This is a genomic window from Streptococcus gallinaceus (assembly GCF_040545695.1).
Classification (GTDB): Bacteria; Bacillota; Bacilli; order Lactobacillales; family Streptococcaceae; genus Streptococcus; species Streptococcus gallinaceus.
Genome location: NZ_JBEPMK010000001.1, coordinates 57,672 through 173,014, shown reverse-complemented (window position 1 = coordinate 173,014; position 115,343 = coordinate 57,672). Strand labels below are relative to the sequence as shown.

Below are 115,343 nucleotides of genomic sequence, written 5' to 3'. Positions count from 1 at the left end.
CACACCAAGTGAAAAGACAGCTTACTATGAAGTCTACCAACAATATGGTGACCAGTGGCAAATCCTCACCGCTTCATCCAACCCAACTATCTATCTTAGCAAGGTGACTCGCCCAGCAGACAGCAAAGGGATGAAACAAACACTAAAAGTCATCGCAGTTGGACAAAACGGTCAACGTTCCGAAGCCACTACATTTGACTTTGACTGGACCATGGAAACAGCTGATACCAGCCTGCCAAAACCACGCGCAGAAAATGTCGTCCTCGGCGCAGTTGTCACAGGTTCTTCTCACCCAACAACAGACGGTAGCGAACAAGAAACCTCTATGCTAAACGGTACCATTACCAGCAACTCTGACAAATGGTGTATTGACGCCTACCAAGCTCACGTAGACATCAAGTTAACCACAGTCCGCACTATCAAACGCTGGGTCGTTGAACACGCCGGTGCAGGAGGCGAATCTGTAGCTGACGGTAAGATGAACACGCGCGACTTCGATCTCTATTACAAAGATATGGAAACTGGCGAATGGAAACTAGCCCATAAAGTCCGCGGCAACAAAGACCATGTAACAGACGTCCGTCTAGACAAACCCATCACCGCTCAAGAATGGCGTTTGGATGTCGTCACTCGGGACAATGGCTCACCTTGGGGCGCAATCCGGATTTACAACTGGAAAATGTACGAAGAATTTGACGATGAATCCCTCAACATCCCAATGAGTCATGCCTACGCCAAAATCATGAAAGACAACAAATTGCAAGTTGCCTTTACCGATGTGAAAAAAGGCCTGACAGTCTCTCTTTACAAAGACCGACTCGGAACTCAAAAAGTGGCTTCGATGACGACAACGGAAGATGGTCGATTGGTTATGCCTGCCATTGATACTGAAAACTTGGGGGATTTGATTTACTACCGGACCAAGGAAGAAGGAAAAGAGGAAAGCAATATTTTAGCGATCCGCTTCAGGAAAAGTAAAGAAACTCCTACTCCTGTCAAACCGGACACCCCAAAAAATACCGTCACAGCCAAAACACTTGTCGACCCTGCGACACACGTCTCGGTCCGCGTCAGCGAAGAAGACAGTTCTACTATCAATAGCCTGCGTGTCCGTCCAATTTCAGACAAGGCAAGCCTGGCAAATATGGACTATGACCTGTACGATATTGAATTACTAGATAAGGACGATCAAGTCACCAACATCCAAAAACCTGCTTTGGTGCAGCTCCCGATTGACGAAGGAAAAACAGTCGCATCTGTCTTCTATCTCTCTGAAAATGGGGAAAAAATCTCCTTGCCATTTACACAAGACGGACAAACACTGACCTTCTTTGCAGCTCATTTCAGCCAATATGGTATTGTCTATAAAACGGAGACTACGCGCACTCCAGCACAAGATACCCCTTCTGATAAAACAGATAAACCAGAAACAAAGACAACGCCACTCGCTATGAAACCTGCTGAAAAAGCTACGGTCAACCTGGTCACTTCTGAAAAAGAAAGCTTACCAAAAACAGGTAGCCAATCTAGCCTCCTCCTTTCTCTCTTAGGAGTTTTCCTCGGAATACTTGCCTTCCTCTTCAAGCGTAAAGCAGATTAGTTCACTCTCAAAGAAGTTAGAGAAAACTCTAGCTTCTTTTTAAGTAGGTGAACAAATACATATTTTATATACTTGAAAAGCAAAAATGTTCGCCATTTTAAAATAATATCTTGAATGATACCGCTTTATAGGTTATAATTGTTTGTGAACTACACTTTATCTCAAAATGGAGAAGATTATATGGAAAAACATTATCGTGTAAAATCCGCCCTAGCACTTAGTCTTTTAAGTCTCGGATTGATTGGTGCTGGTATTGCTGCCGACCAAGTCCCTGTTCAAATCTTAGGAGTCAATGACTTCCACGGAGCCCTAACTACAACAGGCAGCGCTTATCTGGAAAATGGACAAAAAGTATCTGGTGCAGGTACTGCAGCCCTTCTCTCCTCTTACCTCAATCAAGCTGAGGCTAACTTTTTAGCGACAAATGCTAACGGTACTTCCATTCGGGTACAGGCTGGTGATATGGTTGGAGCCAGCCCAGCCAACTCTGGTCTCCTGCAAGATGAACCAACCGTCAAACTATTCAACGCCATGAAATTCCAATACGGTACGCTTGGAAATCATGAATTCGATGAAGGACTAGATGAATTCCACCGTATCTTAACTGGCCAAGCTCCTACTCCAGGTCAATTTGGTTCTGTCGTAGATAGCTATCCACACGAAGCCAGCCAACAGACTATCGTCATTGCTAATGTGGTAGATGATAACGGAAATATGCCATTTGCTGACTGGAAACCATATGACATCAAGGAAATTCAAGTTGGAAACAGCACAGAAAAAATTGGTTTTATCGGTGTAGTAACAGGGGAAATTCCAAACCTCGTTCTGAAAAAACACTACGAAAATTATACCTTCCTCAACGAAGCTGAAACTATCGTCAAGTATTCCAAAGAATTACGCGACCAAGGCGTGAAGGCCATCGTTGTATTGGCTCACGTACCAGCAACTAGCTCAGCAGACCAAGCACAAGGTGAAATGGCTGCTATCATGCAAAATGTACAAGCCATGGACCCTGAAAACAGTGTGGATATTGTTTTCGCAGGACACAACCACATGTATACAAACGGAACAGTTGGCAACACCCGCATTGTGCAAGCAACTTCTCAAGGCAAAGCCTTTGCAAACGTGACTGGAACCATTGACACGACAACCCATGACTTTACTGCCGTACCAACTGCAGAAGTCAAAGCCGTTGACCCAAATGGTGGCTTGACACCTGATGCCGCTATCCAAGCCATTGCCGATGATGCTGACGCTCGTATCAAGCCGGTAACAGAAGCTCGCATCGGTACTGCTACTCCAGCAAACACCATCAGTCGCGAAGTTGATAAAGATAAAGAATCTCCCGCTGGTAAGTTGATTACAACTGCTCAGTTAGAAATGGCACGACAGGCTGGTTTCGCAGCTGACTTTGCCATGACCAATAACGGTGGTATCCGTGCAGACCTTGATGTCCAGGCAGATGGTGCCATCACTTGGGGAGCTGCTCAAAAGGTGCAACCTTTTGGCAATATCCTGCAAATCGTGGATATGACAGGCCAAGATATCATCGATGTTCTCAACCAACAATACGATGAAGAGGAAAAATACTTCCTTCAAATCTCTGGACTTCACTACATCTATACAGACCAAGACAATCCTGCTCAACCATATAAAATCGCCAAGGTCTACAAAAGTGACGGTACAGAACTCGACCCTAACGCCAGCTATAAAGTGGTCATTAACGACTTCTTGTTTGGCGGAGGCGATGGCTTCAAGGGATTTGTTGGCAAAAACTTGGCTGGAGCGATTAGTTCTGACACTGAAACCTTTGTCAACTATATCAAAGACCTCGAAAGCAAAGGACATGCTGTTACTGTTCCTGCTCAAAAAGTGAAAACTTATATGACAGCTGATGAGGTGGCTAAGTTGGACCAAAAAGATACACCTCCAATTTCATCAAGCTCAACATCAACTTCTACTTCAACAAGTACATCGACATCGACTAGCACATCAACATCAACTTCATCAGCAGCAGATGATCCAGTTGAACCAAGTGTTTCTTCATCCAATCCAAATCAAACAAACAGCAGCAAAAACAAAAAAGTCTTGCCACGTACAGGACAAGAAGCCGTCACTATTTTGCCATTGATTGGTTTGAGCATTCTTTTAGGCATGATTTCTTTCAAGTCAGGCTCTAAAAAATCATAAGCCTACCATATAAAAAAACATCCACAATGCGCATTGTGGATGTTTTTATTTTACTAATGTAAAGGCACGGCATGCTAGCTCTTCAACCCCTTGAAACCCTAAACTTTGATAGAAAGTTGCTGTTTTTTCTGTCTGGTCTGTCAAGAGATGCACTTGGTATACCTCTGGATAGTTGGCCAAGCAAGCTTGGACCAACTGGCGACCAATCCCCTGCCTCTGATAAGCTGGTAAAACCAAGAGGTCCTGTATAAAAAGAATCGATGCCCCATCTCCAACCGCTCGTAATAGCCCCACCAATCTTTCTTGGTCAAAAACCGCAATCGTCAGCAATGAACGCTCTAGTGCTACTTCTAGCATCTGAGGATTTTTCGTATAATTTGTCCAGCCGACGCTTTCATACAAAGAAAGCACTTGGTTTACATTCAATATTGGATTGTAAGATACTTCCATGCTAATCTCCTTTTTCTATCGGCGACCACTTCCACCACAGGGCATGGTATTCATTCATTACAACTTCATACCATTGGTGGCAACGAAGACACTCTACTAGATAGGTATCCCCAAGTCCTCTTGCTCTTTTAGTAATACGAACATAGCCACCTGCTTCTAATTGTTCTGGGTCAAATTCGATTTCTTCTGGTAGAAATCGACAAGAACATAGTTCTGGAGAATCCCTTTGAAATTCGATTAACTTTACAGCTCGATCAATAAAACGCTGACTGGGCAATAATAATCCTCCAGATAATTTCAAAGATTTGATCTTCTCTAGGTAGGGGATAAAAAACTTCACTCTATTCGGATTTTGACTGAGACTATTGGGTGCACAAGCCCCTGACCACATAAGATGCTCATTTTTTGACAATAAATCATCTAGTATCTCTTGGTTGGTTTTCTGACTTTCTCTCATTTATTGCCTCCTTTTTCCATAATTATAGCACAAAAAACTCCCTCAGAAAGCATTCTCAGGGAGGAAGGTTTATTTATCGCCTTTGTTGCGGATCACAAAACCTGTTTTCTTTTCACTTGATGTGTTTTTATGTGGTTTCTTGTTGTCTTTGTGACGATTGTCTTTTTTGAAACGGTCACGGTCATCACGATCACGACGTTTGAAATCACGATCTCCGCGTCGACGGTCGCCACGGTAACCACCACGATCGCGGTCATTACGGTCACGATTTCCACCGCGATCATTGCGTTGACCACCACCTTTGCCTTTGAAGCCGCCACCCGCTGGTTTGAATGGCAATGGACGTTCTTGAGCAATTTCAACTTTTTCTTGCATTTCAGGATCTTGAACTGTTAAGGTCAAGATGTACATAGCCAATTCTTCTGGTGAAAATTCAGCTGCTAATTCACGCGCATCCTTACCAAATTTTTCAAAATTTGTACGGATATTTTCATCTGCAAAATCACGTTCAATCTTCTTGAGTGCAACTTTTTTCTTGGCTTGGAAAGCATCCTCAGCAGTCGCTGGTTTCAAGCCCTTCATCCGTTTCTTCGTCGTATTTTCAATAATGGCCAAGTAACCCATCTCATTTGGTGAGACAAAGGTAATAGACTGACCAGACTGGCCTGCACGACCTGTACGACCAATACGGTGAACATAGCTTTCCGCTTCTTGTGGGATGTCATAGTTGTAGACATGAGTGACACCGGAAATGTCCAAGCCACGCGCTGCAACGTCCGTTGCTACCAATACATCAAGATTTCCATTTTTGAAGTCACGGAGAACACGGAGGCGTTTGTTTTGGTCCAAGTCACCATGGATACCTTCCGCACGGAAGCCACGGATTTTCAAACCACGTGTCAATTCATCCACACGGCGTTTTGTACGGCCAAAAACGATAGCCAATTCTGGTTGGTCCACATCCATGAGACGTGTCATGGTGTCAAATTTTTCACCTTCACGCACACGAATATAGTACTGGTCTACCAAGTCTGTCGTCAATTCCTTAGCAGCAATTTTAACATGCTCAGGCTCTTTCATAAATTGAACCCCGATACGTTTGATCACATCTGGCATCGTTGCCGAGAAGAGCAACGTTTGACGACTTTCTGGCACACGGCTAATAATAGCTTCGATGTCTTCCAAGAAGCCCATGTTGAGCATTTCATCCGCTTCATCCAAAATCAAGGTTTCGATATTGTCCAAACGAAGAGCCTTACGCTTAATCAAGTCAAGGAGCCGACCTGGCGTACCTACGACAATATGCGCTCCTGAACGAAGAGCTTTGATTTGTTTTTCAATGGACGAACCGCCATAGACAGAACGAACTTTAACACCTTTTGCACGACCAAAACGGAAGAGTTCTTCCTGTGATTGCACAGCTAATTCACGAGTTGGTGCAATGACCAAGGCTTGAATCGTTTGATTTTCAGTATTGATTTTTTCCAATGTTGGAAAGCCAAAGGCAGCTGTTTTACCAGTACCCGTTTGGGCTTGACCAATCACGTCTTTTCCTTCTAAAGCAAGTGGAATGGTTTGTTCTTGGATTGGTGATGGCTCTGTAAAGCCTGCGTTTTCGATTTCTGCCATCAATTCAGCAGATAAGTTTAATTCAGTAAATTTCAATGTATTTCCTTTTCTAAAAGACAGTGCGAAGCTGTCTCATCGCGCTTTATTCTGTCGTTCTTTCACAACTTATCTAGTGTAACACAAAGCAGCTTAAAAAGATAGGCAGAGCTATTTTTATTCCCATAAACACGCTTTCATTTGTTTTTCATTCAAATGGAGAAAATTTCACGACTTCTTTCCTACCTCCTTGAAACTGCAAAACTTGTATTGTGTCCTCTTTTTCTGTATAATAAAAGCCACAAAGGACCTGTAAGGAGAAATGCATGCAAGAGACCATATTTGGGGACTACAGATGGATTCATCTGGATATGGACAACCGTCCCGACCCTCAATCTATCCCCCAAGAAATCGACCATGAAATTCTGAACTACGCGCTGGATGAAAACGAGCGTGCCTTTATGGAATACACAGCCGACACGGACAGCTTAACTTTGGTATTCAATGTGCTTGATTTGGTGCAGGACGATGGTTATTATGAAACGGTTCCCATGACATTTGTCCTACGCGGAAAGCAAGTCATCTCCATGACCAATAAACGAAGTGCCTACGTCTACCAAATTTTAGCGGACTACCTGACAAGCCATCCAAATGTGTCTGCTAAGACCTTCCTTTTTGCAGGTTTGACACTTCTAACCAAAAAATATTTCCAAGCTGTAGACCAGATTGACCACGAAAAGGATGTCCTCAATCGCAAGCTCCGCCAGCAGACCAGTAAGAAAAAACTCCTTGCCATGTCTGACTTGGAAACGGGCTCTGTCTACCTGCTGGCAGCTTCCAATCAAAATGTCCTGCTCTTGGAACAACTGGAAAGCCACTATAGTCAGCGAAACAACAGCGATGTGGAAAAAGAACAGCTAACCGATGCCTTGATTGAAGCCCGTCAGTTGGTCAGTATGACCCAGCTCAATTCGCAAATCTTGGCACAGCTATCCTCCTCTTTCAATAACGTCCTGAACAACAATCTGAATGACAACTTGACCGCCCTCAACGTCATTTCCATCAATTTGGCTATTCTAGCCTGTATCACTGGATTCTTCGGAATGAATATTCCACTTCCCTTCACGGATAAAGAGCACACTTGGCTGTTCCTCTGTCTGATTTCCATTCTTATCTGGTTTACAGTCGCACGCCTGCTAATGAATTTTGTACGTAATAAACGATAAAAAAGCTGGAAATTTCCAGCTTTTTTTTTACATTTTTTCTTCTAAAGCTACGTCTGGGTACTTGTCTGCAAACCAGCGTAAAGCAAAGTCATTTTCAAAGAGGAAGACTGGCTGGTCAAAGCGGTCTTTTGCCAAGATATTACGGCTTGAAGACATGCGCTCATCCAAATCTTCTGGCTTAATCCAGCGAACTGTCTTTTTACCCATTGGTGTCATGACAACTTCAGCATTGTACTCGCCTTCCATGCGGTGTTTGAAGACTTCAAACTGCAATTGACCAACGGCACCAAGCATGTACTCGCCGGTTTGGTAATTTTTGTAGAGCTGGATAGCTCCTTCCTGAACCAATTGCTCAATCCCTTTGTGGAATGATTTTTGCTTCATGACGTTTTTTGCAGATACTTTCATGAAAATTTCCGGTGTAAAGGTTGGAAGTGGTTCAAATTCAAACTTGTTCTTACCAACAGTCAAGGTATCACCAACTTGGTAAGTCCCTGTATCGTAGACACCGATGATGTCTCCAGCCACAGCATTTTCCACATTTTCACGACTTTCTGCCATGAACTGGGTCACATTGGACAGCTTAGCGCCTTTTCCAGTACGAGGAAGATTGACACTCATACCGCGTTCAAATTCACCTGAAACAACACGCACAAAGGCGATACGGTCACGGTGACGTGGGTCCATGTTGGCTTGGATTTTAAAGACAAATCCTGAGAAATCTTGATTGAGCGGGTCAATCACTTGACCCTCTGTCGTCTTGTGCCCGTGCGGTTCTGGAGCAAATTCCAAGAAGGTGTCAAGGAAGGTCTGCACACCAAAGTTGGTAAGAGCTGACCCGAAGAAGACAGGAGTCAATTCGCCATTGAAGATAGCTTCTTGTGAAAACTCATTTCCCGCTTCTTGCAAAAGCTCGATATCTTCTAAAACTTGCGCATAGAATGGATTGCTTCCAAAAAGCTGATCCCCTTCTTCAATCGTTGCAAATCGTTCATCACCCTTGTAAAGTTCGAGGCGTTCATTATGCAAATCATAAAGTCCTTCAAAGGATTTCCCCATACCGATTGGCCAGTTCATTGGATAAGAAGCAATGCCGAGCACTTCTTCCAATTCTTCTAACAAATCAAGCGGCTCACGTCCGTCACGGTCCAATTTATTGATAAATGTAAAGATTGGGATGTTGCGGTGTTTGACAACTTCAAAGAGTTTTTTAGTTTGTGCCTCGATACCTTTTGCAGAGTCCACAACCATGACAGCCGCATCCACCGCCATAAGTGTGCGGTAAGTATCTTCTGAGAAGTCCTCGTGCCCTGGTGTGTCCAAGATATTCACACGTTTTCCAGCATAGTCAAACTGCATAACAGATGAGGTTACAGAGATACCACGTTGTTTTTCAATATCCATCCAGTCAGACTTGGCAAAGTTACCAGTCTTTTTCCCTTTGACAGTCCCAGCTTCACGGATTTCCCCACCAAAGTAGAGCAATTGCTCTGTAATCGTCGTTTTACCAGCATCCGGGTGAGAGATAATGGCAAAGGTACGGCGTTTTTTAATTTCGTCTTGTAATGTCATATTCTTTCCTTTTTCAACAATTTTCTATCTGTATTCTAATCTCGATTTTTACATTGGTTTACTCCTACAGCGTAAAAAAAGCAGAGCTAGTTCTCTAACTCTATTATTATACCCAATCTAGGGCTTTTTATCAATCGTTACCAGCTGAGAGCGGTAGGAACTTCTCTGAAAGAGAGCCACTGTCGGTGTCAGTAATAGCATAAACACTCCACTCACCAATAGCAAGTTCAAGAGTACATTTTTCGTATGTAAAATGGGAGTATCCGCCAAGAATCCGTAATTTCCATCGGTCAAAAGATTGACAAGCAGTAAAAAACTATTCAAGGAAATTGTCATTCGTCCCAGCCAGACCAGGTCTATCTCTTCAACGGTATCACTCGTTTTCAGATGCATGAGACTCAATGCAAATAATCCAAAATGACCTGTGAAAAAGAAAACATTGGTCAGGTGCAATAGTCGATGCGGATAAAGTGCAGGTACAAGCATGGCCAAGATTGAGCCGATAACCCCAATTAGCGCAAAGTAATCTTTAAATCGCCCTTTTGGTGAAAACAATAGGATAAACATGGCCATCCGACAGTGATAAAGCGGCAGTAATTCAGACAAAGGAAGACTGGCCCAGACAAACCAAGTATAGACTACTGCTAATTGCACCATCATACTGATGCGCCAAAATAATTTAAAACTTGTCTTCTGCCCCCATATGTGTACTCCGTAACCTATCAAGATAAGTAAAATAAGAGACAAAACTTGTAGTGTTAGTGGGAGATAAGGGAGTCCTGTACGGACAGGTGAGAAAAATGGATACATGGCTCAACTTTCATTTATGAAGGTATTCATATTATTATAACAAAAATTACTCAATTTAAGTTGACTTCTTTTATTGAACAATTATTAGAAGGGCGAGTTTAGCATGACTCTACTGCTTACTAGATAGTCAGGCGTTTTTCTGGTGCCATGTACATCTTGTCCCCTTTTTTAACACCAAAGGCATCATAAATTCCTTGAAATTGCGAACAGGGATATTGGCACGTAGTTCATAAGGCGAGTGCGCATCTGACTGCACTGAAAACTGACTAAATTCTTTGGTCGCTTTTTGGCGCCATACAGCTGCCCAAGATTGGAAGAACTCTTTGTAATTTAGATTTGCTTCTGTCTTCAAGGCTTCCAGTGCCACCATGACACCACCATTATCAGAGATGTTCTCAGCCAAGGTTTGTTGACCATTGACCTTACCACCAGTGACTTTTAGACCATCCCACTGAGCAACCATAGCCTTGGCTTTTTCTTTATAATTAGCCAAATCTTTTTCCGTCCACCAGTTGTGGAGATTGCCGTTTTCGTCAAACTTCATCCCGTTGATGTCAAAGGAATAGGAAATCTCGTGTCCGATAATACCCCCGATAGCGCCATAATTTTGGCTGATGGATTAGTTTTTATCGTAAAATGGTGCCTGAAGAATAGCTGCTGGAAAGACGATGGCATTGGCATTTGGATCATAATAGGCATTGACCGCATTGGCACTCATCTTCCACTCATCACGTTGATGTGGTTGGTTAAATCCTTCAAAATTTCGTTTTTGAGACAGGTATTTGTAGCGATAGTTATTTTCAAAGAACTAGCCTTACTATCAAATTGGTAGTCTCGATAGAGATTAGAGTAATCATCAGGATAGCCAATTAACAGCTTCATAGCATCCAATTTCTTGATGGCTTGCGCTTTTGTTTCTGGAGAAAGCCAATCGTTCTTTGTAATTCGTATTGGGTAAGGTTAAGGTGTGAGCCTTCCAAGACTTCTGTTGAGGCATCTGCTTTATTTTTAGACAAGTCTGTATGTTGCTCTTCCCATGATTTCATTTTAGGGAAAATTTCTTGTCGCGCCTTGATATCTTCGACACTTCTGAGGCAAGGAAGTATTTGGCTTTGAATCCTTCTGGGAACTGCTTGCCAGTCATGCTTTTTAGATTTTTTGGTGCGTTTTTCTTCATCTTTCAAAGTTGGGTTATTCCCAACGGTATGCCCGAGTGAGAAGTACTGTTCATTGACATGCTTGTCCACATCTGGGATACGTTGTACCCATGTTTGCTTCCGATTTGCGATTTGTCCACCTTTATCGCCTTCTATACCTGATGTGCTGGTGTCCATACCGATAAAGCTTGCGACTTCGTTGCGGTAGTCATTAACATATTGAAGGGCATACATACCACCCATTGAGTGGGCAAGGATATGGTAATCTTTCAAGCCAAGTTTGCTTAAGGCTGTATGGATTTCTTTACTTGTATTTTCCACCGTACGTGGGCTATCTGTCTGGTCACTGAGGCCATAACCAAGTGGTTCTACCACATTCAATTTGTACTTGTCACCCAAGCGATCGAGCAAATTCTTATAAGACCAGCGAGCAGATATTTCACCCAAACCTGGGAATACAACCAACGGAATCGTACCTTTACCAGCCACATAGACGTTCATTTTCTTTCCACCGACTTCAATCTTTTGACCGTATTCTTCAATTTTTTGTAGTTTGTATGATGTCACATCCACCATACCTTGTGCTTCTGCCATTTTTTTGATTTCTTCTTCAGTTGGCTCTTTTGCAGTTCCTTTTGCTGCATCCGCTGCTTCCTTAGCAGACATACTTTGTTTTGGTTGTTGATCTGACATAGAATGTTTTTGTGACTTTTACCCACAAGCTGCCAACAAGGCACATGCCGCAAGGAAAACAACTCCCGTTTGATAATGACGTTTCGTAATAAGATTCCTCCTTTGATATGCTCCTAGTTTACAAGACCAATGTGAAACCTATGTGAAATACAAAAAAGAGAGTGGGACAAAAATCGTGATTTCGTAGAAATCGATTTTGTCTCACCTCCGCACAGTTGACTAGCTTCAAAGGTTCGGGGAACTTTTGAAGGTTGGAGATAGGGCTAACAAAGTTAGCCTCAAATATTCGAAATTGCTTGCGCAGCAAGGAATGAGAGCATTCAGTCAACCACTGCGTCAAACTGCTAAAATTATTAAAAATCAAGAGCCAAGGATTGAGTCCCAGTTTTTTCAAATCTATTAAAATTGAATCCAGAAATCCACTCCCTCTTCATAAGGTTGAAAATCAAAGGCATAGCCCTTCTTCCCAAGGAAAAATTTGACAATATAGAGGCCCATGCCCGAACCACCAAATTCGGAATTTCGACTTTGCTCCAAGCGATAAAGCGGTTCAAAGACCTTGCGCAGATTTTCGGGAGGAATGGGTGGGCATTGATTTTTAACGGATAATCTCCCATCAATCAAGGAAAGGCTAATCTTCCCACCATCGGGTGTAACATGCACTGCATTGGATAAGAGATTGGAGAAGACTTTTTCCAGCAAGGACTCGTTCAAATATTTATCACGGTCTTTATAGGGGCCGACATTGAGCACCATATTTTCAATGACCAAACGAAGACTGGTCAGAGGCGTCTTCAACTCATGCGAAGCTGCCCGCAAGAAGGTAATCCGCTCTTCCTCCAATTGGATAATATACTCGTTTTCCTCTGCCAATGAGTCAATAGTTGCCAACAAACTTTCATACAATTCATTAATATGTTGCCCCAACATATTAAACTCATCCTGCCCCTTCACAGGGTAACGTTCCGAGCGATTGAGATGGGTCATCTCATCCGTCACCGCAACCATCTTACGGATAGGGCGAACGGTCAACCGATTATAGATGTAGGAAAAAATCAGCGAACAGATAATAGAAAATACCAAGGTGTAGGGCAGACTGCGGATAGTGGCCTGTCGCGCCTCTTTAATGGACGTCACATCTATCATCAGCTGCAGGGTCACAGATTGCCCCATGGCATTTTTTATCTTACGGATTTTTGAAATCACATATTCCGACTGCTGATAGGACTGAGGCAGAGCAATCTTCAAGTCACTCTTGACCTCTTCTGAATTTCCAATATCAATGACGGTTGTATTGCCAAAATAGTACTCTTCCTTGTCCATCTCAAGCATCACATTGACCACATGCTTTTGCGTGTAGGTCTCTGCAATCTTCATCATGACTTCCTTGGATTGGCCGTCCAGTCTAGCTGCCAAATCATCAATTCTCCGGACACTCTCAGCCTCTTTCATATCCGAGTAAATTCTTGGCATCAGGTAAAAAATTCCCGTATGAATGATGGCGATCAAGCACATGAATAGTAAGAGGGTGGACATGAATATCTTCGGAAATAGCTTAAGCTTGGTCATAGCGATAGCCCACTCCTTTCACCGTCTTCAAACAGTCTAGATGCAATTTTTTCGCAAATTCTTGATGTAGATATCAATCACGCGCTCGTATGACGCCTCAAAATCATCCCAGATAGCCGACAAGATTTGGTCACGGCTCAAGACCATCCGCGGATGGTCCACCAGGTAATGCAAGAGCTGAATTTCCTTTGTCGTCAGAGAGACCGCATCCCCGGCATAATAAGCCTGAAAAGAATCGAAATCAACACTAGCTTCCTTATATTGCCACAGCTGTCTATCCGGCGTTTCACAGCGGCGTAATAAATCCTCCACCTGCTTCAGGAGTATCAACAAGGAAAATGGTTTTTCGATAAAGTCATCAGCCAGCTCGTCAAAGGACGTAAACTGAACGTGCTCATCTGTCAAAGCCGTCAACATCAAGACCGGCATCTGACTCACCTGACGAATGGTATTCAAGACTTCCAAACCATCTTTCTTGGGCATCATAATGTCCAAAATAGCCAGCGAGGCCTGGCCAAATTTCTCAATGGCTTCCTCACCATCCTTGGCGGTCAACACATGGTAACCACGATCGGTTAAAAAAGCCTCCAAGCCTCTCTTGTCGTCTTTTCATCCTCTTTGGTCATTTCGCCATCAATGTTCTTTCAAATAAGTCATCGCAAGCTCCAACATTCGAATGGAACTGGCATAATGGTCCCCTATCAGATTGAAAACAGCATCCTCTGATAAGACACCGCAAGGAATATCCGAAAATTGGTCCGTCTGATTTAATAGTTCCACCGCTTTAAAGTAAGCTTCACTTCCATAAAAATCCTTTAATTTCTGATACTGACTCCGATTGGCCTCAAATTGATCAAGGACCCGCTCCAGCTCCTCAATAATCTGTGTGGATTCGTTTAAAATGGCTTCAAATGCACGAATGTCTTCTTCCATGATAGCCTCCTGGTTTTTATAGTTTTTGAACAAGTATCCCGCTTTCTTGTCCTCATTAATACCATAAGTTTTAAAAAAAACTGACTCCCTTTTTGTAAGGGGAATCAGGCTCTGTAATGTCTCTATTCTTGTTCTAAACGAGCGACAATCTCTCCTAATTTCATAGAGTTGCTACCCTTAAGAAGGATTTGGTCCTGCGGTTGCAAGACAGATTTAATCTGCTTGTAGAGCTCTTCGAATTGGTCTTCTTGGTCATTCTTCTTGAAGAAATAAACCTTGCCAATTGGAAACATCTGACTAGACAATTGAGCCAAGTGTTCAATATCTTGTCCGTAAAAAATCACCGTATCCAAAGCTTCTGGGCTGAGACTCATGACAATCTGATTATGAAGGGCAACAGACTGCTTGCCCAATTCTTTCATATCCGCCAAAACAGCGATTTTCTTTCCGCCTTCATTGGCAGGAATGCTCGAAAATGTCTCCAAAATCAATTTCATGGCTGTTGGATTGGCATTGTAGACATCCGACAAAATATCAGCCCCATTATGCGCCTTTTTCCACTCCGTCCGATTTTTTGTCAATTGCAAATGAGCCAGAGCTTGGTAAATGTCTTGGTCCGCAACGCCCAATTGTTGACCAACATAGGCTGCTACCATAGCATTGATCGCATTGTACTTGCCCGTTACCGGAAGATAGATTTCATTTTCCAAGAAATTGGTCTTGAATGTCAAATGATCCTTGTACTCCACCAAGTCGCTTACTACTAGCGCAGCACCTTCACCAAAACGCACCACCTCTTGCTGCTTAGGTAGAAAGGCATCCACAATGGTATCAGCTGGCGCCACCAACAGGCCATCTTGTGGCATCCCGTCCGCGATTTGAAGTTTTCCCTGTGCAATCTTGTTGCGAGTACCGAAAAATTCCAAGTGCGCCTCTCCAATCAAGGTCACGACTCCGATGGCTGGCTTGGCAATAGTTGACAAGAGATGAATATCTCCCAAATGGTCTTGCCCCATCTCCAACACCAACATCTCTGTATCCTCAGGCATATGGAGGGCTGTATAAGGAAGGCCGATTTCATTGTTGTAATTTCCCTGCGTCTTGTAGGTTGGATAAGTGGTGGACAAGATATCAAAAATCATATCCTTGGTGGTTGTTTTCCCGTTTGAACCCGTCACAGCAATGACTTTTGCTGGCATTTTTTCCAAGTAATATTTGGCTAGCTTTTGCAAGGATTTCAAGCAATCATAGACCAAGATATGCGGACGGTCGCCCAAGTCAACTTCTGAGAGAGTTGCTACCGCACCATTTTCAAAGGCAGTATCAATAAAATCATGCCCGTCACGCTCGCCTCTCAGCGGAAGAAAAATGTCTCCAACCTGAATCTTGCGGCTATCAAACTCAATATTTCCCAAGGCAACATCTGGAAAGGCCGTCACATCATTGCGAGCACCGACAACCTCTGCCACTTCATGTAAACTTAACTTCATTCTATTTCTCCAAAAAGTCTGGACATTCGTCCAGACCCGATTGTATTCCAACCTTTTAAATCAAATGGCTTTCACGTTTTTCAAACATTTCTTGCGCCAAATCAACTAATTTTTCAATTAAGTCAGGATAGGCAAGACCCATATTTTCCCAAAGAAGTGGGTACATCGACCACTGGGTAAATCCTGGCATGGTATTAAGCTCGTTGAGGTAGACCTGACCGTCTTCTGTCAAGAAAAAGTCACAGCGAGAAAGACCGCATCCACCAATGGCACGAAAGGCGCTTGCTGCGTAGTCACGCATTTGGTCCATGATTTTGCTGTCAATCTTGGCAGGAATATCCATGGTGATTTTGTTGTCAATGTACTTAGCTTGGTAATCGTAGAAGGCAACATCCTTGACCACTTCGCCGGCTTCTGTTGTCTTGACGTCTGAATTTCCCAAAATTCCCACCTCAATCTCGCGGGCCGTCACTCCTTGTTCAATGAGAATGCGGCTGTCGTATTTGAGGGCAAGGTCAATAGCATCACGCAATTCAGCTTCTGATGTAGCGCGTGAAATACCAACTGAAGAGCCCATATTGGCTGGTTTGACGAAGATTGGGAAGCTTAATTTTTCCAATGTTTCCGCAATAACCGCCTCTAGGTCTGCACCTTCTACATAGACCGTATAGGCTACTTGTGGGACACCAGCTGACTCCAATACGTGCTTGGTGGTAATCTTATCCATGGCTACACTCGAAGACAGAATATTGGTCCCAACATAGGGCATTTTCAAGACTTCAAGGAATCCTTGGATTGAGCCGTCTTCTCCCATAGGTCCATGAAGAACTGGAAAGACAACTGCTCCTTCTTCATAAATATCACTTGGTTTGATTTTTTGACTCAAAACAATAGAAGCATTGGTCATGAGTTTTTCATCCGCACTTGGGCAACTTGCAAATTCTTGGGTCTTAATAAAGTCACCAGTCTGCGTGATAAAGTAGGTTTTCACAAAGAATTTTTCATAGTTTACGGCGCGCATGACGCTCTCTGCTGAAAGGACAGAAACTTCTCGCTCAGCAGAACGTCCACCGTATAGCAGCACTAGAGTTTGTTTTGACATGAGTTTCTCTTTTCTATAAAATTCATTTCTATTATACACTAATTTGACCTAGAGCACTAGAAAAGAGAGTGGAACAAAAATCGTGATTTCGTAGAAATCGATTTTGTCGTTCCACCTCCGCACAGTTGATTAGCACTAAAGGTCTAGTAGATCTTTAGTGGTTGGAAATACAGCGAACAGAGTTAGCCACAAATATTCGAAATTGCTTGCGTAGCTAGTAATGAGAACATTCAGTCAACCTCTGCGCCAAATTATTAAACTAAAAACTTTTAAAAACCCTGGACTTTTGTCCCAGGGCCCTACAATTCTGTACGATTTTCGATGGCGCGAAGTAGGGTCACTTCGTCTGCGTATTCGATGTCCGCTCCGACAGCTAGACCACGCGCCAAGCGAGTGACCTTGATGCCAGCTGGTTTCAGTACTCGCGAGATGTACATGGCTGTCGCTTCACCATCTGCAGTCGCGTTGGTTGCAATGATGACTTCATCTACTTGACCATCCATGAGACGGGTAATGAGCGTCTTGAGATTGATGTCGTCTGGTCCGACTCCATTCATGGGGGAAATCAAGCCATGCAAGACATGGTATCGACCTCGGTATTCCTGGATATTTTCCATAGCCGACACATCCCGGCTATCTTCAACGACCAAAATCTTAGACGAATCGCGTGTCTGGTCTTGGCAAATACCGCATGGGTCTTGGTCCGTTAAATTTCCACAAATCGAACAATAGGACAATTCCCGCTTGGCAGCTAGGAGATTTTTGGCAAATTCATTGACCACATCGTCCTCCATACCAATGGTATAAAATGCTAGACGTGTCGCCGTTTTGATACCAATGCCGGGCAACTTCGAATAAGAGTCAATCAGCTTGGCAATAGGGGTTGGGTAGAGCATAGTTTTCCTTAATTTTTATAGAGTGAGTGATAGAGATTGACGATTTCTGTTACGATAGCTTTACTAGTCGCAGAGTTGAGGTCTGTCAGATTTGGCAAAACAACTGAAACTGCAATCTTAGGATTGTCACTTGGTGCATAGGCTACGATGTTTGTATTGACCGCATCTAAAACTTGTCCGTTTACGTCAGTGACAAAGGTTTCGGCAGTACCAGTCTTGGCACTGATAGTAACAGCGGCTCCATTTGCAATCGCTCGACCTGTTGTAAAACCACTTGTTCCGTTAACAACTTGATAGAAACCTTCCTTAATAATCGCCATATCTTCCGCCGAAATTCCGACCTGATTGAGCTCTTTACCAGTTACCGTAGAGATCTGATTGCCAAGGCTACCGTCTTCTTTGTTGTCATAGACTCCTTGCACCAAATGCGGGGCAATCCGTTTGCCATCATTGGCAACTGTCGCTGCATACTGGGCCATTTGCATCGGAGTATAGTTGTCAAACTGACCGAATGCATTGGTAAGATAATTGGAAATGCTGAATTCTTCTGGAGCGATACCTATTGACTCATTTGGTAAGTCGATACCTGTAGACGCACCTAGCCCAAATTCTTTGAAGGTCGCCCGCAATTTCTTCATGGCTTCTGTCGTTTGGTCATTTTCCGCCAAGGTCATACCATAAGCATAGGGCTGACCGGCCATTTTAAGTGCCAATTGCACCATATAGGTATTGGATGAATATTGCAGGGCTTGAACAGCTGTAATGTTTTGATTGCCATAAGCTGTAAACCAAGAGTTAATCGGTGTTGAACCTGCAAACTGAATTGGCTGGTCTGTCAGAACTTGATTCCCCGTGATGACACCATTTTCCCATCCTGATGCAATGGTTGCCCCTTTGACAATCGAACCGGGGACAAAGACATTGGCAATGGTTCCAAGTGCATCTTCCGAGACTTCATTGGTCTTTATGTCGTGCTTGTAGCCTGCCATAGCCAAGACATCGCCCGTATTTGGCTTTAGGACAACGGCATAGACACCGTTGGAATAACGGGCACTGCCTGTCGACAATTCCGCGTCAAAATGTCTTTTCAGAATCGCATTGACCCCATCCTGGAATTTCAAGTCCAGCGTTAACTTAATGTTATTGCCTTTTTGTCCCTCCTGGATGGTTTTGATTTGGTCTACTTTTCCATTTTTGTCCAATAAAATATCTTGAATTTGGTGCTTACCTTGCAAGACTTCTTCGTATTGCTTTTCTAGGTAAGCTGTTCCGACACGGTCATTGAGGGCATAGCCTTTTTTCAGGTATTCAGCTGCATCTTCCTGAGGCAATCCTGCCTGCTCAGTCGTCACTGTCCCGATGATAGAAGCCAAGGATGTATCTTTGATCACCCGGTTCCAGTTGCTAGTTGTTGAAATACCCGATAGATTTTTTTCATTGGCAGCAATGAGGGCAATCTGCTCGGCTGTCAAGGGCTCCGTCACCAAGTGCACCGTTTCAAAATAACCAGCCGCATTCATTTGAGAAAAGAGTTCGATGACCTTATTTTCATCTTCAGAAAAATTTAACTGCTCTGGCTTCAAACTCGCAACGGCATTGGCATAAATGGTTGACTCATTGAGGTAGTTACCCACTGTATCAAATTTTTTCTTCTTAGGAAGCTTGGACACCACATCTCGATAGGTTTCTGCATCCGCCAAGTAATAATCTGCACGGTCCCGCTCTGAGTTAGAGACATTGGTTACCGTCACATAGCTGATTAAACTTTGCGCGATTTTTTTAATCTGACCCGCTGTCATAGTATTGGACCGCGTAAAGGCCACCACTTGCTCCACCTGATTGTCCACTAGCGCTACACCCTTGGCATCGTAAATCTGTCCTCGAACAGAACTCGTGGTAATGGTTTTCTTGCTAGCTTTCGCCAGTTTATTAGTATAAAAATCCTGATTAACAATCTGCATATAGGCTAATCGAGCAATCAAGGTTGTAAACAAGAGAACCACTACGGAAAACAAAATATAGAGTCTTCTTGGGATATGATTGCACAACTTATTGGCTGCTGGTTTCTTTTTCGTCACTTTCAAGACCTCTTTCTGGAAATTCTTTTTTATTATAACACAGGAGAGACCTTTTTTCCTGACCTAGGTAAAGCTTTCCTGAGAAAGTTGACCATTGTCTATTTGCCAGATTTTTTCCATATCAAGAACCAGCACTTTCATAGGCAGACAAACCTTTATTCCACAGGGCAATGGACAAGGTCAAGCAAATCACTGCCGCCATGACCAAGCCTCCCAAACGAAAGAGCCCTGCTTCTCCCGTCAGAAAATAAGCTGCTGGATAGTAGGCTGTAAAGGCAAAGGGCAGGACAAAGCTGATGACATAGCGTAAAAAAGAATGGTAAATAGCAAGAGGGTACTTGGCGAAATCATTAAACATGTAGAAAATATAAGTCACCGCACCCGACTGCTTGGTCCAAAAAGAAATACTAGCCGTCGCAATCTTCAAAGCCGTATAAATAGCTGTCGCAAATGGCAATGTTACTACAAATAAGAGGACCTTGCTAGCAGTCCAATCCATGCTAGAAGCACTCGTCACTAATAGAAGAATCCCGACGAGCAATTCTCCCAAAGCATCCACCTGAAAGGTTTCCACCAGGACATGAAATAGAGGATTTAGCGGGCGAGTTAAGTATTTATCAAACTCTCCTTTTCGAACCAAACGCTGACCCACAGCCCATAAATTATCAAAGAAAAGGTGGTCAATCCCTTTTGGCAACAAAGAATAACCATAAATAAAAGCAATCTGACCGAAGCTCCATCCTTGCAAATTGGGAATATGGGCAAAGAGCACCCTCAAAAAGAGAATATTGAGTCCCTGCGTCAAAAAGACACCCAAGACACCAATGATAAAGTCAACCTTGTACTCCATCAGCTGCTTGAGGTATTGCTTGATAAACAAAGCATGTAAGCGTCCTAAACGTCTCATCTCACCCTCCTTGCACGGTCAAGTGCCCCTGAACAGCTCGCCAAACCAATTGAGACAAGCCGATAAAAAAGACCAACCAGAATAATTGTAAACCCAAGGCACCAAGCGTCTCGTGAGCATTGTACTTGCCGATAAACATCATAACCGGGGCGTAAACCAGCGATGAAAATGGCAAAAAGGACAATATTTTACTCACCAAACTTGGGAAAAAAGCCAGTGGAATCAAGCTTCCTGACAAAAATGCCACCACTGAATTTTTCAATAAATTGGAACCCCAAAGATTTTTAAAAACAAAAGCCGTAAAACCAAAGCAGATATTGAAATAAAAGTTCATCAGATAAGCCATGATAAGACTGATCAAATACACCAGCAAGTGCGCTAGCACCTGAAATACACTCTGACCTTGATAAATCTGTAGAATTCCCACACCCAGTAAAAATGGCAAGCCGACGGATAAAAAGACCATGACCTTAAAACCTAACTCTGTAAATAGATAAGACATGGCAAAATGAACAGGCCGCAGCAAGCGCATGACAATGGACCCATCTTTAACCTCATCTCCAATCATAAAAGAGGCATCTGACTTGGTTAAGAGATTGGTCAGAAAGCCGATAATGATATAGAAAGTCATGTCCGATAGGGTAAAGTCATGTAGCACTGGATTGGCTGACGAGTCAAAAACAGCCTTCCACAGGTAAAAAGCGACAAATGCACCAATCACATCTCCCAAGCGATAGAGGAAAAAATTGACCCGATAGGTAATCATTTCCTGAATGCCTGCTCGCACAAAAGGGCGATAACGATACCAAAAGGTCTTCATCTTACAACTCCTTTCGATAAAAGCGTCGGATAATGTCCTCCATATCCGCCTCCTTGATAGCCACGTCTCTGATATGAAGCTGAGCCATCGTTTTTTGAATGAGGTCTGCCGTCTGATAGCGCGTGGTGTCGTACTGCACTGTCAAATGATTGCTGTCTTGCTTCACAACGATATCCGTCAAGCCTTCGTAGGATAGTTTTTTCTGCGCTTGTCCTGGTGCCAAGTCAAATTCCAGCGTATGCATTTTCCCAAACGTTGTCTTTAATTGGTCAACAGTTCCGTCAAAAATCTCTTGCCCCTTATCAATCATAAAAATCCGATCACACAGATTTTCAATATCGCTCAAGTCATGAGTGGTCAAAATGATCGTCGTTTCTTCCTCTTTGTTAATCTGAGAAATAGCCTTTCTGATATTGTCTTTCACAGCCACGTCAAGGCCAATGGTCGGCTCATCGAGAAACAAAACCTTGGGCTGATGAAGCAGAGAGGCTGCAATATCTGCCCGCATCCGTTGACCAAGAGACAAGGTCCGAACAGGATCCTTGATAAATTCGTTTAATTCCAGTGTTTCATTTAAAAAATCCATCCGTTTTCTAAATTCCTTCTCAGGCACCTGGTAAATTTCTTTCAAGACGGTATAGGTCTCTTGCAAGGCCAAGTCCCACCACAACTGCGTTCGCTGACCAAACACTACACCAATATCCTTAACATAGTCTTGGCGATTTTCCTGGGGAATTTTACCGTTGATTTGGCAAAGACCTGAACTCGGTGTCAGAATGCCTGTCAACATCTTGATAGTGGTTGATTTGCCCGCACCATTTGCCCCGATAAAGCCCATGATTTGCCCTTTAGGCACATCAAAACTAAGGTCTTTCACGGCTTCAAAGATCTGATACTCTGGCTTCACCAAGGATTTCATAGCTCCTAGTAAACCAGGTTCTTTGATTGTCTTCTTAAAATTCTTTTGCACATGCGATACATGGATCATTGCCATACGAATCGCCCTCCCTATCTCCCATGATCAAGTCTTAATGAATCTCATTATAACAAGTTAGCAGTCTATATGCAAACGTTTTCTTAAGAAATTAGAAAAAGAAGCCCGAAAGCTTCTTTTATTTATAACCAACCCCTTTCCTGCACTTTAGCAACTGCTTCCACACGATTCGTTACCCCTAATTTATTAAAAATAGAAGAGGTGTAATTGCGAACCGTCCCGTTTGACAGAAAAAGAGTATCTGCAATGCTCTTACTTGATTTTCCTTGTGCAATCAGTTGTAAGATTTTTGTTTCTTGTGTACTTAAAGGATTATCCTGTCCGATAATTGTCTCCATCAATTCTGGCGAATATTCTTTTTTACCGGCCAACACGGTGTGAATCGTTGTCATCAACTCAGCAATTGAGCGATCTTTAAGGACATAAGCATCTACACCAGCTTTTAGCGCCTGTTCAAAATAACCAACACGCTTAAATGTGGTCACTATAATCACTTTAATGGACGTGTTAGTTTTTATCCACTCAAGAACATCTAAACCTGTTTTTTGAGGCATTTCAATGTCTAAAATAGCTACATCAATCTCATGTGTTTGCAATAAAGAAATGGCTTCTAACCCAGTTGAGGCTTGAACAATCGTGTCCACATCCTCTTCCATCAACAACAGCTGACACATGGCATCACGAAGCATGGATTGATCCTCTGCAACCAAAAGTCTCATAACTGACCTCCTTCTTCTATGGTCACGCAAACAATCGTTGGATGAGCAGTTGATAGCACACTCACCTCTCCCTTAACCAGATGCAGTCTTTCCTTGATAGACTGCAATTCTTCTCCCGTTATGTTGGCAAAGCCACGACCATCATCTTCTACTTCAATTCGAATCTTATCAGACTGACTCAAGCGAATATGACAGGTTTTTGCTGCTGCATGCTTGATAATATTGGTCGTCAACTCCCGTAAAATCATGGTAATACTCGAGGAAAGAACCGGAGATAAGTGATTTTCTTGAAGTTGATTCTCTACAGATAGATCAATATCTGACAGATCAAACATTTCCTTAATTGTAGCCAATTCTTCTGCTAAGGTCCGATACTTGAGATGATGGATCAACTGACGAACCTCTTTCATCGATTCATGACTGATCTGATTGAGGTCTTGTAATTCATTGCGGACAGCCCCATAGTCTTCCTTGTCCAATTGTTTCAGGGCAAGCTCAGTCTTTAAGGTCATCATGGCAAAGGTATGTCCCAAGGTATCATGAAGATCACGCCCGATACGATTGCGCTCATTTTCGGCAGCAAGCAGATTGATGGTCTCATTTTTCCGGTAAATATCCCGCCTCAGCTCTTCTTCTAGTTGACTTTTATATTGGGTATAAAACATGACTAAAAGAAAGATGGGGATGATGATGACCAGAATACGCGATCCTGGATCGCTAGCCCAGATTATCCCAGTAATAGCGACAATAGTAAGGGCAAGCAAAAATGAGATAAAGCGATAGCTCTTTAACCCATCTCCAAATCGCCACACCAAAAGGTTTATCATATAGAAGAAAAACCACATCATGGAGCCTTCAATGAAGCAAGACATATAGACGATATAAGCTAATAAGTAAGTCCAAAGACAGGCAATCGTTTTTGGATAGTTATTCTTGATATGAATAATAGCTAAATAGGCTGTAGCAAAGAGCAAAGATGGAATAAGCGTCCAAGTAGGGTAACCAAACCAAACAATACCACCCAAAGGAAAAATCATGAAAATCAAGCCTGCATAATAAAGTGGATCCATTTTTTGAAAGGAACGAAACATCACTTAACCTCCGTTTTGCCTTTTATCCACAAGGCAAGTCCTGCTATTATTATAGCATAGGCTATAACACTCGCGAAGGATTTCCATAGAAAGCTACCATTTTGTGCAAACTGAACAACGAATTGATTGACATGATAAAGTGGCGTCCATTTTGAAATAGACTGAAGCCAACCAGGAAATGTCTCTATCGGCATCCATGACCCACCAATAATAGCTAAGCCTAGAAAAGCAATATTAGCCACGATAGACATAACTTGCTGAGATTTGATTTGTGAAATGAGAAGACCAAAAGCCAAGAAAATCAAGCTAGATACTAAGAGTAGGGCAATAGACCCTAACCAACGCTCAAGTGACAGATGAACACCTCGGAAAAGAGCACCAAATAGGAATGTTACCATAATGGAGCATGCAAAATACAACAAGACGCGACAGACCTTAGAAGCATAATATTGCCATATAGCTATAGGAGAATGCTCTAAATAAGCTAACCAGTGATTGGTTCTATCTTCCACTAGCATGAAAGGGAAGGAGAAAAAGCCAAAACTAGACATGGAAAAGGCAGTCATGGTCAACATATAGGATTGGATAAACGCCTTTTGCTGGACGGGATCAGAAAACATGGTCATTCCTGAGTAGAATAAGAAAAAACCAACGGGCATTCCGATAGCCATGATAAAAGTTGGCCACTCTCTCCAAGTTTTAATCCATTCAATTTTTAGTAAAGCTAGCATTATTATCCTCCTTTGTACTATCAAAAAGACTATCAAGTAAGGTCTTGTTTTGAACTTCTATATCTGATATACGGCAACCAGCTGTTTGCAATAGCTGCCAAACCTTGTCAATTTCTTTAGTTTTAAACTGTACTATCTCTCCTTTTAAAAGGACATCATAGACATCCTCTAAAGTCTCGACATGGCTTAACCACTCACTTGATAAGGTGACTTGTTTTTCCTGTTCCTCATTTCTCATAGCAAAAGAAGTTGTATCCCGTAACAACTGTCCTTGGTGCAACACCAAAATACGATCTGCTGTGTGCTCTACTTCTTCAATATAATGACTAGAATAGATAATCGTCACACTTTTTTCTTTTAATTGGGAAATGATTTTCCAAAAATGTTTACGCGTCGAGGTGTCCATGCCTGCCGTTGGCTCATCCAAGAACAAAATATCTGGACAGCCTATCAAACAAATCACAAAGGATAACAGACGCTTCTGACCGCCTGACAGCTGCTCTGCTAGCTGTTGCTTTTGCGCCTCACTAAATCCTAAGTAAGTATCAATCTCCTCATCTGATAAAGGATTGTGGGCGATCTCTTTGAAAAACTCTAATAATTCCTTTACTTTAAGATTATTTGGAAGGCAATTCTCCTGCTTTAACAGAGCAATTTCCCCTTGTAAGCGGCGATGACTAGGAGAGAGGTCTTCTATACTAACTTGACCTGAACTCACATGATAGCGACCCAAGAGACAATTCATAAAGGTTGTCTTTCCAGCGCCATTTGAGCCTATCAAGGCTACACAATCGCCTTTGTAAATATCCACTGAAATATCTGATAATATAGATTTATTTTTAATTGTTTTGCTCAAATGAACAACTGAAATAATCGGTTTCTTCATCTTATTTTTCCTCACTACATAATGCTTTTAATATAGGGTGCAATCCGTAAATCAAACCATAAAGCATCCCAATCATCCCATAAAAGATAGTCGCACCGCCATTTGTGAAAAAATGAGTACAATGCTCAAGTCCAACACCCAGCACGATCATCACTAAACCATAAACTAAGCTTTTTTTCATATTAATTCCTTCTCTCAACTTTTGTCTTTAGTTTACAGTAATCTCATTAATCTGATTAGCCCTTTTTGTCATGACATGATATGACATTTGTCATCTTTTCCGAAACAAAAAAAGAAGCTTTCAAGCTTCTTTCATGTCTATTAGTCTTGTGGACGTGATTTGCGGTCGATGTCAGCGAGGATGGTGTTGACAAAGTCTGCCACGGTTTCAGTATGGGTTTCTTTTGAGCCATATCTGCGAACGTTGACGGATTTGTCTGCCATTTCCTTGTCGCCAACGATGAGCTGGTATGGGACTTTTTGAGTTTGGCTGGCACGAATTTTGTACTGCATTTTTTCATTGCGCTCATCCACTTCCGCACGGACACCACGATCACGGAGCTCTTTTGCCACTTCCCAAGCGTAGTCTGTGTGCATCTCATTTGAAACGGGGATAAGAGTGACTTGTGTTGGCGCAAGCCAAGTTGGGAAGGCACCTTTATAGGTCTCAATCAAGATAGCTGTGAAGCGTTCCATGGTTGAGATAACCCCACGGTGAATCATGACTGGACGGTGTTCTTCGCCATCTGCACCGATGTAAGAGAGGTTAAAGCGTTCTGGTAAGAGGAAGTCAAGCTGGATAGTTGAGAGAGTTTCTTCGTTACCAAGCGCAGTTTTCACTTGGATATCGAGTTTTGGTCCGTAAAAGGCTGCTTCGCCTTCAGCTTCGTAGTATTCAGCACCCATTTCATCAAGAGCAGCTTTTAACATGCTTTGGGCATTTTCCCACATCTCGTCGTTGTCATAGTATTTTTCCTTGTCTTCAGGATCGCGGTATGACAGACGGAAGCGATAATCATTCAAATTGAAATCATGGTAAACATCAATAATCAACTGCAAGGCTTTTTGGAATTCATCCTTGATTTGCTCTGGTGTGACAAAGAGGTGACCGTCGTTAAGAGACATTTCACGCACACGTTGCAAACCAGTCAAGGCACCTGATTTTTCATAGCGGTGCATCATACCGATTTCAGCGATACGAATTGGCAATTCGCGGTAGGAGTGAACATGGTGTTTGTAGACTTGAATGTGGTGTGGGCAGTTCATTGGACGAAGGACAAATTCTTCTCCGTCTCCCATATCCATTGTTGGGAACATGTCTTCTTGATAGTGGTCCCAGTGTCCTGATGTCTTGTAAAGCTCGACAGAAGCCATTGGTGGTGTGTAAACGTGTTGGTAACCTGACGCCAACTCTTTATCAGTGATGTAGCGTTCAAGGGTACGACGGATAGTCGCACCATTTGGCAACCAGAATGGCAAACCTTGTCCAACTTCTTGTGAAATCATGAAAAGGTCAAGCTCTTTACCGAGTTTACGGTGGTCACGCTCTTTAGCTTCTTCACGCATTTGAAGGTAGGCTTTGAGGTCTTTTTTATCAAGCCAAGCTGTCCCGTAAACACGTTGCATCATGTTGTTGTCGCTATTACCACGCCAGTAAGCACCTGCCACATTGAGTAAATGGAAAACTTGGATGCGACCAGTTGATGGCACGTGAGGGCCACGACAAAGGTCCACAAACTCGCCTTGACGGTAGATAGTCAAACCAGCTGCGTCATCCGCATGCTCAGAAATCAATTCCACCTTGTATGGGTCATCTTTGAAGATTGCAAGAGCTTCTTCTTTGCTCACTTCTTCGCGGATACATGGGTGGTTTTCTTTGACGATTTTCTTCATTTCTTCTTCAATACGAGGAAGGTCTTCGTTTGAAATTTGGCCTTCAGCATTGTCTGTATCGTAGTAGAAACCGTCTTGAATAGCAGGACCGACACCCAAGTGAAGATTTGGGAAGAGGCGTTTTGCGGCTTGGGCAAAAAGATGAGCAGCTGAGTGACGAAGGACGTCGAAAGCATCCTCGTGGTCAGGGGTCACAATCTCAATGCTACCGTCTTCAGTGATAGCACGTGTCGTGTCAATCAACTGACCATTGAATTTACCAGCCAAAGCTTTTTTAGACAAAGAATTTGAAATGCTCTGCGCAATCTCAAAAGTTGTTACACCAGACTCAAACTCGCGCACTGCGCCATCTGGAAACGTAATGTTAATCATAGTGTTCTCCTTTACTTTTGTATCCATGTTGGTGATCTATATACACATCCTTCATTGCCCTTCTCACGAAGATACTCCTCGAATGCTATACAAGATAATCAAAAAGTCCACGTCCTCAAAAAGGACGCAGACTGCGTGGTTCCACCTTAGTTTACACGAAAAAATCCGTGCCTCTATTGGTTCTAAGGTGACCACCCTTTTATGTTTGCATAAAATCATACCGAGTAGTATCCGTCCATGAATGGGTGCCACTCCCAGCAACGGGCACTCTCTCGACCATTCGACAAGGCTAGACATGTCTCTGCATTTCATTGTAGCACAATCCACAATTTTTTCAAGCGATTTGAGCAACTAATCTCTCTATTTCGCACACTAAAAGGGCAGACTTGCCTTTTCACTGTTCAACATACCATTATTCTTGCTTGTAGGCGATGAATTCTTCAGGAGTGAGGAAAACTTCGTCATAGCCCAAGGCTTGGCATAATTGTGTCGTAGTTGGCTGAGAAAGATAGACTTTTTCAAGAATATCCTTTTGTGAGAAAACCTCGCGCACGCTTCCATCCAACAAGACATCGCCCTGCGCAAAGACAAGGGCTCGTTCAAATGTTTCCGCTACGAAATCCATGTCGTGCAAGATGGAAATGACAATTTTTCCCTGCTCTCTCAACAAGTGAATCACTGACTGAATCAATTGTTTTCCTGCATCATCTTGCGCAATCGTTGGTTCATCGAAAATCACGACCTGCGTATCCATAGCAATAATGGCTGCAATCGACACCATTTTTCGATCCGACAAGCCCAAGTCATAAGGGTTGACCTTGTCTAGTCCGTCTAAACCAAGCAAAGACATGGCATCCCTAGCAGCCTTTTCTGCTTGGGCATGGCTCAATCCCATTTGCAGCGGTCCAAACATAATTTCATCTAATACTGTATGTTTGAAGATTTGGTCATCTGGATTTTGAAAAATGAGCCCAATACTTTTAGCGATTTTGGCTACGGATTGTTCACTCAAATCTTGACCATTCAACATTATTTTTCCAGCCGTTGGACGACTGAGACCTTTTAAAAGCTTAACAAAAGTAGTCTTTCCAGCACCATTTTGACCGATGATAGCAGTTGACCGCTCATCTAGAGTGATATTCAGTCCATTCAAGATTTTTTTCTCTGGCTGATAGGCAAATTCCAAGTTACTAACGCTAATTTGATTCATGTGCTTCACCTCCATTCTTGGCCAACAGCTGACACGCTTCTTCTAGTGTTACAGGATAATAGGAACTGCCTGGCAGTTGCAAACCAAGTTGCTTGCAGATTCTGGTGAAAGTCGGTGGCACAACTCCATATTCTTCCAAATCTGGTCGAGAAAAAACCGCCTGAGGTGTATCCATAGCAATCAATTTCCCCTGATCGAGTAGCATCACTCGGTCACTATAGGCTGCAATTTTTTCAATCTTGTGCTCTACCATGATTACGGTAATGCCTTGCTTACTCAAAGACTGAATGGCTTTGAAAACGGCCTCGCTACCTTGGGGGTCCAACTGCGACGTTGGCTCATCCAAAATAATGACCTCCGGTTTCATAGCCATAATACTGGCGATGGCCATCCGCTGCATTTGCCCACCTGACAAATCAAAGGGAGCTCGGTCGCGGTACTCTTCAATGTCTAGCAAGCGTAGGCTTTCCTCGATTCGTGCCTCCATTTCTTCTTTTGGCACGCCGAAATTTTCCAAACCAAAGGCAATCTCTTCATAGACGGTCGCTTTTGAGCCGGTAATTTGGTTAAAGGGATTTTGGAATACACTGCCGATTTTTTGACACAAATCATCGACCTCGACCATTTTCACTTCAGCTTGGTCAATCCAAACCTTACCTCCATAAGAACCGCGGTAAAAATTCGGAACCAGCCCTGTCAAGGCCTGACAGAAGGTAGATTTTCCAGCACCGTTTCGGCCAATGACACCAATAAACTCACCTAGCTGAATCTCGCAGGTAATGCTATCCAAGGCCAACTTTTCGGCATAGGGGTATTGGTATTTTAGATTTTCAATTTTAATATGCGCCATTATAGAACCCTCCAAACAATTGCTGCGACTAGCCCAATCAAGCAACAAATTTGAATCAATCGGTCAAATCGTGAGCGAATGGGTGGATTGATAAATGTTTTTTTCGATTTAGAATTAAATCCTCGAACCTCTAAGGCGATAGCCCGTTCCTTGGTATCAATAAAGGAACTCATAATCACTGGAGACACCAATGGCAAGAAGGCCTTTATCCGCACCAACATGGAACCTTCCGTTTCCATCCCACGACTTCTTTGTGCATCCGTGATGGTTGCCATCCGGCTGGTCATCTGCGGAATCAATTGGAACAAGGAAACAAAGACATAGCCCATGCGAGGTGAAAAACCTTTTCTCACCAGCTCTTCAATCATGTCTGACGACTTTGTCGTTAAAATCAGAACACTGAAAGCCAAGATAATATTGCAGACATTCAAGGCAATTTCTGCCGCAAACAGCAAGCCTTCCTTATAAAAAATGACTGGACCTAGTTGAAAAACAGGCGTAACATTTCCACTTCTAAACAAGCCTTGGATAATGCCTACTGTCAAAATGACAAAGCCAGATACACTCAGGATTGGCAAGGTCTGCTTCAACACTTTAGAATGCCCTAGCAATAGAACACCGACCAGAATCGTAAGACCAAATACCCACAAATCACCTGCAATAATTGGCATCAGAATCATCGCAATCACATACCACATCTTGGTTAGTGGAGACAAGCTATTCAAAAATGACTGCTTATCCTCATATAAACTCATCGTTTTCATGGAGACCTCCTTAATCTAAACTCTTAATCGCACTATTGCTTTGATAAAGTGATAGCAAGCTCTTTGGCAAGCTCTTATACAAGCTGAGCACAAGTAATAATACGACAATTTTATCCGGAATATCTACCACTACTTCATCCATAAATGAGGCAAACCAGACTGGGAATTTTTGAGACAAGAGACCGGCATAGACTAAGTCTCCCCATAGATTTCCTGTAGTACCACCCCAAAAAATCATATTTAGCGGCGTAGATACCAAGACCGCTGCAAATCCAGCGACAATCCCCGTAAACAAGGCTCCTCTGATATTCTTCATACTACCATAATAAGCCAACAAACCAACTGCAATACCTAAAGCTGCATTGGTGAGGGCATAAACTGTAGAAATGGGATCCACCGTTAAGCCATAAATCAAGTTGTTCATGATCCCCACGATAGCCCCTACAATCGGTCCTGCCAAACAAGCGGATAAACAGGTCCCAATCGAATCCAGCCACAGTGGTAACTTGAGAACCCCCGCAATCAACTTTCCGATATAATTGATACCAACCCCTGCCGGAATCAGCACCAAGGCTGCAGTATTAAACTTCAATGACAAGGGATTATTATTTTTCCACCCCATGACTCTATCCTTTCCTTTGTTCCTCTAAGCTAGCAATCGCTTCTAATGCCGTAATAATTTCATTTTTCTCGCCCTGTGTCACCCTATTTTCTCCAGACACATATTGATTGATTTCATCTTCTAATTTACCATCGTAGAGCGCTACCGTATTCAATATAGAACCCGTTTTAATCCCACGTAGACTGCCAATGGTAAATAGGGCTGCACTTTCCATATCGCCTGCTAGCACACCTTTTTTCGACCAAAAATGGTCAACATCCCGTTCATTATCAACATAAAAACTATCGTGACTACGACCAATTCCGACATGGTAGGCAAATCCTTCCTTTATAGCGGCCCCTCGTAAAGCAAATAAAACATCCGGATCTGGAACCGCTGGGAAAATCGAATCCACATAGGATTTTGACGTTCCCTCATCACGCACAGCCCCGTTCAAGATTACCAAATCTCCCATTTGCATTTCCGGCTGCAAGGCACCACATGAGCCAATCCGAATCATACATTCTACACCGATACGCGCTAATTCTTCTACCGCGATACCAGTTGACGCACCGCCCATCCCTGTCGAAGTGACCAACACTGGAATGCCCTTATAGGTTCCACGCATGGTTTTGTGTTCACGATTAAAGGCTATGAATTCTACATTTTCTAAAAATTCCGCTACACGGTCCACCCTCTGTGGGTCACCGGGTAATATGGCGTATCTTCCCCCTTGTTCTCTATCACAACGAATATGTGGTTGTAATGCCATATCCCCAATCAAGTCCCCAGACTGACTACAACAAAGAAAATATTTTTTCCCATTTTCCGATTCCGAGTACACATTGGCTCTTCCATCAACAATGATATACATATACTGATAGATTTCGCCTTGTTCCAACTCAAATTCACCATCTGTAAACTTCCTGACCCGTATTTTCCGCAAAAGTTCATAGGGACAGTGCCTAAATAAGGCATATACATCTGGATTCGTTTCGAGGATATCCAATAGTTGGTGCATTTTCGAAATCATATACGCCTCTTTCGCTATCGTTACATATATGGTAGCGCTTTCTTTTAAGTGAGTAAAGGAATTTCGTCCCAATTTGTCATCAAAAAAATAGATTATAACCTTAAAATAGAAGTATTTTAGGTACAAATGTCCAATCGCTTGACGGCAAAATTGCCCTCCTACTGCACTCCTTCATAGAAAAAGACAGCTGAAAAGCAGTCTCTCAAAATCCGATAGTTTTCCTTCTTCTACTGTGAAAATAAAACCATCATCCAGCCCTTGAAGAACATCAGCGTCTTCGCAGGCTGAATGATACAGATGAGAGCATAACTTTCTAGCCTCTAATCCAAGTAATCACGAATCGACTTGACTTGTTTGATTGAAGCCTTCCAAATTTTTGCTGTCGTATCTGAGGATTTGACGAAGGCACGCTTGGGAAGCTCGATAGCTCCCTTGAGAATTTCTTCTGCAACAGTATCACCGTTTAATTGATTTTTCCGAAAATCATAGGCAATTTTCAAATCTAGATAGTATTCATAGACACGGCGACCAAAGTTTTCTGCCGAAATCTCGTACAATTTCTTATCCAGCACATGCTGGTTCATAGACGGCGTCTGGTCAATGGCTGCTAAAACCGTGGCTGCCAAGTCTTCTTCCTCAAAAAGAGCCCCGAACATGGCATTGGTCAAGACATTTTCCAAATAAGGATTGGCGTGTGCGATGATAGGAGTTCCAGAGGCCAAACTCTCCAGATAGGTCAAGCCCTGAGTCTCACTCGTTGAAGCCGAAATGAAGAAATCTGCCGCCTTATAATAGAGGGCCGTATCACTCGGTGCAATCATGCCTGTCATCTGTACAGCTGCCTCCAAGCCCAAGTCTACGATCATGGCCTCCAAATCCTTGGCATAGGGACCACCCCCAGCAATGACCAACTTCACATTTGGATTTTCTTCTAAAATGACTGGCATGGCTTGAACAACTGCCTGAATATTTTTTTCGTAGGAAATGCGAGACAAGCTAAGCAGCATGGTCTCATTTTTAGCGATACCGAGCTGTTGTCGTAGGTCTTCGATATTGTCTTCTGTGATTTCTGGGCGGTCAAATTTTGCCAAATCAATCCCCGTCGGAATCACCCTTTTAGGAATGGTAATCTGGTATTCGCTGAGGATATCTTCGACAATTTCACTGGGGCAAATCACCCCATCCAAGTCCTTAAAGAAGGCTCGGACGATGTACTTGACCATATTTGGACGAATGAGTTTCCCATTGGCAATGTAGCGAACATAGTCCTCGTACTGGGTATGATAAGTATGAACCACTGGAATATCCAACTCACGCGCAATCATTTTCCCTAAAATTCCCAAAGAAAATTCTGTATGAGTATGAATCAAATCCAACTTGTAGCGCTCGGCAATTTTCAAGGCATCGGTAAAGCCCCGATAGGCCACGCGACGATCCTTAAAGGCAAAGAAGGGCACACTCGGAATGCGGATAATATCCCAGTCTTCATAGCGATTCACACCCTTGTCCGTGGTAGTAAAAATAAACACCATATGCCCCTGCTTTTCCAGCTCCGTTTTCAGCGTCTTGATGGAGGTCGCAACGCCAGATACCTGTGGAAAATAAGAGTCTGTAAATAAGCCTATTCTCATCCAAATTCCTTTCTATTTTTCTTTTGGCAGGACCTTTTCATAAAAATCTTGCCACATCTCTAACACATGGTCCCGAGAATAAAATTCATTGCCCCGCTTGGCATCGTCCACCGCCTGTGCATAATAGTGGTCATCCTGCGCCAAGTGTTCAATCTCCTTGATAAAACCATCCAAATCTTCTGCTCGACGGTAAAAATCAAAGAGAATATCCTCATAAATTTCCAAATCCCGCAACAGAATTGGCTTATGCGTACACATGGCTTCCAAGATAGACATGGGAAAGAGTTCCTCAAAAGATGGCAAAATCATCACGTCTGCTAGATTATAGACCGCATTCATCTTCTCCCGCTCAACAATCCCTAAAAAGGTAACATTTGCCGGTGGGTTATCGACCACTTTTTTCAACTCTTCGTAACCATCCGTGATTTTTCCAAATGAAAATCCACCCGCCCATACAAATTGATAGTGTGGTAAACGCTCAGCCATTTTCAAGAAATCAAAGACACCTTTTCTGGTCTGAATTTGCCCTACTCCGACAATTAAAAAATCATCTTGTGCAAAGCCATACTGGGCACGATTTTCTGCCTTTTCCCGCTCTGTCAATGGGTGAAAAGTCTGACTGGACACAAAATTAGGAATATAGGTCACTTTTTCCTTGGGCACACCGTAACGAGCCAACTCACCGATAAAATACGGATTAACCGTCACCAAGTAGTCCATTCTCTTGTAAAAAGCAATCATATACTTGTAAAAAACTTTCTTTGCAAAACCTGGTAGTTGTAGACTTTGCTCAACCGTCTCCGGCAACATGTGCACATAACCGACCGATGTCCCCTTACGACTAAACCACGGCTGCGTCAGATAAAATTGAGGGTCAATGGTATGGTAATGCGTAATATCTGCTGATTTGTACTGGTTGATGGTCACTTCAAACTCTTCTGATAAGCCTGTTTTGACCAGATCAACTTGCTCCAGATAGGCAGAGCCAACTCCCTGACCTGATACCTTTGTAGCGCTCGACATCATGTTAATAATTTTCTTGCTCATTCTCTCTCCAGTCACACATTCTTTTTACTTATTCTATCATAAACCGGGAAAAATTGAAAAAGGCTACCACAGTAGCCTTTTATTATTTAGTAGATTGACGCACTTTAATGCCGTGATTGAGCACGACTTCGCGGTTCTCCAACTCTTCTTTATGCATGATTTTTGTCAGCATACGCATGGCAATGGCACCGATGTCATAAAGTGGTTGGCTGATAGAGGTCAAGTTTGGTCGTGTAAACTTGGTAACGAGCGAGTCATCACTTGTCACGATTTCAAACTCTTCTGGTACTTTGACTCCACGGTCAGAGATACCATTCAAAAGACCAGCTGCAATTTCATCTTCTGCTACATAGGCTGCAGTTGCACCTGCATTCAAGAGGCGTTCTGCAAGGGCATAGCCTTCTTCGTATTTATACTTAGACTCAAAAACCAAGCCTTCGTTAAATTCCAAACCGTTGGCTTGAAGGGCTTCTTTGTAGCCTGACAAACGAATTTTGCCATTGATTTCATCCACAAGTGGACCTGATACAAAAGCAATCTTCTTGTTGTTTTTCGCCAGTAAGTCCACAACATCCTTAGCTGCTTGACCGTAGTCAATATTGACACTTGGCAATTGGTGTTCCAAATCAACCGTACCCGCAAGAACAATCGGCGTACGAGAACGTGAAAACTCAGCGCGAATCTTGTCTGTCAAATGATAACCCATGAAGATAATCCCGTCAACCTGTTTGGAGAAGAGAGTGTTTACAACATTGATTTCTTTATCATCATTTTCATCAGAGTTGGCCAAGATAATATTGTACTTGTACATTTCTGCGATATCATCGATACCTTTTGCAAGAGTTGCATAGTAGGCATTGGCAATATTGGGGATCACTACCCCAACTGTTGTTGTTTTCTTACTTGCCAAACCACGCGCCACAGCATTCGGGCGGTAGTCCAAACGCTCAATCACTTCTAAAACTTTCTTACGAGTATTCTCTTTTACATTTTTGTTGCCATTTACAACACGACTGACAGTAGCCATTGATACACCAGCTTCGCGGGCAACATCATAAATCGTTACTGTATCATCCGTATTCATCATATTTGCATATCCTTTCTGTAACTTTTATTTTATGAAAATTACGCTTTCACTCTCTTATAGTTTATCATTTTTTGAAACCACTTTCAAGCGATAGAATCCCTTTTTTAGAAAAAAATTGGCAGAATCTGAAAAAATATCCTATTTATGGAAGTAACTTCTCTATGTTTATAGAAAAAACAGAATTGATTTATACTCACCCTACCTTTTTTCGTCTCTTTTCCACTCTCCACTTGATTTTTCTCGTATTTGGCATAGAATAGAAGGTAGCATATTCAAAGGAGAACATCATGTCAAAAATCACACATCTTACTCAAAAACTTGAAAAAGACAACATCTTTGCTGCTGTCCTATCTGACCCAGTTTCCATTAACTACCTGACTGGCTATCTTTCTGATCCACATGAACGCCACATGTACCTCTTTGTCTTTGCGGATAAGAGCCCACTCCTCTTTTTGCCTGCCCTTGATGTAGCTCGCGCCGAGGCGACATTGGACTTCCCAGTTGTTGGCTACCAAGACTCTGAAAATCCATGGGAAAAAATCAAAGCTGTTCTTCCTGCTACAGATTGGCCTCAAGTCGCAGTTGAATTTGACAACTTAAATGTGACCAAGTTCAAAGGCTTGCAAACTGTCTTTTCAGGAGAATTTGTCAACTTAACACCTACTTTGCAACAAATGCGCCTCATCAAATCAGCCGATGAAATCGAAAAAATGCTGGTCGCTGGAGATTTTGCAGACAAGGCTGTACAAGTCGGATTTGACAACATTTCCCTCGATGTGACGGAAACAGATATCATCGCTCAAATCGAATTTGAAATGAAAAAACAAGGCATTAACAAAATGAGCTTTGAGACTATGGTCCTAACTGGAAACAATGCTGCCAACCCACACGGTATTCCAGGTACCAACAAGATTGAAAATAACAGCCTCTTGCTGTTCGATCTAGGTGTCGAAACCCTAGGCTACACTTCTGATATGACCCGTACGGTTGCTGTCGGAAAACCAGACCAATTTAAGCAAGACATCTACAACCTTTGCTTGGAAGCGCAGCTAACGGCACTCGATTTCATCAAGCCAGGTGTCACTGCGGCCGAAGTCGACGCTGCAGCCCGTAATGTCATTGAAAAAGCTGGCTACGGCGAGTACTTCAACCACCGCCTCGGGCATGGATTGGGTATGGATGTCCATGAATTCCCATCTATCATGGCTGGCAATGACATGGAAATTCAAGAAGGCATGTGCTTCTCCGTTGAACCCGGTATCTACATTCCTGGAAAAGTTGGTGTACGTATTGAAGATTGCGGCTATGTAACAAAAAATGGATTTGAAGTCTTCACTCAAACACCAAAAGAATTGCTCTATTTTGAAGGCTAATCATGACCTATAAAACACAAAACTATTGCACCGACCGTGGTCATCTACTGGAACTTAAATGTTTAGAAAATGAAGAGAACATCCCCTACTGCAACGACTTGCCAATAATTTCGCTTTCCCATCTTCAATACAGCTTGTAGCATGATTGTGCTCGATGAAGTGCAGGAAAATATTCTCCTCATCCAGCAGTATGGTCGACCAGATTATATCCTGACTGCCGGCTATATCAACCAAGGCGAAGCTGCCGAACAGACTGTCGCTCGGGAAATCATGGAAGAACTTGGACTCACCACGACTTCTATCCGTTTCAATAAAAGTCAGTACTATCCAGGTTCCAATACCCTCATGCTCAATTTTGTCGTGACAACCAGTGGTCCTGTTCAGCCAAATCATGAAATCGACCATTGGCAATGGTTCAGTAAATCAGAGGCACAAGGAGCCATTAAGCCAAATAGCTTGGCTCAAGAATTTCTTAACTACTTCCTCCAACAGACATCATATTAGTAAATAGGCTGCATCCGCAGCCTATTTTTTCTGATTTGTGACAGCTGATTGTCAGCTATTGACTTTCCTTACCCAAGCGGGTAGACTATTGCTAACCCAAAAAATAAACGAGGTAACAAATGAAACAGACACAACTTCAACAACTGGTCTACATCGCTCTTGCAGTCGCATTACTAATCACACTATCCCAGATTACCATTGCCATTGGTCCCGTTCCATTTACGCTACAAACCCTTGCAGTCGGTCTGATTGCTAGTTTATTCCCTTGGAGACTAGCCCTGTCATCCGTCGGACTGTACCTGCTCCTTGGTGGCATCGGTTTGCCAGTATTTGCTGGATTTTCAGGGGGCATGACCAGTCTATTTGTAGCCCCAACAGCAGGATTTTTATGGGGATTTCTGACCTACGCACTCATCACCAGTCTACTCACACAGCGACATACAGGATTGGTCCAAGTATTTGCTGCCAATCTGCTAGGAGTTGCCTCTTGCTTCATCCTCGGCGTCCTCTTTTTCAAATTTAACTTAGGAACCAGCTGGAGCAAAACAGTGGCGCTTACCTGCCTGCCATTTCTCCTACCAGAAATCTGCAAAATCAGTTTGATTTGCCTGGCACAGCGCTCTCTTCAGCCAATTTTGAAAAATAAAGGTTGGAAATAAGAAGTAAAAAAGCTAGGAAATCCTCCTAGCTTTTTATTTTCCAGCAAATGCATCCAGCATGACTTGAAATTCTTCGTTTGAAAGGGTAATTCCTTTCCCCATCTTGGTATGGTCTGGGCTCCAGGTACGGATATCGTACTTGGCCGGTGCACCGTTAAAGGAAACGCGATTGAGTTCCTTGGTCCAACCCTTATCGTTTTCAGATAGGACCAACAATTTTTCTTCGATTTCAAATGTAAATTCTGCCATATTTTCCTCCTAACTATCTATTCGTAGACACTTGTCTTTTTTGAAAAAATTCGCTAAGATTATTGTATCAAGGATGAAAGGATTTTACCATGAAAAAGTTCATTGAGCCTCTATTGGATCAGATGAAGGTATTTTTAGGAACGAAAACAGCTCCGACACCCATTAGTGACCAAGAAGAACTGGAAGCGGTTCTGTTGCAAACGATTGAAACAGCCATCCACCAACACACAGCTGTTCATGTCATTTATGGACAAAAGAAAAGTTTTACTGGTGAAATTGTCAAATTTGATAGAGAACGAAAGCACTTGGTCATGAAAAATTTCTCTAAGAATATGGGAAGCATTATTCACCTGAATGAAATCAAACGCATTTCCCCCGTCCCAGAACCTATTCGAAAATCACAAAAGAGTGTGGGACAAAAATCGTGATTTCGCAGAAATCGATTTTGTTGACACTTGCCCTGCAAGTTCCATTTCTAGCTTAAAAACGTCTCCCAGACCTTTTTAACCCACCACCGCACAGTTGGCTAGCTTCAAAGATTCGGGATAACCTTTGAAGGTTGGAGACAAGGCTAACAAAGTTAGCCTCGAATATTCGAAATTACTTGCATAGCAAGAAATAAGAACATTCAGTCAACCCCTGCGTCAAACTGTTAAAATTACAAAAAAATAAGAACCTGGGACCTTCGTCCCAGGTTCTTATTTTATGCACGAACGGTTACGGCTTTTCCGTCTTCTTGGTAGAGGTTGATAAGGCCGGACTTGCAGGCACGCACCATGTCCCCTGGGAAGACTTCTTGTGGCAGGGTAATGGTCAACAATTCCATTGGGCGGTTAGCACGGTCTGTCAAGTTGCCATCTGAATCACGCAAATCTTGGATTTTTGTTTCAAAATGGCGGAAACCTGGTCCGTAGAACTCTACTTGATCGCCTTCGTTGATGACATTGCGCTGGCGAATTGTTGCCGTCATAGTTGCCTTGTCAAATGCAACAACTTCTGCGATGAACTTGTACTCAGGAATCTTACGGCGTGCACCGAAAAGTTGCTCGTTTTCTGTTGGCGCATTGTAGTAGAAACCAGTTGCCAATTCGCGTTGGGCTACTTTCCACATTTCGTCAATCAAATCTTGCTTGATGGCTTCAAATTTTTCTGGGCTCTCCAAGTAAGCATCAACAGCAGCCTTGTAGCAATTTGTCACTGTGGATACATAGTGGACAGATTTCATACGGCCCTCGATTTTCAAGCTATCAACGCCGTTTTCAATCATGTCAGGAATATGATCAATCATACACATATCAACGGCAGACATAGAAAATTCTTCTGGAACTTGTCCTTTGATTGAACGACGTTCCTCACCAAACGGCAAGTCATAAAGATTGTATTTCCAACGACAAGATTGCGAACAGCCACCACGGTTGGCATCACGGTTACTCATGTGATTAGACAAAACGCAGCGTCCTGAGTAAGAAATACACATAGCTCCATGGACAAAGGCTTCAATTTCTACGCTGGTACGCTTGCGAATTTCTGCCAATTCTTCCATGGTCACTTCACGCGCTAAAACGACACGGGTCAAGCCCAATTCTTTCCAGAACTCGAATGTTTCATAGTTGGTTGATGAGGCTTGGGTTGAAAGGTGAATTTCCAAACCAGGCGCTTCTGTTGCACAAATCATGATCAAGGCTGGATCTGATACAATGACCGCATCCAAACCCATATCACGTAACTCACGGAACCAGGCACCGGCACCTGACTCATTTCCTTCGTGGGTTACCATGTTGGCGGCCACATAGACCTTGGCACCGCGGGCATGGGCATAGTCAATCCCTTCTTTCATTTCCTCCATAGAGAAATTTCCCGCACGGCTACGCAAGCCATAGGCCTGCCCACCAACAAAGACAGCATCAGCACCATAATCAATGGCAACTTTTAATTTTTCCAAAGTCCCAGCAGGTGACAAAACCTCAGGACGTTTTAACGTTTCATTTGACATGTTTTCATTCTTTCTATTTACAAGATAGGTGGAATTTTACGACGTCTATTCTTTTACTTTGAAATCAAGGAAAAGAATAAACTAGTGCAATCATTAGGAAAAGTCCTCTAGGATTTTCCGTAGCGAAAAAAGCTTCTGCACTTTCGCTTATGATTGCCAAGATAGTTGAATAATTTCGACGATTGTTACATGACCATGTCCTGTTTAATAGTAACTTCATGATCCGTAATGGTTTTTATTTGACTTTGTTACGATCGTATTCGTAGAAGCCCGTGTCTAGTCCACGCTCTTTCGGGTGGAATTTACGGATTTGCTCATCCAATACAAAGGCTTGGTCTAAGCTAAATTCTCCTTTTTCCATCAAATCACGTGCTTGAACAAAGCGTTTGGCGATTTCAACAAAGTTTTGACCTGGACAAAGAACGCCGTCTAGTTTCCAATTACGGTAACCGTGCGCATCCAGCTCCAACAGCTTGGTCATCATATCAATATCATTGTTGATAAAAATATGGGTACCATGCTTGTCCTCAAAAATCGAGTAATGGCTGTCTGGGTCTGTCGGCTCCGCAAGGAAAAGACCTCGCTCTTTTGACTTGTCTGTCTCATCCGCTTTTGTAAAATTGTAGTAATTTTGTAACAAAGAACGTTTTGAGTGGTGGATAACGGAAGCACCGTAGACCAACACCTCGGCTGGCATTTCCAAATTTTCAGCGATATCAAAGAGCTCTTCAGATGGAATTTCGCGGGCAAGTACTGCTTCAACAGCACCATGCTCTTTCCAGAAGTTAATCTGACGGCTAGAGGTTACAAAGACAGATGTATCATAAATCAATTTGAAATTGTAACCATCGCGTTTATTGATATAAAAGACACCTGCATCTCCCACTACCAAATAATCCACTTGAATTTCCTTCATCAATTCCATGAATGGCTTGATATTGTCCATCATATCTTGGTGCATAAGGGCGTTGGCCGCCACTGTCAGCTCCTTTCCTGCTGCATGCACAAGTTGGGCAATTTCACGCAATTCATCATATGAAAAAGTTGTAGGCAGACGCAGTGCGTAATCCGATTCTCCTACATAAATCCGGTCAACACCTGCTGCCAACAAATCTTTGACTTGTTCAACGCTTTCAGCAGTTGCTGTAATTGTAATTTTTTTCATGAACACTATTATATCAAATTCCAACATCGGATTTAAGAGGGAACAAAAATTTAATGTTCAGACTTTTCTCATCTTAAAAACGGATTTTGTAACATTTTTGTAACATTCTTGTTACATAAGGAAAGCATTATTATGATATTATTGTAAAGCATTAAAAGGAGACGATATGGCACTTAGACAATATCGGCCTGACCAGTTTGAAGAGTATATCCCGCAAGAGAAACAGGCTAGTTACCAAGAGTATCAAGAAAGAAATACCCGAAAAGAGCAATTGAAAGAAGTCCTTTTTTTCATTAATATTGCTATTTTTAGTATCTTGACTGTAATTTCAGCCTACATCTATCTGTCACTTGACATTCCTGCCTTCTTTGCCTTTATTTTGGCAACGGCTACAGGACTTTTGGGTCTGAAATTGGTTCAAAAAGGGCTAAAAGCAAATTATAAACGACTACAACAAAAAAAACGAGACCGGAGATAAACTCCAGCTCTCTTTTTTTATTTTACAGATTGATTTCAATATCGTCTTGAACAACTTTTTCTTCCTGAAGCACTTCGATTGTTTCTGATTCTGCAAATTTTTCTTTAACTTGATCAATTTTCTCTAAAGACTGGTCCTTGAGGGCCAGGGCTTTTTCTTTTCCTGACTGGATCAAGTCATCCACTGTCAACTCACCTGTTTCCAACTGCGTTTTTACGTGGTCAAATTTGCTAACAACTTGTTGACCCAAATCTTGTGCTTTGTTAACCAAGTCTTCATTGATTTCGTCGTGATTTTCTTGGTAATCTTTGGCAAAACTAGTTACTTTATTCTTAACGACTTTACCTGTTTCAGATGCTAAGAAAACTGCTACTGCTGCACCACCTGCTGCTCCTAAAAGGAGACTTGTGAACATACTTGTCTTTTTAGCCATTATCTTTTTTTCCTTTCTTCAAAAGAGATGACACCACGCTCAATGCCGAGAGAGCTGTGCCTGCTTTGACTGTACTTTGTCCAGCACTTTTAGCTTTAACGGTCAAACTCCGAGCAGACGAGTTCAAGTCTGAAACAGAGGTCGACAAGTCAGCTACTGCTGTAAAGAGTGGGTCTAAAGTATTCACCTTACCGTTCACGTCTTCAACTAAAACATTTGTTTTGGCTAAGAGTTCATTGGTTTGGTAAAGAGTGACATTCAAATCACTGGTCAATACTTTTAAGGTTTGTTGTGCTTCATCCGTGACATTAGATATTTTTTTCAATAGTAAAATGACATAAACAGCCATTGCCACAAAGGCTAAAGCAATCAATAATACTGCAATTTCAATCATCATAAAACTCCTTTTCTTGTGTAGTAGGGGATAGACTTATCTCTACGACGATAGGCTAGCAATCCAAGACCGAGAACAATCATAGCTGCTGAAAGCCATTGGGAAACGCGTAATCCGCCGAGCATGAGACTGTCCGTCCGCATGCCTTCGATGACAAACCGACCAAGACCATACCAAATGAGGTAAAAGAAGGTAATCTCCCCTTGTTTCAAAAGGTTTGGTTTCCGTCTCAAGATGATGATGAGGATGAATCCAAGGAAGTTCCACAGAGACTCATAGAGAAAAGTCGGTACTCGGTAACTACTTTCGATATACATCTGGTCACGGATAAAAGCTGGAAGATAGTCCAAACTTTTAACTGCTTTCCCATAGGCCTCTTGGTTAAAGAAATTTCCCCAGCGACCAATAGCTTGCGCAATCATCACAGGTGGTACTGTGATATCTAAAAAATCCCAAGTATCAATAAAACGATGACGTGTAAAGAGGACCAAACAAATCAAACCCGTAATCAATCCGCCATAGATGGCAATCCCACCATGCCAGATGGCAAAAATCTCACCAAGATTGTCCTTATAATCCGACCATGAAAAGATAACATAGTAGATACGCGCCCCAATAATCGATAAAGGAAAGGCAATCAGGATAAAATCTAGAATATCATCTGACAAGATTTTCTTACGCGGTGCTTCTTTAGAAGCAAGGTATACAGCTAAAATCAAACCCGATACAATACAGATAGCATACCAACGAATGGCAATCGGTCCTAACTGGATAGCAATTGGATTCATTAGTCTGCCTCCGCTTCCGTATTCTTCTCGATGAGAGCTGTCAAGCGGTGTTCAAATGTTTTTGTCGCATCAAATCCCATGAGTTTAGCACGGTAATTCATAGCTGCTGCTTCAATCACAACAGAGATATTACGACCGGTTTTAACTGGGATACGGATTTGTGGAATGGTAATTCCTGCGATTTCAATCGTGTCGCCACCATTTCCAAGACGGTCAAAAACTTTTCCTGTTTCGTAATTTTCAAGATAAACCGCCAATTGAACTTCTGATGATTCCTTGACTGCACTTGCCCCGTAGAGACTCATAATATCAATAATCCCAACACCACGAATTTCCAAAAGATGGCGTAAAATTTCAGCTGGCTCACCCCACAAGGTAACATCGTCCTTGGCAAAGACATCTACTCGGTCATCTGCGACGATGCGGTGTCCACGTTTAACCAATTCCAGACCAGTCTCGCTCTTACCAATACCAGAATCCCCCTGAATCAAGACACCCATACCATAAATATCCATCAGCACTCCATGGACACTGGTCCGTTGCGCCAAGCGCGAATCCAAGAAAGAAGAGATCTCTCCTGAAAGTCGGCTAGTGGCCGTTGTTCCACTTAGAATAGCGATGCCTTTTTCCTTGGCAGCTTGGTACATTTCTTCTGGAATTTCCAAACCACGCGCCACGATGACAACCGGTGTCTCCGGCTGAAACATTCTTCGTAGAACTGAATAACGGTTATGCGACGTCATTGACATGAGATAGGACCATTCCTTCATCCCAATCAATTGAATCCGCTCTGGTGAATAATAATCAAAATAACCTGTCATTTCAAGACCTGGACGAGAAATATCTGCTGTTGAGACGATTTTTTCTAAGAGTTCGTCCGTGCCGTAGGCACATTCAACGCGCACATGTTTCATCAAATCCTTGACTAAAACTGTCATACACTACCTCCATTTTCCTATTACTTTATTATAACATAGTTCAAGTCAAATTGTGAAAATCCAAGGAAGCGTTTACGAAAAAACTGGAAAATCACTGTCTGACGATAGGGTAATTTTCCTAACCTAAAACCGAATACAATTTAATCCATCAAGGGATTAGGATATTTCATTTTCGATACATATTGACTACACGGTGCAACAACACATTTCATCTCCGATATACATTGACTACACGGTGCATCAATACATTTCAGCTTCGATATGCGTTGACTCCACGATGCATCATTGCATTTCATCTCCGATATGCGTTGACTCCCGAGGGGAACAGCACTTTTCCTATCAAATATACCTTATCCCCTCAGGGGACAGACAATTTCAGATTCAACCTACAGCAATCCCTCAAAGAATTAAGGCATTCGTGTCAAAGAATAGGAGGTCCTCTTTGGGAACCAATCTGTTTTAACTACCAAATCCATCATTCTTCCAAGGAAACAAAAAAGCTGGAAGAAATCTCTTCTCAGCTTTACAAACTTTCTGCTAATTTTTTCTGAATAAAGGTAGCCGACGCTGCTAATTTTTCTTCTTCTTCAGCTGTTAACTGCAACTTAACCTGCTCAATAATCCCTTCACGTCCCACAATGGCTGGGTAGCCCAGATAGGTTTCTAAAGGTTGGTAATAGGTTGATACAGGCAACTCTTCTCGGCTATCTGACACGACTGCCAAAGCTAAGCGAATCGCAGCTGAAGCAATTCCATAACTGGTATACTTCTTGCCGTAGAAGACGCGATGACCTCCAACGATTGATTCGTGGGTCAATTCTTCTAAAATAGAATCCTCCACCAAGTCCGAAATGGCTTGTCCCTTGATGCGTACTTGACTCCAAGCTGTAAATTGGGAATTGCCATGTTCTCCCAAGTTGTAACCTGATACACTTCGCGCATCAATGCCAAAATATTGACCAACTGCTCGCTTCATTCGTGCTGTATCTAGCAAAGTCCCTGTCCCAATAACTTTCTCCTTGGGCAGACCTGTATAATGCTGGTAAAGGCTGGTCACTACATCAACTGGATTGGAAATAACAATCAAGACGCCATGGAAACCAGATTCTTTCAACTGCGCAGCTACGATTGGTACCTGGCTAGCTGTGAAGCGCAATTCTGCAAAGCGGTCTGCATCTGGATTGTCCTGAAGGGCAATATCTCCCAAGGCAGAAATTACCACATCTGCATCTGCCAAGGCCGTATAATCGTTGAGAATGAAGTTGGCATGGTGAGGAAGATTAGCTGCTGCATCTTCAAAATCTCCAGCATCTGCTAATAACTTTTTCTCATTCGTATCTATCAAGACATAGTCATCAAAAGCTCCTTGAGCGACTAAACCGTGGGCCAGTGTTGACCCAACATGTCCCATTCCAATGATTCCGACTTTTCTAACCATAAATGTCTCCTCAGTTTTTTTGTCTATTATACACCTTCTACTAAAAAAAGAAAACGGCTTCTAGTCACTTATTGGATAAGTCACTAAAAACTGTTTTACTTTTGTTCTGCACTAAATTTGTCTGGTTGTCCAGAGTAAGCCGCCCATGATTTTTGTAAAAAGGCATCATTGAGCTGGTAATGTGGTTGCGCCTGCTCGTTTGTCAAAAATGGAGCAACATGTTTGTCCATCTCCAACCAGCCATTCCAGCCCAAGTGAATAGTATCCTGCATGAAGTACGGTTTGTCGCCTTCCTGAGACAGGTCAGCAATATTGGTAAAACCTTGGCTTTGTAGCTGGTATTTGATTTTTTCCACTGACTTAGCATACATGGCTGGGCTCAATCCTGAAAAGCGAGCCCATTTTCCATTGACCGGTGGAATGACAAAAAGGACGTTAGTGTTTGATTCGGCAAATTCTTTTAGAACCAACTGTAGGTCTGTGTATTCTGGAGATGAGAGGTAAGAGAAATGTTTCTGTGCCCCTTTCAACTCTTTCAGCCGAGAACCGATTCGTTGGCGATAAAATTCATTTTTTATGCCGAATTGATTGTTGCCTGTTTCTGACTGGGCAATCAGTGTCGCAAGATCAGATAGTTTGTCATAAGAAAATTCATTTGGCAGGACTGCCTTTTGCTTCTCAAATGATCGACTACTGAAGCGTTCTGGTGCAAATGCATCAAAAAAATAATCTTCCTTTTTCAGCACATACGCTTGCGTAGCAAGCCAAGCCTTATCCGCTTGGCTGAGTTCTTGACCCTTGGCTACCTTTTCGACAAGAGCACGATTGGAATTTTCTGGATAAAGTTTTAAGAGACGACGAGCCGCTACTTGGTCATAGGCTCCCCCAGTTTGCTCCTGGAGGAAAGAGACCAACTGACCATTACTAAAGTAGGACTGAAAGGCTCCCTTGCCGCTTCCACCTTTGACAAACCATTGTGGCGAAATGACGTAGACAGCCTTCTTATCTTTCAAGGCATATTCCATCTGTTGCATGCTAAAGTAATGACTGATGGAAGCTGATCCACTCTGTCCCAGCAAAAATGGTGTATAGGAACGATGGTATTTTTCTGCTAAAATTGCTGGATGAAAGGGATCCATGCGCAACCATTCACTCGAACCAAAAAATGGCACGAAATTTTTATCAGGATCACTGAGCGCACGCTCTTTTTGGAGACGGCTTTTGAAAACCGTCTTGGCCAGAGAATAAGCATCCGCCTTCTCCCGCGCCTCATCATGGTGAATCTTGGTTGGCGTCAGCAGCAACAAAACCACGATCAAACCGGATGCGCAGACCAAGGGCCCCAAAATCTTCCATAGACGCTTACGCATTGCGAAGCTCCGTCACACCATCGATAATTTTATGAACAGTATTCCAGTCATCGCGACCAAATTCAGAAACTGGAATGCTGATATCAAAGTGACCTTCCAATTCAACGATCAACTCAACCGTTGCCATACTGTCCAATACACCCGCATCAAAGAGGTCTTCGTCCAGCATTTCTGAAACGTCCTCCATAAATAAGTCTTGGAAAATTTCTAAAATTTCTTCTTTAATGTTCATAGCATTACTCCTTTATATGATTTATTTAATGACCTTTGGAAACCAGAGAATATCTAGGAATCCTGAGAAAATGAGGAAGGAAATCATGACCACATGGAAAGTGATAAAAATTCCTGCAGCCTGCGTCCATTTGTTGTCCGGTAAGAGTGGAAGTCCCAGAGCTTTGCGCTCTTGATTGATGCGTTTTTTCTTACGAAGCCAGGCATCGTTAGCAACCAGTCCCAACCCATGAAAGAGACCATAAGCGATATAATACCACGTCACTCCATGCCAGAAGCCCATCAATAGCATATTGACCAGATAGGCGACACTGGATGTGGTATTCCGATTTTTGAAAACTTTATGTTTGACCAGCATTTTTACCAAGCGCATGAAGACGAAATCTCGGAACCAGAAGGACAAACTCATATGCCAACGATTCCAAAATTCCTTCAAATCACGTGACTTAAAGGGTTGGTCAAAGTTGATCGGACTCTTAATCCCCATCAAATTAGAAATAGCCAATGCAAACAGGGTATAGCCTGCAAAGTCAAAGAACAAATCCAGACCAAAGACGTACATAAGGCCAATGGTTGGAAGATTGAGAATACCACCTTTTTGCAGAGCCATTTCTCTCAAAGGCGACAAGAGGACTTGCCCCAAGATATAAGACAAAATGAATTTGTAGGCAAAGCCCTTCATGAGGTACTGTACTGCCTTTTCCAGCATGTTGAGCAATTCTTCCCGCTCTGGAATCGTCTGATAATCCTCATCAAAGCGTTTGAAGCGGTCAATCGGTCCGCTGGTAAAGGTTGGGAAAAAGAGTAAGAAACGAAGGCATTGCCACAAACTAAATTCTTTCAAGGTCCCATCGCGCATCTCGATAATCATTCCCACCGTCCGAAAAGTGATGTAGGAAATCCCTAGAAATCCAAAGAGGGATTTGTGTTCCAAGATAAGGGGAGAGACTTTGACAAAGGCTAGAGGCAGGACAGACAGAACCGTCCAGAGATAAAAGACAAGGCTGTTATTGGCTTTTTTCCTGTAAAACTTATAAGACCAAATCAAGGCCAGCTGCCACATCATAAATTTGACGAGGGAAACTAGCTGGTCTGAGGTCTTTCCAGTCAGCATGAGCAAGAGAAAGACAAAGCTAAACAGTGCTTCATAAACTGGAAATCGTTTTTTAAAGAATAGGCCGATAAAGATAGGAAGGACACCGATAATGACGTAGAGAAAGTATTGTGGATTGCCGTAGGCATCCAAATGCGGTAACTGTGCCAAAAACTGTTCCATTAAGAATTCACCTCAGCCATGAGTCCTTTGATATCGATTTTGCCATTTGGTGTCAATGGTAATTCCTCACGGTAGAAGAATTTGGATGGCATCATGTAGTCCATCATGATGTCTTTCAAGTCTTCTTTGATAGCTTTTGTGATGTCCAATTCTCGGTCAAATTGCTCGGCAACTCCTTCTTTCAAGAGGACATAGGCTAATAGATTTTGTACTTTGTGGTCCTTGTTGTAGCGCGGAACAGCTACTGCTGACTTGATATACTGAGACTTATTCAAATTCTGAGAAACGTCTTCTAACTCGATACGGTATCCGTTGAATTTAATTTGGAAATCCATTCGACCGCCATATAGGAGCAAGCCCTCGTCGGTCATTCGTCCCAAGTCACCCGTATGATAGGCAGGCAGACCTTGAAACTCAAAGAAGGCTTCTGCTGTTTTTTCAGGGTTATTGAGGTAACCTTTTGAAACGGCTGGTCCTGCGATGATGATTTCTCCCTGCTCGCCGTTAGGAAGCACATTGCCATCTTCATCAATGACAAAGGTCGGTGAGTCAGCCTTGGTGTAGCCAATTGGCAAACGGTCACAAGTTTCTAACATGTCATCTGTAATGGCTACTGCTGACAAAGCAACTGTCGCCTCCGTTGGGCCATAGGCATTGATAATACGAGCTTGTGGGAAACGCTGACGCAATTTTTGAGCTGTCTTGACTGTCAACTCTTCCCCATCAAAATAGAAATGAGTCAAGTTTGGCAGATTTTCCACGTTAAAGTCTGGCGACAAGAGGGCCATATCTGCAAATGACGGAGTTGACGTCCAGATACCGATTGGTAGGGTTAAAATAGTCTCAAAGAGTTGCTTGAAATCACCGATAACTTCTTTAGGTAGAGCATACAATGTGCCTCCCATTGCCAAGGTCGGTGCCCAGTACATAACGGACAAGTCAAATGAATAAGGTGGCTGCGCCAACATCTGTGGGCGTTCTGGAACCGCAAATTCCTTATCTGTAATCATCCAGTCAGTAAAGCTCAAAAGATTGTCATGCGAAATCTGAACGCCCTTTGGTTTACCAGTTGTCCCAGAGGTAAAGATGATATAGTAATTGTCATCGCCTTTAACAGGATGAGTCAGTTCATAGGTTACTTTTTCTTGGAAAATTGTTTGCACCTGCTCCAGTGTCACAAGGGGACAAGCAGGATTTTCCAATGGAAATTCACCAATGGCTACAATCAAACTTGGCTGTGCGATTTCTACGATCGCTTCGATGCGATCAAGTGCTGAATGCTGGTCAACTGGAATGTAGGCATGTCCCGACTTGGTCAAGCCGACAAAGGTTGCCAACATTTCATACTCTTGCCCACCAAAGACCAAAACTGGGGACTTTTCTGGCAATTCTTGCTGGTCAATGTAAGCTGCAAAAGCATCCGAATGCGCCTTCAAATCAGCATAAGTATGTACCTGACCCAAAATATCATAAACAGGAAACTCTCCCTGTACCGCAGCAAAATGCTCTATTTGTTCAATCATATCTCGTAACACAAGATTACCTCCTAAAATTCATTGTAGATGAAGTTACCCTGACCATGTCCCAGGTAACTATAAAAATAAACCAATACTAGTAATATGACAAAATACAGGGCTGTTTTTGCCATAAATTTCCAAAAATCACTCATGCTTCATTCCCTTTTCTAACTGCATTAAGCAAGTGGTAAATCTACCTGGATAAAAAATTGTCCGTCAGCTTGTTCCACTGTGATTGTGCCTCTGTGCTGGGCTACAATGGCCTTGGCAATAGCTAGTCCCAAACCAAAACTTTCTGCTTGATGGTGCGATTCCTCCGCCTGATAAAAGCGATTGAAAAGATTGCTCATGACCTCTTGAGGATAGGGGTAGGCCTGATTTGCCACCACAATCCGCACCTTTTTCTTTTTCAGTGCTAGGCTCACATCAATGGAACTACCTGATTTTGAATGCTTGATGGCATTGTCCAGGAGAATCGCTAACAATTGCTTCAACTGCGATTCTTCTCCCTTGACCAGCACATCTGCAAGGATATTCTCAGAAATCACTTTCCCTTCTTCAAAAGCCAAACTTTCGTAGGTCAGAAGCATCTCCTCACAAATGGCTGACAGATTGCACTGACTACCGCTAGACGGAAGCGGAGTCGTCTCTAGACGTGTGAGCCCCAACAACTGCTGTACCAAGCCTTCCATGCGTTTGGATTCGGAAATGATGTGCCCTAAATAGCGACTGTCCGCACCTTCATTTTTTAAGACTTGGGCATTGGCCTGAATAGCTGCGATGGGCGTTTTCAACTCATGGCTCGCATCCGAGACAAATTGCTTCTCACGCGCTAGGGCGTCCTGAGCTGGCTTGACGATAAAACGGGATAGATAGAGGCTGACGCCACTCAGAAGAAGAAAGCCAAAGATGGCAAAGGTTCCTTCCAAAATGTACTGACCCAGATTGTCCTTGTAAGAAGTCGTATCTAGGAAGGCTAGACTAATCTGCCCATCTTTACTCTCTTTAATGGCGTAAATGTAATCTTGATATTTCCGAGTCTTCTTGCCTTTTTTCAGCATTTTTTGACTGAGAATCTCGACCTCGTCATTAGACAAGAGCGTGTTGTTCAGCTGAACCTTGCTTGGTTGATTGGGCGGAATGGTCACCAAGGCTAGCTCCTCATCATTGGGGCTGGTCAGGTATTGATTGCTAGCAACCAGTCGGACTAGGCGGTAATTATCCATCTTGTCCCAAAATTGACTGTAGTAATGGTTAACCGCCAATAGCAAGACAACGACGACCGTCAGAAGCGACATGGTCACGATGACAAATTGTTTTCGTAAACGGGCAATCATTTCTCTGCCTCTTTCATCGAATACCCCAGACCACGTGTCGCCTTGATTTCCACATTGGCTTTCAAGAAGCGCAATTTCTTACGAATAAAGGTCATAAAGACTTCTAATTGGTTGTATTCTGAATCATCCATTGGCCCCCAAACCTTGGTAATCAGCTGCTCTTTTGAGAGCACTTGGTTGGGATGGTGGAAGAATATTTCCATCAAGAGAAATTCTTTATTGGAAAGCGTCATTTTCCCTTCTGAAGACATCAACTCCCGACTGTCCGTCTTGAGCGTCAGATTGCCCATACTGAGTAAATTCGCCTGCTGATTGACCGATTGACGGACCTGCACACGGACTCGCGCCAGTAATTCATCCACTTCAAATGGCTTTGTAATGTAATCATTGGCTCCCTGATCCAGTCCAGTAACCTTATCATCAAGTTGCGAACGGGCTGTCAGGCAAATAACTGGCACATCAATATCCAGGGCGCGTGCCTTTCTAAGAACAGACAAGCCATCTAGCTTGGGCAACATGAGGTCCAAGAGTACCAAGTCATAGACTGCACTAATGATCTCATCCAGACCAGACTCCCCATCAAAAGCCAAACTGACTTGATAACCTTCCCTTTCCAAAATAGCCTTCAAAGCCTCTGCGATGCTTCTTTCATCTTCGACTACTAAAATCTTCATGCATTACTCCTATTTTCTACACACTAGTCTATCACAGCTAGATTGAAAAAACATTGAAAAACCGATACTAGTTTCCGTGTGTAAAAAATGACAGTTTTCCATAGAAAAAGACCCTAGTTATTTGTCGGCCAAATACGCTAGAATCTGTTCTTTTTGATTGGTAAAAACCTGATGTGTTTGTAAAAATTGTGGCACTTCTGCCTCCTTTACCCAGACATGTTGGTCTGTTTCCGATGCTTGGTAAGCTACCTCTTTTCCACCAAAAACCTTGGCCAGATAGACGGCAAAGTGCGTCCGGTGTTCTTCTTCTGTAAAGTTAAAGAGGGATTTCAACTCACTAGCCTCTAAACCAGTTTCTTCCTTCAATTCACGAGTGGCGGCTTCTTCTGCAGATTCATCCAAGAGAACAGAACCTCCAGCCCCAGCCTCAAAGTAGAGAGGAAAATGAGATTTTTGCGGTGATCGACGAACGAAGAGCCAATCTCCGTCTTCATGGCAAACCCAGACATTAACTGCCAAATGATAAAGGTCAGCCTCTGTCGGCCATGTGGCACGGTCTAAGATGCGACCTTCTAGAAGATTTCCCTCCTTATCAAAAGCATTCCATAGCTCAGTCATCTATAACTTCTCCGCATCTTTACGCTTGCGTGGCCCAGTGCCAAAACGTTCTGCATCCACATCCTCTTTGTAAGGAAGTAAGACTGCTGCCAGTACATAGGCTGCTAAGGCGACTAGCCCCAATCCTCTAAACAGAACCACAATAGCTACAAAAATCCCCCGCGTAATCCAGACATCCCAGTTAAAACGACTAGCGACTGCTGCTAGCACTCCTGAGATAATTTTCCCTCTTTTTTGCTTATAAAATCCGTACATGTTTCATTCCTTTCAAACTGAGTTGACCGTCCAAAGTCATCATTTTCACCTGCAAGGGATAGTGTCCCTCTTGCTGATAGGTAAAGGGACTGATTTGAGACTTGCGATTGACCCAAACCTTGCCTGTCCGACTTTCTATCTTTCCATTGAAGCCTTGATTCTTGGCTAATTGCAACTGCACATTAGCATGGCAGAAGGCAAGTGATAGGTGCTGTGAAAACTTCCCTTGTGCTGCCAAACGGATATCCTGTTGTTTTTTATCCGTCTGACTATAGATTGAAATATCCTCAAAAGGAAGGTAATCTAAGCGCGCATCGGCCTGTCCCAAGTCCAAATCCAAAATAGACATCCATTTTTCAGGAAGGGAAATGGTGACCTGACACGGGAAACGACTATCGAAATACAGTCGCTCTTCTTCAATGAAAATCTTTGGCAAATCCTCTTCTTCTACTTGTTGTGGATAGACGATGCGGACAGCACAGTCGTTTTTCTTATGCTTTAGAAATTGGATTCGTCCTTCTGTCAGACGAATCTTCATGGATTCAATGGCTGAGAAAGTAAATTCTTGCTTGAGTTTGCTAGATGAAAAAACTTTAAAATGCGGCAAGGTAAAGCCCAATTTCGCCTTTTCTTCAATGAACAAAAAATCACTATCCGCATTGAGTTCCAAAAAACAAGCCTTGGCTTCTTCCTTGGTCAGCACTCCTTTTTCATACAGCTCCAAGACACGTCTTTCTTGCTCTTGTCCCATGTTTTCACCTCAATTCTCATATAGTATAGCAAGGACTAGCCCAAAAGAAATCAGCCCAAGGACTGATTTCTATGTTTTTACTAGAAAGAGCCGGCCTCGACACTTTCCGCAGCGGTATTTTTCCACATTTATCCGTCTCTTTCGCTGGTAGACTTGCCCGCAATCTCGGCAGCTGTAAAAAAGCAAGGACGCATTTTCCTGGGCAAGACTTGGCGCATAGCGCAGACCGTCCACTGCTGACAGAAGATCTTTAAATTCCTTGTCTCCATGCTTGTAGCCCTTTTTCTCAAAATAGAGGTGGTAATGACAGAGCTCATGACGGACAATCTTCCGAAAGATTTCCAAGCCAAATTGGTCAAGGATTTTCCGATTAAAATCCAGATGTCCGTCCTTTGGGAAAAATCGTCCACCTGTTGAGCGCAAGCGATTGTTCCAAAAAGCCTCATGAGAAAACTCTTTTCCAAAGTCTTCTCTGGAAACTTCTCTTACATAATCAGTGAGATTCACGAGGAGCCACCAAGCTTAGGTTAACCTTTTCACGTTCTGTGTCTAGTTTATGTACCCAAACTGTTACCAAGTCACCAACAGACACCACTTGACTAGGGTGTTTGATAAAGTTTTTACTCATATTGGAGATATGGATTAGGCCGTCTTCATGAATGCCAATATCAACAAAGGCACCAAAGTCAACAACATTTCGGACAACGCCTTCTAGTTTTTGTCCAATCTGCAAATCGTTAAAGTCCAGCACATCTTGTCTGAGAACTGGCGCAGCAAATTCGTCCCGCAAATCACGACCCGGTTTCAACAAATCAGCGACAATATCTTTGAGCGTTTCTTGACCGATATTGATTTTTTCAGCTGTTTGTGCAATATTAAGAGCCTTCAACTGCGGTGTCGCTTCTGCCAAATCGTTAGCTCCTAAAAGGGTAAATAAGTCCTGAACAGCTTGGTAAGACTCTGGGTGTACGCCAGTATTGTCCAAGAAGTTCGGTGCGTCTGGAATACGCAAGAAACCTGCTGCCTGTTCAAAAGCTTTGTCTCCCAAACGAGGTACTTTTTTCAACTGTGCACGTGAAGTCAAGACCCCATTTTCCTCACGGAAAGCCACGATATTTTCGGAAATGGTTTTGTTGAGTCCAGCCACATGCGCCAGCAAGGATGGGCTAGCTGTATTGACATTGACACCAACTTGGTTAACCACGGTATCCACTACAAAGTCCAAGCCTTCTGATAATTTCTTCTGATTAACATCGTGCTGGTATTGACCGACACCGATAGATTTGGGATCAATTTTCACCAATTCTGCCAACGGATCCTGAAGACGTCGGGCAATCGAGATAGCTGAACGTTTTTCAACCGTCAAATCAGGAAATTCATAACGGGCCAACTCAGATGCTGAGTAGACAGAAGCCCCACTTTCGTTGACGATGACGTAGGACACTTCTGGGAAATCTTGCAAAATCTCCGCCACAAAAGCTTCTGATTCACGACTAGCTGTTCCGTTTCCGATGGCAATGATTTCCACACCGTACTGGCTAATCAAGTCTGCCAAGTCAATCTTGGCTTGAGCAATTTGAGCATTAGAAGCTGGTTTTACAGGATGAATCACTTGCGTTGTGAGGAGTTTTCCAGTCTGGTCTACCACTGCCAACTTAGCCCCCGTACGAAAGGCTGGGTCAAAGCCCAAGACCATTTTTCCACGAAGAGGCGGTACCAACAGCAAGTTACGAAGATTTTCAGAGAAGAGGGCAATGGCTCCTTCTTCTGCTACTTCTGTCAATTCAGCCCGCACACGGCGTTCCATGGCAGGAATGATTTTCTTTTTGAGGGCTTGGTTGATGGGCTCTGCAATATAGGCATTTTTCTGTGGAAAACGCACTTCGAAGAAACGAACCATCTTGTCCAAATTATGCTCAAAACTCACTTTCAAGGCACCAATACTCTCTCCACGATTGAGAGCCAAAGTCCGATAGCCTTGCATTTTCGCTACTTTTTCAGAAAAGTCATAGTAAATCTGGAAAGTCCGCTTCTCATCGGCTGCTTGGTCTTTTAATTGGGACAGCAAGCTCGAATTGGCTGTTATTTCATGGTAAACCCATGCACGCAATTTGGTATCTTCTGAAATAGCTTCTACCAAGATATCCACAGCTCCAGCCAGACAGTCTTTTCCTGTCGCAAAGCCTTCTGCTACAAAGTTCTCAGCCTGCGCTTCTAGGTCAGCTACGTTTTGCAAGATCAAGCGAGCCAGTGGAAATAGTCCTGCTTCACGCGCAATCGTTGCCCTTGTCCGACGTTTTTCCTTATAAGGCAGGTAGAGTTCTTCCACATCTGCCAATTTTTCAGCTTCTTCAATTGCTTGACGCAAGGCATCCGTTAATTTTCCCTGCTCCTCAATCTTAGCCAAAACCGTTTGCTTACGGTCTGCCAAGGCTGTCAGAGACTTATCCAAATCAATGATTGACTTGATAACCACCTCATCTAGATTTCCCGTTGCCTCCTTACGGTAACGAGCGATGAAAGGGATAGTATTGCCTTCTGCTGTCAAACTCAAGACAGTATCAATTTGTTTTAGTGATACGCCCAAATCCTGAGCGATTTTCATGTATTTCTTATCCATAGTCTCTATTATAGCACATGTAAACCCTTTTTTTGACGAAAAAAAGAGACCTGTTACCAAGTCTCTCTTGCGATTTACTAATAGGTTTTGACAATGCCTAACAACACTGCACCTGCAACAAAGCAAGCAATCCCAATCAATACCCAGCGCATTTCTTTTTTGGTTTTTGTTTCACCCAAGAAAAGAATACCACCGATGATAGAGATAATCACGCCCAATTGTGAAAAGCTAAATGCAATGGCCAGACCAGCTTTTGCAGCAGCAAGCAGCATGAAGATATTTCCGATTCCCCACAACAGACCGACCGAACCATTTTTGATGACAAGAATGTCCAAATCCACCTTAAATGACATAAACAGCAAGGCACCTAATACCATTCCGATAGCCATTGGTAAAATAACTGCCAACGCTTCAAATTTCATGATATTGTTAAACAAGACAGCGTAAGATACATAGCCCACTGTCGAGTAAGCAAGAGCACGAAATCCTTTTGGCAAATCAACAGAACGGCCTACTTGATTGTCATCAGACTGGTCCTGCTTACTTGAGAAGTAAAAACCGATGACCAACAAGGCAAGGGCACTCATCCCAAGTACGAACTGCATTGGTTTTGTCCATTCATGGAACAAAAAGGCACCAACTAGACTACCAAGAACCAATTGAGCCCCACTTGAAAGTGGACCTGCAATCGATACCCCAACGTGTTTCATCGCTTGAAATTGACCAGATTGACCAACGGACCAAAGGATACCTCCAATAATCCCAAATACCCAGAGCTGCCAAGTCATCTCTGGACGAACAACCAACCAAACCACAAAGGCAAAAGCTAAGGCACCTAGTGTCATACCAAATGTCTGTTGTGTTGGCTTCCCTCCAATTTTATTGCTTGCAAATCCAATGCTCCCCCAAGCAAACATGGGAATGAGCGCTAATATGATTCCTTCCATATTTTCCTCCTAAATAATAAATTGTCGTCAAAGCAAACGAAACACTATTGTACCTAATTTTGGGGCAAATTTCAAGATGTTGAACAAACTGTTTTTTATATGTCAAAAAACAAAAAAAAGCACCAAACGGTGCTGCCTCCCAAAATCTAGTTTACTTTGTAAAATCAATACGTTGGCTAATTTTTTCAATCAACCAAGCTCCTACTAAGAGCGAAGCAAATTCACCAATAGCTGTTGTAAACCAAGTCAAAAAGAACGGTGCTTCTGCAATTACTTTCAATTCTAGGGCGATGGTAAACATAGACAAAGAAAAGAAAATTGAGAAATAAACGAAAGCTTTGTTAAAGAAACCATTAAACAATCGCTCCTTCTTGTACTTGCCAAACAAAATCACACCAAGTGTCACAAAAAGAAGGGTAGAGCCTCCGCCAACAAAGACATCGATGACGCCAAAACTGTAGAGATTTGCAATCATGCAGCCAATGGTCAAACCGGCAATATACTTACGATTGTAAAAAGCCAAGAAATTCAGCATTTCTGAAATACGGAATTGATAAGCTCCATAGGCAATAGCATTAAGAGGGGGAGTCACTGTCAAAATGACATAGACAGCAGCCACGAGTGCAACCTGTGCTACATCACGCACAGACCATTTACTTGTATTCATTTGTTATCTCCTTTAACGGCTAAACCGCTTATAATATGCTTGGCTAAAGGGAGGAAGTGCCAAGGGTTGCTAGCTTGCAACCTGATAAGTATAGCATATTTAGCGGAAAAATGATAGACTATCAATATGAAAACAATTAAAAAAATACTGACAAACGAAGTCTTTCTCTATCTAGTCTTTGGCGTTGCGACCACACTGGTCTACATGGTAACAAGACTTGTCCTATTCGCTCTTATCCCCCACACGCTAACTGTTGTCTTTCTATCAAACTGTGTGGCTATTCTATTTGCCTTTGTCACCAACGATAAAATTGTCTTTCGCCAAGAAAGTGCTGGCTGGTTCCCACGACTGGTCAAGTTTGTCTCAGCCCGAATCACAACACTGCTTCTCGATATGTTTCTTGCATGGCTTTTGGTGGATACCTTCCCTCACATCATCGGACAGTTTGTCAACCAAGACATCAAACTCGTCAATGCAGTGGCTACCCTCATTTCTCAAGTGTTGGTTATCGTTCTCAATTACGTTTTGAGTAAATTATTTGTTTTTAAGGAGAAAAAATAATCGATTAGTTTTCCAATCGCTTTTATTTTATACCGTCGTTTCTGGATTTTCAGCTGTCAGGTGGGCAATCTCTCCTATCACACCAAAATAATCTGCTACTAGCGCTTGCAAGGCTAGAACAGCCTCATTGGCACGGGCAATTTGTACCGCATTGATGGCTTCAATGACCAGAATAGCATCCTTGGTTTCTTCTGTCAGCATGGTCCGCTGCGCCTCACGCCAGTTCAGATTACGGCAGATGGCACCTTCTTGGTCATAATAGATGATTTCTTCTGGCAAAGCTGGGGCATCTTCTTCTGCTCCGAGCGGGAAAAAGGCTTCGCCTCCCTTGGCTTTACCCAAATGAAGCGCCCCTTGAATCTTATCCACATCTTCACCACCACAAGGCAAGCCACAGGAAAGCGAAATGCTATTATAAAGGTCTACCAATGGATTAATCGGATGGAATTCTCGTCCCTGGCTTACCCGTTTCAAGAGCGCTTCAATGGAAGAACGCGCGCCTTTTTTTGTTTTAAATTTTGTAAAAGCCTCACGCCATTCCTTGATAACATCATTCTCCGTAAAGCTATCTTCTTGGATAAAGGCTTGCGCTTTTTGAGCTGCATCTGTTAAAATCCCTTGAAAATACGGATCCTTGCTCTCATCCACATGATTGTCTAACCCTTTCACGGATAAGACGGATATCTGTGCATCTGGAAAAACATCCCAAAAACTTTGGTCAACAACAACTTTCATGTCGATACTCCTTTAATAATTTCTTTTTTTACCCTGTTTGACATCGTTCCAATCCTGAACGATATTTTCACGTACCTTGGTCAATAAACGCTCCAACTCCTCGACCTCTACTGGACTCAAGCCTGTTAAGCAACGCGCTTCCGAATACGCATGCTCTTTCTGCAAAACTTGATAGAGCTGCTGCCCTTTTTCAGTCGCATAGAGGTGCTTATTTTTTCGATTGCCTGCTGCAGTCTGTCGAACGACCAGGCCACTTTTTTCCAGCTTTTGCACCGACCGAGCAACTGTTGAACGGTCTACCGTCAGCATCTCAGACAATTCTTCCTGAATAATCCCCGGATAGTCACAGATACGAACAAGATAGAGGTATTGCCCCTTGGCCAAATCCATCTCTCGAAATTCAATGTTGGCAATGGAATCCAAGCTACGCGCAATCACACCAATTTCTCCAATAATCATAAGACCTCCTTTGATTTATTATAGCATTTTTACTTGTAAGTGCAACAAAAAAGAGGATTACTCCTCATTTTCTTCTATAGGTTCGATTGAGTTGAAACGTGTTTTAATCCGATTTAAAATCGAAACGACATCCCCATGCCGGGTATAAAACTCATCCACATGCATGCTTTGGACCGTGGCATTTAGCACCGCCCCGATAATCAAGATATTGGCCATAAAGACAAACCACAGCATCAGCACCAAAATCACCACCGAGGTGACAAAACGAAAGTCTAGTAATCTAGCCGCATAGGAATCCAGATAGAGCCCAAAGAGCTGGCCAACCGACCCCATGACTATCATGACAAAAACAACTCCCGGCAAGATATAGCGAATTTTCTTGACACGTACATTTGGTAAAAAGAAATAAAGCATGACCAAGGCCAAAAATAGGGAAATGTAAACCACTGGCTCTGTACGATTGACCAACTTCAAGAAGAAATCATCGTTAAAATCTAGAGCCTTATGCAGTTTTTGCAAAACTGTATTACCGAAGGCCACCATGATCACACTCAAGGTCAAAATCAACTGCAGGCCGATTCCCAAAAAGACACCAACGATTCGACTCACAATGAAGTCGCGATGTTTTCCAACGCCATAAGCCTTGTTAAAGGCCTTCTGCAGGGCATCCATACTTTTTGAAATAGTCCAAAGTGTCGTCGCAATCGAAATTCCCAACCAAGAGGATGACGGCTTAGTTAAAATTGAGACAACCATATTGGCAGCTGTCGGATACAATTTTTCGGGGAAGAGTTCCTTCATAAAGACCAAAATCTGGTCCACATCAAAATTAAGATAGGGCAACAGATTGGCCATGGTCATCAAAATCGGAAAGACTGAGACGATGAGGTAGTAGGCAACCGCTACACTTGTCAAATCAATCTCTGATCCCATATAAAAAGAAAAAAGAGAAGTAAAGAAGCGTTTGAAGCGGTTTTCTTTCAAGCGTTTTTTCATATTCTCCTCCTTTTCTTATTCAATTTTAGTAGGTTCCTTCTTCACCTTGACTGGTCAAAATGACTGGACCATCTTTTGTAATGACAAATTGGTGCTCGTATTGGCATGAAAGTCCGCCATCAAGTGTCTTATGGGCCCAACCTGTTTTCATATCTGTATCAATTTCCCAAGTACCCGTATTGATCATTGGTTCAATGGTCAGAACCATTCCCTCTTTGAGGCGAAGTCCACGGCCTGCTCGACCATAATGCGGTACCATTGGCTCTTCATGCATTGTTGGTCCGACACCGTGTCCAACCAAGTCTTCCACAACTCCATAGCCTAAACCTTCAGCGTATTCTTGGATAGCCGCCCCGATGTCACCGATACGATTGCCAACCTTAGCTTGTGCAATCCCGCGGTAGAGACATTCTTTGGTGACATCCATGAGTTGTTTGACTTCATCAGAAACATTGCCGACTGCATAAGCCCAACAAGAATCCGCCAAGCCACCCTTGTACTCTTGAGTATACTTTTTGACCTGTGCCACATTGTCAAAATCAAGCTTGGAAACATCCACAAGAGACTTATCTAAGGGTTCACTCAAGACCATATCGACCTTGAGAAGGTCCCCATCTTTCAAGATATAGTGACGTGGGAATGCGTGTGCTACCTCATCATTAAGCCCACAGCAAGTTGCATAGGGATAGTCCATCAATGTTCCATCCACACCGATTTGAAGCGGAAGAACATTTGCCTCTTTACAACGACGGCGAACGTACTCTTCTACTTCCCACATATCCACACCAGGTTTAATCAAATCACGTAAGCCAATATGGATACTTGCAAGAAAATCTCCTGCTCGGTCCATTGCTTCAATTTCACGTTGTGATTTTAATGTAATCATTTTTCTTCCTCTACTAATCTAAATTTTGACGCTGTCAGAACAAAGTCAATGTATTGACGTGTTTTTCGACTGTATCGATCACTTCCGCGGTAAGACCGCATCACTTGAAAACCAACTTTCTGCGCCACAGCCTGACTGGCTGCATTTTCAGCATGGGTCTTGAGCAATAACTCCCGTAAACCCAATTGATGGAAGGCTAGAAAGACAATATTCTGTAACGCTTCTGTCATCAGACCCTGATTGCGCCATTCTTTTCGTAAAAAGTAACCAATCTCTGCCTGCCGACTTCGGGTATCCAATTTTTCAAACCGGATAATCCCCAGTAGCTGACGGCTTTTTTTCTCCTCGATGGCCCAAATTCCCAAGGGTTGACGCATAAAGGTTTCCACTAGCAACTCGTCGCTGGTCGCTTTATCTATCACAGCTGGAAAAACAAAGGCTAAGTTCTCTGCATCCGATGCTATTTCATAAAAAGTCTCATTGTGCTTTTCAAACTGAAGAGGACACAGGTACAATCGCGGCGTTTCAAATAAGGCAAATTCTGCTAGCTCTCGCCAAATACTCATCCCAACTCCTAGTCTTCAACCAACTGGATATCTGCACCCAGGGCTTGCAATTTCTCAATGATGTTGGAATAGCCACGCAAGATAAATTCGATATTGGTAATCTCAGTTGTCCCTTGTGCCATCAATCCTGCAATCACCATGGCAGCCCCAGCACGAAGGTCTGTCGCCTTCACCTGAGCACCGGTCAATTGATTTGGTCCCTGGTAAGAAATGTAATTGCTGGTTGTCTTGATATCCGCACCCATCTTGGCCAATTCAGCCACATGTCCAACTCGTTTTTCATAAATGGTATCCAACACACGCCCACTTCCTTCAGCTTTCAAAAGAAGGGGTGTCAATGGTTGCTGCAAATCAGTTGCCAATCCTGGGTAAGGAGCTGTTTTAACAGAAACTGCTTTGAGTTTTTCTTGCTTTTCTACAAAAATCGAATCTTCTGAAACGGTCATGTGAACGCCCATTTCTTCCAATTTTGCAATGTAACTTTCAAGGTGTTCATAAAGGACATTGTCCACATGAATCCCTTGTCCCGCTGCCGCTGCAAGCGCAATGTACGTCCCTGCCTCGATTCGGTCTGGAATCACTTGGTGGCGTGTCCCGTGAAGTGACTCCACTCCCTCAATCGTAATGATATCGGTACCTGCACCACGAATATGAGCACCCATATTGTTCAGCAAGGTTGCCACATCAATAATCTCAGGTTCACGCGCTGCATTTTCGATAACAGTCCGTCCCTTAGCCTTAACCGCCGCCAACATCGTGTTGATGGTCGCACCCACACTGACCGTATCCATATAGATATGCGCGCCATGGATTTGTCCTTCGGTTGCAGTCAAGTGCATATTGCTACCTTCATAAGAAACCGTAGCTCCCATTGCTTCGAAGGCTTTCAAATGCAAGTCAATCGGACGTGGTCCTAAATCACAGCCACCAGGCAAGCCCACAATGGCTTGACCAAATCGCCCCAACAGAGAACCATAAAAATAATAGGATGCCCGCAAGCTGTTGATTTTACCAAATGGCATCGGCATGTCCTGCACACCACGAGGATCAATTTCCAGAGTCTCGCCGTCACGGCGGACAGTTGCTCCCATTGTTTCCATAATATCAATCAAACTATCTACATCTGAGATAGCTGGCACACCATCCAAGGTCACAATTCCATCAGCTAAGATAATGGCAGGAATCAAAGCCACTACTGAATTTTTTGCACCACTAACCGTTACCCATCCTTCCAATGGACGGCCACCGTTTATGACAATTTTTCTCATACTAACAAATCTCTTTCTCAATTTCATCATAAAGACATCCATTTATTATATCATAGTGGTAGAAATAAGGCTAGTGTTTCAATTTTCATCCATGTCTCTCTTGCCTTCATTTGCTTTTAGTAAATCGTAAACCATATAAAAAAACGAACCTCGGCTCGTTTTTTAGTTCAAAACTTGTTTTAAAGCATCCACCTTGTCCAATTTTTCCCATGGAAGATCGATCTCTGTCCGTCCCATATGTCCGTAAGCCGCAGTCTGACGGTAAATTGGGCGTTTCAAATCCAGCATTTGGATAATGCCTGCCGGGCGCAAGTCGAAGACTTGACGAACAGCTGCTTCCAAAGCAGACTCTGCTACTGTGCCTGTACCAAATGTATCCACTCGGACAGAAACAGGATGGGCAACACCAATCGCATAAGCCAACTGAACTTCTGCTTTCTTTGCCAAGCCTGCAGCAACGATATTTTTGGCAATGTAACGCGCAGCGTATGATGCTGAACGGTCAACTTTTGTTGCATCCTTACCAGAGAAGGCACCACCACCATGGCGGGCATAGCCTCCATAAGTATCTACGATAATCTTACGACCCGTCAAACCGGAATCCCCTTGAGGACCTCCAATAACAAAACGACCAGTTGGATTGATAAAGAACTTGGTCTCTTCATCAAGGTATTGAGCTGGAATCACAGCCTTAATGACCTTGTTAATCACATCTTGGTGGATTTGCTCATTGGTCGCTTCTGGGTCATGTTGCGTTGAGATAACGACTGTATCCACACGAACGGGTTGATTGTTTTCATCGTATTCGACTGTTACTTGAGATTTGGCATCTGGGCGTAGGTAGGCAATTTCTCCCGACTTACGTAAATCGGTCAATTTTTTCACCAATTTATGAGACAAGGAAATTGGCAAGGGCATGAGTTCAGGTGTCTCATCAACCGCAAAACCAAACATGAGACCTTGGTCTCCCGCACCAATCAAATTAAGCGGATCTTGGTCTGCATTCCCACGAACTTCCAAAGCTTCATTGACCCCTTGGGCAATATCTGGTGATTGCTCTACCAATGATGGATGTACCCCAACGGATTCAGCTGAAAAACCATATTCTGCCTTATCATAGCCAATTTCAGCAATGGTATCACGTACCACACGGTTAATATCCACATAAGCTGTTGTAGAAATCTCCCCAAACACATGTACCGAACCCGTATACACACAGGTCTCCGCTGCGACGTGAGCCTCTGGATCCTGATCTAAAATAGCATCCAAAATGGCATCTGAAATCTGGTCTGCAATCTTATCTGGGTGCCCCTCAGATACCGACTCAGACGTGAAAAGTTTACGTTCTGACATAAAAATGTCCCCCCTTAAAATAATGTAAATGTCCAACCAATCCGTATCAAACCATTCAACGTAGTTTCTTACCCTTTTTAGAACAATCTAAAAAGTTGGAAAAACTGTCGAGTTACGACGGTTTTTCGATGCTTCGACAACAAGCAAAGAAAAACCTAGTAAGGCAACTCGTCAGTCCGCCCAATAGCGGCTGACGTTAAATGACGAGATACTTTAGTATCCGACATTTAAGTTGAGTTACAAAGAACCGGTCCTCAGCTTGTACGCTGAGTTTGACTGAGCTAAAAATTTTAGTGACGAGGCGATGCAGTCGCAGGCAGTACTGGAGTACGGCAAGACAAATCAACGCTGTCAATAAAAATTTTAGACGGTCAAACCGCCTTTTCGGGACTCTACAGCCATTCTATCACAAAATGTTACCGAAATATAGTCTAAATGTGAATTCTTTCTGATTCCATTATCCACTTAAGGAGCCAATTTATTTCTGAAAAAAGACGAAGATTGCCTCCGTCTTTTGAAACTATTATTTTATCCCGTACCAGGCAATGCCTTCGTACTTCCAGCCGTGCTTAGAAACAAGGACATCTCGCTCATTTTCACTGGTTGTATAGTGATGTGAACCGATCTTTAACTTCGGATTGTACAAGCGATACAGCGGTTTTGATCCGCCCGAATACCAAGCGATTCCTTCATAGGTCCAGCCATGTTTTGAAACAAGGACATTTTTCTCATTTTCACTGGTTGTATAATGGTGGTCTTTTAAGGTTTTATTGTAAAGACGGTAAACTGGAGCACCACTAGCAGGTGCATACCAGCCAATGCCTTCATTTACACCCCAACCGATTCGGACCAATGTGTCTCGTTCATTGATACTTGCAGTGTAAAAATGCTCAAGGTTGTTTCGATTGTAGAGACGATACATGGCAATGCCTTCAGACATAATTTGAATAGTCGCTACGGCTTTTAAGCTGGTCTTTTTCAAACTGCCCTCTACCATCACTACTTTTTCACCAATCAGCGATGTATACTGCTCTGGAATTAAAGCTGGCCAGACTACCGCTTCTTCCGTCACACTACCGTCTGTCCACGTCGCTTTTACAGTTGCTGGTAAAATAGGTGCTTGTTTTGAAATAGTCGATACTTTAACAGGAGTTAGATTTGCGATTGTATGAATCGTAACAGTCGCAGTCGCTTTCAAGTTGATTTTAGCAACAGCACCCGCAACAGAGATATTTTTCTTCGTCGCACTGGTATAATCTACCGCTTTTAAAGCGGACCACGTAACCTTTTCAACCGTTGTAGTGCCATCTGACCAGGTTGCTGTTACACCTGTCGGCAAGAGTGGCGCAATTCCAGTTTTAGTGGAGACGCTTGGTGATGACAAACGTGTAATAGCATGCACCGTGACGCTGGCTGTTGAAGTTAGATTTGTTTTTGAAACAACACCAGATACTTGAAATGCCTTCTTGGTATGACTGGTATAATCTGTTGCTCGAACTGCTGACCATTTGACCGTTTCATTGGTCGTACTACCATCGGTCCATGTCGCTTTTACAGTTGCCGGCAAGGCAGGAGCTGTTCCGGATTTTGTAGAAATAGCTGGCTTCGAAACGCTTGTAATCGCATGGACTGTCAGGAATAGTTTAGATTTCAAATTTGTCTTAGCTACTGTCCCCGAAACCGTAACCACTTTTTTTGCGTTGCTGGTATAATCTGTTGGTTTAAGAGCTGACCAGGTTACTTTTTCAGTTGAGGTCGACTTATCTGTCCAAGTCACCTTAACCATCGCAGGCAGGTTCGGAGCTACAGTCGATTTTGTGGCTACACTGGCATTTTCAACAGAGGAAATCCCCTGTACAGTAACTATCGCCTTAGCTGGAAGCGATGATTTCCCAATTTTACCATTTACAGTAACTGTTTTAGCAGTAGTCCCCGCATTCGTAACATCTACTGCTGGCCATGTCACCACTTCTTGTGTCTTGCTGCCATCTGACCAGATTGCGGTCACAGTCTTAGGTAGAACAACAGCTGTACCCGCCTTCGTTGCTGCTGATACTGGCTGGATGGACTGAATCGCTTTGACTGTGAATGTTTTTGTTGCTGAAACACCGCCTGAACGTGCGGTAATGGTAACTGATCCAGAATTTAAACCTGTAATCATTCCATTGCTATCAACTTGGGCAATCGTTCCATTAGACGATGACCAGTGGACAGCTGGAAAATGTGCTGTAACACTTCCATTCTGGAAACCATCGACGATGACGGTGCCAGACAGCGTCGCAGTCTCTGGAGCACCTGCTCCAATCGCTGAGTTCTTGCTCTCAATTTTTATATTGGACAAGCGGTTGGACTGGACTTCTATGGTTTGAGAAAAGGCACCATACTGTCCAGTTGCACTTTCATTCAGACCAGTTTTATGGGAGAAAGCTTGTGCAGATGTATGGAAATAGCGACGATCTCCAATAAAAGTCCCCATCCCCATGTGATTGTAGGCTGGATTGATCATACTGACATAATGGCCAGTTTGACCTTTCGAGACACCCGTTTTCTTGTAGGTAACGTAGTCCGCTTTTTCACTATAAAATTGCTCAATCGCCTTCATCATAGAATCGGCATTCTCTGCATAGTTCCAAGCCAAATTCTCTGCGAAAGACGAAACACCATTCGAGCTGATAGAAAATGTATCCTTTCCACTCGGGCGTTGGTGGGCCTGATGAAGGTAGGCTTCTGCCGCTCTCGTTTGCGCAATGACCTCTAGATCATAAGACCACTTAATCGGTACGTACTTGTCTGCCAAGCCTTCTCTGGCAGCTTCTTGACGGATTTGATTGATCCTATCTAGAACCCTTTGTTTCCCTGGACTCACAAAAGTACCGTCTACGGTAATCAAAGTATTTCCTGGGCTAGCCACGGTGACATCCGTACCTCGATTCGTAGCTGCCCAGACAGTTGCATTTCCAAGCGCTCCAACACTTAAAAATAAGCACAGAATCAAAATGAGCTTTATGAATACATTCTTTTTCATATTGTATCCCCTTTATGTTTTTTAGTTATAGTTATTCTAGCATAAAATTTTATCAAAAAATAGTCACTTGTATAAAAAATACATCCTTGCTGCAAGAATGTATCCTTCATATTGGGTTGCTACTATTTCCCTTTCTAGATAAAATCTGCATCTTGAATCGCTTTTTTAACAACATCTAGCGGCAAATGTACCAATTCACAACCTTTTTCTTTGTAGAGATAGGTTGCGTACTCATCCATCCGATATTCATTGATGTAGACCACGCGCTTACAACCTACTTGGAGCAACTGCTTAGAGCAATTGAGGCAGGGAAAATGTGTCACATAAGCCGTGAATCCTTTCGGAATACCGCGTTCTGCACCTTGTAAAATGGTATTGATTTCTGCGTGAATAGTCCGTACACAATGGCCATCTACCATGAGACACTCCCTATCTAGACAATGTTCTGTCCCTGACACCGAACCATTATAGCCCGTTGCGATGACCTTATTGTCCTTGACCAAGACCGCACCAACCTTGGCCCGCTTACAAGTAGCACGATTGGCAATCAGCAAGGCCTGCGCTGCAAAATATTCATCCCACGCTAATCGATTCTCCACAAAATCACCTCCAATTTTTCTTTTATTATACTATGAAAAGGCTGATAAAAAAAGAGTGCTTGGCTTTTCTTTTTGACTTTCTTACTATATAATAAAAGGGAAAGTGAGTATCTTATGAAAATAGATGATTTAGAACAAAGTAAACATGTCGAAGACCGTCGTGGTCAATCCGGCAACCAGTATTCAAGTAGATCTGGAAATGGTTTGGGAATGCTCCTGCAACTTCTGATGTCTTCTGGACGAGGAAAATGGCTAGTTATTCTTATCCTCATTGTTGCCTTTGTCGGTGGAGGCATGAATTTAGGAGACCTGTTTGGCGCTAGTTCGTACCAAGCCAACTATTCTACACAGCAGACTGCTTCTCCTTCTGCATCAGACAAGGATGCTGTTTTTGTCAGCAAAATCTTCCAATCCACCGAAGACTTTTGGCAAGAAGAATTTGCCCAAAATGGTAAATCTTACCAAGCACCAACCATGGTTCTTTACTCTGGGAAAACTCAGACCAACGGATGCGGAGTTGGAAGTGCACAAGCTGGCCCATTTTACTGCCCAGCAGATAAAAAAGTATATATCGACCTCAGTTTTTACAAAGAGTTATCCACCAAATACAATGCGGCAGGCGACTTCGCTATGGCCTATGTCATTGCCCACGAGGTCGGACACCACGTCCAAAATCAAGTCGGTACGATGGACAGCTACACACGTGCCCGCCAAGGTAAATCAGAAAAAGTCGCCAACGCTCTGAATGTTCGTCTGGAACTGCAAGCTGATTATTATGCTGGTGCGTGGTCCAAATATGTCAAACAGCAGGGGCTTTTAGAAATTGGCGATATCGATGAAGCCTTAGCTGCCGCTCATGCTGTCGGAGATGATACCCTCCAAGAAGCCGCCTATGGTACTTCTGTTCCAGATAGCTTCACGCACGGCTCGTCCGCCCAACGTCAAAAATGGTTCAAACGCGGATACCAATACGGCGACATCCAGCACGGTGATACCTTCTCAAGTGATATATAAAAAGAGCTCCTCACAGAGCTCTTTTTATTACATCATAGCTGACTTCAAATAAACATCCACCATTTTTTCCGTTGCAACAACTGAATCCATGTGGGTCCGTTCGTAGGAGTGGCTTGACTCGATACCAGCACCAAGAAGAGCGTGACGTACGTCCGCACCAGCTCGCATCGCTGCCGAAGCATCACTTCCGTAGTAAGGATAAATATCTAATTTGAATGGAATCTGATTTTCCTGAGCCAAGGCAACCAAGTGTTGGCGCAATTCATAGTGATAGGGGCCTGAACCGTCTTTGACACAGATAGAAACCGTGTATTCATCCGTTTGTTGGTCGTCACCCATGGCACCCATATCCACCGCTAGGTATTCCACTGTTTGAGCAGGGAGACTAGAGTTAGCACCGTAGCCAATTTCCTCATTGTTTGAGAAGTAGAAATGAGTCGTATAAGGAAGGACGACTCCTTCTTCTTTGTAAACTTTCAAGAGATGAATCAAAATGGCAGCTGACACCTTGTCATCCAAATGACGGCTCTTGATGAAACCTGACTCTGTCACTCTTGTCCGCGGATCAAAGGAAATAAAGTCACCAACTTCAATTCCCAAAGCACGCGTTTCAGCAGCAGTCGTTACTTTTTCGTCCAAACGAATTTCCATGTTGGTTTGATTGCGCTCTGCGGTATTGGCATCGCGGTAAACGTGAACGGAAGTTTGGTGCATGAGAATGGTACCTGTATAAGTTTTTCCATTGCTTGCCACGTGAATCAAACAGTTTTCTCCCTCGATAGACGGATAACCAAATCCACCAACCAAGTCCATTTTAAGGCGACCATCCGGTTTAACCGCACGGACAATGGCACCTAAAGTATCCAAGTGAGCTGTTACCACACGGTGTTCCTGGTCATTTTCCCCTTGAACAGAAACCATGACACCACCCTTAGGTGTCTTATGCGCAGCATAGCCAAAACTTTCTACCTCTGCCTTAATGTAATCCATGATAGCTGTAGTAAAGCCCGTTGGAGATGGGGTATTGGTTAATTTTACAATATAATCAAGTGTATTCATGAAGCCTCCTTTTTGCATGACTCCATTATACCATCTATCAGGATATTTTTGTTATACTAATAGTATGAAAACATACGAAAAAATTTATCTCCTACTGGCACAATCCGCCAGTGCTATCAGCGGTGAAGAATTGGCAAAGGGACTGGGAATTTCACGTACAGCCGTTTGGAAAGCCATCCAGCAACTTGAAAAACAAGGACTTGTGATTAATGCCGTACAAAATGTCGGCTATAAACTTATCAAAGGAGACCTGCTGGTTTCCGATTGGATTTCCCAGCAACTCGACCTGCCTGTCCACTACAACCCAACTAGTCGCTCGACACAGTTGGATGCCAAAATCGGATTGGAAAAGGGGAATAGCGCTCCTGCAATTTATCTAGCTCCCAATCAAGAAGCGGCGCGTGGTCGATTTGGTCGTGCATTTTTTGCCCAAGCAGGCGGCATTTATATGACTCTTCATCTGACGCCCCAGGCTTCCTTTTCTCAGGTGAAGCCCTATACCGTCCTAGTTGCGGCAGCTATTGTCACAGCTATTAACAATCTAACCGGTCTTCAGCCACAAATCAAATGGGTCAATGACATCTACCTCCATAACAAAAAAATGGCAGGAATATTGACAGAGGCTATTTCATCCATTGAAAATCAAACAGTCACTGATATGATGATTGGTATCGGACTGAACTTTCACTTGGACCATTTCCCAAAAGAGTTAGAAAACAAGGCCGGTAACCTTTTTCAAGAGGTGCCTAGCATTACGCGCAATGAACTCATCGCAGAAATCTGGCGTGTCTTTTTCACTTATACCGACGACCAACTGGTGGCTATCTATAAAGAAAACTCACTCGTTCTCGGCAAACAAGTGAGCTTTATGGAAAATCAACTAGCATATGAGGGAATCGCCACTGCTATCACAGACAAAGGTGAACTGTTCGTCCGATTGAATAGCGGGCAGGAAAAAATCTTATCTAGCGGGGAAATTAGTCTTTCTTCTTGGGACGAGTCGTCACAGCCTCAATAAATTTTGTTACACGGTAACTAAAACGCAGATTGCGGAAAACAAAAAAAGCATACAAGCAAGCCCAGAAATAATCTCCTGCAAGAAAAGCTGCATTCATCCAGTAAGTCGCAAGAGCCGTAAAAATAGCTAAAAATAAAAATTGTGAAACTCTCATATCATTAGTATAGCAAAAAAACAACCAATAGGCTGTTTTTTTGCTATTTCACGGACTTAATTTTCAATAATAAAAAACTTGCAAAAGCTAAAATTCCCATTGATAGATAGGCTGCTAATTCCGTGTGCTGTGTTGCCACAAACACCATAAACATAGATAACAAACTGACTATGCACGTCAACAAGAAACCCAGAGCAGATTCTATTGCGCCCATTTTATCTTCTGGAATTTGTTTAAAAAATAATTCTTGAAGTTTTGGATTGATTATTCCCAAGAAGAAGGCATTGCCGAGAGCGCCAAGGAGAATTAAACCAAAACTTGAAAACAATATCCCCAGTGTCATAAGAAAACTTGCTAAATTAGAAAATAGAATAGCCTGTTGTATAGATATTTTTTTCATCAAAAAAGCTGTACCCACATTCCCAAATAGCATTCCTAGAAAAATAATAACAGATAATAACCCTAAGGAAAATCCTATCGACAACCCCAGAAAACTATGTTTCATCAACAATAAACTAGATAAAGGCATCATCATACCTAAAATACTTTGACCAATTGCTACTACTGTATACAACTTTAACACTGTTGAAAAATGAAACAATACTTGTAACGATTGCCAAATATGTAGGAAATAATTTTTCACATTAAAGTCTGTTACCTGCGGTAGTTCTTTTTCATACCCTCTCAAATCCTTACGAATATAAAATAATCCACCAAAAGCAAATAGGAAAGTCAAAGCGTTGATTATCGCAAACCATTGCAGACTGACAAAGCCTAAGGCTACCCCACCACAAAGATTGGCAAATACTTGCACAACGCTCCCAATTGCTTGATTAAAGCCCATTGCTTCAGCAACATCTTCACTAAGTAACTTTATAAATATAGGAGTTATCATTGAACCTGTAAATCGGCCAAACATATCAGAAAATAAATTGATAATACAAATAATTGCAACACTTAGAATTGTTAAATCGCTTCCTGATAATACTGCTACAAAGCTATAGAGAATAAACTTCATAAAACCTAATACTAAACATTTGGTAATTCTATTTTTTTGAAAATCTGCAAAGCTTCCGATAAATAACTGAAGTATCTGCGGCAACTGCTCCGAAACAGTGATTAGTAAAACCGCCAATGGAGCAAAGGAATAACCCGATACTGCTTGCATAATCGCCAAATAAAACATAGTATCACCCAATAAAGAGATACTTTGATTCAGCGCAAGTTGTCTAAAATCTCTGTTTTTTAGAAAAACATTCATATTTTCACTTCCTATCTAAACTAAATAAAAATTTCTCTTTTAAAATTGTCCAGTAAACTCCAAGTGTTCCTGTACCAAAGTCAAAAACTGATTGACTAGGATCTTCACTTTGAAAAATCAGATATCCATCTGAATTTCGATAAGATCGTGTGAGCAAGATAGCTACAATTTTTTCATACAGTTCTTCATTTTCTGTATATACAACTGTTTGTAAGAGACTAGCTAAACCATGGCAATAGCTTGTTCCCATGTTAAGATGCTGCTTAAACAGTTCATTTTGAACTTGGATCAACAATGAATGATATTTTTTCTGTTCAACTAAACACAAGTACAATAATAAACCAGAATAACCTTCACACCATGAATAATCTAGCGATTCCAATTTATCAAAGCCGACTACTAATTGATTTTTTATTTTATCTGCAATAGTATTCGAAAAATTTTGTATTACTTTATCATAAGTTGGATCCTCATAAAATTGAGAATAGCAATGCAATACATAAGCAAGACCCGCCTGACCATGGGCAAAGCCAAATTCTATCAAAGTATTAGCCGTTGTAGTGGAAAAAGATTGGAAAATCTCTTGAATATTCTCTTTAATAAACAAATCAACTCGTTCATCTTCTATAATACTTGCATATTTCATTAAAGATAAGAGTATGCCAGCTTTTCCCAAAGCAAAATCTACATGTTGCTCACTGTGGTAGTTTTCCATTAGCGTTTGACTGATATGCTCACAAATAGAGCGATAATAGATCGCGCTACTAGTTTGGAAAAGTTCAAGCATCGACCATAAATAACCTGCACGCCCAAATAGTAAGGAATTCTCATAACCAGAAGGCGGTAGTACACTTATCACTTCTTCAACTCGAGAAATTAAATTCCTTATTTTCTCTGTCTTTTCCTCCTGAACTCTATTCGTCATTATTAGATAACCAGCCAAGCCATGTTGCATTGATTGTGGACTAACAAATTCGCCAAATTCACTTGATTTAGCAATTCTACCACGCTTATCTACCGTTCGTTCTAATAAACCATCTATGATGACAGCAAGTTCTTCATGAAAATTATTTGATGGAAACTGAACTGGATGAGGTCGTATAGGTACCTTACTTTTATCTTCAAAGAGCATTGGAATATCTTGAACAATCCGTGTCGTTTCACTCATCATTAACACCGTTTTTATCCAATTCGCTTGCAATGGTGTTATATTATCCGACTCCACTGCAAAATCAATCGCCAACAATACCTTTTGTAAGAGACTAAAATTTGATTTTTCATCTCCTTTTGAAAAAGGAAGTACGTGTCCTAGCAAAATAGCCAGTGCCACCATACCAAGGGCAAAATAATCTTGCTGTATCGTCGCAACTGATAAATCCTTATCTTGATTCAACATCCCTGGTGTTTGAACTCGTCTAACCGGATTCTTTTCTTTACTAATATTTTCTAAATCAATTAAGATTACTTGCCCGTTTTCTCTATAGATAAAATTCGTTGGAGACAAATCTATCAACAAATAACCTGAACGGTGAAGTTCATTAACGATTTGAATAATATTTCGAATATATTCTTCTTTCTGTCTAGCAGAAATCCCTTTCTCTAAGACTAGCTCAAAAAAATTGTTTCCAGCTATTTCCGTTTGAACCAAAAAATAATTTCCATCCACATAAAAATCATCTACGTAATCAGCAGTATAACTTTTATCTGAAAATTCCTGTAGCATCATTTTCTCATTTTTTAATTCATCTACTGCAAACCACTCTCCTTTGGAGTCATTTCCTACGAAAGGTCTAGCTTGTTTGATAATTACAGACTGTTCTGTATCTTTTTTGATAGCTCGATACACATTTCCCCGATTTGATTTTTTTATGATAGAAATAAAATGATAATCTTTAAGTTTTGAACTTACTGAAGTTTCTTTTCCATTTGAAAAATAATATTTCGTTTCTTCTTCAGAAAATAATGGAGCTACCCATTCTGGAGTATACGGTGAACTCCTCCGAATATCTTCCACAAGAATCCCTTTATCATCTTCTACCATGTAGAGTACTTCATTCTTTTCTTGATTAAATACCCGCTGCGCTTGGAAACCACCATATCGATAATGAATTGGCGAATTTGCCCCGCATTGATGATCACTCATAATTTGAGGAGCTTGATAATCCTTTAACAAATCTTTCAGCTGAAAAATTAATTTTCTAGCTTTTTCGCCATCATTCGGATAAATCGTTATAAATTTGTTAGCAGTTGGAGTACTATTTCTAGGAGAATTGATTTCTGCTAACACTTGACTATTTTTAGCTACCTTGAAATTACATTTTTCTTGTAATAACAATTGTGAGACCCGTTCAAAAATAGCAAGAGCATCTGTCATCTGACTACTAATATGTATCTTCCAACCCTGATTTTTAAGTTTACTCCCAAAAGCATAATAAACCCACGTCCCATTGTCTTCTTGAGCAATGGATTTGAAACTAGTAATTGCATTTTTTAATAAATCCATATTTTATACCTTTAAAATTGGCAGGCATAGAATAATCCATACCTGCCCAACAAACTATTAGCCTGCTCCCGTAACACCACAAATCACAATCGTTGATCCGCAAAGCTTCCATCCATATGATCGTGTGTATTCTACTGGCAATGCCTCCAATTCAAGTACTGAATTCATATTTTATCTCCTTTTCTATTTAGTTGAACTCTCGTTCTCAATTAAACTATTCGCAATAAATTCAAAAAAATCAACAATTAGTTCAAATTTTTAAAAAAATAAGACTTTTTACCAACATGAATCATGATTCTGATGGTAAAAAGTCTTATTTTGTATCACTTTAAAGACAAGCTAGGCATTGCTCATTTTTTGTACTATTTAGAGTTAGAGCAATCAGCTCAACACTCATGTCTAATCCTCCATAATAGTCACATTATCCGCTAAAAATTGAAAACCGTCTGGGAGGACCGACTCTTCCTTTTCTTCAACAGTCTCTGATTTTTGCCCTTTGACCTTGGCTGAGAACTCCGCGCGAATTGCCAACCAATCTTCTTCAGCAATGGCTAAAATCTGAGGCGAGAAGCCTGCGGCAGTGCTAAGAATATTGCCAAACATAGTATTGAGATTGTCCCGCTTCATGGTCTGCTCGGCATTGAATCGCGAGTCAAAGGCCAAGATAGCATGATTTTCATTGGCGGCTACTGGTTTTGACCCCACCAAGAGCGCCTTATCCGCGCCAGCCAAACTTTCAATCACTTCTCCCCAAGCATTCTGCAAGCGGATGAGATTTTCACGCGCAAGATTTGGATTTTCCATCGCTTCTTGCAAAATCAAGTGTACGCGATTGGTATCCGGACGATAGGCCTTGCGTGTCTGAGTCTTGCGACTGACTGGTTTGACTTCTACCGATTGGGTCGAAAGGCTATTAACCTTTTCTTGCAAGGCGACAACTTGAGATTGCAATCCAGCAATCTGCTGAGCAATATTTTCAGGAATAGCATCCGCTGGCTGAACAGCCTTGGTCTGCGCCAATTGAATGGTCAGCATCTCAGCATAAATCTTAGGCTGGGGACTGGATTTGATATCCGAGAGCCCCTTGGTCACTTGACCAATCAACTGAAAAATCTGACTCTGTTCCAGTGAGAGATTATCCGTAAATGCCGTACTAAAATGCGTATTTTCCCCACCAGTTTGGACAATAATCAAATCTCTGAGGTAATGAAGCAAATCCGTCGCAAACCGTGTCATACTTTTTCCATTGTCAAAAATGGTCTGAAGCTGCGCCAATGCTCCCACTGCATCCTCTTGCCGCACCGCTGTCACATAATCATCCAGAGCAGAAAGACTGATAGAGCCTGTGATTTCCTCTGCAATGGCAAGGGAGACATGACTTTCCTGACTGAGACTGAGAGCTTGGTCTAGGATAGACAAGGCGTCCCGCATCCCACCTTCTGCGCGACGAGCAATCATTGCCAGAGCCTGCTCCTCGTAAGAAATCCCTTCTTTCTCTAAAATCCAAGCCAAATGCGCACGGATAGCTGACGTCTGGATAGCCTTGAATTCAAAACGTTGCACACGGGACAAAATTGTCGCCGGAATCTTGTGCAATTCAGTCGTCGCAAGAATGAAAACCACATTTTCAGTTGGTTCTTCCAGTGTCTTCAAGAGAGCATTGAAAGCCCCTGTGGACAACATGTGGACCTCATCGATGATATAGACCTTGTATTTGGCCAAACTCGGTGCATAAGTAGACTTATCTCGAATCTCACGAATCTCATCCACACCATTGTTGGAAGCTGCATCGATTTCGATGACGTCCTCTAGACTACCTTCCGTAATAGCTTTACAGATGTAGCAGTCATTACAAGGCTCCCCGTTCACCTGATTAGGGCAATTCATGGCCTTGGCAAAAATCTTGGCCGCCGAAGTCTTCCCTGTTCCACGTGGACCTGAAAATAGGTAGGCGTGGCTAATTTTTTCCTGCTCGATAGCTTGACGAAGCGTTGTGGCAACGACTTCCTGCCCCACCATTTCCTCAAAGGTCTGGCTGCGGTATTTTCGATAAAGCGCTTGGTACATTAGTTTCTCTCTCCAAACATGGCAAAATTCCAGTTCGTTTTTTCAATCAAAATGGCAACAAATTGCTCCAAAAATTCTTGGTCAATAGCGTCATAATCCCCAACCAAACTCGAATCCAAGTCCAATACTCCTAGCAGTTTCCCATCTTTTACCATGGGCACCACGATTTCAGACATGGCTGTGCTATCGCAAGAAATGTAGTTGGCATGCGTCCGCACATCATCCACAATCAAGGTTTTCCCTGTTTGAGCGGATTCGCCACAGACACCCTTTCCTAGTGCAATATGGACGCAAGAAACATGACCTTGGAAGGGTCCCAACATCAATTCTTGTCCATCAAAAAGGTAAAATCCTGTGAAAACAGAATTAGGCAAGGCCTGTCTTAACAAGGCAGAGGCATTTGAAAGGTTGGATAAAGCATTCCATTCCCCATCTAAGAGAGCTTCGTGCTGAGCCAATAACAACTGATACTGTGATATTTTTTCTTGTGTTTTCATAAGGGTATTATACCATATAATGTGAAGAGAAAGCACTTCCGACTGTGAGCACTTCTACCTTACTGGCTAAAAAAAGAACTTTGTGCCATAATGTCAACATACAAGCAGATTGGAGACTAACATGCAATACTTTACCTTAAATAATGGTGTACAAATGCCAGCAATTGGCTTTGGTGTCTTTAAAATTCCCAGAGAAAAAACAGAACAAGCCGTATTAGATGCGATTGAAGTCGGATACCGAAAATTTGATACCGCACAAAGTTATTACGACGAAGAAGAACTAGGAAATGCGTTGAAAGCATCTGGACTAAAACAAGAAGAATACTTCGTAACCACAAAAGTTTGGATTGACCACTATGACTACGACAAAACCATCACATCCGTAGAAGAAAGCCTGAAAAAACTCCAGTTAGACTATGTTGATTTGGTACTGCTCCATCAGCCTTTCGGTGATTATTATGGTGCTTACAGGGCTTTGATTGAGCTGAAAAAAGCAGGAAAAATCCGAGCAATCGGCGTCTCTAACTTCTATCCAGACAGATTGACGGATATTGCAGAGTTTAGCGAAGAAGTCCCTCAAGTCAATCAAATTGAAATTAACCCATTTTTTGTGCAAAATGATGCGATTGAAAATATGAAATCAGAAGGTGTTCTTGCCGAGGCTTGGGGACTTTTCCGAGAAGGAAAAGATGGTATTTTTACCAATACAACCTTACAAGAAATCGGTAGTCACTACAATAAGAGCGTCACACAAATCATTCTACGATGGCTCTATCAAAAGGTGTTTCTACAAACTGTAAATCATCTAAAAAAGAAAGAATGCAAGAAAATTTTGACCTCTTTGACTTCACTTTAACAGATGAGGAGATGAAAAAGACTGACCAATTAGATACAAATACGAGCTTGTTTATGGACCACCGAACAGTCGGTGCAGTTAAACGGTTTAAAGTATTGATAGAGGAACGACGCAAAATGAATGGGTAAATCCGATTTACCTCAAATCAGAATTGTCAGCGAACCTACAAGTAGACTTTCTGCCCTCCCTACCTCTCAGCCGAACAAAAGCACCTACTCCTAGAAGTAAGTACTTTTGTTCGTTTTTTTGTATTTAGTTATTTCCTTTGCTGCCAGTAACTAGGGCGTTTTTGCTCATATTGGGCAATCAAGTCCTCATATTGCAGGGTAATGCCGATGTCATCTAGGCCGTTCAAGAGCTTGTGCTTCCAGTCAGCATCCATGTCAAAGTCAAATGTTCCAACTGGTGAGATAATTTTCTGCTGCTCCAAGTCAACCGTCACTTCTTGGTCCGGACTTAGCCCAGCTAACTTTTCCCGCACCTCACGAGGTTGGACAATGGGTAAAATCCCATTATTGAGGTCATTGTTATAGTGAATATCACCAAAAGAACCCGCAATAATCACACGAAAACCATAGTCTGCCAAGGCCCATGCCGCATGTTCCCGCGAAGAACCTGCCCCAAAATTGTCGCCGCTAATCAAAATACTGGCCTTACGATAAGGGGCATGATTTAGGATAAAATCAGGATTTTCCGTGTAAGCATCATCCAGATAACGCCAGGCATAGAGCAAGTATTTCCCAAAACCTTTTTTATCAATCAACTTCAAAAATTGCTTGGGCAAGAGCTGATCGGTGTCAATATTGTCATTCATAAGAGGAACTGTTGTCCCTCTGTAAATCGTAAATTCTTGCACACTAGACCTCCTCTAATTCAGCCAACTGTCGTACATCCACAAATCGGCCTGCAATTGCTGCCGCTGCTGCCATAGCTGGGCTACACAGATGAGTCCGAGCGCCAAAGCCTTGACGGTCTTCAAAATTTCGATTGCTAGTTGAAGCAGCGTGCACACCACTCGGTACCTTGTCAGGATTCATTCCCAGACACATAGAGCAACCGGGATCCCGCCATTCAAATCCCGCATCCATGAAAACCTTATCCAAACCAAGTTTCTCAGCAGCATGCTTGACCGGACGAGATCCCGGTACCACGATGGCTGTTAGATTTGGAGAGATTTTCTTGCCCTTGACAATCTTAGCTGCCAACTGCAAATCACTCAATCGTGCATTGGTACAAGAGCCAAGAAAAACGTAACCCAAGTCTATATCCTGAGCTCTGTCGCCGGGCTGACTGCCCATATACTGATAGGCTCGCTCATCATTGAAGTCACGAATAGCTGGAAATGGTTGGTCGAAAGAGACTGCCATGGCTGGATTGGTTCCCCAAGTGACCATAGGTGCCAAGTCTGCTACATTCATCTCGATGACCTTGTCATAGACTGCATCCTCATCTGAAACCAAGGTCTGCCAGTCTGCCACCGCTGCTTCAAAATCTGCCGGTGCACACTCTCGACCGCGAAGATAATCATAAGTTTTCTGGTCTGGATTCATTAAGCCCATCTTGGAGCCAAATTCAATGGACATATTGCAGATGGTCATACGTTCTTCCATCGAAAGATTTGCTACTGCCTGACCCGCGTATTCGACTACATAGCCGACACCACAAGCCACACCATATTGGGCAATCAGCGCCATAATATAGTCCTTGGCGTAAACACCCTTGCCCGGTTTTCCGACAAATTTGACCAGCATACGCTTGGGCTTGACCTGCCAAATGGTCTGGGTCGCAAAGACGTGCTCTACTTCCGATGTCCCAATACCAAAAGCAATGGCACCAAAAGCACCGTGTGTCGCTGTATGGCTATCTCCACAGACGATAAATTTCCCCGGCTGAGTTCGACCAGTTTCCGGACCGACCATATGTACAATGCCTTGCTTGTCCGAACCATGCTCAGCAGTTTCAACATCAAATTCCACCACATTTCGAGCCAAGGCATCCATCTGTGCCTTCGAAATCACATCACGGATATTGTGAATATCAACCGTTGGTACATTGTGATCAAAAGTCGCAAATGTCAATTCCGGTCTCCGTAAACGACGCCCCGCCTCTCGCAAACCGTCGAAGGCTTGGGGGCTAGTCACCTCATGGATGTAGTGCTGGTCCACATACATGAGCTGAGGTTCGCCTTCATTTCCATGAATGACATGGCGGTCCCATAATTTATCAAAAATACTTTTTCCACTCATTCTAGCCTCCAAATTCCGTAAAAAAGGGCAAGGTCTACTAAAATTCCCAGTACCCAAGTTGCTTGAAAATACCACTTACGTGTCTTGTGATGGAAAAATCGACCGGCTAAAAAAGCACCGATTCCCCCACCACACACACTCAGTAGCAATAATGTTTTTTCAGGGGTACGCCAGTTATTTCGAATAGCCTTACCCTTGTCTATGCCATAGATGGCAAACACGACAATATTCCATATGAGTAAGAGTAGCATTCCTGCTTGTTTGATTGTCATAATTGATTGATAATGGCCTCTGTCATCTCAGATGTCGAGGCAGTTCCTCCTAAATCTCGCGTTAAAATCCCTTTGGCCAAGGTTTGCTCAACCGCTTCTTCAATCATGGTCGCGCCAGCTATTTCGCCAAACGACTCCCGCAACATCATGGTAACGGATAAAATCATGCTGACCGGATTTGCCACACCTTTTCCTGCAATATCAGGTGCCGATCCGTGAATAGGCTCATAGAGACTGGGGCCATTTTCCGAATGACTGGCTGACGGCATGACACCCAAAGTTCCCGGTAAGACCGAAGCCTCATCCGACAAGATATCGCCGAATAGATTTTCCGTGACAATGACGTCAAATCGGGCTGGATTGGTAATCATGACCATGGCTGCGCTGTCCACCAACTGGTGCTCCAAGGTGACATCTGGATAATCTTGAGCCACTTGGTCTGCAATTTTTCGCCATAATTTTGACGTAGCCAGAACATTTTGCTTATCGATACTAGTCACTTTTTTACGGCGAGTTCTTGCCATCTCAAAAGCTTGAACCATAATTCGGCGGATCTCATCAGCTGTATAATCATTGACATCATGTGCTTGATTTTCTTCTAAAAGATGCTGACCAAAGTAGATTCCTCCTGTTAATTCTCTCACAAGGACAAAATCTACGCCAGCAATTCGCTCTGCTTTTAAGGGAGATAGGTGCTCTAAGGCTTTAAAAATCCGTACAGGACGAATATTGGCAAAGAGTCCCAACTCCTGTCGAATGGCCAAGAGTCCTTGCTCAGGTCTAACTGCAGCATTGTCATACTGAGGTCCGCCAATAGCAGCTAGCAAAATAGCATCCGCTGACTTAGCAGCTTCCAAAGTACTAGCTGGAAGAGGATGACCATGGCTGTCAATCCCAGCTCCGCCAAATGGATGCGCCTCCACTTGGTAACTAAATCCAATTTTTTCAGCTACAGCTTCTAAAACCTCCAGACCGGCTGCCATGATTTCTGGCCCAATACCGTCACCTGCTAAAGAAACTATTTTCTTAGTCATTTCTAGTCCTCATTTCTTGGAAAATCTTTTTCAGATAAAGGTGTAGTTGGCTGACTATTTTCCTTTTGTACTTTGATATTTGCGTTAATATAGGCAATCGCTGCGGCTTTCAAAACATCAAAGTCAATCCCTGTCGCATTGAAAATGGTATCTGTATCTTCATTTTCAACTGTAACATTTACAGCGGCTTGGGCATCAATCCCGTCGGTAATGGCATCGATGGTAAAGCTATCCAAACGAACTGCCTGATGGAAGAATTGGTCAATAGCATTGAAAATTGCTTCCACTGAGCCTTTTCCATCTGCCACCAGGTTGACACTTTCTGCTTCCTGATTCACCATGGTCACGGTCGCTGTGATCCTTTCGTCAGTATGTGAAGCCAACTTGAGGTCTCCAAAATGAAAGCCTTCTACATTTTCAACCGTGGTTCCGGCCACCAAGGCGCGGATATCCGAGTCGGTAATATCCTGCTTCTTGTCGGCCAAGTCCTTGAATTTGGCAAATAAAGTCTTAATTTCTGCCTCATCAAACTCCAATTGCAAGTCTTTTAACTTCTCGATAAAGGCATGACGACCAGACAACTTGCCCAATGGCAGTGAATTGGACTTGACCCCAACCAATTCTGGCGTGATGATTTCGTAGGTCAGTGGATTTTTTAAGACGCCATCTTGGTGGATGCCTGACTCGTGTGAAAAGGCATTTCCACCCACTACAGCCTTGTTTTTCGGAATTGGAAGTCCAGAAAAACGAGAAATTATCTCAGACGTATTAACTGTTTCAGAGAGGACAATCGGGCTAGCCACTTGATAGTAGTCCTCGCGAATATTAAGGGCAACTGCCACTTCTTCCAAGGCCGCATTCCCAGCTCGTTCCCCGATACCATTGACAGTTCCCTCTACACGACCTGCACCATTTTTGATAGCTGAAAGGGTGTTGGCAACTGCCATTCCCAAGTCATTATGGCAATGAGGACTGAAACGAATGTCACGGTCAGATTTGACATGTTCAATCAAGTACTTGAAAATATGCCCATATTCCTCAGGCGTGGTAAATCCAACCGTGTCTGGAATATTGATGTAGCTGGCACCCGCGTCCACAGCGGTTTGAACGACTTCCAGAAGAAAATCAAGCTCTGTCCGAGTGGCATCTTCAGGAGAGAATTCCACCACTTCAAATTTACTACGGGCATAAGAAACATGCTCTGTGATGGCAGCTAAAATTTCTTCCTTGGTCTTATTGAGCTTAAACTCCCGGTGAATAGGACTGGTAGCGATAAAGACATGAATCTGAGGATATTTTGCCCCTTTTAAAGCTTCATAGCAGGCATCAATATCCGACTTGACCGACCGTGCCAAGCCTGTCACTGCTGTCTTTTTCATAGCAGCTGCAATGGCTTGAACTGCTGCAAATGAATCTGGACTAGCCGCAGGAAATCCCGCTTCAATGGCTGAAATACCCCATTTTTCAAGCTGTTTTGCAATTGCAACCTTTTCCTTAACTGAAAAATTGACCCCCGGTGTCTGCTCACCATCTCGCAGACTAGTATCTAAAAATTCTACTGTACGCATACTTCCACCACTTTCTATTTCATTTGATAAAAAAACATCTCACTTAACCAGCGAGATGTCCTTCCCGCTTGGTAAGCCAAACAGGACTAATGCTGATTTGCACTAGCCCTCGGATCGCAACAACAAGTTTTGTTTATAACTTGACACCATTTGGCATTCTCCTTGAAATGTGATAATCCTATTTTAGCAGTGCAATTGTTATTTGTCAAGAATTTTCTGATAATTTTGTGAATTCAGTCAACTATTCCACAAAAAAGCAGAATAGTCTCCTATCCTGCCTTCACTTCTTCTAAAATCTCTCTCAGCCATTCAAGTTGGCTCTTGTTGCGCGCAATCGCACGACGAAGAATCAAATAATGGCCATAATTATTTTCAATAGCTGCCTGATCTGCAAACAAGGTCGCTTTTCGGCCTTCCATATGCGCCAAATGCGATTCCAAAATATCAATCTGCCCCTGCAACAAACCCGGAATCCGCTGATCGTCCATCTTTTGGATGAAAAACATTTTGAGTGAAAAGATGTCTCGTTGCTTGGGCGTTTCTTGGTTGGGAATAGCCAACCACTCGTCCAACATTTCTTGACCGTGGGCAGTTAAACGGTACATTTTTTCTTTGTCATTGTCCGGTAAACCATGACAGGTCAAGTAGCCTTCAGTGGCCATCCGCTTGAGTTCAGGGTAGACTTGACTATGGGCAACCTGCCAGAATTCACCAATTTCACGATTAAAAAAGGTGATAATGTCTTTGCCCAGCATTTCTCCGCCATTTGATGACATAATTCCTAAAATAATATGTGGTAAAATTCGTTCTCTTGGCATATTAGTTGCGCTCCTGCAAAATACTTGCGACTTTTGTATTGATTAAGTCGATGGCCACCACATTGCTGACTCCTTCAGGAATCACCACATCTGCATACCGCTTGGTTGGCTCAATAAATTGGTGGTACATGGGTTTGACAACCGTCGTATACTGATCAATAATACTATCCAAGCTACGACCGCGTTCAACCATATCCCGCTTAATACGGCGAATAATGCGAATATCGTCATCTGTATCAACGAAAATCTTGATGTCCATCAGATCGCGCAAGCGCTCGTCTTCCATCACCAAAATACCTTCGATAATAAAAACATCTTGAGGTTCTTGGCGATAAGTTTCCTTGCTACGCGTGTGCTGAGTATAGTCGTAAATGGGAATATCCACCGGACGTCCTGCAATCAATTCCTTGATTTGCTCAATCATAAAATCTGTATCAAAGGCCAATGGATGGTCATAATTAGTCTTAACCCGCTCTTCAAATGTCAGGTGATCTTGATTTTTATAGTAAGAATCATGCTCAATCATAGCAATTTTTGAATCAGGGAAATTGGCCAAAATTGCTTGGGAAACACTTGTTTTCCCTCCTCCAGAACCACCAGTCACTCCGATAATAATGGTTTTTTGAATCATCTCTCTCTCCTCTTTCTTCATTCCACCTATTTTACCAAAAATCATGCTATAATGAAAGGTAGAACGTCCAAGGAGGTCATTCATGTTAAAACTTGGAATTATTGGAACCAGTGCTATCTCTCATCACTTTATTGCTGCGGCAAATCTTTCGCAGGCCTATCGCTTTACAGCTCTTTACTCACGTCGTCTGGAAACAGCTCAAGACTTTGCAAAAGACTACGAGGATGTCAGTCTCTTTACAAATTTGGATGATTTTTTCGCGTCAGACATGGACGTGGTTTATATTGCAAGCCCAAATTCGCTCCATTTTGAGCAAGCTTGCCTGGCATTAAAAGCTGGCAAGAACACCATTATTGAAAAACCAATGGTATCCACACCTGCTGAATTGGCATACTTGCGCCAGCTCTCAGATGAACACCAAGTCTTTCTTTTTGAAGCCGCTCGCAACTACCAAGAACAGGCTTTCCAGATTATTCGGAACTTCTTGGCTGAAAAAACGGTTATCGGCGGACATTTTACCTACGCAAAATATTCTTCAAAAATGGGTGCCCTATTAGCTGGGAAAGAGCCTAATATCTTTTCATCTGACTTTTCAGGCGGGGCGCTCATGGACCTCGGCGTCTACACGCTTTATGCAGCGATTGGGCTGATTGGCAAGCCTGCTACTGCTCACTACACAGCTGTGCAGCTGCCAAATACCGTTGATGTCAATGGTGTAGGCCAACTCATTTATGACACCTTTCCGGTGACGATTCAAGCCGGAAAAAACCTGACGAGCAATCTTCCAAGCGAAATCTACACTACCGACGGAACCTTGGTCTTAAACGATTGTCAGGATGTTCGCTCAGCTATTTTCACTAGCTACGACGGAACAAGTACAAGCCTACCAATCACGGCAGCTCCCCACCAAATGCTAGAAGAAGCTCAAGCCTTCGCCCAAGCCATTCAAACACAAGACAAGACAGCGGTTGAGCATTGGCTAGATGATGCTCAAGCTGTCCACGAAACACTTAACACTATGCGCCAAAGCGCAAACATTACATTTAAGGCGGATTTACATGCAGGAACAATTTCCAACTAGTTGGCAAGAACAGCTAGAAACACTTAATTTTACAGAATTTACAGCCATCCAAGAGGCAGCTTTCGTTCCCATCACGTCTGGGAACAATGTGCTCGGTATCAGTCCAACTGGAACCGGTAAAACTCTGGCCTACCTCTGGCCTAGCTTATTAAAAGTTACACCCAAAAAAGCCCAGCAATTAGTCCTTTTGGCTCCAAATACAGAGCTAGCCGGTCAAATCTTTGACGTCTGCAAATCTTGGGCCGAACCAATCGGACTCACAGCCCAATTATTCCTATCTGGCTCCAGTCAAAAACGACAAATCGAACGACTCAAAAAAGGACCGGAAATTCTCATCGGAACGCCAGGTCGGATTTTTGAGCTCATCAAATTAAAAAAAATCAAGATGATGAACGTCAACACCATCATCCTAGATGAGTTTGACGAATTATTCAGCGACTCTCAGTACCATTTCGTGGATAAAATTCTTCGCTATGCACCACGGGACCATCAGCTGATTTACATGAGTGCGACTGCTAAGTTTGATGAAAGCAAATTAGCTAGTGATGTGGTTAAATTGGACCTACAAGACCAAAAATTGGATAATATTCAGCATTATTACATGATGGTTGACAAGCGCGACCGGATTGAGCTCTTGCGCAAACTGTCCAATATCCCCGATTTCCGCGCGCTAGCCTTTTTCAATAGTCTATCTGACCTAGGCGCGACCGAAGAAAAGCTGACCTATCGCCAAGCAAACGTCATATCGCTTGCTTCTGACGTCAATGTCAAATTCCGCAAGGTTATCATCGAGAAATTCAAGCAACATGATATCAATCTCCTCCTCGCAACAGACCTAGTTGCCCGTGGAATGGACATCGACCAACTCGAATGTGTTCTCAACTTTGAAGTGCCACGTGATTTGGAAGTCTATACTCATCGTGCGGGCCGAACTGGTCGCATGGGCAAAAAAGGCTTTGTCATCACACTTGTTACCAATCCAAGCGAACTGAAAAATCTCAAAAAATATTCAGCTGTCAGCGAACTTGTCTTAAAAAATCAAGAGTTTTATAGAGTATAAAAAGCAAGGAATTCCTTGCTTTTTATTATTTTCAGATTTTATCCTTCCATAGGTTGATATTCTTTTGCTAAAGCCCGCTGAACAGCTGGTCGATTTTTGATTTTCTCTGCCCAGGCCAATACATGTGTGTAAGACGGTCCATCAAGAAAGTCTGCGGCGCCTGGATACAAATTTCCATCTAACAGGCGACCATACCATGACCAAATTGCCACATCTGCGATACTGTACTCTTTGCCCGCTACGTAAGCATGCTGTGCCAATTGCTGGTTCAGCAAATCAAGCTGACGCTTGGTCTCCATAGTATAGCGGTCGATAGGGTATTGCTGCGCAGTCGGTGCATAGTGGAAGAAATGCCCGAAGCCGCCGCCAACAAATGGAGCTGCACCCGTTTGCCAAAAAAGCCAGTTGAGCACCTGCGTGCGCTCTGCCAAGTCAGTCGGAATCAAGGCTGAGAATTGCTCTGCCAGATAAAGTAAGATATTGGCAGACTCAAATACATTGATACCTATCTCTTGGTCCAACAGTACAGGAATCTTTGAATTAGGATTAAGCGCCACAAACTCCGACCCAAATTGCTCTCCTTTCCCGATGTCCACCTTAAACAAATCATAGTCAGCCTGATGCCCTAATTCAAGTAGCTCTTCTAGAAGGATGGGTACCTTAATGCCATTTGGCGTTGCCAAGGAATAAACTTGAAAACGGTGCTCCCCTTTGGGTAATGTTTGCTCAAATCGGCTACCTGCCGTTGGTCTATTTCCTGAAGGAGCATTATTTTCATCTTCCCAGCGCCAAACAACTGGTTTTACATATTGGTCCATCATGTTCTCCTTTACACATTTATAACCATATCTTACCCAAAATCTGGGTGGATTGCAAAAATTCAACACAAAAAAGACTGCCCGAAGACAGTCTTTGCATTACAAATTACAATGAGTTTGTATCAACTTTGATACCAACACCTTGTGTTGTAGTGATTGTAAGGCTTGTGATGTAAGTACCTTTAGCTGTAGCTGGTTTAGCTTTTACGATAACATCGTTGAAAGCTTTGAAGTTTTCAACCAATTTGTCAGCTTCAAATGATACTTTACCGATGATCGCTTGAACGATACCTGCTTTGTCAGCACGGTAAGTGATTTTACCACCTTTAGACTCTTCAACTGCTTTAGCAATATCCATCGTTACTGTACCAGTTTTAGGGTTTGGCATCAAGTTACGTGGACCAAGCACGCGACCAAGACGACCAACAAGTGCCATCATGTCAGGTGTAGCGATTACGACGTCAAAGTCTAACCAACCACCATTGATTTTAGCAACAAGGTCTTCTTCACCAACGAAGTCTGCACCAGCAGCTTTTGCTTCTTCAGCTTTTGCACCGCGAGCAAATACCAATACGCGAGCAGTTTTACCAGTACCGTTTGGCAATACCATTGCACCACGGATTTGTTGGTCTGCTTTACGAACGTCGATGTTCAAGTTGTAAGCAACTTCTACAGTTGCGTCAAATTTTGCAAAGTTTGTTTCTTTTGCAAGTGCTACAGCTTCTTCAACGCTGTAAGCTTTTGTGCTGTCGATTTTCTCAAGAGCAGCACGCATTTGTTTGCTTTTTTTAGCCATTAGATATGTTCTCCTTGTGTTTTCAATAAATCGGTTACGATTTCTACTGATACAGATTAGTCAGTAACAGTGAATCCCATTGAACGAGCTGTACCTTCGATCATGCGCATTGCTGATTCGATGTTTGCAGCGTTCAAGTCAGGCATTTTTGTTTCAGCGATTTCTTGTACTTGCGCACGAGTTACTGAAGCAACTTTAGTTTTGTTTGGTGTGCCTGAACCTTTTTCAACACCTGCAGCTTTTTTCAAAAGAACAGCAGCTGGTGGTGTTTTACAGATGAAATCAAATGATTTATCTTCATACACAGAGATAACAACTGGGATGATCATACCAGCTTGGTCAGCTGTACGAGCGTTGAACTCTTTAGTGAATCCCATGATATTGATACCTGCTTGACCCAATGCTGGACCAACCGGTGGAGCTGGAGTAGCTTTACCTGCAGGAATTTGAAGTTTTACGAGTTTTTCGACTTTTTTAGCCATGATATAAAATCCTCCTATTGTGGTTCTTTCGGTAATTAAAGATTTTTACCTCCCACAAGTATGTGTCGAACACATACCCTTCTATTATACAGATTCCTTGCTTTTATTGCAAGTTAAAAGTTTACTTTTTTAGAGTTTTTTTATAAAATAAAGACATGAATCTGATCTTATTAAAAATAGCTGCTATCCTTTTTCTTATTTTGACGCTACTGATTTCTGTTATCTTGGTCAAACTCCTCGGTTTACGGAAAAGAGGGCTTAATTTTGCTGATCTGGCCTTTCCTTTATTTGTCGGCGAATTTTACCTAATCTCCGACAAGGCCTACTACCATAGTATGCTTCCATTATTGGGACTTGCCTTGGGCTTGTTGGCTCTGGTCTTGTGCGCCCTCATGGCCTTTAAGAAACGCAGTTTTGATACAGGAAAATTTATGAAAACATTTTGGCGAGCAGGATTTATTCTCACTTTTTTGATGTATCTCGCCCTCGTCATCTCTGTTTTCTTTATGAAATAAAGCCCAGCAATCGCTGGGCTTTTCTTATTCATGTATTTCAAGCGGTAGACCATCTGGGTCAAAGAAGAATGCCATTTTCTTTTCATCAAAATCATCCGTTCGCAAGTCTTCGTGACGGATTTCTAACTGGTCAAATGCTTCTAGACAGGCTTCAACATCCTCGACTTTAAAGGCTAGATGACGCAATCCTGTGTGCTCTGGACTGGGCATGACAGGTCGAAGCGGAGCACATGGCTTGATGAAGATTTCTAGTATTAGATTTCCCTTTTTGACATTGAAAAGAATGTCATTTTTTTCTGGTCGAATATGCTCATCCAACTGCTCAAAACCTAATTTGTCCACATAAAATTCACGCATTTTTTCATAATCACGGCCAATAATAGCTACGTGGTGCACACTTTGAAATTCCATTACTGTGTCTCCAATACTTTTCTAGGCTTGGTTCCTTCTGCAGGTCCGATTACTCCGGCCTCCTCTAGTTCTTCCATGAGACGAGTCGCACGGTTAAATCCGACGGACAAGCGGCGCTGAATCATAGACGCGCTGGCCTTTTGTGTCTCGATAACAAGCGCACGCGCTTCTGCAAAAAGAGGATCTCCATCCAATGTGGCGCTGCCACCATTTCCAGAAAAATCATCGCTTTCGGATACTTCTCCTGGGTCAAAGCTTTCGTCGTATTCAGCATCTGCCTGGTCTTTGATAAAGGTCACAATCCGCTCTACATCACCATCTGAAATGAAGGAACCTTGCAAACGAAGGGGAGCCGATTCTCCAATTGGGTGAAAGAGCATGTCGCCTCGTCCCAAGAGTTTTTCCGCCCCGTTTTCTCCTAAGATAGTCCGACTGTCCGTCCCTGATGCCACCGCAAAGGCAACACGGGATGGCACATTGGCCTTAATCAAGCCGCTAATAACATCGACAGATGGGCGTTGAGTGGCCAAAATCATGTGAATCCCTGCCGCACGCGCCTTTTGCCCTAGGCGAATAATGGCATCTTCAACTTCCTTGCTGGCAACCATCATGAGGTCAGCCAATTCATCAACGATTACGACAATCAATGGCAGAGGAATTTGTTTTTCCTGCGACTGAGCATTGAATTCTTCAACCTTAGCATTGTACCCTTCGATATTACGAACACCAACTTTACTGAAGAGTTCGTAGCGATTTTCCATCTCATCAACGACTTTTTGCAAGGCGCGACTGGCTTTGCGAGGATTGGTCACCACGGGAATTAGCAAATGGGGAATGTCATTGTAGACAGATAATTCTACCATTTTAGGGTCAATCATCATAAACTTGACTTCATCTGGTCGAGCCTTCATGAGAATGCTGGAGATGATGCCGTTTACGGCGACAGATTTACCCGAACCTGTAGAACCGGCCACCAAAAGGTGAGGCATTTTGGTCAAATCAAAACTTTTGGCTGAGCCATTGACAGCCTTACCAAGCGGTACTTCCAAAAGCTTTCTTGGATTAGTCTGAGCCTGTTCCCACAATTCACGGAAGGAAACGGAGGCAACTTCTGAGTTTGGCACTTCAATCCCAACCAAGGATTTACCAGGAATCGGTGCTTCAATTCGGACGTCCTTAGCCGCAAGCGCAAGTGCCAAGTCATCTGCCAAGTTAGAAATCCGATTGACACGAACTCCGACTGCGGGCTTGACTTCATAGCGAGTCACCGATGGACCAATCTCTGCGCGCTCTACTACGACCTTGATGCCAAAACTCGCAAATGTATCTTCCAAGACCTTGATATTTTGGCGGACCAATTTTTTCTCATTCACCTGACTGCTAGCCTTGGCTGGCGCAAACAAGTCAATTGATGGCAATCGGTAGGCCAAACGATCCTTCAATGTCGGAGCTGTTTTGGCAAAGACAATCTCCTCATCCCCTTCTTCTGGAACTGCTTCAAAGGGCTCTTCGTCTGCTAGCAGAACCGGAAATTCTTCTTCTGGATAAACGGGTATTTCTTCTATTGGAAAATCAGGTAAATGAAGGTCTTGATAATCTCGGATAATGGGCTCATGCGGGATGTCTTCTAAGATTTCGCCTGTTTCCATATCGACTGATGAGTAGGCAAGTAAAGGTTCTTCCTCTAACAAAGACTGCCGTTCAGCCTCTGCCAAAGCTTCTTGCTCCCGACGAGCCTCTTCTTCTGCCAATTTTGCTTCTTTTTCCGCTTCCTTAGCCCATCGTCTTTCTTGGCGCTTTTCAGCACGAATGGCACTTTTTTCTTGGTATTTTTCCACCGCAAGGGCAAACATATCTGCCAAATCATAAACCGACCAAGGACTCATGAAAAAGAGACCAAACGTAATCAATAGTATCCCAATGAAAAAGCTACCGATTGTCGCAAAGAGAAATGAGACCGGCATGTAGAGCAATCCACCAACAAGGCCTCCTCCTAGATAATGAGTCACCTGAAACTTAGTCGTGTCCTCCAACAAGAGCTGAACCGTATGGGCAAATAAATCCTCTCCCTTATAGGTCACATCCAAATAGGCTTGAAATTCCAATAAAATTCCTGCTAAAAACAAGAGAAAACCAGAAAGAACCCCTTCTCTGCGATGAATACGTTGGCTGAATAAGAGATAAACTGCAATCCCAACTAACAAGAGATAGGCTGAACTTCCCGCAATAGCACGGAGAATATTATAGGCGGTAAGCCCAAATGCCCCCATCTTCACGGCTGCAAATCCCAGTAAAATCAAACCAGCAATCCGCAGCAATAAGGCACGCATATTCTGCCGCTGCGCCTGCTCAGCCTTGGTCGGGCGACGCGTTGTTTTTCCTTTTTTTGTATTTTTCTTCATAAAATCCTCACTATTCCATATCTTTTTATTCTATCATATTTCTCCTATTTTTTCAGATATGAAAATAGCCCGCAACACGGACTCCTTGACCTTTTGATGAAAAATAGTATAAAATCTAGATAAACATAGCAAGGAGGATTCCCATGCAAAAATCACTAACAACCAGCCAACTGGCCCAACTCTTAAAAAGACAATCCATTCAGCTACTGGATGTCCGAGAAGCAAATGAGTATGCCGCTGGCCACATTCCAAGAGCAATCAATCTGCCGCTCAGTAAGCTGGGCGGATCTATTTCAAGACTCGACAAGGAGACTCCCTACCATGTCGTTTGCCAGATGGGTGGCCACTCCGCACGCGCTTGCCAATTTTTAGAAGAAAATGGATTTGATGTGACCAACGTCACGGGCGGAACTGACGCTTGGACTGGTCCACTTGAACAGTAAAAGAACCTAGACCCTTGGTCTGGTTCTTTTTGCGTTACTTGGGTAGGTAAATGGTAAATTGACTGCCTTTTCCTAGCTGACTGGTCACTTGAATCCTACCACCGCATAGCTTCATAATCCGCTCGACAATAGCCAGTCCTAAGCCGTTACCTTCTTGGTGACGGGAGGAGTCCGTCTGATAAAATTTTTCAAAAATGCGTGGCAGCTGGTCGCTCGCTATCCCACATCCTTTATCGCAGATTAGGATAACCCACTCGTCTGCCAATTCCTGAATACTAACAGAAATATCCACCTCTTGCCCCGAATACTTGATGGCATTGTCCAATAGATTGACCCAGACTTGCATGAGCAGGTCTGGATTGGACTGCAAGATCACCGCATCACTGTCTAGGCGAAAAGCAATCTGCTTACCGGTCCACTTCTCCGATAAAGCAATCATCGCCTGCCGAATCTGCTCGTCCAGACGAATAGTTTGTAGCTGCCCTAGACTATCCAAATGATCAACCCGAGACATTTGCAACATGGTATCACACAGACGACTGAGCCGCTTACTTTCTTCTTGAATGAGCCGGGTAAATTCTAACCGACTTGCTTCATCCAGTTGAGAATCCTGCAACAATTCACTCATATTAGCAATAGCTGCAATAGGCGTCTTGAGCTCATGAGAGACATTGGTCATAAAATCCTTGCGCATATAATCCATCTGTGACAGCGATTGGATCATGCCATTGATGCTTTCAGACAGTTCATCCAGTTCATTGTAGTAGGCAAAATTCTTACGGCGTTCGGCATTTCGGTCCACATGACCGACAAATTCTCCCCGACTGACATTGGCTACCACTTGATTGATTTCTTCAATCGGCTTGGTCAAATGAACAGCTCCATACCACATGCTAATGGCTCCAAAAACAATAGTTAGTACACAGACCAGAAAGGTTGCAAAATGAAGGACTAAAGTCGTTAATGCTCCATGATAAAAAAGCACAAATCCAAGCGTAACCAGGACCAATGCCAGCAAGACACAGGCGGTCAGGGTCGCAGCAAACATGACCGTAAAATAGTGGCGTAGCGGTATCCGAAAGCGGCTAGTTTTCATGGGCACGGTAACCAACTCCTCTCACAGTTTCAATGGTAAAATCCGGAAAATGTTCTACCTTGCGGCGTAGTTTATTGATACAAGCATCTACTAGGCGTTCGTCCAAATCGTCTTCCATTCCCCAGATGTTGTCCAGCAACTCCAAGCGAGTGAAAATTTTATTGGGGTAGCTGAGCAAATGAAAGAGAAGCCGAAATTCTTTTTGGGGCAAAGTCAAGAGAGTGTCTCCCTTAGACAGGCTAAATTGCTCCTCGTCCAAGAGACAGTCCCCTACTTTTAACTGATGACTCGCAAAAATATTGGCGCGGCGCAAGAGAGCCTTGATACGCAGTCCTAACTCCTGCAGCTGAATGGGCTTGACCATATAGTCATCTGCGCCCAACTCAAATCCTTTTTCCATATCATCCAGTTGCGAGCGGGCAGTCATCACAATAATGGGCACCTGATAACTGGCTTGACGAAGAGATTGAATCAATTCATAGCCATCTAATAAGGGCATCATGATATCGGTCACAATCAACTGTACTTCCGTCTTGTCCAATACATCCAGAGCAACTGCTCCATTTTCTGCCACCAAGACTTGGTAGCCATCCTGTCTGAGTTTAGTGGCAATCAAAGTCTGTTGAAGGGCATTATCTTCTACTACTAGTATTTTAATCATGCCCTTATTTTAGCACATATTTTACGATTCTTTGACTAATTTCCCGTGTTTAAGCCGGTAAACAGTATCCACCAAATCGAGAATCCGTTCATCATGCGTTACCATGATCGCTGCGGTCTTTCTTTCCGTCACTTCCTTACGAATCAACTCCGTCACCTGGCGACCTCTAGCCTCATCCAAGCTGGCTGTTGGTTCATCTGCCAAAATCAACTTAGGTTGGTGAATAAAGGCTCGGGCAATCGCAGCTCGTTGCTTTTGACCACCGGATAATTGACGTGGAAATTTATGAGCGGAGCCTCCCATACCCAGTTCACCTAACAGTTGGGAAATTTCAGCGCGACTCTTATCCTTCTCACTATCTCGGTCAAAACGCGCCACCTGCTCCAATTGATCCTGTACAGTCAGGTAGGGAAGCAATTGGTGACTTTGGAAAATAAAACCTAATTTGTGCCGACGGAGTTTGGTCTGCTCCTTCTGAGACAGTTTGGTCACATCTTGCCCATCCAAGAGCAAGTGTCCACCATCCGCACTCAAGAGAAGCCCCGCAATAGATAACAATGTACTTTTCCCAGAACCAGACGGACCTAGAATGGCCACAAATTCTCCTGCTTGCACTGTCAAGTCAAGCTCGTCCAAGATGACTGCTTGCTCCTCACCATCCAAATAATATTTGGAAATTCCCTTTAATTCCATCACATTTTCCATTATTCTTCTCCTCCATTTATCACTTCAACTGCATCAATTTTTGCGACTTTCAAAATGGACAAGCCGCTGCTTAAAAGTGCAATAACAAGAAAGGCAAGAGATACCAGCGCAATATTTTCCGCATTGAGGACAAACGGCATAGATACTGGCAAGACAAGAGATAGGGCATAGGCCAAACCATCCCCAACGAGGATACCCATCAAGGCCAGTAGAAGAATCTGCGCTAGCTGGAAGCTCGAAATCTCTGCCATGCTCATTCCAATCGCCTTCATTACACTAAATTCATGGCGTTTTTGCAGGGTAATGATATAGAAGAACACTCCCAAAATCGCTGCAGAGGCCAAAACCAATACCCACAAAATCATATTAAGCGTGGATTGTTCTGCGCTGTATCCCGGGATTTTTGAGATGACTGTCTCTTTATCGAGCACTTCTACCTTATTTGGTCTATTACCGCTCAATGACTTATTTTTTAAGGCAATCACTTGTGGATGGTAGCTGTAGTTTGGATTTTTTTCTTGTTGCAAGGTTGTATAAGTTTTTTCTGAAATATAGGCAACTGGACCGTGACCGTACATTTCATTGTGGGTGAAGCCGATGACGGTCAACTTGAGCCCACTCATATCATCCTCTACTACATCCCCTAATTTCACACCCTTAGCCTTCAAGCTATCATTGACAAGAATTGTGTTAGCCTTATCAGCCAAATCCTCTCCTTCAATCGCTTTTGGAACTATAAAACTAGCTGGGTTAACCACAAAATACATGGCATCCAACGTATCCGTATCCCCACTTTGTTGAACCAAGCCAGTTCGCTGGATAGATAGACCTGTCTCCTGGTCTGAATCCAGTTCTCCAATTGCCTTGACTTGATCTTGGTCCAGATTTGAAAAGGTGATAATTCCCTCTGCCGTATCAGACATGAGATAGTGATTCGCTGGATTATTTTCAATCGCTGCGCTAACCGCCCGCCCTAAGCCGTTTGCCAGACCCGATAAGAAAACAACCATAAACATCATTAGAATAATAAGGAGTTCGATAAGAAGATATTTCTTTTTGTAAAAGAGCAACTCTTTCCAAGCGTAGTGCATAGTATTTCCTACTTTCTTTCTTTTTTTCTAGTCTAGCAGGAGTATATGACCTCAATATGACGGCTGAACAAGTTTTTAAAAAAAGACTGAACCAAGTGATTCAGCCTTTTCAGCAACCCGTCGCGCGGACAAGGTGCTGGATTTAATATTTTTTCTTTGGATGGCGGTCGATGACTTGCGGATTGGCATCGATGGCTGCCTGTCCTTTTTCCGTCAATAGAATTCCTCGAACGGTAAAACAGTTCCCCAACTCATCTTCAGACAGATTGTCCTTCAAGGCCTGCTCCAAATCAGCCGCCTTCATTTTAGACAAGCCGGCGACTCCTCTGTCTTTTAAAATCCTCTTTTTCTTGGTCGCATTGATGTGATTCAAGGAAGCAAAGGCTGTTTCCAGCTGTGCATAGCCTTTATCTAGCAACATATCCAACCGCTTTGGAGCATTGATGCCATAGGTGTACTCGAAGTATTTTGGAAACCAAGATTCGTTGGTGAAGGTGTCAAAAGCAATCCGCCAGAGCAAGATAATATCTCCTGCCAGTAAGTCATCTTCTAGCAACTCCATATTCTTTTTTGGTACTGGTTTAAATTCTTCTGTCGCCAAATCACGTTCTGGCGAGATATAAGGTTTTACTGGATAATCTTCGTACATGTTCTTCTCCCATTTTTTTCTGTGTCTAGTATAGCATAAACGGAGTGCCAGCACTAGCTAGCTCTCCCCATTTCTTTGGCGGATTTTATGAGGAATTTATGATATAATGTGACTGATAAAACGATTCCCAGAAAGGATTGACATGAAAAAATCTCTCGTATGGGCAGCTTTGGCTGCCAGCCTGCTCTTGACAGCTTGTGCAAAGACAAGTGAAAAAGACAACTCTTCTAGCGCTGCAACCAGCAGCCAAACTAGCTCAACTGACACTTCTGCTAGCCAACAACACCAAAAAGACTTGGCTTACGCTATCAACAACCCAAATGCCGTTTTTCCACAATTAACAACGGATATTGCTGAAAATGAAGCTGCTGTCACACTCAAGACAAGTGCCGGCGACATTACACTCAAACTTTTCCCAGAACAAGCTCCTCTTGCTGTGGAAAACTTCCTAACGCATGCCAAGGAAGGTTACTACAACGGCGTTCTTTTCCACCGCGTCATTAAGAATTTCATGATTCAAACTGGTGACCCTAAAGGGAACGGAACAGGTGGCGAGTCTATCTGGAAAGGTAAAGACAAGACGATTGATGCGGGAAATGGTTTCAAAAATGAAATTTCTGCCTTCCTCTACAACATCCGCGGCTCTCTTGCTATGGCAAATGCTGGCGCAAATACAAATGGTAGCCAATTTTACATCAACCAAAATACAGCTGATGCTTCTGGCCAATTGACCTCTGACAAGTACCCAGCTAAAATCATCGAAGCCTATAAAAACGGGGGAAATCCTAGCCTAGACGGTGGCTATACAGTCTTTGGACAAGTAACAAGTGGCATGGACATTGTCGACAAAATTGCTGCAACCGAAACCGGCGCAAACGACAAACCAACCTCTGACATCAAAATCGAAAGCATCGAAATTGTGAAAGATTACGATTTTAATAAGAAATAAAAAATAACCTAGGACTCCGTCCTGGGTTATTCTTTGTAATTTTAACAGTTTGACGCAGTGGTTGACTGAATGTTCTCATTCCTTGCTGGGCAAGCAATTTCGAATCTTGTGACTAGTTCTATCTCCCACCTTAAAAGGTTCACCGAACCTTTTTGAGCTAGTCAACTGTGCGGTGGTGAGTTAAAAAGGTCCGGGAGACCTTTTTAATTTGGAAATGGAACTTGCAAGGTAAGTGTCTACAAAATCGATTTCTGCGAAATCACGATTGAGTCCCACTCTCTATTTTTCCAAAAAGGCGAGTAAGATTTTAGCGGATTGTTCCCCTGCTTGGATGATAAATTCGTCAAAGGTAATATTGGCATCGCCCTGGGCTGTGTCACTCATTGCACGGATGACGAGGAAGGATTTACCCGCATTAACCGCTGCTTGTGCGATGGCTGCGCCTTCCATTTCTACGGCCAGTACTTGTGGAAAATGCGCCTTAATAGCTGCGATCTTATCCTGACCAGCAATAAAGCTGTCTCCTGTTGCGATGAGACCAACTTGGCTCACCAATTCTTGTTCTACTAAGACGCTCCGCATGTTTTCAAGCAGGACTTGGTCTGCTGGAAAATACAGTTCTTGCCCAGCCATTTGACCATAGGCATAGCCAAAAGCTGTTACATCTACATCGTGGTAGGCTAATTGATCTGCCACCACGACATCACCGATTTGCAAACCATCTGCTACTGCTCCGGCCGAACCTGTGTTAATCACGGCGTCCACTTGGAAATGGTCTGCTAAGATAGCAACTGACATGGCAGACATGACTTTCCCGATACCGGATTGGACCAAGACTACTTCATGCTTGCCCAAGCGACCTGTATAGTAGGTATTGCCCAAGACAGGGACTTCTTCTTTTTCTGCCAAAGTTTCTACAAGAATGCCTAATTCTTGAGGCATGGCAGCAATAATACCAAATTTCATAATTCTCCTTTAAAAGTAAATCACGGCAAGGATAAATACAATCAGAAGAAGAACAATCCAAAACAAAATGGTATTGACTTTTGACTTAAATCGTTCCTTTTTGATGGTTTCAATTCGACGACTCTTTACCACCGAGGCTTCCACAGGAATGCGCATGGTCTGTCCTTCTTGGTAGCCTTGATAGTCGTCTTCTCCATATTGCCACTCTTCTACATCATCTTCATAGACGTCTTCTGCATCTTCCTCGTAGTAGCCAAATCGTTTTTTACGGGCTTCACGTTGCAGCACTTCGTCTGTTAATAGGGGCTTGCTCATACCAACCCTACTTTCTCAGCAGTTGATAATATTGAATGGCCATGATGGTCTTGGCATCACAAATTTCTCCACGAGCCACTAAATCAAGGGCTTGCTCTAAGGTCACTTCATACAGTTCAATCACTTCATCTTCGTCTTGCGGACGAGGATTTTCGACCTTGACCAAGTTCTCTGCTAGATAGAGACGCAAGCGTTCATTACAAAATCCAATCGCAGAATAAAAATCTGAAAGCAAGGTTAATTTGTCAGTGGTGTACCCTGTCTCTTCTTCCAATTCACGAAGAGCAGCTGCCTGAAGCGCATCCTCTTCGCCCACTTCGAGCTTGCCTGCAGGGATTTCATAAATCACGCGCTCAATGGCCTTACGAAATTGGCGGACTAAGACAATCTTGTCTTCAGGTGTCACGGCAAGGACACAGACTGCACCTTTGTGAAAAATGAGTTCTCGTTTTGCTTGCCCGAGACCGTTTGGCAACTCGACGTCATCGACAACCACGTCGAAAATATGGCCATTAAAAATCTCTTTGCGGCTAATTGTTTTTTCTTCAAATTCCATAACAACTCCTATTTTTGACTTGGATGGTGAGGAAGACGTGTTGCGTAGCCTTCTTTGTTTTCCTGGCGAGAGCGTCCGATGGCAACGGTATCTGCTGGGACATTGCAGGTAATGGTTGAGCCGGCTGCTGTTAAGGCACTGTCTCCGATTTCAAGTGGAGCGATGAGGGTTGAATTGCTACCGACAAAGACATTGTCTTTGATAACGGTCTTGTATTTGCCTTGACCGTCGTAATTGACAGTGATGGTTCCCGCACCAAAGTTGACATTAGCGCCCACTTCCGCATTACCAATATAAGTCAAGTGACCAGCCTTGGTATTTTCACCCAAACTTGAACCCTTCACTTCCACAAAGTTTCCGACATGGACATCTTTTTTCAAGAGGCTATCTGGACGGATATGAGCAAATGGTCCCACTGTTACCCCAGCTTCAATGACAGATTGTTCAATATCTGACTGGCTAATCACCACATCCTCAGCAATAACCGAATCCGTCACACGCGTACCGTTTGTCAAAACTGTCCGCTCTCCAATTTTTGTCTGACCTTTTAGGACAACATTGGCTTCAATGACGGCTTCTGCCCCAATTTCCACATCGATGTCGATGTAGGTCGCTGCTGGGTTGGTAAAGGTCACTCCGTTAACCATGTGGCGCTCGGTAATGCGTTTGCGCATCACGGCTTCTGCTGTCGCAAGTGCAATGCGGTCATTGACACCCAGACTCTCGTCAAAGTCACGAAGAATATAGGCACCAACTTTTTCACCTGCTTGACGGAAAATAGAAATCACGTCTGTCAGGTAATATTCACCCTGAGCATTATCCGTATTGATGTCTTTTAAGGCTTCAAAGAGGCGTTTGTTATCAAACAAATAGGTTCCTGTATTGATTTCCTTGATTTGTTTTTCAAAGTCATTGGCATCTTTTTGTTCCACAATCTTCAAGACTTCTCCGTCTGTATTGCGGATAATCCGGCCATAACCGAATGGATTGTCGGCCTGCGCTGTTAAAATCGTTGCAACATTTTTGTGGCTGACATGGAAATTAATCAAGTTTTTCAGACTTTCCCCTGTAATCAGTGGTGTGTCCCCTGCGATGACCAAGGTTTGTCCTTCTAAGTCTGCCAAGGCTGGCTCTGCCATCATGACAGCATGCCCTGTTCCTAACTGCTCTGATTGAAGGGCAAAGTCAGATTGACCTTCCAAAACTTCTTGAACCAGCTCTGCTTTATGGCCTACGATGGTCTCAATCTTAGCTGGCTCAATTGCTGAAACCGCACGAAATACGTGTTCCAACATAGAAATACCTGCTACCTTGTGCAAGACTTTAGGAAGATCTGACTTCATCCGTGTTCCCTTACCAGCTGCTAAAATAATTGCATAATTTGTCATAATTTTATTTCCTCACTTAAAAATGGCTGAGTTCATCACTATATTATATCATAATTCAAACAATAAATAGACACTGCTCTGACTATTCGCTTGCTTGGGACGATGGATGGTCTGAAATTTGCTTACCCAGCACAAATTTTGAGACAATGGCTGAGTGTGGTTTTTGGTATTCTCTCTCAAAATAATCCTGATAAACGCCCGGAGTCAAGATACCATGATTCGCGACATTGTCTGTGCCAATAGCTGCTAGAATGGTATCTGCCAGGAGAACACAGTTGGTCGTCATGACAAAGTAGGTCTTGAATTTTGTCTGGGTAAACTTAAAATTATCTACCCGATAACGTTGATTGAGCTGTCCCAGATAACTTTCCTTCTGCGCCTGACTAGTCAAGTAGAAAGGCTGCGTCCAAGACATCATCTCACCCAGTCTTTCTTCAATGGCTTGTTTTTGTGCATCTGTTAAAACCATGCCATAGCCCAGCACAGCCCGCCAATCCTCTTGAGCGAGCGAGGCCAGATAATCTTCGCTAGATAGACGGAACAAAACGCCGTCACCCATGATCCCAAAAAAACGAGCACTATCCACATCGTATTGCCCATAAGCATAGGTCATGCCCTTATAAGAAATATCCACATGCCCCATCATCTCAAAGCCTTTTCGAGCCGTATGAATCCAAATTTCCAAGTCTGGTTGCTGAGTCGGCAAGCCTTTTTCTTCTAGCAAAATAGGTTGACTACGATTGGGATTGAGCAGGCGATTGACTGCATTCAAGGCGCTGACAGGAATAATAGCTGATAGGAATATGGGCAGACCCAAGTGTTTGCGTCTACCTCTAGTCGGAAAGGATGGCCGGTCAAAATCCCAAGCATCTTTTAAGGCAGTAAAACCTCGGACAATCAAGGACAGACCCAAAAAACTATAAATCCAGCCCAATGTCCCCTCCAAATGCACCAAGGCGTATATGGAGAAAAAAAGATGTAAAAGCGCATCAAATAGAGTCCAAAGTGAGATTTTTTTCTGACTGTTCCACTGTAAAATGAGGTCAATAAACAAGATACACCCCAAGACAAAAAACTCCAGAACCAGAATAATGGCTAAAAATCCTGCTGGCAAAAGAGCATTGTTAAAGAAAAAAATCGTTAAAAAGAGATGAAACCAAAAGGCCAGTACTTCTCTTCTATCACGTCCCTTCTTTCGCAGGAGACCAAGCCCCTTCCAAAGCACTTGCAGTAAAAATAAGAGAGCGATTGCCGCAAATAAGCCTGTCGCAAATTGAATATTCCACCATAAAAACAGACAGCCAAAGCCTATCAAGAGACTTCCCCATATCATTGCTGCCCCTTTTTTCCGATCTGTCAGCATCCATTTCTCCTTACTAATAAAAAGAATCTAGGACAAAAGTCCTGGGTTCTTTATTTTTTATAATTTTAGCAGTTTGACGCAGGAGTTGGGACGACAAAATCGATTTCTGCGAAATCACGATTGAGTCCCACTCTCTATATCATGATTTTATACGACTGTACTGCGTCTGCTAGATGGTGGCAAATTCGTCTTCAGCCCAGTTGTCATTCCACCGATACTCAGCTCGATGCGCCAATTCACGCGCCAGCTTTTCTCCAAAACAATCTGAAATAAAGCCCAGTGTCATATCCATTCCCGCTGAAACTCCTGACGAAGTATAAAATTTTCCGTCTCTTATCCAGCGCGCCTTGGTCTGCCACTTGACCTTGTCTGACTGACCGCATACCCAAGTCAGGGCACGTTTGTTGCTGGTAGCGGCCTTGTCATCCAAGGCACCACTTCTAGCCAGAGGGCGCTGCCTGTGCAGACACTCAAGACCCAGCGTGACCGATCAACAAGTTCGTTTAGACGTTCTAAAAATAGCGGATTTTCAATCACCTTTCGCGTTCCCATCCCACCTGGCAAGAGAAGGATAGCCCAACTCTCCAAGTCACGCATGGTTTGGGTATATAATTGAATCCCTTGTTTGGTGGAAATCAGGCCTCCGTCCATGGACACATAGGGCAACTGCGCATCTGGCAATCCCGATAAAAACTCAACAGGACCAAACAAATCCAGTGCTTCAAAGTCATCAAATACCACACATACAATCTTCATCGGCTTTTCCTATTCTTCTAACGGTTGGTCATTTTCCATTAAAAATGGTCGTGTGCCACCAGTCGTGTCAACGTCATACTTGTCTAACAAGTAGCCAACCAAAGCCTTTTTAGACTTGAATCGCAAGACTTGGTAGGGCTCTTCAAAGGAAATTTTTTCCACAAAAAGAAATTCAGTTTCAGATGGAACCAAAACGCCGACATGTCCGATGAAAAGCTTGGTCTTCTTCTCATCAATCTGGTCGTGCATCCAAACAGAAATCATCTTAGCTTGACCAGTCTCAAAGGTCACTCCCATCTTTTTCCAGTAGGCTTGCACTTTTTTAACATGAAGGTGTGTGTCCGTGACATTTTCAGTCGCAACTGCACTAAAAATCGTTTGAAAGCGACTAGCCTCCTCGGCCGTCAGCTGGTAAGAAGCTGGCGCATGCTGAATGGCATCCTTGTCAATGAAAAGAAGGCTGTCATCATAACCCGTCGTACTCTTTGTCGTGATGAGCCCCCTCAGCAAGCCAAAACTAGTCAAGCGGCAATTATAACCTGGAAAGTCCGGAAACTGTGCCATCCATTTTTCACTGATAGCTACCACATCATAGGCTGGAATCAGTTCTTTTGAAGTTCCAAATCCCGTCTGCACCAAACTATCCGTCGGAACGTGTTGGTTATAGAAATTTACCTGCTCCAAAAATTTGGTGACATTTTCTTGAGGAAAGGCCTGCTCCAACACACTTTTGACCTCTGTCTGCATTTGACTATCCAGCAAATTGGAATAGTTGATTGACTTGGTCACTTGCTTGCGGGCTGCCATTTGGGTGCTGGTCGGTGTGACTGCATCTCCACTTTGCTTTTGACTAGCACAAGCCGTCAAGAGCAGACAAGATGCGACTAGTAGTAGATACTTAGGTTTCATTTTTTCTTTATCCTTTCAAGGGAAATAAGGGGGAAAATGCTGACTTGATCCAAGTGGGCGAGTTTCTGCCAATAGGGCTGGTAGGCATTGTACTCTGTCATCCGTTCCCGTTCTTCTCCTCCTATCTCAAGCGGTTGGTGCTGTAACTTCGTCGCCGCCAGAAAGGTTATTCCCTCAGCAGTAGCCTCTAGTTGCTCCAGACTAGACATCTCTAAACTGATAGCCAACTCCTCTTGGATTTCTCGCACAGCTGCTTGCTCCGGGGTCTCTCCCTCTTCTATCCTACCACCTGGCCAGACAAGGTAGGAGCGACCATTTTTCATCCGACCAATGGCAATGGCGTATCGCTCTGACTCGTCCAAGATAATCACTGTTGCGCGCATGCTATACCTCGATTTTCGCCTACTTATAAACCACTTCAAACTCTTCTAAGACAATCTTGCTTTCTTCTGTGAAGGTCAAGCCGCATTCTTCGAAAAAGGCTTCATGAACCTGTCTCCAGTAAGCCAGACTACGGTCACCCTCGCCTTCTTTGAAGGCATGCTCTGCGGACACCTCTCCAAAAGGAACCACTGCTACTTTCGTGATGCGGACGATGCAGACAGCATGCCCTTGTCCATCTAAAATGACATCGTAAGTGCCCGCCTCTGGAATTGGCTCCTTGTCCACTTCGTATAAGTCATAGGCTGATGCCGTTGCGGTTTTCTTGCCTTCCAAAACGAGCTGTGCTAGCAAATCAGGCTCCATACCAAAAGCCCATGCGTCTATCTCGTCCCCAATCGTCGGATTGATTCCCTTGTATTTATTCCATAATTCTCTTGGTGTCATCTTCTACCTCCGATGCAATTCCGAAAATAAATTTCACTGCTCTACGCTTCTTTTCTTGCTTTTTAAAGCCTTCTTGCCAATCCCAGATGTAGACAATTTTACCTAGCCAGATGCGTAGATAGACTGACTTGGGCTTGATAGGTCCAGAAATTCCCTTGACTTCCCATTCACTGCCATCGTCTTTTTCAAACTCAGTCCGAATGAGCCAGCGATTGCCGAAGCCAAATTCAATATATTTTGTCATTTCAAACTCCAACCGCCGTCAATCTTAACAATTTCGCCTTGCATGGACTGGGCTTTTCCAGATGCTAGAAATAGAGTCAGCTCTGCGATTTCACTTGGGTCTGTCCATCGTCCAATCGGTGTCTCGCTCGCCACCCAGTCTGCCATGCCACCTGGCTCAAAGTCTGCCTGTGTCATGCCTGTTTTGACTGCCCCAGGTGCAATGCCAAATACTTGAACGCCATCCTTGGCATAGTCCAAGGCCAATTGGCGGGTAAATCCAGCTAAAGCGTGCTTAGAGCTAGTGTAGGCGGCACCGCCTCCACCAGCTAAAAAGCTAGCAATGGAGCACATATTGATGATGACACCTGATTGCTTTGCGACCATTTTAGACAGGTAAAAGCGCGTAATGCCAACCGCCGCAAAAAAATTAGTCTGAAAAATGGTCTCAAAGGTCTCTTCTGACGTTTCAAGAAGAGGCTGATAGGTATCCAAAATCCCAGCTGTATTGCAGAGGATATCCACTTGAGGAAGAGCTTGAAAAAGAGGGGTTAAGTCACCAGTCACATCCAGCTGGAGAAAATGAAAGTCTCCTGACAAAGCTGGTTTCTCCGAGCAATCAATCCCATAAACGCGATAGCCATTTTCCAAAAATAAGCGCGCCTGAGCTAGCCCAATCCCTGAGCTAACGCCCGTCACCAAAACGCTCTTAGTCATAAACTTGAACCCAGTCTGTCGCCAGCACATCACATGGTGTCGGACTCCACATAGAGAAGCCCTCTCCCTCGCCCGCCACGTTAATCAAAAAGTAAGGCGTCGCCTCTAGCTTCTGCCCATTGACCTCAATGGTATCAAAGAGCTGCACATAATTTTCAGCACCGCCCCAGCCAGTACGAACGTATTTTTTAAATTCCTTTAACCCTGGTAAAATTTCTTCAAATGTCATGGTTTCCTCCTCTTCTTTTTCTTTATTGTACCAAAAAAGAGAGATTTGGCACAAGTCCACCTAAAAAAGCAGTTAGCGAAAGACTATGAATAACCATATTTGAAAGACAATGAAAATACATTAAAAACGAATGATAAATAAATCCTAATCTCTGTAGGGTTACTACCATTCGCTTTTTCAGTTTATTTCACAAGATATTAAAATCTAACCATAACAAATTGGCTTTTACTTACCAATAATTTTATGGTAGGCATGCGATGTCCCTAGATAGACCAGAACATAGAGGACGAAATAAATGAGACAGGTTACCAAAGTGACTTGGAAAATAAAGCTAGTATCTAGTAGGCTAAGCAGACGCAAGATAAGAGATAGCATCTTAAAGGCAAAAGCCAGATGGATAAAAGCAACTGCGATAGGAAGGAAGAAGACCGTCAACATCTGCTTGCCGATACTTTTCTTCGTCGCTTCTTGATCTAGTCCCACTTTTTGCATGATGGCAAACCGCTCCTTATCCTCATAGCCTTCTGAGACCTGTTTGTAATAGATGACAAGAACTGCTGCCATAAAGAAGACTGATGTCAAAAGAAGACCAATAAAGAGAAACGAGCCTGTAAAGGCAAAGAAGTCTCTTTCCATGTCTATCCGAGTGGAGGCGTAGAAATGATTAAACGTGATCTCTTTATTCTCTGTGTTGTCATTACCATCCATATATCTCCACTTTTCACCCAGTTTAGATTGTTCATCAGCCGAGAGGGAAGTATCTATCCCAAAGTAGTAATGACTCTTCTCAACTGGCAGAACCTCTACACCATCTGCTACGACGATTAGAGTATCCTTGTCCATTATAAAACTCATTGAACGAGGGAGTTTCTTTTTAGTAATATCGTGATCCAGCACCTGCTTAATCACATAAGTCTTCCCATTTAGAATCAGGTCTTTATCCGTCTGATAATTCATCCCCTGACTATAGAGGAGAATTTGACGGCCTGACAAGTCTGCCTCTTTCCCCGTCAACTTCTTATAGTCGCTAGCTGAGATGACACTGATAGCTCCCTTAGTATAAGAGTCCATTGTTCCATAAGTATCTTCCATACCTGTATAGGTTTCAAGACGATTGCCCTCTACTTTTTTAATAAATTCAAATTGATAGGTATAGTCCGTTACTTGAGCATCTGAAATCTTTTCTTCTTTAATCAGTTTATCCACATAACTTCTAGCCTCTTGCTGAGTGCCAGACACCGTTCCATCCTCATTTTTCAAGGGTTCCATAACGATGGCAATTTCCTGTGGATAAGAAATGGCAACGGTATTGTGCCCACCGAAATAAATATTGACACCTGCAATCAGTGTCACCAAAACCATGGTCGATAAGATGGCGATGGTCGCAAGTCCCATGGCGTTTTTTCGCATACGGAAAATCAAGTTTGACACCGAGATAAAGTTGCTTGGTTGATAAAAATAGGAAGGACGATTTTTCAAAAATCGAAGAAAAACAATAGTCCCTGCATTAAAGAGTAGATAGGTCGCAAAGATAACCATAAGAACAGCGATAAAGAAGTTGCTTATTGCTGTGCTAGGATTAGAAATATCTGTTGCCAGCCAATAGGCAGCTCCCAAAACAAGAGTACCTATGAGAGTTTGTAGCTTGAGGAACCGTCCCTTTTTCTCACCTGTTCGCTTACCCTTGACTAGATTGAGTGAGGAAGAAAAACCGATTTTGCCTGCATTTAAAAGACTGGTAAAGGAAAAAATAACTGCAAAAGCCAACAAAACGGTTACCACACTCTTCCACTGAAAAGTGGAGCTAAAGACAACGGGCACTTGAATAATTCTTAGTAAAATGGCATAAAAGAGATTGTCCAACAAGATGCCAGTTAAAATACCCAGACCAGTCGCCATGCTGCCAAAGAGAAAAGTTTCTACTCCATTCATATAAAGAAGGTGTTTCTTATCCAAACCCAACACACTGTAGAGTCCAAACTCTTTGGAGCGCTGTTTCATGACAAAGGCATTAGCATAGAGAATCATCAAACTCACGGTAACCAAAACGACGACTAGACCAAATCCCATGATCGAATTGACAGCACTTGAAAAGGCAACTTTTTTGATATCGGGATTGTAGGTAAGAGAAGTAAAAATATAGGCCACAGCCGAAGACAGTACGGTCATCAAGGCAAATGGGTAGTAGAGTTCCCGATTTTTCAAGAGATTGGAAACGGCTAATTTATGCGTTAGTCCCCACATATTATTCACCTCGATTCGCCATGACGGTCAAGGTATCTGAAATTGCTTGGAACATCTCTTGCTCAGTACGGCCTCCGCGGTAAATTTGATTGTAGAGGATACCATCTCGAATAAAGAGCACGCGCTTGGCACGACTGGCCGCTGTTGTCGAGTGGGTCACCATCAAAATGGTCTGCCCTTGTTCATTGATGGTATCAAAGACATCGAGCAAGGTCGCTGAGGACTTAGAATCCAAGGCACCTGTCGGCTCATCTGCTAAGAGGATTTCTGGTTGGGTGATGATGGCACGTGCTACTGCCACTCGTTGCTGCTGACCTCCCGAAATCTCATAAGGCATTTTATTCTTTAAGGTAGCAATCCCTAGATGATTGAGAATGTCTATCCCACGCTTATTCATCTCTCCAACAGGCACGCGAGACAGAACGAGGGGCAAGAGGACATTATCCTTGACAGACAGGGTATCTAAAAGATTAAAATCCTGAAAAACAAAGCCTAATTTTTCACGGCGAAAAGCAGATGCTTCCTTCTGCTTGATGGACTGCGTATCCACCCCTTTCAACAAAATTTTCCCCTCCGTTGGCTTGTCTAACATAGCTAGGATATTGAGCAAGGTTGACTTACCACTCCCTGACTCTCCCATAATCGCCACATATTCCCCTTCATCCACTGTAAAATGAATGTCCTTCAAGGCCTCGACTTGATTGACCTGAAAGCGAGTTTGGTAAATCTTTTTCACATGTTGTACATCTAGTAGTGTCATCACAGTTCTCCATTTCTTTTTACTCGTTTCATTTTACTGCTAAAAAACCATGGTAGCCATGGTTCTAACTTACATCTCACTTACAGATTTGTAAGGTTAATCTAGCCTGAGTCGTTTTTGGTTAATACCAATCCGAACCTCTGTACCTTTCCCGACCTCGGAGGTCAATTTTAAGGAGAAATCTAATTCTTGAGCAATCTTCCGAGATAAATAGAGCCCTAATCCTGATGATTGTTGGGTAATCCTGCCATTGTAACCCGAAAATCCTCGTTCAAAAACCCGCTCCAAATCTTCCTTAGCAATCCCAATTCCCGTGTCACGAATCACCAAATCCCCCTCATCTAGCAAAATTGAAATAGTTCCTGTTTTGGTATATTTCAGTGCGTTAGACAAAAATTGTTCTAGCAGAAGCCCGAACCAGCGCTTATCTGTCACGATTTCCTGTTCTAAGTCTCCTAACTCCAGACGAATGCGTTGCTGGATAAAGAAAATGGAAAATTTCTTAACCGTTTGATTGACCAAGTCTGCAAGATTTTCCTTACGAAAAACGAGGTCATCATGAAAAGACTGCAACCGTAAGTAATTGAGCACCAAGCCAGTATACTGTTCAATTTTCAGCAATTCCTGACTCAGTTCTTGCTTGTGCTGACTGGCGTCTAAGTCGCCTATCAAGAGCTGACTGGCTGCGATGGGCACCTTCATTTGGTGGGCCCACATGGTATAGTAGTCCTGCAAATCCTCCTGACGGGCACGCTCCTCGGCTTTACAACTGGCCAGCTGCAAGGCTGCCTCTTGGTATTTCTTCAGCAAAAACATCTCTATCGCTGTCTGATGAGGAAAATCCTGACCAGCAAGAACCGCCGACCATTTCCGAAACTGTCTCACACCGTCCATCAGGAAAACCAGCAACATTATTACTAAAATTAAAAGAAATCCATAATCAGCCACTCCTTGCTCGATACCGTAGAGACCTGAAAATGCCCACAGCAAGAAGCTAAGCAGAGCAAAACCGATCAAGAATAGAGCCCGTTCTCGCAACCAATTCCAAAGGAACTGCCACCATTCTCGTCTAGTCATGGCGCTTCACCAAGCCGTACCCGACTCCCTTTTTGGTTGAGATGATATTGGTCAAGCCCATGTCTGTCAATTTTTTTCGCAGACGCGCCACATTGACCGTCAAGGTATTGTCATCGATAAACAAGTCGCTGTTCCAGAGCTCTTTCATCAGGTCCTCACGGCTGACGATAACCTGCGGTCGCTCAAACAGTACCCGCAGGATTTGAAATTCATTTTTGGTCAGTTCATCTGTTTTTCCAGCAAAATGAATCTGCATGTTTTTTAAGTCTAGGGAAATATCATCAAAGAGCAGGACTGATTGCTCCCCTACAAAGTCGTAGGTCCGACGCAGCAAGCCCTGTATCTTAGCCAGCAGAACGGTCATATCAAAAGGCTTGGTCACATAATCGTCCGCCCCCATATTGATGGCCATGACAATGTCCATGGGCTGGTCATGCGAAGATAGAAAAATGATGGGCAAACGTGACTCTTTGCGGATTTCTTGGCACCAGTAATAGCCGTTAAAAAAGGGCAAGGTAATGTCCAACAAGAGTAAGTGCGGCTGAAATGAGCGAATCTGCTCTAAGACAGCTTGAAAATCCGTCACTTCCTCCACATCGTATCCCCATGTGGTCAGATTTTTAGCCACCAAACGGCTAATGGTCGCATCGTCTTCTACAATTAAAATCTTCTGCATCGGCGCTCCTTTCTTTTCTCTTATTATAAAGGATTTAGCCAGTAAATGGAATGATTTTTAGCTGACTTACAAGATTTTAAGTTGGCATTTGTCTTTTCCAGCAACTTGGGCTATACTGATAGAAATAAGCAAGAGGAAACCACATGGCAAATATACTGACCTACCTGACCAATTATCAATATGACAATTTTTACGAGACTGCAATCAATGAATTGGACATTTTAGCCTTGACAGAGCTGTCTTACCTGCCCTTCGATGACTTGATTACGGCAGATTTTTCAGTGACAAAAGGCATTCGGTTGGATGAATTGGCAGATAAATTTCATGAAAAATTTCAGTCTGGCTATCCGCCACTTTCCATGGTCAACCGTGACCGTCTGGCACTACTTGCGCAACTAAGCCAGAGCAAACGGTTCAAGTATATCCGAGCCTTTGCCTATGTCAATGATTATAGCTTGGAGGATCAAAAGCAATTTGCAGCCGTCTCCTATCGCCTCACTCCAAACGATGTTCTGACCGTTTTTCGTGGAACTGATGATACCATAATCGGCTGGAAAGAGGATTTCCATATGACCTATATGGCCAAAATTCCTGCCCAAGCAGCGGCACGAGACTACTTGGAAACAGCTATTGAGACCCTACCGGCTAATTTTTATGTAGCTGGCCATTCAAAAGGGGGCAATTTGGCTACTTTTGCCAGCAGTCAAGTCCAGCCTGCCCTTCAGGAAAGCATCCAAGAAGTCTATAGTTTTGATGGCCCTGGCTTGCATGAAACTGTCCTTGCATCGACTGGGTATGCAGCCATTACCAAGCGCATTCATTCCATCATTCCAGAAGGCTCTATCGTTGGTATGATGCTTCAAACACCGAAAAATGCCCACATTGTCAAAAGTACAGGGCTGGGACTCATGCAGCATATCAGTTTTACTTGGGAAATTGACGACAAAACCTTCCAAACTGCTGCCGCTCTGACCCCCGACAGCCTGCAAATGGACCAAACCCTCAAAACCTGGACAGCTAGCTTAAGCCCCGACGAACTCAAAACCTTTTTCGACCTCTTTTTCGGTCTCTTTACCCAAGCTGGCATTTACCGCTTCAGCGACATGACCATCGATACGCCTGCTAAGTTACAGGCCTTGGCTCAAAATCGACAAAACCTCTCCCCTGAAGAACGGCAAATGTTGGAAAGGATGACCCGACTCCTCATTGATACCCGATATCAAATCTGGAAAGAGCAAAATCAAAACCGCCCTAAATTTGACTTGGAGAAACTGAGAGTCAATTTACCTGATTTTCAAACCTTTCCCTTCATCAAATTTTCCGATGACAACAAACCTCAAAAATAAGTCAAAACCACCCGTGAAAACGGGTGGCCTGTACACCGGCTATAAGCCGATGGTCTCCAGCGGAGTCTAAAGACGCTCGCTGAACTTCGTTCAGGTTATGCTTTCATTACTTGACTGATGCCCGTAACAACGGGCTTTTATCTTGTCCTGAATCCTCCATCAGAAAACGGATCTTCATATTCTTTAACACTTAACTTATCGAGTGCAATGTCATCCTTTTCTTGCTCACGTATGTATTTTGCTACAGTTTGTTCATTTAATCCGACTGTACTGACATAATACCCTCTCGCCCAGAAAAGCGATTTCCGTATTTATACTTTAAATTCGCATGCTTACCAAATATCATCAAGGCACTTTTACTTTTTAAGTAGCCTATGAAATCAGAAATCGCTAGTTTTGGTGGAATCATGACAAGCATATGAACATGATTGGGCATCATGTGTCCTTCTATAATTTCCACACCTTTGTATTGACATAGATGACGGAAAATCCCAATCAAATCTTGTCTTATTTTGTATGTGATAAACTATAACTGGTTTTAGCCACGCTAAAATAGTCCACTGGACTTTTTTACTCCTCCTTTGTCTAACCTGAACAATTAGGTTAGACTAGGAAAAATAAAGGGAAGCTCGAAGCCTTGTCAGCCACCAGCTAAGCTGGTGGTTTTCTTGTTTTCCTCTTCGAGAAAAACTGGCTAGAAGCCATAAAATGAAAAAAGAACCTAGGACTAAGTCCCAGGTTCTTGATTTTTTATCACTATATTTTGCTAAAAAAATAACAGATTTTACACAAAATCCCCAATTTTGTCTGTCTGGCAAATTCTAGCCCTTCTTTTTAGAAAAATAAGACACAAAAAGAACGAGTTGGCACTCGTTCTCCTATCTGTTTATTCCGTCGCTTCAAAGATTAATCTCTCCCTATCCAGCTCCATGGTCAAACGGTAACTGAATTCATCAACCGACTCGATAAAGCCTAAAATGACCAAAGCCTGCACAAAGATCTCCGAACGTTTTTGCAGAAGAATATCCTTGCGGGTAAATTTCAGTAGAAATGTGGTCATGTATTTGAGAGCATAAGCGGGATTGACATCTCCCAAAAGCTCATACAAAACCGCCTGTTCAGCAGATAAGGGCAACTGCTCCCGCATTTTGTAAAAATAAGCATTCAATGTCAACTTTTCCCGCAAAAAATCAACTTTTTCTCGAATCACCAAAGCATTGGTGTCATTGGCCAAGTCCATCTCATAG

119 protein-coding genes, 4 pseudogenes and 1 riboswitch (2 of these 124 cut by a window edge) are annotated in these 115,343 nt (G+C 43.0%); of the genes and pseudogenes, 18 read left to right on the top strand and 105 right to left on the bottom strand.

All coding sequences use genetic code 11. The annotated features are described in order from the left end of the window. Both ABID27_RS00945 and ABID27_RS00940 read left to right on the top strand, forming a co-directional pair. Positions 1-1,600 carry the end of an endo-beta-N-acetylglucosaminidase gene (locus tag ABID27_RS00945; protein ID WP_354279608.1) on the top strand. 2,072 nt of this gene lie to the left of the window's left edge, so 1,600 of the gene's 3,672 nt are visible here — the last part of the coding sequence; its start codon lies off the left edge, out of view; the stop codon is at positions 1,598-1,600. Positions 1,601-1,780: 180 nt separating this feature from the next. Next, a complete protein-coding gene (locus tag ABID27_RS00940; protein ID WP_354279606.1) occupies positions 1,781-3,790 on the top strand; it encodes a 5'-nucleotidase C-terminal domain-containing protein in 2,010 nt (669 codons plus the stop codon). Between the two features lie 45 nt (positions 3,791-3,835). Here ABID27_RS00940 and ABID27_RS00935 read toward each other — a convergent pair whose 3' ends face one another. From ABID27_RS00935 to cshA, 3 genes are all read right to left on the bottom strand, one after another. Next, positions 3,836-4,240: a GNAT family N-acetyltransferase gene (locus ABID27_RS00935; RefSeq protein WP_253362607.1), complete on the bottom strand. Its 405-nt coding sequence runs from the start codon at positions 4,238-4,240 to the stop codon at positions 3,836-3,838. Between the two features lies 1 nt (position 4,241). Then, positions 4,242-4,697 (bottom strand): hypothetical protein, encoded by a 456-nt coding sequence (locus ABID27_RS00930; protein WP_354279604.1) that lies wholly within the window; start codon positions 4,695-4,697, stop codon positions 4,242-4,244. 69 nt (positions 4,698-4,766) lie between these two features. Then, a complete protein-coding gene (gene cshA / locus ABID27_RS00925; protein WP_354279602.1) occupies positions 4,767-6,362 on the bottom strand; it encodes a degradosome RNA helicase CshA in 1,596 nt (531 codons plus the stop codon). Positions 6,363-6,628: 266 nt separating this feature from the next. Here cshA and ABID27_RS00920 point away from each other — a divergent pair, with 266 nt between their 5' ends. Next, positions 6,629-7,528: a magnesium transporter CorA family protein gene (locus tag ABID27_RS00920; RefSeq protein WP_253362601.1), complete on the top strand. Its 900-nt coding sequence runs from the start codon at positions 6,629-6,631 to the stop codon at positions 7,526-7,528. Positions 7,529-7,555: 27 nt separating this feature from the next. Here ABID27_RS00920 and ABID27_RS00915 read toward each other — a convergent pair whose 3' ends face one another. The 29 genes and pseudogenes from ABID27_RS00915 to ccpA all read right to left on the bottom strand — a co-directional run bounded on the left by ABID27_RS00915 (position 7,556) and on the right by ccpA (position 36,461). Continuing rightward, positions 7,556-9,100, bottom strand: coding sequence for a peptide chain release factor 3 (locus ABID27_RS00915; protein WP_253362599.1), 1,545 nt, complete (start codon positions 9,098-9,100; stop codon positions 7,556-7,558). 117 nt (positions 9,101-9,217) lie between these two features. Then, the gene (locus ABID27_RS00910; protein ID WP_253362597.1) at positions 9,218-9,910 is read right to left on the bottom strand and encodes a TMEM164 family acyltransferase; all 693 of its coding nucleotides are present in this window, start codon (positions 9,908-9,910) and stop codon (positions 9,218-9,220) included. Positions 9,911-10,037: 127 nt separating this feature from the next. Continuing rightward, a pseudogene (locus ABID27_RS00905) lies at positions 10,038-10,628 on the bottom strand (M13-type metalloendopeptidase). Further along, entirely contained in the window at positions 10,625-10,855 is a 231-nt protein-coding gene (locus ABID27_RS00900) for a hypothetical protein (protein WP_354279936.1), read from the bottom strand. The pseudogene ABID27_RS00905 and the gene ABID27_RS00900 overlap by 4 nt, the downstream one beginning before the upstream one ends. Further along, positions 10,789-11,760 (bottom strand): alpha/beta fold hydrolase, encoded by a 972-nt coding sequence (locus ABID27_RS00895; RefSeq protein ID WP_354279599.1) that lies wholly within the window; start codon positions 11,758-11,760, stop codon positions 10,789-10,791. Before ABID27_RS00895 ends, ABID27_RS00900 begins: the two co-directional genes overlap by 67 nt. Before the next feature lie 399 nt (positions 11,761-12,159). Then, positions 12,160-13,329: a HAMP domain-containing sensor histidine kinase gene (locus ABID27_RS00890; protein ID WP_354279597.1), complete on the bottom strand. Its 1,170-nt coding sequence runs from the start codon at positions 13,327-13,329 to the stop codon at positions 12,160-12,162. Positions 13,330-13,365: 36 nt separating this feature from the next. Further along, complete coding sequence (locus ABID27_RS00885; protein WP_354279595.1) at positions 13,366-13,920, bottom strand: response regulator transcription factor; 555 nt, start codon at positions 13,918-13,920, stop codon at positions 13,366-13,368. A gap of 42 nt (positions 13,921-13,962) precedes the next feature. Then, positions 13,963-14,262: a DUF4298 domain-containing protein gene (locus tag ABID27_RS00880; protein WP_253362587.1), complete on the bottom strand. Its 300-nt coding sequence runs from the start codon at positions 14,260-14,262 to the stop codon at positions 13,963-13,965. 122 nt (positions 14,263-14,384) lie between these two features. After that, the gene (locus tag ABID27_RS00875; RefSeq protein ID WP_253362585.1) at positions 14,385-15,752 is read right to left on the bottom strand and encodes a UDP-N-acetylmuramoyl-tripeptide--D-alanyl-D-alanine ligase; all 1,368 of its coding nucleotides are present in this window, start codon (positions 15,750-15,752) and stop codon (positions 14,385-14,387) included. A 55-nt stretch (positions 15,753-15,807) separates the two neighbouring features. Continuing rightward, positions 15,808-16,854, bottom strand: coding sequence for a D-alanine--D-alanine ligase (locus ABID27_RS00870; protein ID WP_253362583.1), 1,047 nt, complete (start codon positions 16,852-16,854; stop codon positions 15,808-15,810). A gap of 299 nt (positions 16,855-17,153) precedes the next feature. Beyond that, positions 17,154-17,750 carry a recombination mediator RecR gene (gene recR, locus ABID27_RS00865; protein ID WP_253362581.1) on the bottom strand — a complete coding sequence of 199 codons (597 nt, stop codon included), beginning with the start codon at positions 17,748-17,750 and terminating at the stop codon, positions 17,154-17,156. Between the two features lie 8 nt (positions 17,751-17,758). Then, complete coding sequence (gene pbp2b / locus ABID27_RS00860) at positions 17,759-19,834, bottom strand: penicillin-binding protein PBP2B (protein WP_435533063.1); 2,076 nt, start codon at positions 19,832-19,834, stop codon at positions 17,759-17,761. Positions 19,835-19,949: 115 nt separating this feature from the next. Next, positions 19,950-20,735 (bottom strand): ABC transporter permease, encoded by a 786-nt coding sequence (locus ABID27_RS00855; protein ID WP_253362577.1) that lies wholly within the window; start codon positions 20,733-20,735, stop codon positions 19,950-19,952. A gap of 1 nt (position 20,736) precedes the next feature. Then, on the bottom strand, positions 20,737-21,555 hold the full coding sequence (locus ABID27_RS00850) for an ABC transporter permease (protein WP_253362576.1): 819 nt from the start codon (positions 21,553-21,555) through the stop codon (positions 20,737-20,739). Position 21,556: 1 nt separating this feature from the next. Continuing rightward, the gene (locus tag ABID27_RS00845) at positions 21,557-22,549 is read right to left on the bottom strand and encodes an ABC transporter ATP-binding protein (RefSeq protein ID WP_253362575.1); all 993 of its coding nucleotides are present in this window, start codon (positions 22,547-22,549) and stop codon (positions 21,557-21,559) included. Between the two features lie 122 nt (positions 22,550-22,671). Continuing rightward, the gene (locus ABID27_RS00840; protein WP_253362574.1) at positions 22,672-23,268 is read right to left on the bottom strand and encodes a response regulator transcription factor; all 597 of its coding nucleotides are present in this window, start codon (positions 23,266-23,268) and stop codon (positions 22,672-22,674) included. Further along, positions 23,265-24,359 (bottom strand): sensor histidine kinase, encoded by a 1,095-nt coding sequence (locus ABID27_RS00835; RefSeq protein ID WP_253362573.1) that lies wholly within the window; start codon positions 24,357-24,359, stop codon positions 23,265-23,267. The genes ABID27_RS00840 and ABID27_RS00835 overlap by 4 nt, the downstream gene beginning before the upstream one ends. Further along, complete coding sequence (locus ABID27_RS00830; protein ID WP_253362572.1) at positions 24,359-25,090, bottom strand: ABC transporter permease; 732 nt, start codon at positions 25,088-25,090, stop codon at positions 24,359-24,361. The genes ABID27_RS00835 and ABID27_RS00830 overlap by 1 nt, the downstream gene beginning before the upstream one ends. Then, a complete protein-coding gene (locus ABID27_RS00825) occupies positions 25,068-25,976 on the bottom strand; it encodes an ABC transporter ATP-binding protein (RefSeq protein WP_354279587.1) in 909 nt (302 codons plus the stop codon). Before ABID27_RS00825 ends, ABID27_RS00830 begins: the two co-directional genes overlap by 23 nt. Before the next feature lies 1 nt (position 25,977). Next, a complete protein-coding gene (locus tag ABID27_RS00820; protein ID WP_253362569.1) occupies positions 25,978-26,157 on the bottom strand; it encodes a hypothetical protein in 180 nt (59 codons plus the stop codon). Positions 26,158-26,297: 140 nt separating this feature from the next. Continuing rightward, on the bottom strand, positions 26,298-28,241 hold the full coding sequence (gene thrS, locus ABID27_RS00815) for a threonine--tRNA ligase (RefSeq protein ID WP_354279585.1): 1,944 nt from the start codon (positions 28,239-28,241) through the stop codon (positions 26,298-26,300). A 412-nt stretch (positions 28,242-28,653) separates the two neighbouring features. Continuing rightward, positions 28,654-29,451 (bottom strand): energy-coupling factor ABC transporter ATP-binding protein, encoded by a 798-nt coding sequence (locus ABID27_RS00810; protein WP_354279583.1) that lies wholly within the window; start codon positions 29,449-29,451, stop codon positions 28,654-28,656. Next, positions 29,438-30,301, bottom strand: coding sequence for an energy-coupling factor ABC transporter ATP-binding protein (locus tag ABID27_RS00805; protein ID WP_354279581.1), 864 nt, complete (start codon positions 30,299-30,301; stop codon positions 29,438-29,440). The genes ABID27_RS00810 and ABID27_RS00805 overlap by 14 nt, the downstream gene beginning before the upstream one ends. Beyond that, a complete protein-coding gene (locus ABID27_RS00800; RefSeq protein WP_354279579.1) occupies positions 30,301-31,065 on the bottom strand; it encodes an energy-coupling factor transporter transmembrane component T family protein in 765 nt (254 codons plus the stop codon). Before ABID27_RS00800 ends, ABID27_RS00805 begins: the two co-directional genes overlap by 1 nt. Before the next feature lie 10 nt (positions 31,066-31,075). Then, a complete protein-coding gene (locus tag ABID27_RS00795; protein ID WP_354279577.1) occupies positions 31,076-31,687 on the bottom strand; it encodes an ECF transporter S component in 612 nt (203 codons plus the stop codon). 4 nt (positions 31,688-31,691) lie between these two features. Further along, positions 31,692-32,699, bottom strand: a complete 1,008-nt coding sequence (locus ABID27_RS00790; RefSeq protein ID WP_354279575.1) for a phosphorylase family protein — start codon at positions 32,697-32,699, stop codon at positions 31,692-31,694. A 320-nt stretch (positions 32,700-33,019) separates the two neighbouring features. Then, positions 33,020-34,330: a glycosyltransferase family 4 protein gene (locus tag ABID27_RS00785; protein WP_354279573.1), complete on the bottom strand. Its 1,311-nt coding sequence runs from the start codon at positions 34,328-34,330 to the stop codon at positions 33,020-33,022. Between the two features lie 12 nt (positions 34,331-34,342). Next, positions 34,343-35,377, bottom strand: coding sequence for a glycosyltransferase family 4 protein (locus tag ABID27_RS00780; protein ID WP_354279571.1), 1,035 nt, complete (start codon positions 35,375-35,377; stop codon positions 34,343-34,345). An 82-nt stretch (positions 35,378-35,459) separates the two neighbouring features. Next, positions 35,460-36,461, bottom strand: a complete 1,002-nt coding sequence (gene ccpA, locus ABID27_RS00775; RefSeq protein WP_253363281.1) for a catabolite control protein A — start codon at positions 36,459-36,461, stop codon at positions 35,460-35,462. A 290-nt stretch (positions 36,462-36,751) separates the two neighbouring features. On the opposite strand from ccpA, the gene ABID27_RS00770 reads away from it, so the two are divergent. The 3 genes from ABID27_RS00770 to ABID27_RS00760 all read left to right on the top strand — a co-directional run bounded on the left by ABID27_RS00770 (position 36,752) and on the right by ABID27_RS00760 (position 39,000). After that, the gene (locus tag ABID27_RS00770) at positions 36,752-37,837 is read left to right on the top strand and encodes a M24 family metallopeptidase (protein ID WP_354279569.1); all 1,086 of its coding nucleotides are present in this window, start codon (positions 36,752-36,754) and stop codon (positions 37,835-37,837) included. A gap of 141 nt (positions 37,838-37,978) precedes the next feature. Then, positions 37,979-38,341 carry an NAD(+) diphosphatase gene (locus ABID27_RS00765; RefSeq protein WP_354279567.1) on the top strand — a complete coding sequence of 121 codons (363 nt, stop codon included), beginning with the start codon at positions 37,979-37,981 and terminating at the stop codon, positions 38,339-38,341. A gap of 119 nt (positions 38,342-38,460) precedes the next feature. Continuing rightward, entirely contained in the window at positions 38,461-39,000 is a 540-nt protein-coding gene (locus ABID27_RS00760; RefSeq protein WP_354279565.1) for a biotin transporter BioY, read from the top strand. A 33-nt stretch (positions 39,001-39,033) separates the two neighbouring features. On the opposite strand, the gene ABID27_RS00755 is transcribed toward ABID27_RS00760, so the two are convergent. Beyond that, positions 39,034-39,249, bottom strand: coding sequence for a YdbC family protein (locus ABID27_RS00755; RefSeq protein ID WP_253362549.1), 216 nt, complete (start codon positions 39,247-39,249; stop codon positions 39,034-39,036). An 89-nt stretch (positions 39,250-39,338) separates the two neighbouring features. On the opposite strand from ABID27_RS00755, the gene ABID27_RS00750 reads away from it, so the two are divergent. After that, positions 39,339-39,677 (top strand): hypothetical protein, encoded by a 339-nt coding sequence (locus ABID27_RS00750; RefSeq protein WP_253362547.1) that lies wholly within the window; start codon positions 39,339-39,341, stop codon positions 39,675-39,677. A 275-nt stretch (positions 39,678-39,952) separates the two neighbouring features. On the opposite strand, the gene ABID27_RS00745 is transcribed toward ABID27_RS00750, so the two are convergent. Both ABID27_RS00745 and ABID27_RS00740 read right to left on the bottom strand, forming a co-directional pair. Further along, positions 39,953-41,242 (bottom strand): peptidase U32 family protein, encoded by a 1,290-nt coding sequence (locus tag ABID27_RS00745; RefSeq protein WP_354279562.1) that lies wholly within the window; start codon positions 41,240-41,242, stop codon positions 39,953-39,955. 235 nt (positions 41,243-41,477) lie between these two features. Beyond that, on the bottom strand, positions 41,478-42,407 hold the full coding sequence (locus ABID27_RS00740; protein ID WP_253362542.1) for a peptidase U32 family protein: 930 nt from the start codon (positions 42,405-42,407) through the stop codon (positions 41,478-41,480). Between the two features lie 166 nt (positions 42,408-42,573). Between ABID27_RS00740 and ABID27_RS00735 the strand changes: the two genes are divergently transcribed. Next, complete coding sequence (locus ABID27_RS00735; RefSeq protein ID WP_253362540.1) at positions 42,574-42,885, top strand: DUF3270 domain-containing protein; 312 nt, start codon at positions 42,574-42,576, stop codon at positions 42,883-42,885. Between the two features lie 145 nt (positions 42,886-43,030). Here ABID27_RS00735 and ABID27_RS00730 read toward each other — a convergent pair. The 19 genes and pseudogenes from ABID27_RS00730 to ABID27_RS00640 all read right to left on the bottom strand — a co-directional run. Then, positions 43,031-43,318 (bottom strand): annotated as a pseudogene (locus ABID27_RS00730) (YtxH domain-containing protein); the annotation flags it as partial. Continuing rightward, complete coding sequence (locus tag ABID27_RS00725) at positions 43,311-43,712, bottom strand: DUF948 domain-containing protein (protein WP_301282789.1); 402 nt, start codon at positions 43,710-43,712, stop codon at positions 43,311-43,313. The gene ABID27_RS00725 and the pseudogene ABID27_RS00730, both read right to left, overlap by 8 nt. Beyond that, the gene (gene lgt / locus ABID27_RS00720) at positions 43,712-44,500 is read right to left on the bottom strand and encodes a prolipoprotein diacylglyceryl transferase (protein WP_253362534.1); all 789 of its coding nucleotides are present in this window, start codon (positions 44,498-44,500) and stop codon (positions 43,712-43,714) included. Before lgt ends, ABID27_RS00725 begins: the two co-directional genes overlap by 1 nt. Then, positions 44,500-45,438, bottom strand: a complete 939-nt coding sequence (gene hprK / locus ABID27_RS00715; protein ID WP_354279559.1) for an HPr(Ser) kinase/phosphatase — start codon at positions 45,436-45,438, stop codon at positions 44,500-44,502. The genes lgt and hprK overlap by 1 nt, the downstream gene beginning before the upstream one ends. Before the next feature lie 523 nt (positions 45,439-45,961). Beyond that, on the bottom strand, positions 45,962-46,876 hold the full coding sequence (locus tag ABID27_RS00710) for an L-lactate dehydrogenase (RefSeq protein ID WP_354279557.1): 915 nt from the start codon (positions 46,874-46,876) through the stop codon (positions 45,962-45,964). Between the two features lie 95 nt (positions 46,877-46,971). Continuing rightward, complete coding sequence (dltD, locus tag ABID27_RS00705; protein WP_253362527.1) at positions 46,972-48,246, bottom strand: D-alanyl-lipoteichoic acid biosynthesis protein DltD; 1,275 nt, start codon at positions 48,244-48,246, stop codon at positions 46,972-46,974. After that, positions 48,239-48,478, bottom strand: a complete 240-nt coding sequence (gene dltC / locus ABID27_RS00700; RefSeq protein WP_354279555.1) for a D-alanine--poly(phosphoribitol) ligase subunit DltC — start codon at positions 48,476-48,478, stop codon at positions 48,239-48,241. Before dltC ends, dltD begins: the two co-directional genes overlap by 8 nt. Positions 48,479-48,499: 21 nt before the next feature. After that, complete coding sequence (gene dltB, locus ABID27_RS00695) at positions 48,500-49,753, bottom strand: D-alanyl-lipoteichoic acid biosynthesis protein DltB (RefSeq protein ID WP_354279553.1); 1,254 nt, start codon at positions 49,751-49,753, stop codon at positions 48,500-48,502. Further along, a complete protein-coding gene (dltA, locus tag ABID27_RS00690) occupies positions 49,753-51,288 on the bottom strand; it encodes a D-alanine--poly(phosphoribitol) ligase subunit DltA (RefSeq protein WP_435533062.1) in 1,536 nt (511 codons plus the stop codon). Before dltA ends, dltB begins: the two co-directional genes overlap by 1 nt. An 11-nt stretch (positions 51,289-51,299) precedes the next feature. After that, positions 51,300-51,422, bottom strand: a complete 123-nt coding sequence (locus ABID27_RS00685; RefSeq protein ID WP_253362521.1) for a teichoic acid D-Ala incorporation-associated protein DltX — start codon at positions 51,420-51,422, stop codon at positions 51,300-51,302. Between the two features lie 24 nt (positions 51,423-51,446). Then, a complete protein-coding gene (locus ABID27_RS00680) occupies positions 51,447-52,607 on the bottom strand; it encodes a sensor histidine kinase (protein WP_354279551.1) in 1,161 nt (386 codons plus the stop codon). Continuing rightward, entirely contained in the window at positions 52,604-53,281 is a 678-nt protein-coding gene (locus ABID27_RS00675; RefSeq protein WP_354279549.1) for a response regulator transcription factor, read from the bottom strand. Before ABID27_RS00675 ends, ABID27_RS00680 begins: the two co-directional genes overlap by 4 nt. A 117-nt stretch (positions 53,282-53,398) precedes the next feature. Next, entirely contained in the window at positions 53,399-53,899 is a 501-nt protein-coding gene (locus ABID27_RS00670) for an NUDIX domain-containing protein (RefSeq protein ID WP_354279547.1), read from the bottom strand. Continuing rightward, positions 53,900-54,154, bottom strand: a complete 255-nt coding sequence (locus ABID27_RS00665) for a PspC domain-containing protein (RefSeq protein ID WP_253362513.1) — start codon at positions 54,152-54,154, stop codon at positions 53,900-53,902. It lies immediately after the preceding gene. Continuing rightward, positions 54,138-54,905, bottom strand: coding sequence for a hypothetical protein (locus tag ABID27_RS00660; RefSeq protein WP_253362511.1), 768 nt, complete (start codon positions 54,903-54,905; stop codon positions 54,138-54,140). The genes ABID27_RS00665 and ABID27_RS00660 overlap by 17 nt, the downstream gene beginning before the upstream one ends. 69 nt (positions 54,906-54,974) lie before the next feature. Beyond that, complete coding sequence (locus ABID27_RS00655) at positions 54,975-55,412, bottom strand: SprT family protein (RefSeq protein WP_354279544.1); 438 nt, start codon at positions 55,410-55,412, stop codon at positions 54,975-54,977. Further along, positions 55,399-57,525: a Tex family protein gene (locus tag ABID27_RS00650; RefSeq protein WP_354279542.1), complete on the bottom strand. Its 2,127-nt coding sequence runs from the start codon at positions 57,523-57,525 to the stop codon at positions 55,399-55,401. Before ABID27_RS00650 ends, ABID27_RS00655 begins: the two co-directional genes overlap by 14 nt. Positions 57,526-57,602: 77 nt before the next feature. After that, positions 57,603-58,472 carry a GRP family sugar transporter gene (locus ABID27_RS00645; protein ID WP_354279540.1) on the bottom strand — a complete coding sequence of 290 codons (870 nt, stop codon included), beginning with the start codon at positions 58,470-58,472 and terminating at the stop codon, positions 57,603-57,605. A 151-nt stretch (positions 58,473-58,623) separates the two neighbouring features. Continuing rightward, on the bottom strand, positions 58,624-59,139 hold the full coding sequence (locus ABID27_RS00640; RefSeq protein WP_253362503.1) for a QueT transporter family protein: 516 nt from the start codon (positions 59,137-59,139) through the stop codon (positions 58,624-58,626). Beyond that, positions 59,137-59,237, bottom strand: a riboswitch (PreQ1 riboswitch). Its footprint overlaps the gene before it by 3 nt. Positions 59,238-59,265: 28 nt before the next feature. On the opposite strand from ABID27_RS00640, the gene ABID27_RS00635 reads away from it, so the two are divergent. Further along, positions 59,266-59,700, top strand: coding sequence for a GtrA family protein (locus tag ABID27_RS00635; RefSeq protein WP_253362502.1), 435 nt, complete (start codon positions 59,266-59,268; stop codon positions 59,698-59,700). Between the two features lie 27 nt (positions 59,701-59,727). On the opposite strand, the gene ABID27_RS00630 is transcribed toward ABID27_RS00635, so the two are convergent. The 9 genes from ABID27_RS00630 to ABID27_RS00590 all read right to left on the bottom strand — a co-directional run bounded on the left by ABID27_RS00630 (position 59,728) and on the right by ABID27_RS00590 (position 69,587). Next, a complete protein-coding gene (locus ABID27_RS00630) occupies positions 59,728-60,435 on the bottom strand; it encodes a B3/B4 domain-containing protein (protein WP_354279537.1) in 708 nt (235 codons plus the stop codon). A 12-nt stretch (positions 60,436-60,447) separates the two neighbouring features. Continuing rightward, complete coding sequence (locus tag ABID27_RS00625) at positions 60,448-60,894, bottom strand: MarR family winged helix-turn-helix transcriptional regulator (RefSeq protein WP_253362500.1); 447 nt, start codon at positions 60,892-60,894, stop codon at positions 60,448-60,450. A gap of 57 nt (positions 60,895-60,951) precedes the next feature. Continuing rightward, complete coding sequence (locus tag ABID27_RS00620; RefSeq protein WP_253362499.1) at positions 60,952-61,890, bottom strand: YihY/virulence factor BrkB family protein; 939 nt, start codon at positions 61,888-61,890, stop codon at positions 60,952-60,954. A 25-nt stretch (positions 61,891-61,915) separates the two neighbouring features. Beyond that, complete coding sequence (locus ABID27_RS00615) at positions 61,916-62,776, bottom strand: methionyl aminopeptidase (RefSeq protein ID WP_253362498.1); 861 nt, start codon at positions 62,774-62,776, stop codon at positions 61,916-61,918. After that, positions 62,773-63,342 (bottom strand): GNAT family N-acetyltransferase, encoded by a 570-nt coding sequence (locus ABID27_RS00610; protein WP_354279534.1) that lies wholly within the window; start codon positions 63,340-63,342, stop codon positions 62,773-62,775. The genes ABID27_RS00615 and ABID27_RS00610 overlap by 4 nt, the downstream gene beginning before the upstream one ends. An 8-nt stretch (positions 63,343-63,350) precedes the next feature. Then, positions 63,351-64,610 carry a UDP-N-acetylglucosamine 1-carboxyvinyltransferase gene (murA, locus tag ABID27_RS00605; protein WP_354279532.1) on the bottom strand — a complete coding sequence of 420 codons (1,260 nt, stop codon included), beginning with the start codon at positions 64,608-64,610 and terminating at the stop codon, positions 63,351-63,353. 162 nt (positions 64,611-64,772) lie between these two features. After that, a complete protein-coding gene (gene metK, locus ABID27_RS00600; RefSeq protein WP_253362493.1) occupies positions 64,773-65,963 on the bottom strand; it encodes a methionine adenosyltransferase in 1,191 nt (396 codons plus the stop codon). Between the two features lie 523 nt (positions 65,964-66,486). Further along, positions 66,487-68,988 (bottom strand): Ig-like domain-containing protein, encoded by a 2,502-nt coding sequence (locus ABID27_RS00595; protein ID WP_354279530.1) that lies wholly within the window; start codon positions 68,986-68,988, stop codon positions 66,487-66,489. Positions 68,989-69,122: 134 nt separating this feature from the next. Then, positions 69,123-69,587 carry a deoxycytidylate deaminase gene (locus tag ABID27_RS00590; RefSeq protein WP_354279528.1) on the bottom strand — a complete coding sequence of 155 codons (465 nt, stop codon included), beginning with the start codon at positions 69,585-69,587 and terminating at the stop codon, positions 69,123-69,125. Positions 69,588-69,701: 114 nt separating this feature from the next. On the opposite strand from ABID27_RS00590, the gene ypfJ reads away from it, so the two are divergent. Continuing rightward, positions 69,702-70,601, top strand: a complete 900-nt coding sequence (gene ypfJ, locus ABID27_RS00585; protein WP_354279526.1) for a KPN_02809 family neutral zinc metallopeptidase — start codon at positions 69,702-69,704, stop codon at positions 70,599-70,601. A gap of 27 nt (positions 70,602-70,628) precedes the next feature. Here the strand turns inward: ypfJ and ABID27_RS00580 are convergent, their stop codons facing one another. Then, positions 70,629-71,660, bottom strand: a complete 1,032-nt coding sequence (locus ABID27_RS00580; protein ID WP_354279524.1) for a M42 family metallopeptidase — start codon at positions 71,658-71,660, stop codon at positions 70,629-70,631. 64 nt (positions 71,661-71,724) lie between these two features. Between ABID27_RS00580 and birA the strand changes: the two genes are divergently transcribed. Beyond that, positions 71,725-72,678: a bifunctional biotin--[acetyl-CoA-carboxylase] ligase/biotin operon repressor BirA gene (gene birA / locus ABID27_RS00575; protein ID WP_354279522.1), complete on the top strand. Its 954-nt coding sequence runs from the start codon at positions 71,725-71,727 to the stop codon at positions 72,676-72,678. On the opposite strand, the gene ABID27_RS00570 is transcribed toward birA, so the two are convergent. The 5 genes from ABID27_RS00570 to ABID27_RS00550 all read right to left on the bottom strand — a co-directional run bounded on the left by ABID27_RS00570 (position 72,638) and on the right by ABID27_RS00550 (position 79,160). Then, the gene (locus ABID27_RS00570) at positions 72,638-72,832 is read right to left on the bottom strand and encodes a DUF3272 family protein (protein ID WP_253362483.1); all 195 of its coding nucleotides are present in this window, start codon (positions 72,830-72,832) and stop codon (positions 72,638-72,640) included. The genes birA and ABID27_RS00570 overlap by 41 nt on opposite strands. A 43-nt stretch (positions 72,833-72,875) precedes the next feature. After that, the gene (locus tag ABID27_RS00565) at positions 72,876-74,093 is read right to left on the bottom strand and encodes an MFS transporter (RefSeq protein WP_354279520.1); all 1,218 of its coding nucleotides are present in this window, start codon (positions 74,091-74,093) and stop codon (positions 72,876-72,878) included. A 4-nt stretch (positions 74,094-74,097) separates the two neighbouring features. Then, positions 74,098-76,596 (bottom strand): class III lanthionine synthetase LanKC N-terminal domain-containing protein, encoded by a 2,499-nt coding sequence (locus tag ABID27_RS00560; RefSeq protein WP_354279518.1) that lies wholly within the window; start codon positions 76,594-76,596, stop codon positions 74,098-74,100. A 399-nt stretch (positions 76,597-76,995) separates the two neighbouring features. Further along, positions 76,996-78,663 (bottom strand): DNA polymerase III subunit gamma/tau, encoded by a 1,668-nt coding sequence (gene dnaX / locus ABID27_RS00555; RefSeq protein WP_354279516.1) that lies wholly within the window; start codon positions 78,661-78,663, stop codon positions 76,996-76,998. After that, positions 78,663-79,160 carry a GAF domain-containing protein gene (locus ABID27_RS00550; protein WP_354279514.1) on the bottom strand — a complete coding sequence of 166 codons (498 nt, stop codon included), beginning with the start codon at positions 79,158-79,160 and terminating at the stop codon, positions 78,663-78,665. The genes dnaX and ABID27_RS00550 overlap by 1 nt, the downstream gene beginning before the upstream one ends. A gap of 121 nt (positions 79,161-79,281) precedes the next feature. On the opposite strand from ABID27_RS00550, the pseudogene ABID27_RS00545 reads away from it, so the two are divergent. Next, positions 79,282-80,144 (top strand): annotated as a pseudogene (locus ABID27_RS00545) (aldo/keto reductase). A gap of 128 nt (positions 80,145-80,272) precedes the next feature. On the opposite strand, the gene leuD reads toward ABID27_RS00545, so the two are convergent. The 7 genes from leuD to udk all read right to left on the bottom strand — a co-directional run bounded on the left by leuD (position 80,273) and on the right by udk (position 86,585). Continuing rightward, positions 80,273-80,872, bottom strand: a complete 600-nt coding sequence (gene leuD / locus ABID27_RS00540; protein ID WP_253362475.1) for a 3-isopropylmalate dehydratase small subunit — start codon at positions 80,870-80,872, stop codon at positions 80,273-80,275. Position 80,873: 1 nt separating this feature from the next. Further along, a complete protein-coding gene (gene leuC / locus ABID27_RS00535) occupies positions 80,874-82,262 on the bottom strand; it encodes a 3-isopropylmalate dehydratase large subunit (RefSeq protein ID WP_354279510.1) in 1,389 nt (462 codons plus the stop codon). Beyond that, positions 82,259-82,534, bottom strand: a complete 276-nt coding sequence (locus ABID27_RS00530; protein ID WP_354279508.1) for a DUF1294 domain-containing protein — start codon at positions 82,532-82,534, stop codon at positions 82,259-82,261. Before ABID27_RS00530 ends, leuC begins: the two co-directional genes overlap by 4 nt. Beyond that, positions 82,531-83,568 carry a 3-isopropylmalate dehydrogenase gene (leuB, locus tag ABID27_RS00525; RefSeq protein ID WP_354279507.1) on the bottom strand — a complete coding sequence of 346 codons (1,038 nt, stop codon included), beginning with the start codon at positions 83,566-83,568 and terminating at the stop codon, positions 82,531-82,533. The genes ABID27_RS00530 and leuB overlap by 4 nt, the downstream gene beginning before the upstream one ends. A gap of 2 nt (positions 83,569-83,570) precedes the next feature. Continuing rightward, positions 83,571-85,136, bottom strand: coding sequence for a 2-isopropylmalate synthase (locus ABID27_RS00520; protein WP_354279505.1), 1,566 nt, complete (start codon positions 85,134-85,136; stop codon positions 83,571-83,573). A 269-nt stretch (positions 85,137-85,405) separates the two neighbouring features. Further along, positions 85,406-85,954 carry a PadR family transcriptional regulator gene (locus tag ABID27_RS00515; protein ID WP_354279503.1) on the bottom strand — a complete coding sequence of 183 codons (549 nt, stop codon included), beginning with the start codon at positions 85,952-85,954 and terminating at the stop codon, positions 85,406-85,408. A gap of 1 nt (position 85,955) precedes the next feature. After that, on the bottom strand, positions 85,956-86,585 hold the full coding sequence (gene udk, locus ABID27_RS00510) for a uridine kinase (protein ID WP_253362462.1): 630 nt from the start codon (positions 86,583-86,585) through the stop codon (positions 85,956-85,958). Positions 86,586-86,667: 82 nt separating this feature from the next. Here udk and ABID27_RS00505 point away from each other — a divergent pair, with 82 nt between their 5' ends. After that, complete coding sequence (locus ABID27_RS00505; protein WP_354279501.1) at positions 86,668-87,666, top strand: Gfo/Idh/MocA family protein; 999 nt, start codon at positions 86,668-86,670, stop codon at positions 87,664-87,666. After that, positions 87,644-88,726 (top strand): DEAD/DEAH box helicase, encoded by a 1,083-nt coding sequence (locus tag ABID27_RS00500; protein WP_354279499.1) that lies wholly within the window; start codon positions 87,644-87,646, stop codon positions 88,724-88,726. The genes ABID27_RS00505 and ABID27_RS00500 overlap by 23 nt, the downstream gene beginning before the upstream one ends. 38 nt (positions 88,727-88,764) lie before the next feature. Here the strand turns inward: ABID27_RS00500 and yghU are convergent, their stop codons facing one another. The 3 genes from yghU to rplK all read right to left on the bottom strand — a co-directional run bounded on the left by yghU (position 88,765) and on the right by rplK (position 90,822). Then, positions 88,765-89,544: a glutathione-dependent disulfide-bond oxidoreductase gene (gene yghU / locus ABID27_RS00495; RefSeq protein WP_354279497.1), complete on the bottom strand. Its 780-nt coding sequence runs from the start codon at positions 89,542-89,544 to the stop codon at positions 88,765-88,767. Positions 89,545-89,650: 106 nt separating this feature from the next. Then, positions 89,651-90,340, bottom strand: a complete 690-nt coding sequence (gene rplA, locus ABID27_RS00490; protein WP_253362456.1) for a 50S ribosomal protein L1 — start codon at positions 90,338-90,340, stop codon at positions 89,651-89,653. A 56-nt stretch (positions 90,341-90,396) separates the two neighbouring features. Then, positions 90,397-90,822 carry a 50S ribosomal protein L11 gene (gene rplK / locus ABID27_RS00485; protein ID WP_253362454.1) on the bottom strand — a complete coding sequence of 142 codons (426 nt, stop codon included), beginning with the start codon at positions 90,820-90,822 and terminating at the stop codon, positions 90,397-90,399. Between the two features lie 161 nt (positions 90,823-90,983). Here rplK and ABID27_RS00480 point away from each other — a divergent pair, with 161 nt between their 5' ends. Continuing rightward, positions 90,984-91,337 (top strand): DUF3397 family protein, encoded by a 354-nt coding sequence (locus ABID27_RS00480; protein ID WP_354279931.1) that lies wholly within the window; start codon positions 90,984-90,986, stop codon positions 91,335-91,337. Between the two features lie 24 nt (positions 91,338-91,361). On the opposite strand, the gene gloA2 is transcribed toward ABID27_RS00480, so the two are convergent. Beyond that, complete coding sequence (gene gloA2 / locus ABID27_RS00475) at positions 91,362-91,748, bottom strand: SMU1112c/YaeR family gloxylase I-like metalloprotein (protein ID WP_253362452.1); 387 nt, start codon at positions 91,746-91,748, stop codon at positions 91,362-91,364. Next, the gene (locus ABID27_RS00470; protein WP_354279495.1) at positions 91,748-94,150 is read right to left on the bottom strand and encodes a DNA translocase FtsK; all 2,403 of its coding nucleotides are present in this window, start codon (positions 94,148-94,150) and stop codon (positions 91,748-91,750) included. The genes gloA2 and ABID27_RS00470 overlap by 1 nt, the downstream gene beginning before the upstream one ends. Before the next feature lie 143 nt (positions 94,151-94,293). On the opposite strand from ABID27_RS00470, the gene ABID27_RS00465 reads away from it, so the two are divergent. Beyond that, positions 94,294-94,593, top strand: a complete 300-nt coding sequence (locus ABID27_RS00465; RefSeq protein ID WP_354279493.1) for a rhodanese-like domain-containing protein — start codon at positions 94,294-94,296, stop codon at positions 94,591-94,593. 34 nt (positions 94,594-94,627) lie between these two features. Here ABID27_RS00465 and ABID27_RS00460 read toward each other — a convergent pair whose 3' ends face one another. The 5 genes from ABID27_RS00460 to ABID27_RS00440 form a co-directional block, all read right to left on the bottom strand. Further along, positions 94,628-95,689 carry a sensor histidine kinase gene (locus ABID27_RS00460; RefSeq protein WP_354279491.1) on the bottom strand — a complete coding sequence of 354 codons (1,062 nt, stop codon included), beginning with the start codon at positions 95,687-95,689 and terminating at the stop codon, positions 94,628-94,630. Further along, the gene (locus ABID27_RS00455; protein WP_354279489.1) at positions 95,679-96,350 is read right to left on the bottom strand and encodes a response regulator transcription factor; all 672 of its coding nucleotides are present in this window, start codon (positions 96,348-96,350) and stop codon (positions 95,679-95,681) included. The genes ABID27_RS00460 and ABID27_RS00455 overlap by 11 nt, the downstream gene beginning before the upstream one ends. Positions 96,351-96,371: 21 nt before the next feature. Continuing rightward, positions 96,372-97,055, bottom strand: coding sequence for an ABC transporter ATP-binding protein (locus ABID27_RS00450; RefSeq protein WP_253362444.1), 684 nt, complete (start codon positions 97,053-97,055; stop codon positions 96,372-96,374). Continuing rightward, a complete protein-coding gene (locus tag ABID27_RS00445; protein ID WP_354279487.1) occupies positions 97,055-98,146 on the bottom strand; it encodes an ABC transporter permease in 1,092 nt (363 codons plus the stop codon). Before ABID27_RS00445 ends, ABID27_RS00450 begins: the two co-directional genes overlap by 1 nt. A gap of 142 nt (positions 98,147-98,288) precedes the next feature. Further along, positions 98,289-98,795 (bottom strand): hypothetical protein, encoded by a 507-nt coding sequence (locus tag ABID27_RS00440; RefSeq protein WP_354279486.1) that lies wholly within the window; start codon positions 98,793-98,795, stop codon positions 98,289-98,291. 142 nt (positions 98,796-98,937) lie between these two features. Here ABID27_RS00440 and ABID27_RS00435 point away from each other — a divergent pair, with 142 nt between their 5' ends. After that, the gene (locus ABID27_RS00435) at positions 98,938-99,744 is read left to right on the top strand and encodes a peptidylprolyl isomerase (protein ID WP_354279485.1); all 807 of its coding nucleotides are present in this window, start codon (positions 98,938-98,940) and stop codon (positions 99,742-99,744) included. 279 nt (positions 99,745-100,023) lie between these two features. Here the strand turns inward: ABID27_RS00435 and ABID27_RS00430 are convergent, their stop codons facing one another. From ABID27_RS00430 to ABID27_RS00350, 17 genes are all read right to left on the bottom strand, one after another. Next, complete coding sequence (locus tag ABID27_RS00430) at positions 100,024-100,710, bottom strand: 5'-methylthioadenosine/adenosylhomocysteine nucleosidase (RefSeq protein WP_354279484.1); 687 nt, start codon at positions 100,708-100,710, stop codon at positions 100,024-100,026. Positions 100,711-100,719: 9 nt separating this feature from the next. Further along, complete coding sequence (gene macP / locus ABID27_RS00425) at positions 100,720-101,025, bottom strand: cell wall synthase accessory phosphoprotein MacP (RefSeq protein ID WP_253362434.1); 306 nt, start codon at positions 101,023-101,025, stop codon at positions 100,720-100,722. Positions 101,026-101,032: 7 nt separating this feature from the next. Further along, positions 101,033-101,581 (bottom strand): NUDIX hydrolase, encoded by a 549-nt coding sequence (locus ABID27_RS00420; RefSeq protein WP_354279483.1) that lies wholly within the window; start codon positions 101,579-101,581, stop codon positions 101,033-101,035. A gap of 8 nt (positions 101,582-101,589) precedes the next feature. Beyond that, positions 101,590-102,969 (bottom strand): bifunctional UDP-N-acetylglucosamine diphosphorylase/glucosamine-1-phosphate N-acetyltransferase GlmU, encoded by a 1,380-nt coding sequence (gene glmU, locus ABID27_RS00415; RefSeq protein WP_253362430.1) that lies wholly within the window; start codon positions 102,967-102,969, stop codon positions 101,590-101,592. An 82-nt stretch (positions 102,970-103,051) separates the two neighbouring features. Beyond that, complete coding sequence (locus ABID27_RS00410) at positions 103,052-104,332, bottom strand: hypothetical protein (RefSeq protein WP_354279481.1); 1,281 nt, start codon at positions 104,330-104,332, stop codon at positions 103,052-103,054. A 169-nt stretch (positions 104,333-104,501) separates the two neighbouring features. Beyond that, the gene (locus ABID27_RS00405; protein ID WP_253362426.1) at positions 104,502-104,762 is read right to left on the bottom strand and encodes a type 1 glutamine amidotransferase family protein; all 261 of its coding nucleotides are present in this window, start codon (positions 104,760-104,762) and stop codon (positions 104,502-104,504) included. After that, the gene (locus tag ABID27_RS00400; protein ID WP_354279479.1) at positions 104,723-105,088 is read right to left on the bottom strand and encodes a DJ-1/PfpI family protein; all 366 of its coding nucleotides are present in this window, start codon (positions 105,086-105,088) and stop codon (positions 104,723-104,725) included. Before ABID27_RS00400 ends, ABID27_RS00405 begins: the two co-directional genes overlap by 40 nt. Before the next feature lie 9 nt (positions 105,089-105,097). After that, positions 105,098-105,997, bottom strand: a complete 900-nt coding sequence (locus ABID27_RS00395; RefSeq protein ID WP_354279477.1) for a DUF4300 family protein — start codon at positions 105,995-105,997, stop codon at positions 105,098-105,100. After that, entirely contained in the window at positions 105,994-106,380 is a 387-nt protein-coding gene (locus ABID27_RS00390; protein WP_354279475.1) for an NUDIX domain-containing protein, read from the bottom strand. Before ABID27_RS00390 ends, ABID27_RS00395 begins: the two co-directional genes overlap by 4 nt. Before the next feature lie 19 nt (positions 106,381-106,399). Beyond that, on the bottom strand, positions 106,400-106,825 hold the full coding sequence (locus ABID27_RS00385; RefSeq protein WP_354279473.1) for an ASCH domain-containing protein: 426 nt from the start codon (positions 106,823-106,825) through the stop codon (positions 106,400-106,402). Continuing rightward, positions 106,800-107,069 (bottom strand): DUF3977 family protein, encoded by a 270-nt coding sequence (locus ABID27_RS00380; protein ID WP_253362415.1) that lies wholly within the window; start codon positions 107,067-107,069, stop codon positions 106,800-106,802. Before ABID27_RS00380 ends, ABID27_RS00385 begins: the two co-directional genes overlap by 26 nt. Continuing rightward, complete coding sequence (locus ABID27_RS00375; protein ID WP_354279471.1) at positions 107,066-107,764, bottom strand: 3-oxoacyl-ACP reductase; 699 nt, start codon at positions 107,762-107,764, stop codon at positions 107,066-107,068. Before ABID27_RS00375 ends, ABID27_RS00380 begins: the two co-directional genes overlap by 4 nt. Next, entirely contained in the window at positions 107,757-107,993 is a 237-nt protein-coding gene (locus ABID27_RS00370) for a DUF2829 domain-containing protein (RefSeq protein WP_253362410.1), read from the bottom strand. Before ABID27_RS00370 ends, ABID27_RS00375 begins: the two co-directional genes overlap by 8 nt. Positions 107,994-108,218: 225 nt before the next feature. Beyond that, complete coding sequence (locus ABID27_RS00365; protein ID WP_253365985.1) at positions 108,219-110,237, bottom strand: FtsX-like permease family protein; 2,019 nt, start codon at positions 110,235-110,237, stop codon at positions 108,219-108,221. Position 110,238: 1 nt separating this feature from the next. Then, positions 110,239-110,997, bottom strand: coding sequence for an ABC transporter ATP-binding protein (locus ABID27_RS00360; RefSeq protein ID WP_253365984.1), 759 nt, complete (start codon positions 110,995-110,997; stop codon positions 110,239-110,241). A 96-nt stretch (positions 110,998-111,093) separates the two neighbouring features. Next, positions 111,094-112,074, bottom strand: a complete 981-nt coding sequence (locus ABID27_RS00355) for a sensor histidine kinase (RefSeq protein WP_354279468.1) — start codon at positions 112,072-112,074, stop codon at positions 111,094-111,096. Further along, positions 112,067-112,750 carry a response regulator transcription factor gene (locus ABID27_RS00350; protein ID WP_354279466.1) on the bottom strand — a complete coding sequence of 228 codons (684 nt, stop codon included), beginning with the start codon at positions 112,748-112,750 and terminating at the stop codon, positions 112,067-112,069. Before ABID27_RS00350 ends, ABID27_RS00355 begins: the two co-directional genes overlap by 8 nt. 143 nt (positions 112,751-112,893) lie before the next feature. Between ABID27_RS00350 and ABID27_RS00345 the strand changes: the two genes are divergently transcribed. After that, positions 112,894-114,096, top strand: a complete 1,203-nt coding sequence (locus ABID27_RS00345; protein WP_354279464.1) for a DUF2974 domain-containing protein — start codon at positions 112,894-112,896, stop codon at positions 114,094-114,096. A 137-nt stretch (positions 114,097-114,233) separates the two neighbouring features. Here the strand turns inward: ABID27_RS00345 and tnpA are convergent. Together tnpA and ABID27_RS00335 are read right to left on the bottom strand one after the other, a co-directional pair. Then, positions 114,234-114,604 (bottom strand): annotated as a pseudogene (gene tnpA / locus ABID27_RS00340) (IS200/IS605 family transposase); the annotation flags it as partial. A 378-nt stretch (positions 114,605-114,982) separates the two neighbouring features. Further along, a protein-coding gene (locus tag ABID27_RS00335) for a DUF1803 domain-containing protein (protein ID WP_253365980.1) crosses the window boundary here: on the bottom strand, positions 114,983-115,343 show its 3' portion. Its footprint extends 296 nt past the window's final position; the window shows 361 of its 657 coding nt (coding positions 297-657); its start codon lies off the right edge, out of view; its stop codon occupies positions 114,983-114,985.

Bases quoted from the DNA above. Each gene is read 5' to 3' on its own strand.
- ABID27_RS00940 (WP_354279606.1), top strand. From the start codon at position 1,781: ATGGAAAAACATTATCGTGTAAAATCCGCCCTAGCACTTAGTCTTTTA.
- ABID27_RS00935 (WP_253362607.1), bottom strand. From the start codon at position 4,240: ATGGAAGTATCTTACAATCCAATATTGAATGTAAACCAAGTGCTTTCT.
- ABID27_RS00930 (WP_354279604.1), bottom strand. From the start codon at position 4,697: ATGAGAGAAAGTCAGAAAACCAACCAAGAGATACTAGATGATTTATTG.
- ABID27_RS00920 (WP_253362601.1), top strand. From the start codon at position 6,629: ATGCAAGAGACCATATTTGGGGACTACAGATGGATTCATCTGGATATG.
- ABID27_RS00915 (WP_253362599.1), bottom strand. From the start codon at position 9,100: ATGACATTACAAGACGAAATTAAAAAACGCCGTACCTTTGCCATTATC.
- ABID27_RS00910 (WP_253362597.1), bottom strand. From the start codon at position 9,910: ATGTATCCATTTTTCTCACCTGTCCGTACAGGACTCCCTTATCTCCCA.
- ABID27_RS00895 (WP_354279599.1), bottom strand. From the start codon at position 11,760: ATGTCAGATCAACAACCAAAACAAAGTATGTCTGCTAAGGAAGCAGCG.
- ABID27_RS00890 (WP_354279597.1), bottom strand. From the start codon at position 13,329: ATGACCAAGCTTAAGCTATTTCCGAAGATATTCATGTCCACCCTCTTA.
- ABID27_RS00880 (WP_253362587.1), bottom strand. From the start codon at position 14,262: ATGGAAGAAGACATTCGTGCATTTGAAGCCATTTTAAACGAATCCACA.
- ABID27_RS00875 (WP_253362585.1), bottom strand. From the start codon at position 15,752: ATGAAGTTAAGTTTACATGAAGTGGCAGAGGTTGTCGGTGCTCGCAAT.
- ABID27_RS00870 (WP_253362583.1), bottom strand. From the start codon at position 16,854: ATGTCAAAACAAACTCTAGTGCTGCTATACGGTGGACGTTCTGCTGAG.
- recR (WP_253362581.1), bottom strand. From the start codon at position 17,750: ATGCTCTACCCAACCCCTATTGCCAAGCTGATTGACTCTTATTCGAAG.
- ABID27_RS00855 (WP_253362577.1), bottom strand. From the start codon at position 20,735: ATGAGACGTTTAGGACGCTTACATGCTTTGTTTATCAAGCAATACCTC.
- ABID27_RS00850 (WP_253362576.1), bottom strand. From the start codon at position 21,555: ATGAAGACCTTTTGGTATCGTTATCGCCCTTTTGTGCGAGCAGGCATT.
- ABID27_RS00845 (WP_253362575.1), bottom strand. From the start codon at position 22,549: ATGGCAATGATCCATGTATCGCATGTGCAAAAGAATTTTAAGAAGACA.
- ABID27_RS00840 (WP_253362574.1), bottom strand. From the start codon at position 23,268: ATGAGACTTTTGGTTGCAGAGGATCAATCCATGCTTCGTGATGCCATG.
- ABID27_RS00835 (WP_253362573.1), bottom strand. From the start codon at position 24,359: ATGTTTCGTTCCTTTCAAAAAATGGATCCACTTTATTATGCAGGCTTG.
- ABID27_RS00830 (WP_253362572.1), bottom strand. From the start codon at position 25,090: ATGCTAGCTTTACTAAAAATTGAATGGATTAAAACTTGGAGAGAGTGG.
- ABID27_RS00825 (WP_354279587.1), bottom strand. From the start codon at position 25,976: ATGAAGAAACCGATTATTTCAGTTGTTCATTTGAGCAAAACAATTAAA.
- ABID27_RS00820 (WP_253362569.1), bottom strand. From the start codon at position 26,157: ATGAAAAAAAGCTTAGTTTATGGTTTAGTGATGATCGTGCTGGGTGTT.
- thrS (WP_354279585.1), bottom strand. From the start codon at position 28,241: ATGATTAACATTACGTTTCCAGATGGCGCAGTGCGCGAGTTTGAGTCT.
- ABID27_RS00810 (WP_354279583.1), bottom strand. From the start codon at position 29,451: ATGAATCAAATTAGCGTTAGTAACTTGGAATTTGCCTATCAGCCAGAG.
- ABID27_RS00805 (WP_354279581.1), bottom strand. From the start codon at position 30,301: ATGGCGCATATTAAAATTGAAAATCTAAAATACCAATACCCCTATGCC.
- ABID27_RS00800 (WP_354279579.1), bottom strand. From the start codon at position 31,065: ATGAAAACGATGAGTTTATATGAGGATAAGCAGTCATTTTTGAATAGC.
- ABID27_RS00795 (WP_354279577.1), bottom strand. From the start codon at position 31,687: ATGGGGTGGAAAAATAATAATCCCTTGTCATTGAAGTTTAATACTGCA.
- ABID27_RS00790 (WP_354279575.1), bottom strand. From the start codon at position 32,699: ATGATTTCGAAAATGCACCAACTATTGGATATCCTCGAAACGAATCCA.
- ABID27_RS00785 (WP_354279573.1), bottom strand. From the start codon at position 34,330: ATGAGAATAGGCTTATTTACAGACTCTTATTTTCCACAGGTATCTGGC.
- ABID27_RS00780 (WP_354279571.1), bottom strand. From the start codon at position 35,377: ATGAGCAAGAAAATTATTAACATGATGTCGAGCGCTACAAAGGTATCA.
- ccpA (WP_253363281.1), bottom strand. From the start codon at position 36,461: ATGAATACGGATGATACAGTAACGATTTATGATGTTGCCCGCGAAGCT.
- ABID27_RS00770 (WP_354279569.1), top strand. From the start codon at position 36,752: ATGTCAAAAATCACACATCTTACTCAAAAACTTGAAAAAGACAACATC.
- ABID27_RS00765 (WP_354279567.1), top strand. From the start codon at position 37,979: ATGATTGTGCTCGATGAAGTGCAGGAAAATATTCTCCTCATCCAGCAG.
- ABID27_RS00760 (WP_354279565.1), top strand. From the start codon at position 38,461: ATGAAACAGACACAACTTCAACAACTGGTCTACATCGCTCTTGCAGTC.
- ABID27_RS00755 (WP_253362549.1), bottom strand. From the start codon at position 39,249: ATGGCAGAATTTACATTTGAAATCGAAGAAAAATTGTTGGTCCTATCT.
- ABID27_RS00750 (WP_253362547.1), top strand. From the start codon at position 39,339: ATGAAAAAGTTCATTGAGCCTCTATTGGATCAGATGAAGGTATTTTTA.
- ABID27_RS00745 (WP_354279562.1), bottom strand. From the start codon at position 41,242: ATGTCAAATGAAACGTTAAAACGTCCTGAGGTTTTGTCACCTGCTGGG.
- ABID27_RS00740 (WP_253362542.1), bottom strand. From the start codon at position 42,407: ATGAAAAAAATTACAATTACAGCAACTGCTGAAAGCGTTGAACAAGTC.
- ABID27_RS00735 (WP_253362540.1), top strand. From the start codon at position 42,574: ATGGCACTTAGACAATATCGGCCTGACCAGTTTGAAGAGTATATCCCG.
- ABID27_RS00725 (WP_301282789.1), bottom strand. From the start codon at position 43,712: ATGATTGAAATTGCAGTATTATTGATTGCTTTAGCCTTTGTGGCAATG.
- lgt (WP_253362534.1), bottom strand. From the start codon at position 44,500: ATGAATCCAATTGCTATCCAGTTAGGACCGATTGCCATTCGTTGGTAT.
- hprK (WP_354279559.1), bottom strand. From the start codon at position 45,438: ATGACAGTTTTAGTCAAGGATTTGATGAAACATGTGCGCGTTGAATGT.
- ABID27_RS00710 (WP_354279557.1), bottom strand. From the start codon at position 46,876: ATGGTTAGAAAAGTCGGAATCATTGGAATGGGACATGTTGGGTCAACA.
- dltD (WP_253362527.1), bottom strand. From the start codon at position 48,246: ATGCGTAAGCGTCTATGGAAGATTTTGGGGCCCTTGGTCTGCGCATCC.
- dltC (WP_354279555.1), bottom strand. From the start codon at position 48,478: ATGAACATTAAAGAAGAAATTTTAGAAATTTTCCAAGACTTATTTATG.
- dltB (WP_354279553.1), bottom strand. From the start codon at position 49,753: ATGGAACAGTTTTTGGCACAGTTACCGCATTTGGATGCCTACGGCAAT.
- ABID27_RS00685 (WP_253362521.1), bottom strand. From the start codon at position 51,422: ATGAGTGATTTTTGGAAATTTATGGCAAAAACAGCCCTGTATTTTGTC.
- ABID27_RS00680 (WP_354279551.1), bottom strand. From the start codon at position 52,607: ATGATTGCCCGTTTACGAAAACAATTTGTCATCGTGACCATGTCGCTT.
- ABID27_RS00675 (WP_354279549.1), bottom strand. From the start codon at position 53,281: ATGAAGATTTTAGTAGTCGAAGATGAAAGAAGCATCGCAGAGGCTTTG.
- ABID27_RS00670 (WP_354279547.1), bottom strand. From the start codon at position 53,899: ATGACTGAGCTATGGAATGCTTTTGATAAGGAGGGAAATCTTCTAGAA.
- ABID27_RS00665 (WP_253362513.1), bottom strand. From the start codon at position 54,154: ATGTACGGATTTTATAAGCAAAAAAGAGGGAAAATTATCTCAGGAGTG.
- ABID27_RS00660 (WP_253362511.1), bottom strand. From the start codon at position 54,905: ATGGGACAAGAGCAAGAAAGACGTGTCTTGGAGCTGTATGAAAAAGGA.
- ABID27_RS00650 (WP_354279542.1), bottom strand. From the start codon at position 57,525: ATGGATAAGAAATACATGAAAATCGCTCAGGATTTGGGCGTATCACTA.
- ABID27_RS00645 (WP_354279540.1), bottom strand. From the start codon at position 58,472: ATGGAAGGAATCATATTAGCGCTCATTCCCATGTTTGCTTGGGGGAGC.
- ABID27_RS00640 (WP_253362503.1), bottom strand. From the start codon at position 59,139: ATGAATACAAGTAAATGGTCTGTGCGTGATGTAGCACAGGTTGCACTC.
- ABID27_RS00635 (WP_253362502.1), top strand. From the start codon at position 59,266: ATGAAAACAATTAAAAAAATACTGACAAACGAAGTCTTTCTCTATCTA.
- ABID27_RS00630 (WP_354279537.1), bottom strand. From the start codon at position 60,435: ATGAAAGTTGTTGTTGACCAAAGTTTTTGGGATGTTTTTCCAGATGCA.
- ABID27_RS00625 (WP_253362500.1), bottom strand. From the start codon at position 60,894: ATGATTATTGGAGAAATTGGTGTGATTGCGCGTAGCTTGGATTCCATT.
- ABID27_RS00620 (WP_253362499.1), bottom strand. From the start codon at position 61,890: ATGAAAAAACGCTTGAAAGAAAACCGCTTCAAACGCTTCTTTACTTCT.
- ABID27_RS00615 (WP_253362498.1), bottom strand. From the start codon at position 62,776: ATGATTACATTAAAATCACAACGTGAAATTGAAGCAATGGACCGAGCA.
- ABID27_RS00610 (WP_354279534.1), bottom strand. From the start codon at position 63,342: ATGAGTATTTGGCGAGAGCTAGCAGAATTTGCCTTATTTGAAACGCCG.
- murA (WP_354279532.1), bottom strand. From the start codon at position 64,610: ATGAGAAAAATTGTCATAAACGGTGGCCGTCCATTGGAAGGATGGGTA.
- metK (WP_253362493.1), bottom strand. From the start codon at position 65,963: ATGTCAGAACGTAAACTTTTCACGTCTGAGTCGGTATCTGAGGGGCAC.
- ABID27_RS00595 (WP_354279530.1), bottom strand. From the start codon at position 68,988: ATGAAAAAGAATGTATTCATAAAGCTCATTTTGATTCTGTGCTTATTT.
- ypfJ (WP_354279526.1), top strand. From the start codon at position 69,702: ATGAAAATAGATGATTTAGAACAAAGTAAACATGTCGAAGACCGTCGT.
- ABID27_RS00580 (WP_354279524.1), bottom strand. From the start codon at position 71,660: ATGAATACACTTGATTATATTGTAAAATTAACCAATACCCCATCTCCA.
- birA (WP_354279522.1), top strand. From the start codon at position 71,725: ATGAAAACATACGAAAAAATTTATCTCCTACTGGCACAATCCGCCAGT.
- ABID27_RS00570 (WP_253362483.1), bottom strand. From the start codon at position 72,832: ATGAGAGTTTCACAATTTTTATTTTTAGCTATTTTTACGGCTCTTGCG.
- ABID27_RS00565 (WP_354279520.1), bottom strand. From the start codon at position 74,093: ATGAATGTTTTTCTAAAAAACAGAGATTTTAGACAACTTGCGCTGAAT.
- ABID27_RS00560 (WP_354279518.1), bottom strand. From the start codon at position 76,596: ATGGATTTATTAAAAAATGCAATTACTAGTTTCAAATCCATTGCTCAA.
- dnaX (WP_354279516.1), bottom strand. From the start codon at position 78,663: ATGTACCAAGCGCTTTATCGAAAATACCGCAGCCAGACCTTTGAGGAA.
- ABID27_RS00550 (WP_354279514.1), bottom strand. From the start codon at position 79,160: ATGAAAACACAAGAAAAAATATCACAGTATCAGTTGTTATTGGCTCAG.
- leuC (WP_354279510.1), bottom strand. From the start codon at position 82,262: ATGAGTGGAAAAAGTATTTTTGATAAATTATGGGACCGCCATGTCATT.
- ABID27_RS00530 (WP_354279508.1), bottom strand. From the start codon at position 82,534: ATGACAATCAAACAAGCAGGAATGCTACTCTTACTCATATGGAATATT.
- leuB (WP_354279507.1), bottom strand. From the start codon at position 83,568: ATGACTAAGAAAATAGTTTCTTTAGCAGGTGACGGTATTGGGCCAGAA.
- ABID27_RS00520 (WP_354279505.1), bottom strand. From the start codon at position 85,136: ATGCGTACAGTAGAATTTTTAGATACTAGTCTGCGAGATGGTGAGCAG.
- ABID27_RS00515 (WP_354279503.1), bottom strand. From the start codon at position 85,954: ATGCCAAGAGAACGAATTTTACCACATATTATTTTAGGAATTATGTCA.
- udk (WP_253362462.1), bottom strand. From the start codon at position 86,585: ATGATTCAAAAAACCATTATTATCGGAGTGACTGGTGGTTCTGGAGGA.
- ABID27_RS00505 (WP_354279501.1), top strand. From the start codon at position 86,668: ATGTTAAAACTTGGAATTATTGGAACCAGTGCTATCTCTCATCACTTT.
- ABID27_RS00500 (WP_354279499.1), top strand. From the start codon at position 87,644: ATGCAGGAACAATTTCCAACTAGTTGGCAAGAACAGCTAGAAACACTT.
- yghU (WP_354279497.1), bottom strand. From the start codon at position 89,544: ATGGACCAATATGTAAAACCAGTTGTTTGGCGCTGGGAAGATGAAAAT.
- rplA (WP_253362456.1), bottom strand. From the start codon at position 90,340: ATGGCTAAAAAAAGCAAACAAATGCGTGCTGCTCTTGAGAAAATCGAC.
- rplK (WP_253362454.1), bottom strand. From the start codon at position 90,822: ATGGCTAAAAAAGTCGAAAAACTCGTAAAACTTCAAATTCCTGCAGGT.
- gloA2 (WP_253362452.1), bottom strand. From the start codon at position 91,748: ATGGAATTTCAAAGTGTGCACCACGTAGCTATTATTGGCCGTGATTAT.
- ABID27_RS00470 (WP_354279495.1), bottom strand. From the start codon at position 94,150: ATGAAGAAAAATACAAAAAAAGGAAAAACAACGCGTCGCCCGACCAAG.
- ABID27_RS00465 (WP_354279493.1), top strand. From the start codon at position 94,294: ATGCAAAAATCACTAACAACCAGCCAACTGGCCCAACTCTTAAAAAGA.
- ABID27_RS00460 (WP_354279491.1), bottom strand. From the start codon at position 95,689: ATGAAAACTAGCCGCTTTCGGATACCGCTACGCCACTATTTTACGGTC.
- ABID27_RS00455 (WP_354279489.1), bottom strand. From the start codon at position 96,350: ATGATTAAAATACTAGTAGTAGAAGATAATGCCCTTCAACAGACTTTG.
- ABID27_RS00450 (WP_253362444.1), bottom strand. From the start codon at position 97,055: ATGGAAAATGTGATGGAATTAAAGGGAATTTCCAAATATTATTTGGAT.
- ABID27_RS00445 (WP_354279487.1), bottom strand. From the start codon at position 98,146: ATGCACTACGCTTGGAAAGAGTTGCTCTTTTACAAAAAGAAATATCTT.
- ABID27_RS00440 (WP_354279486.1), bottom strand. From the start codon at position 98,795: ATGTACGAAGATTATCCAGTAAAACCTTATATCTCGCCAGAACGTGAT.
- ABID27_RS00435 (WP_354279485.1), top strand. From the start codon at position 98,938: ATGAAAAAATCTCTCGTATGGGCAGCTTTGGCTGCCAGCCTGCTCTTG.
- ABID27_RS00430 (WP_354279484.1), bottom strand. From the start codon at position 100,710: ATGAAATTTGGTATTATTGCTGCCATGCCTCAAGAATTAGGCATTCTT.
- macP (WP_253362434.1), bottom strand. From the start codon at position 101,025: ATGAGCAAGCCCCTATTAACAGACGAAGTGCTGCAACGTGAAGCCCGT.
- ABID27_RS00420 (WP_354279483.1), bottom strand. From the start codon at position 101,581: ATGGAATTTGAAGAAAAAACAATTAGCCGCAAAGAGATTTTTAATGGC.
- glmU (WP_253362430.1), bottom strand. From the start codon at position 102,969: ATGACAAATTATGCAATTATTTTAGCAGCTGGTAAGGGAACACGGATG.
- ABID27_RS00410 (WP_354279481.1), bottom strand. From the start codon at position 104,332: ATGCTGACAGATCGGAAAAAAGGGGCAGCAATGATATGGGGAAGTCTC.
- ABID27_RS00400 (WP_354279479.1), bottom strand. From the start codon at position 105,088: ATGAAGATTGTATGTGTGGTATTTGATGACTTTGAAGCACTGGATTTG.
- ABID27_RS00395 (WP_354279477.1), bottom strand. From the start codon at position 105,997: ATGAAACCTAAGTATCTACTACTAGTCGCATCTTGTCTGCTCTTGACG.
- ABID27_RS00390 (WP_354279475.1), bottom strand. From the start codon at position 106,380: ATGCGCGCAACAGTGATTATCTTGGACGAGTCAGAGCGATACGCCATT.
- ABID27_RS00385 (WP_354279473.1), bottom strand. From the start codon at position 106,825: ATGACACCAAGAGAATTATGGAATAAATACAAGGGAATCAATCCGACG.
- ABID27_RS00380 (WP_253362415.1), bottom strand. From the start codon at position 107,069: ATGACAAAATATATTGAATTTGGCTTCGGCAATCGCTGGCTCATTCGG.
- ABID27_RS00375 (WP_354279471.1), bottom strand. From the start codon at position 107,764: ATGACTAAGAGCGTTTTGGTGACGGGCGTTAGCTCAGGGATTGGGCTA.
- ABID27_RS00370 (WP_253362410.1), bottom strand. From the start codon at position 107,993: ATGACATTTGAAGAAATTTTACCAGGGTTAAAGGAATTTAAAAAATAC.
- ABID27_RS00365 (WP_253365985.1), bottom strand. From the start codon at position 110,237: ATGTGGGGACTAACGCATAAATTAGCCGTTTCCAATCTCTTGAAAAAT.
- ABID27_RS00360 (WP_253365984.1), bottom strand. From the start codon at position 110,997: ATGACACTACTAGATGTACAACATGTGAAAAAGATTTACCAAACTCGC.
- ABID27_RS00355 (WP_354279468.1), bottom strand. From the start codon at position 112,074: ATGACTAGACGAGAATGGTGGCAGTTCCTTTGGAATTGGTTGCGAGAA.
- ABID27_RS00350 (WP_354279466.1), bottom strand. From the start codon at position 112,750: ATGCAGAAGATTTTAATTGTAGAAGACGATGCGACCATTAGCCGTTTG.
- ABID27_RS00345 (WP_354279464.1), top strand. From the start codon at position 112,894: ATGGCAAATATACTGACCTACCTGACCAATTATCAATATGACAATTTT.